This is a genomic window from Bradyrhizobium sp. USDA 4452 (genome assembly GCF_054063575.1).
This window is the reverse complement of the sequence record NZ_JBSSGK010000001.1, coordinates 4,011,989-4,127,331: the sequence shown is the minus strand read 5'-3', so window position 1 is coordinate 4,127,331 and position 115,343 is coordinate 4,011,989. Positions and strand designations below refer to the sequence as shown.

General features: G+C 62.7%; 92 protein-coding genes, 2 tRNA genes and 1 pseudogene (2 of these 95 running past the window's edge). 49 read left to right on the top strand and 46 right to left on the bottom strand.

Annotated elements, in window-relative coordinates:
* Positions 1–229 carry the 5' portion of a hypothetical protein gene (locus ACVISU_RS19775; RefSeq protein WP_456708034.1) on the bottom strand. 203 nt of this gene lie to the left of the window's left edge, so only the first 229 of its 432 coding nucleotides appear in the window; its start codon is at positions 227–229; its stop codon lies beyond the left edge, outside the window.
* A 568-nt stretch (positions 230–797) separates the two neighbouring features.
* On the opposite strand from ACVISU_RS19775, the gene ACVISU_RS19770 reads away from it, so the two are divergent.
* Positions 798–1,406, top strand: a complete 609-nt coding sequence (locus ACVISU_RS19770) for a helix-turn-helix domain-containing protein (RefSeq protein ID WP_456708033.1) — start codon at positions 798–800, stop codon at positions 1,404–1,406.
* Positions 1,407–1,464: 58 nt separating this feature from the next.
* Here the strand turns inward: ACVISU_RS19770 and ACVISU_RS19765 are convergent, their stop codons facing one another.
* The 3 genes from ACVISU_RS19765 to ACVISU_RS19755 all read right to left on the bottom strand — a co-directional run bounded on the left by ACVISU_RS19765 (position 1,465) and on the right by ACVISU_RS19755 (position 3,493).
* Positions 1,465–1,713, bottom strand: coding sequence for a hypothetical protein (locus tag ACVISU_RS19765; RefSeq protein WP_050405486.1), 249 nt, complete (start codon positions 1,711–1,713; stop codon positions 1,465–1,467).
* Positions 1,714–1,869: 156 nt separating this feature from the next.
* Entirely contained in the window at positions 1,870–2,589 is a 720-nt protein-coding gene (locus ACVISU_RS19760) for a Crp/Fnr family transcriptional regulator (protein WP_050405487.1), read from the bottom strand.
* 193 nt (positions 2,590–2,782) lie between these two features.
* Complete coding sequence (locus tag ACVISU_RS19755; RefSeq protein ID WP_456708032.1) at positions 2,783–3,493, bottom strand: Crp/Fnr family transcriptional regulator; 711 nt, start codon at positions 3,491–3,493, stop codon at positions 2,783–2,785.
* A 556-nt stretch (positions 3,494–4,049) separates the two neighbouring features.
* Between ACVISU_RS19755 and ACVISU_RS19750 the strand changes: the two genes are divergently transcribed.
* The 6 genes from ACVISU_RS19750 to ACVISU_RS19725 all read left to right on the top strand — a co-directional run bounded on the left by ACVISU_RS19750 (position 4,050) and on the right by ACVISU_RS19725 (position 10,933).
* Entirely contained in the window at positions 4,050–5,648 is a 1,599-nt protein-coding gene (locus tag ACVISU_RS19750) for a flagellin N-terminal helical domain-containing protein (protein WP_456708031.1), read from the top strand.
* 409 nt (positions 5,649–6,057) lie between these two features.
* The gene (locus tag ACVISU_RS19745; RefSeq protein WP_456708030.1) at positions 6,058–8,778 is read left to right on the top strand and encodes a hybrid sensor histidine kinase/response regulator; all 2,721 of its coding nucleotides are present in this window, start codon (positions 6,058–6,060) and stop codon (positions 8,776–8,778) included.
* A gap of 22 nt (positions 8,779–8,800) precedes the next feature.
* Positions 8,801–9,286: a chemotaxis protein CheW gene (locus tag ACVISU_RS19740; protein WP_456708029.1), complete on the top strand. Its 486-nt coding sequence runs from the start codon at positions 8,801–8,803 to the stop codon at positions 9,284–9,286.
* Positions 9,287–9,329: 43 nt separating this feature from the next.
* The gene (locus tag ACVISU_RS19735) at positions 9,330–9,719 is read left to right on the top strand and encodes a response regulator (RefSeq protein ID WP_050404428.1); all 390 of its coding nucleotides are present in this window, start codon (positions 9,330–9,332) and stop codon (positions 9,717–9,719) included.
* A gap of 35 nt (positions 9,720–9,754) precedes the next feature.
* Complete coding sequence (locus ACVISU_RS19730; RefSeq protein WP_050404429.1) at positions 9,755–10,612, top strand: CheR family methyltransferase; 858 nt, start codon at positions 9,755–9,757, stop codon at positions 10,610–10,612.
* Between the two features lie 3 nt (positions 10,613–10,615).
* Positions 10,616–10,933, top strand: a complete 318-nt coding sequence (locus ACVISU_RS19725; protein WP_050404430.1) for a hypothetical protein — start codon at positions 10,616–10,618, stop codon at positions 10,931–10,933.
* Positions 10,934–11,090: 157 nt separating this feature from the next.
* On the opposite strand, the gene ACVISU_RS19720 is transcribed toward ACVISU_RS19725, so the two are convergent.
* Positions 11,091–11,399, bottom strand: coding sequence for a hypothetical protein (locus ACVISU_RS19720; RefSeq protein ID WP_456708028.1), 309 nt, complete (start codon positions 11,397–11,399; stop codon positions 11,091–11,093).
* 152 nt (positions 11,400–11,551) lie between these two features.
* On the opposite strand from ACVISU_RS19720, the gene ACVISU_RS19715 reads away from it, so the two are divergent.
* From ACVISU_RS19715 to ACVISU_RS19705, 3 genes are all read left to right on the top strand, one after another.
* Entirely contained in the window at positions 11,552–12,184 is a 633-nt protein-coding gene (locus ACVISU_RS19715) for a response regulator transcription factor (RefSeq protein ID WP_050404432.1), read from the top strand.
* 198 nt (positions 12,185–12,382) lie between these two features.
* Positions 12,383–14,122 carry an L-arabinonate dehydratase gene (gene araD, locus ACVISU_RS19710; RefSeq protein ID WP_456708027.1) on the top strand — a complete coding sequence of 580 codons (1,740 nt, stop codon included), beginning with the start codon at positions 12,383–12,385 and terminating at the stop codon, positions 14,120–14,122.
* Positions 14,123–14,247: 125 nt separating this feature from the next.
* On the top strand, positions 14,248–14,967 hold the full coding sequence (locus ACVISU_RS19705; protein ID WP_456708026.1) for a ribonuclease activity regulator RraA: 720 nt from the start codon (positions 14,248–14,250) through the stop codon (positions 14,965–14,967).
* Positions 14,968–15,080: 113 nt separating this feature from the next.
* On the opposite strand, the gene ACVISU_RS19700 is transcribed toward ACVISU_RS19705, so the two are convergent.
* From ACVISU_RS19700 to ACVISU_RS19670, 7 genes are all read right to left on the bottom strand, one after another.
* The gene (locus ACVISU_RS19700) at positions 15,081–17,189 is read right to left on the bottom strand and encodes a S9 family peptidase (protein WP_456708025.1); all 2,109 of its coding nucleotides are present in this window, start codon (positions 17,187–17,189) and stop codon (positions 15,081–15,083) included.
* A gap of 190 nt (positions 17,190–17,379) precedes the next feature.
* Positions 17,380–19,092, bottom strand: coding sequence for an ABC transporter permease (locus ACVISU_RS19695; RefSeq protein ID WP_456708024.1), 1,713 nt, complete (start codon positions 19,090–19,092; stop codon positions 17,380–17,382).
* Between the two features lie 175 nt (positions 19,093–19,267).
* The gene (locus ACVISU_RS19690; RefSeq protein WP_456710862.1) at positions 19,268–20,320 is read right to left on the bottom strand and encodes an ABC transporter ATP-binding protein; all 1,053 of its coding nucleotides are present in this window, start codon (positions 20,318–20,320) and stop codon (positions 19,268–19,270) included.
* Positions 20,321–20,642: 322 nt separating this feature from the next.
* A complete protein-coding gene (locus tag ACVISU_RS19685) occupies positions 20,643–21,827 on the bottom strand; it encodes a pyridoxal-phosphate-dependent aminotransferase family protein (RefSeq protein WP_050404438.1) in 1,185 nt (394 codons plus the stop codon).
* A 134-nt stretch (positions 21,828–21,961) separates the two neighbouring features.
* On the bottom strand, positions 21,962–22,732 hold the full coding sequence (locus ACVISU_RS19680) for an LssY C-terminal domain-containing protein (protein WP_456710861.1): 771 nt from the start codon (positions 22,730–22,732) through the stop codon (positions 21,962–21,964).
* A 97-nt stretch (positions 22,733–22,829) separates the two neighbouring features.
* Positions 22,830–23,555: a thermonuclease family protein gene (locus tag ACVISU_RS19675; RefSeq protein WP_456708023.1), complete on the bottom strand. Its 726-nt coding sequence runs from the start codon at positions 23,553–23,555 to the stop codon at positions 22,830–22,832.
* A gap of 289 nt (positions 23,556–23,844) precedes the next feature.
* A complete protein-coding gene (locus ACVISU_RS19670; RefSeq protein WP_456708022.1) occupies positions 23,845–25,575 on the bottom strand; it encodes a hypothetical protein in 1,731 nt (576 codons plus the stop codon).
* A 359-nt stretch (positions 25,576–25,934) separates the two neighbouring features.
* Between ACVISU_RS19670 and ACVISU_RS19665 the strand changes: the two genes are divergently transcribed.
* The gene (locus tag ACVISU_RS19665; RefSeq protein ID WP_050404442.1) at positions 25,935–26,786 is read left to right on the top strand and encodes a caspase family protein; all 852 of its coding nucleotides are present in this window, start codon (positions 25,935–25,937) and stop codon (positions 26,784–26,786) included.
* 302 nt (positions 26,787–27,088) lie between these two features.
* Here the strand turns inward: ACVISU_RS19665 and ACVISU_RS19660 are convergent, their stop codons facing one another.
* The 6 genes from ACVISU_RS19660 to ACVISU_RS19635 all read right to left on the bottom strand — a co-directional run bounded on the left by ACVISU_RS19660 (position 27,089) and on the right by ACVISU_RS19635 (position 34,247).
* Positions 27,089–27,961, bottom strand: a complete 873-nt coding sequence (locus ACVISU_RS19660) for an efflux RND transporter periplasmic adaptor subunit (protein ID WP_456708021.1) — start codon at positions 27,959–27,961, stop codon at positions 27,089–27,091.
* Positions 27,962–28,108: 147 nt separating this feature from the next.
* Positions 28,109–28,450 carry a hypothetical protein gene (locus ACVISU_RS19655; protein ID WP_157113765.1) on the bottom strand — a complete coding sequence of 114 codons (342 nt, stop codon included), beginning with the start codon at positions 28,448–28,450 and terminating at the stop codon, positions 28,109–28,111.
* 191 nt (positions 28,451–28,641) lie between these two features.
* Positions 28,642–28,887: a hypothetical protein gene (locus ACVISU_RS19650; RefSeq protein WP_050404453.1), complete on the bottom strand. Its 246-nt coding sequence runs from the start codon at positions 28,885–28,887 to the stop codon at positions 28,642–28,644.
* Between the two features lie 281 nt (positions 28,888–29,168).
* Positions 29,169–29,378 (bottom strand): cold-shock protein, encoded by a 210-nt coding sequence (locus tag ACVISU_RS19645; RefSeq protein WP_050404454.1) that lies wholly within the window; start codon positions 29,376–29,378, stop codon positions 29,169–29,171.
* Positions 29,379–29,590: 212 nt separating this feature from the next.
* Positions 29,591–32,038, bottom strand: coding sequence for an adenylate/guanylate cyclase domain-containing protein (locus tag ACVISU_RS19640; protein WP_456708020.1), 2,448 nt, complete (start codon positions 32,036–32,038; stop codon positions 29,591–29,593).
* A gap of 136 nt (positions 32,039–32,174) precedes the next feature.
* Positions 32,175–34,247: an AsmA family protein gene (locus ACVISU_RS19635; RefSeq protein WP_456708019.1), complete on the bottom strand. Its 2,073-nt coding sequence runs from the start codon at positions 34,245–34,247 to the stop codon at positions 32,175–32,177.
* 212 nt (positions 34,248–34,459) lie between these two features.
* On the opposite strand from ACVISU_RS19635, the gene ACVISU_RS19630 reads away from it, so the two are divergent.
* A complete protein-coding gene (locus ACVISU_RS19630) occupies positions 34,460–35,134 on the top strand; it encodes a Crp/Fnr family transcriptional regulator (protein ID WP_050404445.1) in 675 nt (224 codons plus the stop codon).
* A gap of 319 nt (positions 35,135–35,453) precedes the next feature.
* Here ACVISU_RS19630 and ACVISU_RS19625 read toward each other — a convergent pair whose 3' ends face one another.
* Complete coding sequence (locus tag ACVISU_RS19625; RefSeq protein ID WP_050404446.1) at positions 35,454–36,314, bottom strand: AraC family transcriptional regulator; 861 nt, start codon at positions 36,312–36,314, stop codon at positions 35,454–35,456.
* A gap of 186 nt (positions 36,315–36,500) precedes the next feature.
* Here ACVISU_RS19625 and ACVISU_RS19620 point away from each other — a divergent pair, with 186 nt between their 5' ends.
* Genes ACVISU_RS19620 through ACVISU_RS19600 form a run of 5 tightly spaced genes read left to right on the top strand, consistent with a single transcriptional unit; the run spans position 36,501 to position 42,260 of the window.
* Entirely contained in the window at positions 36,501–38,078 is a 1,578-nt protein-coding gene (locus ACVISU_RS19620; RefSeq protein WP_456708018.1) for an ABC transporter substrate-binding protein, read from the top strand.
* Positions 38,075–39,076 carry an ABC transporter permease gene (locus ACVISU_RS19615; protein WP_456708017.1) on the top strand — a complete coding sequence of 334 codons (1,002 nt, stop codon included), beginning with the start codon at positions 38,075–38,077 and terminating at the stop codon, positions 39,074–39,076. The genes ACVISU_RS19620 and ACVISU_RS19615 overlap by 4 nt, the downstream gene beginning before the upstream one ends.
* Entirely contained in the window at positions 39,076–39,909 is an 834-nt protein-coding gene (locus ACVISU_RS19610) for an ABC transporter permease (protein ID WP_456708016.1), read from the top strand. Before ACVISU_RS19615 ends, ACVISU_RS19610 begins: the two co-directional genes overlap by 1 nt.
* Positions 39,906–41,600 (top strand): dipeptide ABC transporter ATP-binding protein, encoded by a 1,695-nt coding sequence (locus ACVISU_RS19605; protein ID WP_456708015.1) that lies wholly within the window; start codon positions 39,906–39,908, stop codon positions 41,598–41,600. Before ACVISU_RS19610 ends, ACVISU_RS19605 begins: the two co-directional genes overlap by 4 nt.
* Positions 41,601–41,624: 24 nt before the next feature.
* The gene (locus ACVISU_RS19600; protein WP_050404451.1) at positions 41,625–42,260 is read left to right on the top strand and encodes a pyridoxamine 5'-phosphate oxidase family protein; all 636 of its coding nucleotides are present in this window, start codon (positions 41,625–41,627) and stop codon (positions 42,258–42,260) included.
* Between the two features lie 314 nt (positions 42,261–42,574).
* On the opposite strand, the gene ACVISU_RS19595 is transcribed toward ACVISU_RS19600, so the two are convergent.
* The 4 genes and pseudogenes from ACVISU_RS19595 to ACVISU_RS19580 form a co-directional block, all read right to left on the bottom strand.
* Entirely contained in the window at positions 42,575–45,727 is a 3,153-nt protein-coding gene (locus tag ACVISU_RS19595; protein ID WP_456708014.1) for an efflux RND transporter permease subunit, read from the bottom strand.
* A 13-nt stretch (positions 45,728–45,740) separates the two neighbouring features.
* Positions 45,741–46,659: pseudogene (locus tag ACVISU_RS19590) on the bottom strand (efflux RND transporter periplasmic adaptor subunit).
* A gap of 252 nt (positions 46,660–46,911) precedes the next feature.
* Entirely contained in the window at positions 46,912–47,562 is a 651-nt protein-coding gene (locus ACVISU_RS19585; protein WP_456708013.1) for an OmpA family protein, read from the bottom strand.
* A gap of 141 nt (positions 47,563–47,703) precedes the next feature.
* On the bottom strand, positions 47,704–49,281 hold the full coding sequence (locus ACVISU_RS19580) for a caspase family protein (RefSeq protein WP_456708012.1): 1,578 nt from the start codon (positions 49,279–49,281) through the stop codon (positions 47,704–47,706).
* A 371-nt stretch (positions 49,282–49,652) separates the two neighbouring features.
* Between ACVISU_RS19580 and ACVISU_RS19575 the strand changes: the two genes are divergently transcribed.
* Together ACVISU_RS19575 and ACVISU_RS19570 are read left to right on the top strand one after the other, a co-directional pair.
* A complete protein-coding gene (locus ACVISU_RS19575) occupies positions 49,653–50,459 on the top strand; it encodes an N-acyl homoserine lactonase family protein (RefSeq protein ID WP_050401745.1) in 807 nt (268 codons plus the stop codon).
* Between the two features lie 53 nt (positions 50,460–50,512).
* On the top strand, positions 50,513–51,394 hold the full coding sequence (locus ACVISU_RS19570; protein ID WP_244522056.1) for an NAD(P)-dependent oxidoreductase: 882 nt from the start codon (positions 50,513–50,515) through the stop codon (positions 51,392–51,394).
* A 68-nt stretch (positions 51,395–51,462) separates the two neighbouring features.
* Here ACVISU_RS19570 and ACVISU_RS19565 read toward each other — a convergent pair whose 3' ends face one another.
* On the bottom strand, positions 51,463–52,023 hold the full coding sequence (locus tag ACVISU_RS19565; RefSeq protein ID WP_456708011.1) for a MarR family winged helix-turn-helix transcriptional regulator: 561 nt from the start codon (positions 52,021–52,023) through the stop codon (positions 51,463–51,465).
* Between the two features lie 176 nt (positions 52,024–52,199).
* On the opposite strand from ACVISU_RS19565, the gene ACVISU_RS19560 reads away from it, so the two are divergent.
* The 5 genes from ACVISU_RS19560 to fahA all read left to right on the top strand — a co-directional run bounded on the left by ACVISU_RS19560 (position 52,200) and on the right by fahA (position 57,814).
* Positions 52,200–53,825: an FAD-dependent oxidoreductase gene (locus ACVISU_RS19560; protein WP_456708010.1), complete on the top strand. Its 1,626-nt coding sequence runs from the start codon at positions 52,200–52,202 to the stop codon at positions 53,823–53,825.
* A 9-nt stretch (positions 53,826–53,834) separates the two neighbouring features.
* Complete coding sequence (locus ACVISU_RS19555; RefSeq protein WP_050401747.1) at positions 53,835–54,062, top strand: DUF2783 domain-containing protein; 228 nt, start codon at positions 53,835–53,837, stop codon at positions 54,060–54,062.
* A gap of 28 nt (positions 54,063–54,090) precedes the next feature.
* The gene (locus tag ACVISU_RS19550) at positions 54,091–55,047 is read left to right on the top strand and encodes an MBL fold metallo-hydrolase (RefSeq protein ID WP_050401748.1); all 957 of its coding nucleotides are present in this window, start codon (positions 54,091–54,093) and stop codon (positions 55,045–55,047) included.
* Between the two features lie 2 nt (positions 55,048–55,049).
* Positions 55,050–56,396 carry a homogentisate 1,2-dioxygenase gene (hmgA, locus tag ACVISU_RS19545; protein ID WP_050401749.1) on the top strand — a complete coding sequence of 449 codons (1,347 nt, stop codon included), beginning with the start codon at positions 55,050–55,052 and terminating at the stop codon, positions 56,394–56,396.
* Between the two features lie 146 nt (positions 56,397–56,542).
* The gene (gene fahA, locus ACVISU_RS19540; protein WP_456708009.1) at positions 56,543–57,814 is read left to right on the top strand and encodes a fumarylacetoacetase; all 1,272 of its coding nucleotides are present in this window, start codon (positions 56,543–56,545) and stop codon (positions 57,812–57,814) included.
* A 162-nt stretch (positions 57,815–57,976) separates the two neighbouring features.
* On the opposite strand, the gene ACVISU_RS19535 is transcribed toward fahA, so the two are convergent.
* Positions 57,977–58,288: a DUF1272 domain-containing protein gene (locus tag ACVISU_RS19535; protein WP_050401751.1), complete on the bottom strand. Its 312-nt coding sequence runs from the start codon at positions 58,286–58,288 to the stop codon at positions 57,977–57,979.
* An 84-nt stretch (positions 58,289–58,372) separates the two neighbouring features.
* A complete protein-coding gene (locus ACVISU_RS19530; protein WP_050401851.1) occupies positions 58,373–58,849 on the bottom strand; it encodes an Lrp/AsnC family transcriptional regulator in 477 nt (158 codons plus the stop codon).
* Positions 58,850–58,972: 123 nt separating this feature from the next.
* Here ACVISU_RS19530 and hppD point away from each other — a divergent pair, with 123 nt between their 5' ends.
* Positions 58,973–60,091 (top strand): 4-hydroxyphenylpyruvate dioxygenase, encoded by a 1,119-nt coding sequence (hppD, locus tag ACVISU_RS19525; protein WP_456708008.1) that lies wholly within the window; start codon positions 58,973–58,975, stop codon positions 60,089–60,091.
* A 124-nt stretch (positions 60,092–60,215) separates the two neighbouring features.
* Here hppD and ACVISU_RS19520 read toward each other — a convergent pair whose 3' ends face one another.
* The 4 genes from ACVISU_RS19520 to ACVISU_RS19505 form a co-directional block, all read right to left on the bottom strand.
* The gene (locus tag ACVISU_RS19520) at positions 60,216–61,328 is read right to left on the bottom strand and encodes a CaiB/BaiF CoA transferase family protein (protein ID WP_456708007.1); all 1,113 of its coding nucleotides are present in this window, start codon (positions 61,326–61,328) and stop codon (positions 60,216–60,218) included.
* Positions 61,329–61,559: 231 nt separating this feature from the next.
* Complete coding sequence (locus tag ACVISU_RS19515; RefSeq protein ID WP_456708006.1) at positions 61,560–62,360, bottom strand: FAD binding domain-containing protein; 801 nt, start codon at positions 62,358–62,360, stop codon at positions 61,560–61,562.
* A 13-nt stretch (positions 62,361–62,373) separates the two neighbouring features.
* A complete protein-coding gene (locus tag ACVISU_RS19510) occupies positions 62,374–64,713 on the bottom strand; it encodes a xanthine dehydrogenase family protein molybdopterin-binding subunit (protein WP_456708005.1) in 2,340 nt (779 codons plus the stop codon).
* A gap of 90 nt (positions 64,714–64,803) precedes the next feature.
* On the bottom strand, positions 64,804–65,289 hold the full coding sequence (locus ACVISU_RS19505; protein WP_456708004.1) for a (2Fe-2S)-binding protein: 486 nt from the start codon (positions 65,287–65,289) through the stop codon (positions 64,804–64,806).
* A gap of 402 nt (positions 65,290–65,691) precedes the next feature.
* Here ACVISU_RS19505 and ACVISU_RS19500 point away from each other — a divergent pair, with 402 nt between their 5' ends.
* The 4 genes from ACVISU_RS19500 to ACVISU_RS19485 all read left to right on the top strand — a co-directional run bounded on the left by ACVISU_RS19500 (position 65,692) and on the right by ACVISU_RS19485 (position 70,233).
* On the top strand, positions 65,692–67,407 hold the full coding sequence (locus ACVISU_RS19500) for a PQQ-dependent methanol/ethanol family dehydrogenase (RefSeq protein WP_050401757.1): 1,716 nt from the start codon (positions 65,692–65,694) through the stop codon (positions 67,405–67,407).
* A 27-nt stretch (positions 67,408–67,434) separates the two neighbouring features.
* The gene (locus tag ACVISU_RS19495) at positions 67,435–68,652 is read left to right on the top strand and encodes a c-type cytochrome (protein WP_456710860.1); all 1,218 of its coding nucleotides are present in this window, start codon (positions 67,435–67,437) and stop codon (positions 68,650–68,652) included.
* Positions 68,653–68,688: 36 nt separating this feature from the next.
* Positions 68,689–69,369: a response regulator gene (locus ACVISU_RS19490; protein ID WP_456708003.1), complete on the top strand. Its 681-nt coding sequence runs from the start codon at positions 68,689–68,691 to the stop codon at positions 69,367–69,369.
* Positions 69,370–69,486: 117 nt separating this feature from the next.
* Positions 69,487–70,233 (top strand): LuxR C-terminal-related transcriptional regulator, encoded by a 747-nt coding sequence (locus tag ACVISU_RS19485; protein ID WP_063695474.1) that lies wholly within the window; start codon positions 69,487–69,489, stop codon positions 70,231–70,233.
* Here the strand turns inward: ACVISU_RS19485 and ACVISU_RS19480 are convergent.
* Entirely contained in the window at positions 70,228–71,601 is a 1,374-nt protein-coding gene (locus ACVISU_RS19480) for an ATP-binding response regulator (RefSeq protein ID WP_050401760.1), read from the bottom strand. The genes ACVISU_RS19485 and ACVISU_RS19480 overlap by 6 nt on opposite strands.
* The gene (locus ACVISU_RS19475; RefSeq protein WP_456708002.1) at positions 71,598–72,776 is read right to left on the bottom strand and encodes an FIST N-terminal domain-containing protein; all 1,179 of its coding nucleotides are present in this window, start codon (positions 72,774–72,776) and stop codon (positions 71,598–71,600) included. Before ACVISU_RS19475 ends, ACVISU_RS19480 begins: the two co-directional genes overlap by 4 nt.
* Before the next feature lie 446 nt (positions 72,777–73,222).
* On the opposite strand from ACVISU_RS19475, the gene ACVISU_RS19470 reads away from it, so the two are divergent.
* Positions 73,223–75,256: a methyl-accepting chemotaxis protein gene (locus ACVISU_RS19470; protein ID WP_456708001.1), complete on the top strand. Its 2,034-nt coding sequence runs from the start codon at positions 73,223–73,225 to the stop codon at positions 75,254–75,256.
* Between the two features lie 141 nt (positions 75,257–75,397).
* Here the strand turns inward: ACVISU_RS19470 and ACVISU_RS19465 are convergent, their stop codons facing one another.
* On the bottom strand, positions 75,398–75,790 hold the full coding sequence (locus ACVISU_RS19465; RefSeq protein ID WP_050401763.1) for a DUF3175 domain-containing protein: 393 nt from the start codon (positions 75,788–75,790) through the stop codon (positions 75,398–75,400).
* A 181-nt stretch (positions 75,791–75,971) separates the two neighbouring features.
* Between ACVISU_RS19465 and ACVISU_RS19460 the strand changes: the two genes are divergently transcribed.
* From ACVISU_RS19460 to ACVISU_RS19410, 11 genes are all read left to right on the top strand, one after another.
* The gene (locus ACVISU_RS19460) at positions 75,972–77,462 is read left to right on the top strand and encodes an MFS transporter (protein WP_456708000.1); all 1,491 of its coding nucleotides are present in this window, start codon (positions 75,972–75,974) and stop codon (positions 77,460–77,462) included.
* Between the two features lie 3 nt (positions 77,463–77,465).
* Complete coding sequence (gene otsB, locus ACVISU_RS19455) at positions 77,466–78,299, top strand: trehalose-phosphatase (protein WP_456707999.1); 834 nt, start codon at positions 77,466–77,468, stop codon at positions 78,297–78,299.
* Between the two features lie 200 nt (positions 78,300–78,499).
* Entirely contained in the window at positions 78,500–79,951 is a 1,452-nt protein-coding gene (locus ACVISU_RS19450) for a trehalose-6-phosphate synthase (RefSeq protein WP_456707998.1), read from the top strand.
* Between the two features lie 528 nt (positions 79,952–80,479).
* A tRNA-Ser gene (locus ACVISU_RS19445) sits at positions 80,480–80,569 on the top strand.
* A 301-nt stretch (positions 80,570–80,870) separates the two neighbouring features.
* Entirely contained in the window at positions 80,871–81,605 is a 735-nt protein-coding gene (locus ACVISU_RS19440; RefSeq protein ID WP_456710859.1) for a recombinase family protein, read from the top strand.
* Positions 81,598–83,112, top strand: coding sequence for an N-6 DNA methylase (locus ACVISU_RS19435; protein WP_456707997.1), 1,515 nt, complete (start codon positions 81,598–81,600; stop codon positions 83,110–83,112). Before ACVISU_RS19440 ends, ACVISU_RS19435 begins: the two co-directional genes overlap by 8 nt.
* On the top strand, positions 83,102–84,316 hold the full coding sequence (locus tag ACVISU_RS19430) for a restriction endonuclease subunit S (protein ID WP_456707996.1): 1,215 nt from the start codon (positions 83,102–83,104) through the stop codon (positions 84,314–84,316). Before ACVISU_RS19435 ends, ACVISU_RS19430 begins: the two co-directional genes overlap by 11 nt.
* Positions 84,313–87,360, top strand: coding sequence for a type I restriction endonuclease subunit R (locus ACVISU_RS19425; protein ID WP_456707995.1), 3,048 nt, complete (start codon positions 84,313–84,315; stop codon positions 87,358–87,360). Before ACVISU_RS19430 ends, ACVISU_RS19425 begins: the two co-directional genes overlap by 4 nt.
* Entirely contained in the window at positions 87,360–87,950 is a 591-nt protein-coding gene (locus ACVISU_RS19420; protein ID WP_456707994.1) for a YgjP-like metallopeptidase domain-containing protein, read from the top strand. Before ACVISU_RS19425 ends, ACVISU_RS19420 begins: the two co-directional genes overlap by 1 nt.
* Positions 87,892–88,182, top strand: coding sequence for a M48 metallopeptidase family protein (locus ACVISU_RS19415; protein WP_456707993.1), 291 nt, complete (start codon positions 87,892–87,894; stop codon positions 88,180–88,182). The genes ACVISU_RS19420 and ACVISU_RS19415 overlap by 59 nt, the downstream gene beginning before the upstream one ends.
* The gene (locus tag ACVISU_RS19410) at positions 88,176–90,698 is read left to right on the top strand and encodes a DEAD/DEAH box helicase family protein (protein ID WP_456707992.1); all 2,523 of its coding nucleotides are present in this window, start codon (positions 88,176–88,178) and stop codon (positions 90,696–90,698) included. Before ACVISU_RS19415 ends, ACVISU_RS19410 begins: the two co-directional genes overlap by 7 nt.
* A gap of 696 nt (positions 90,699–91,394) precedes the next feature.
* Here the strand turns inward: ACVISU_RS19410 and ACVISU_RS19405 are convergent.
* A tRNA-Gln gene (locus tag ACVISU_RS19405) sits at positions 91,395–91,467 on the bottom strand.
* A 149-nt stretch (positions 91,468–91,616) separates the two neighbouring features.
* Here ACVISU_RS19405 and ACVISU_RS19400 point away from each other — a divergent pair.
* On the top strand, positions 91,617–92,051 hold the full coding sequence (locus ACVISU_RS19400) for a hypothetical protein (protein ID WP_456707991.1): 435 nt from the start codon (positions 91,617–91,619) through the stop codon (positions 92,049–92,051).
* A gap of 253 nt (positions 92,052–92,304) precedes the next feature.
* Entirely contained in the window at positions 92,305–93,225 is a 921-nt protein-coding gene (locus ACVISU_RS19395; protein ID WP_456707990.1) for a metallophosphoesterase, read from the top strand.
* A gap of 30 nt (positions 93,226–93,255) precedes the next feature.
* Here ACVISU_RS19395 and ACVISU_RS19390 read toward each other — a convergent pair whose 3' ends face one another.
* Together ACVISU_RS19390 and ACVISU_RS19385 are read right to left on the bottom strand one after the other, a co-directional pair.
* On the bottom strand, positions 93,256–93,519 hold the full coding sequence (locus tag ACVISU_RS19390; protein WP_456707989.1) for a hypothetical protein: 264 nt from the start codon (positions 93,517–93,519) through the stop codon (positions 93,256–93,258).
* A 176-nt stretch (positions 93,520–93,695) separates the two neighbouring features.
* Complete coding sequence (locus ACVISU_RS19385) at positions 93,696–94,985, bottom strand: recombinase family protein (protein WP_456707988.1); 1,290 nt, start codon at positions 94,983–94,985, stop codon at positions 93,696–93,698.
* A 405-nt stretch (positions 94,986–95,390) separates the two neighbouring features.
* Between ACVISU_RS19385 and ACVISU_RS19380 the strand changes: the two genes are divergently transcribed.
* Together ACVISU_RS19380 and ACVISU_RS19375 are read left to right on the top strand one after the other, a co-directional pair.
* Entirely contained in the window at positions 95,391–96,716 is a 1,326-nt protein-coding gene (locus tag ACVISU_RS19380) for an AAA domain-containing protein (RefSeq protein ID WP_456707987.1), read from the top strand.
* A gap of 4 nt (positions 96,717–96,720) precedes the next feature.
* Positions 96,721–98,010: an AAA domain-containing protein gene (locus ACVISU_RS19375; RefSeq protein ID WP_456707986.1), complete on the top strand. Its 1,290-nt coding sequence runs from the start codon at positions 96,721–96,723 to the stop codon at positions 98,008–98,010.
* Between the two features lie 105 nt (positions 98,011–98,115).
* Here ACVISU_RS19375 and ACVISU_RS19370 read toward each other — a convergent pair whose 3' ends face one another.
* The 4 genes from ACVISU_RS19370 to ACVISU_RS19355 form a co-directional block, all read right to left on the bottom strand.
* Positions 98,116–99,219 carry a hypothetical protein gene (locus ACVISU_RS19370; protein WP_456707985.1) on the bottom strand — a complete coding sequence of 368 codons (1,104 nt, stop codon included), beginning with the start codon at positions 99,217–99,219 and terminating at the stop codon, positions 98,116–98,118.
* Positions 99,220–99,514: 295 nt separating this feature from the next.
* The gene (locus ACVISU_RS19365) at positions 99,515–100,837 is read right to left on the bottom strand and encodes a hypothetical protein (RefSeq protein WP_456707984.1); all 1,323 of its coding nucleotides are present in this window, start codon (positions 100,835–100,837) and stop codon (positions 99,515–99,517) included.
* 82 nt (positions 100,838–100,919) lie between these two features.
* The gene (locus tag ACVISU_RS19360) at positions 100,920–101,936 is read right to left on the bottom strand and encodes a hypothetical protein (protein WP_456707983.1); all 1,017 of its coding nucleotides are present in this window, start codon (positions 101,934–101,936) and stop codon (positions 100,920–100,922) included.
* Between the two features lie 60 nt (positions 101,937–101,996).
* Entirely contained in the window at positions 101,997–103,133 is a 1,137-nt protein-coding gene (locus ACVISU_RS19355) for a hypothetical protein (protein ID WP_456707982.1), read from the bottom strand.
* A 331-nt stretch (positions 103,134–103,464) separates the two neighbouring features.
* On the opposite strand from ACVISU_RS19355, the gene ACVISU_RS19350 reads away from it, so the two are divergent.
* The 4 genes from ACVISU_RS19350 (at position 103,465) to ACVISU_RS19335 (ending at position 109,656) form a co-directional block, all read left to right on the top strand.
* Positions 103,465–104,391 carry a TM0106 family RecB-like putative nuclease gene (locus tag ACVISU_RS19350; RefSeq protein WP_456707981.1) on the top strand — a complete coding sequence of 309 codons (927 nt, stop codon included), beginning with the start codon at positions 103,465–103,467 and terminating at the stop codon, positions 104,389–104,391.
* Positions 104,392–104,398: 7 nt separating this feature from the next.
* Positions 104,399–106,864 carry a TM0106 family RecB-like putative nuclease gene (locus ACVISU_RS19345; RefSeq protein WP_456707980.1) on the top strand — a complete coding sequence of 822 codons (2,466 nt, stop codon included), beginning with the start codon at positions 104,399–104,401 and terminating at the stop codon, positions 106,862–106,864.
* 145 nt (positions 106,865–107,009) lie between these two features.
* Positions 107,010–108,227, top strand: coding sequence for a hypothetical protein (locus ACVISU_RS19340; protein ID WP_456707979.1), 1,218 nt, complete (start codon positions 107,010–107,012; stop codon positions 108,225–108,227).
* A gap of 427 nt (positions 108,228–108,654) precedes the next feature.
* Entirely contained in the window at positions 108,655–109,656 is a 1,002-nt protein-coding gene (locus tag ACVISU_RS19335) for a hypothetical protein (protein ID WP_456707978.1), read from the top strand.
* Between the two features lie 591 nt (positions 109,657–110,247).
* Here ACVISU_RS19335 and ACVISU_RS19330 read toward each other — a convergent pair.
* The 6 genes from ACVISU_RS19330 to ACVISU_RS19305 all read right to left on the bottom strand — a co-directional run.
* Positions 110,248–111,681: a hypothetical protein gene (locus ACVISU_RS19330; protein ID WP_456707977.1), complete on the bottom strand. Its 1,434-nt coding sequence runs from the start codon at positions 111,679–111,681 to the stop codon at positions 110,248–110,250.
* Positions 111,671–112,021, bottom strand: coding sequence for a hypothetical protein (locus ACVISU_RS19325; RefSeq protein WP_456707976.1), 351 nt, complete (start codon positions 112,019–112,021; stop codon positions 111,671–111,673). The genes ACVISU_RS19330 and ACVISU_RS19325 overlap by 11 nt, the downstream gene beginning before the upstream one ends.
* A 9-nt stretch (positions 112,022–112,030) precedes the next feature.
* Positions 112,031–112,336, bottom strand: coding sequence for a hypothetical protein (locus tag ACVISU_RS19320; RefSeq protein WP_456707975.1), 306 nt, complete (start codon positions 112,334–112,336; stop codon positions 112,031–112,033).
* A gap of 771 nt (positions 112,337–113,107) precedes the next feature.
* On the bottom strand, positions 113,108–113,974 hold the full coding sequence (locus ACVISU_RS19315) for a plasmid partitioning protein RepB C-terminal domain-containing protein (RefSeq protein WP_456707974.1): 867 nt from the start codon (positions 113,972–113,974) through the stop codon (positions 113,108–113,110).
* Positions 113,975–114,007: 33 nt separating this feature from the next.
* Entirely contained in the window at positions 114,008–114,886 is an 879-nt protein-coding gene (locus ACVISU_RS19310) for a ParB/RepB/Spo0J family partition protein (protein ID WP_456707973.1), read from the bottom strand.
* A protein-coding gene (locus tag ACVISU_RS19305) for a recombinase family protein (protein WP_456707972.1) crosses the window boundary here: on the bottom strand, positions 114,864–115,343 show its 3' end. It continues 1,116 nt past the right edge of the window; 480 of the gene's 1,596 nt are visible here — the last part of the coding sequence; its start codon lies off the right edge, out of view; its stop codon occupies positions 114,864–114,866. Before ACVISU_RS19305 ends, ACVISU_RS19310 begins: the two co-directional genes overlap by 23 nt.

Below are 115,343 nucleotides of genomic sequence, written 5' to 3'. Positions count from 1 at the left end.
GAAACGCCTTGTAGAAGCCCTGCCGCTCGAGCTGCGCATTCAACTCGCTGAGCGGGCGCGACTGATCATGCTTGAAGAAGATGGTGACCATGATCGCGTTGTCCGACGTCGGCGCCGCATTGCCGGTCGGCGCGGTCTGGGCACGCGCGCCGGTGCCGAACAGCAGCGTTGCGGCGAGCGCCGCAATCGCCGTCCAGGATGCATTCCGCCCGTTCCGCCCTCGCTTCATTGCCGTGCCCGTTTGTTGTTGATCGAGAGGCGGCGATCATCGCGGTGCATGCCGGGGCTGTAAATTGACATTCACCTGACCCGACGCCCCCCAACCTGCCCCGGGGCCGATGTGACCCGCCTCATACGGGCTCGGTCCAACGTGCGGTAAGCCGACGCGATCCCGGTGTCCGGAGGGATGATCGATGTCGACCCGGCGAATGGCGTTTTGGTGGTTCAGGTTCGTCCTTTCGGGACGCTTCCTGCAGAAATTCCTTCGGCTCCGGCGCCCTTGATGCCCGATAGGCGGCGCGAATCCTGCCCATTCAGCCCAAAGAAAGGGAGCGGATGCGCCAGGCAAAGCCCTTTTGGAAGGTAAAAATCCACCAGCGGGATAACGGGAACGGAACGCCCCCAGCGTCCCGTAAGAATACTGTAGTTCGACTCGGATAAGCGAGATTCGTTGCCAAATCAGCGGTAATCTGCGCCTGCTTGGCGGGTCGGGGCCTATGGTCACAGTTGCGTCACCCGTAGTTTTACGGAGTCCCGTGTTAACGCGGCCACAAGTTCACCTTCGGTAAACCATACTTATGACGCAACATGACAACCTAGCCGAAGCGCGCCTTCCGACATGGATGGGCGGAACCGCGACGCTCGAGGCGCAGCCGCCCGAGATTGCGGGAACTGCTGCGCCGCGAGCGCAGGTGACCGCGGACGCCGGTGCGGCGATCGTCCGGCAGTTCAACGGGCCGGTGACGGCGCTGCTGCTCTATATGAACGAGCTCAAACAGCACAGTCAGCAGTTCGCGCATGCGCCCGGCAACGGCGTCTATTTGCGGCAGGTGATCGAGAACGCGCTCGAGCAGACCGAGCGGGTGTCCGCGATGCTGAAGCAGATCTCCGATCTCTATCCGAATGCGATTCCGGCCAGCGATCTCAGGCCACAGCTTGACGACAAGCCGGCAGGTGCCCGGTCGCCCGAGGTCATGTTCACGCCGGAGGCAGGCCGCAAGCCGCTGACCAAGCGCGAGCGTGAGGTGCTCAGCCTGATCAGCGACGGCTATTCCAACAAGCAGGGCGCGCTGCGGATGAACATCAGCCCGCGCACGTTCGAGAGCCATCGCGCCGAGGCCATGCGCAAGCTCGGTGCGCGCAACACCGCAGATCTGGTCCGCAAGGCCTTGTTGCATTCCGCATAAAGCGTTTTGAAGGGAAGCTGCCCCGCACTCGATGCGGGTGGGTACCGGTTCGCGGCTTTCAGAAATCGTCTTCCGCGGCGAAGCACAGGCGCGGCGCGGGCCGCGCGGCTGGGACGGACGACTTCGGCTCGTCCGGGACGATCGTGACCACCCATGCCGCCGTCGCGCCGGACTTGCTTTCGACGATCGCGCGCACGCGTCCCGTGACCGTCGCGCCGGCTGACCTGACGGTGGCGGGCCGGCCGTTGAACTGGGCCATGCGGAAGCGCCGGGCTTCCTTCCGGTCGGTGGTCTCGTACGTGAACATCGGCTCCCCCGTGCGTCGACGCGACTTTGCGGATGTAGCGTTATCCGACGGTGAAAATCGCACGCCGTAGAAGTACGGCTTGTACGCCGGCGGGAGCGTTGTTGTGCGAAGCGGGTAGCGGTTCGCGTGAGCAAGACGCGTCAAGAATGGCGAGCGCTAGCCGCCGGTTTCCTGGCAACTCAGCAGCCGCGCATATTGCGCCTTGACCGTGGCGTAGCACTCGCACGCGGTCCGGATCAGCCCATCCGCATTGGTGATCTCGATATGGCCGCGGCTGTAGTGGATGAAATTCGCCTGTTGCAAGGTATGTGCGACCAGCGACACGCTGTTGCGCCGTGCGCCGATCATCTGCGCCATTGCCTCCTGCGTCAGGGCGATCTTGTTGCTGCCGGAGAGATCGCGCGTGTGCAGCAGGCACCGGGCCAGCCGCGACTCCACGGTGTGCGCGGCGTTGCAGCCGGCGGTCTGCTGGATTTGGGCATAGACGGCGAGACCGTGCCGAATCAGCATCCCTCGCAGGGTCGGACTCTGGCCGGCGGCCGCCCGCAAGGCTTCGACCTCGATCGTCGAAGCGACGCCCGGCACCAGCACCACGGCGCTGTTCAGCGTGGGGGCTTCACCGAGCCCCGCGAACGCACCGTAGATACTGCCGCGGCCGACCATCGCGATCTGGACGCACACGCCTCTGGCCAGTTTGACCACCAGCGAGATCACCCCCTTGTGCGGCATGTAGGTCCGCTTGAGCATCGCGTCGGTCTCGATCAGGACCGAATCGGCGGCGAGGTCGACCGTCCGCAAATGGGGCCGGATCAGCTCAAAATCGCTCTCCGCGAGCGAAGACAGAAATCCGTTGGGCGATCGCGGAACCGTCTCCAAAGCAACCTCCTGCCTCCCGGCAAAGTTTGTCTCTGGTCATCGGGGCTGACGCGTGCAGCTGGGCTTGCTTGCAACCTATTCTGGCATGACTCGGTTCCAATGGAAACACATCTTGGTTCCATTAGGAACAGCTATCGCCACAGGATCGCGTTGTGTTGTCTGGCAAATCAGTTGAGCGTCTGCGCGCCCGCGATCAATCTTCCGGCCCGATCAATTGTTCGGCGTGCGCCTTTACGGTCGCATAACATTCACACGTCGCCTTCCGCAGGCCCTCGATATCGGTGATCTCGATATGGCCGCGGCTGTAGCGCAGGATGCCGGCCTGCTGAAACCCATGCGCGACGATCGAAACCGCATTGCGCCGTACACCGATCATCTGCGCCAGCATCTCCTGGGTCAGCGGCAAGGCTTCGCTGCCGCACAGGTCGCGTGCGCGCAGTAGCCAGCGCGACAGCCGCGCCTCCACCGGATGCGACACGTTGCAGGCGACGGATTGCTGGGTCTGCGCCATCAGCGCCTGCTCATAGAGAGCAACCAGGGTCCGGAATTCCACGCTGCGATTGGCGGCTTCGCGGAAATCTTCCGCCCGCATCATCGATGCCGTGCCCGGCACCACCACGATCGCATCGGCGAGCGGCGGCCGCTCACGCAGGGCGGCGGATGCGCTGACGATGCCGTCACGACCGATGGTTGCAATTTCGACGGATTGCCCGTCGGACAGATTGACCATCATCGAGACTACGCCGCCGTGCGGGAAATACACCCGCTGCACCAGCGCACCTGCATCGGCGAGCACCGTTTCCTTGGTCAGGTCGACGGTTTCCAGAAGGGGATGAAGTTGCGCGTATTCCGTGGAGGGAAGTGCTTGCAACAGACGATTGGGCGGACGCGGTACCGCGGTCATTGGAGCTCCTGCCGAGGGCGGGAGCACTACGGTCTCGCATCACCTACTCTTGGCGTGTGGAGTGCGAACATAGCTTGCCTTTCCAATAGCACAAGGGTTGTGGTGCGAACTCTATACCCTCTAGGGGGCAGACGGTCTGCAACCGCATCGGCCTGCGCGGCGTTCGAGGCGATTCGAATGCCGCGCCTCCAGGACGAGACGGTTGCGACATTGTCCCGCATTTATTGATTTCCATTAACTCTCACGCGTATCCAAGCGTGTGTCGTCGCGGTTGCCGTTGCGGATGTCGAAGCCCGCGGCAAGGAGTGCGAGCATGTGCGCAAGTGCCGCAAAAGCGAGGACAAATTCGCTGTCACGAGATCGATCCGGCGGCGAACTGGCGCCGTCGAACCGGGCGTCTGCGCGGTGGCCGCATCATTACCGGCAAAGCCGTTCTGGGTATTTGTACGGAGCAGCCCCTTAACGAACGGGTAGCGCGGACGGACCAGTGTGGCATCGGTCGCCGTGCGAAATTTACGGCGTCGCGTCAATCGTGTTCATCCAGAAGGGTATCAGTATGTCCGGCATCGTCCTTTCGTCATCGGTCCGTCAGAACCTGCTTTCGCTGCAGTCGACGGCCGACCTGCTCGCCACCACGCAGAACCGCTTGTCCACCGGCAAGAAGGTCAACACTGCTCTCGACAATCCGACCAACTTCTTCACGGCGCAGTCGCTCGACAACCGCGCCAGCGACATCAACAACCTGCTGGACGGCATCGGCAACGGTGTGCAGGTGCTGCAGGCCGCCAACACCGGCATCACCTCGCTGCAGAAGCTCGTCGACAGCGCCAAGTCGGTCGCCAACCAGGCGTTGCAGGCCGCAGTCGGCTATTCCCAGAAGTCGCAGGTGACGACCGCCGTGATCACCGGTGCCACCACCGACGATATCCGCGGCACCGCCACCTACAGCAACGCCACCCTCGCCGGAACGGTCGTCAACAACAATCTCTCGACGCCCGCGCCGATCACGGCCGCCACCAAGCTCGTCACCGCGACCAACTCCGATACCCTGGCGGCGACCCCGACCGGCACGATCAGCGTCAACGGCAAGTCGATCACGTTCTCGACCTCGCAGACCACGTCGACGACCGATGCGTCCGGCAACGTGACCCTCGGCACCGGCGTGGGCAGCACGTTGACGGTCGGCGACCTGCTCACCGCGATCGACGGCATCACCGGCGCAACCACCGCCTCTACCGTATCGGCTGGCGCGCTGCAGATCAGCACCGGCGTCAACCAGGACCTCAACATCTCCGGATCGGGTCTGGCCGCGTTCGGCCTCACGGCCACGACCAAGGCACGTACCGTGGCGACGCCGTCGCCGCTGGATGGCCTGACGCTGACGATCGGCGCGACTGGCAACGGCACCGCCACCAACATCACGTTTGGTAGTGGCGCAGGACAGGTGAAGTCGCTCAACGACCTGAACACCCGTCTGGCGGCCAACAACCTGCAGGCCTCGCTCAGCGCAGCCGGAGCGCTCACCATCAGCACCACCAACGATGCCGCGTCCGCGACCATCGGCACCATCGGTGGCACGGCGGCTGCTTCCGGCAAGCTGTTCAACGGCCTTGCGGGCAGCGCCCCGGTGCAGGATCCGAATGGCCTGTCGAATCGCGCCAACCTGGTCAATCAGTACAACAACATCCTGGACCAGATCACCACGACCGCCCAGGATGCGTCGTACAACGGCATCAACCTGCTCAACGGCGATCAGCTCAAGCTGACCTTCAACGAGACGGGTTCCTCGACGCTGAAGATCCAGGGCGTCACCTTCGATGCCTCCGGCCTCAACCTCACCAAGCTGACGGCCGGCACGGACTTCATCGACAACGCTTCGGCCAACGCCACGCTGAAGACGCTCAACAACGCGAGCGGCCTGCTGCGCACCCAGGCTTCGACCCTGGGTTCGAACCTGTCGATCGTGCAGATCCGCCAGGACTTCTCGAAGAACCTGATCAACGTGCTGCAGACCGGCTCGTCCAACCTGACGCTGGCCGACACCAACGAGGAAGCGGCCAACAGCCAGGCGCTGTCGACCCGCCAGTCGATCGCGGTGTCCGCGCTGGCGCTGGCCAACCAGAGCCAGCAGAGCGTTCTGCAGCTGCTCCGCTAAGCGTAGCCGCAACAGACGACTGATATCGAGGCGGCGGAGGAAACTCCGCCGCCTTCGCTTTTGGGTTCGCTTAACCATGCCGACGGTTTCGACCCATGCGCAACCCCCGCTCAACCTTTGGGCGACCGCGTCCTGACGCAGGCGGATGCCATAGCCGCCAGCGTTCCGCCGGGTCCGAAGGTCCCTCAATCTCATTTCGTTTAAATTGCGACGATAGGTGGAACGGGCTCTTTCCCGTCCGGGTGGTAATGGTCTGTTGCTGTGAAGCAGGCCGCGAAGTCGTGATGCGTCATGCTTGAAGGGCTTCATCGTCCGTATTTGCACGGACGACAAAATTAACGTCGCCGTGAAGCCGGCCAAGTTATCGATGCGAGGCGTGCGTTCCGTAGCACCTTGAGGGGACCTATCCATGGACGATCTGTTGCGCGAGTTCCTGACGGAGAGCAGCGAGAGCCTGGATACGGTCGACAACCAGCTGGTGCAATTCGAGCAGGATCCGAACAACGCGAAGATCCTGGACAATATTTTCCGGCTCGTGCACACGATCAAGGGGACCTGCGGCTTCCTCGGACTGCCGCGGCTGGAAGCGCTGGCGCATGCCGGCGAGACGTTGATGGGCAAATTCCGCGACGGCATGCCGGTGAAGGCGGAAGCCGTGACGCTGATCCTGTCCTCGATCGACCGCATCAAGGAGATCCTCGGCGGGCTCGAGGCGACCGAGGCCGAGCCCGAGGGCAACGACCGCGACCTGATCGATCAGCTCGAGGCGATGGTCGAGCACGGGATGGCGGCGATGGCGGCTGCTGAAAAAGATGTGCCTGTGGTCGAAGCGCCGTCCGTGCAGGCCGCGATGAGCGAAGGCACGCTGGTGGTGCAGACGCTGGAGCGCCCCTTACGTCCGGGCGAGGTCTCGCTCGACGAGCTCGAGCGCGCCTTCCGCGAGACCGAGATCGAAGTCGCAGCACCGACGCCGGTCGCCAAGCCCGTCGCCGCCGCGCCTGCTGCCCCCGCCGCCGAGCCGGCTGAGGCCGCCAGGAAGCCGGCCCGCAAGGTCGCCACCGAGGATGTCCAGGAAGGCGACAAGATCGCCAACCAGTCGATCCGGGTCAACGTCGACACCCTCGAACACCTCATGACCATGGTCTCCGAGCTGGTGCTGACCCGCAACCAGCTGCTGGAGATCTCCCGCCGCAACGAGGACACCGAGTTCAAGGTGCCGCTGCAGCGGCTCTCCAATGTCACCGCCGAGCTGCAGGAAGGCGTCATGAAGACGCGGATGCAGCCGATCGGCAATGCCTGGCAGAAGCTGCCGCGCATCGTCCGCGACCTCTCCGGCGAACTCGGCAAGCAGATCGAGCTCGAGATGCACGGCGCCGACACTGAGCTCGACCGCCAGGTGCTCGACCTGATCAAGGACCCGTTGACGCACATGGTGCGCAACTCCGCCGATCACGGCCTGGAGACCACCGCCGAGCGTCTCGCCGCCGGCAAGGGAGAGCAGGGCACCATCCGCCTGTCCGCCTATCACGAGGGCGGCCACATCATCATCTGCATCGCCGACAATGGCCGCGGGCTCAACACCGAGCGGATCAAGGCCAAGGCGCTTCAGAACGGTCTCGTCACCGAGGCCGAGCTCGAGAAGATGACCGAGGCCCAGATCCACAAGTTCATCTTCGCGCCGGGCTTCTCGACCGCGGCGCAAGTCACCTCGGTGTCCGGCCGCGGCGTCGGCATGGACGTGGTGCGCACCAATATCGACCAGATCGGCGGCACCATCGACATCAAGAGCGTGGCCGGCGAGGGCGCTTCCGTCACCATCAAGATCCCGCTGACGCTTGCGATCGTCTCCGCCCTGATCGTGGAAGCCGGCGGCGACCGTTTTGCGATTCCGCAATTGTCCGTGGTCGAGCTGGTGCGGGCCCGCGCCAACTCCGAGCACCGCATCGAGCGGATCAAGGACACCGCCGTGCTGCGCCTGCGCAACAAGCTGCTGCCGCTGATCCATCTGAAGAAGCTGCTCAAGATCGACGACGGTGCGTCGACCGCCGATGCCGAGAACGGCTTCATCGTGGTGACGCAAGTCGGCAGCCAGACCTTCGGCATCGTGGTCGACGGCGTGTTCCACACCGAGGAGATCGTGGTCAAGCCGATGTCGACCAAGCTGCGGCACATCGACATGTTCTCCGGCAATACCATTCTGGGCGATGGCGCCGTGATCATGATCATCGATCCCAACGGGATCGCCAAGGCGCTCGGCGCGTCCGGCTCCTCGGCCCATGACATGGCCGACGACAATGCCAGCGCACATGCCAATAGCGGCGAGCAGCTGACCTCGCTGCTGGTGTTCCGCGCGGGCTCCTCGCAGCCCAAGGCGGTGCCGCTCGGCCTCGTCACCCGGCTGGAGGAGATCGCAACCGACAAGATCGAGCTCTCGAACGGCCGCTACATGGTGCAGTACCGCGAGCAGCTGATGCCGCTGGTGCAGATGGCCGGGGTCGAGGTGCAGACCCAGGGGGCGCAGCCGATCCTGGTGTTCGCCGACGACGGCCGCTCGATGGGGCTCGTGGTCGACGAGATCATCGACATCGTCGAGGAAAAGCTCAACATCGAGGTCGCAGGCTCCCAGGACGGCATTCTGGGCTCGGCCGTGATCAAGGGCCAGGCCACCGAGGTGATCGATGTCGGCCACTTCCTGCCGATGGCGTTCGCCGACTGGTTCTCGCGCAAGGAGATGCGCCCCTCGGCTAGCGCGCAGTCGGTGCTGCTGGTCGATGACAGCGCCTTCTTCCGCAACATGCTGGCGCCGGTCCTGAAGGCCGCCGGCTACAAGGTGCGGACCGCACCGAATGCCCAGGAAGGGCTCGCGGCGCTGCGCTCGGGGCAGGCGTTCGACGTCGTGCTGACCGACATCGAGATGCCCGAGATGAACGGCTTCGAGTTCGCCGAGAACATCCGAAGCGACCACAACCTGGTCGGGCTGCCGATCATCGCGCTGTCGGCGATGGTGTCGCCGGCGGCGATCGAGCGCGGCCGGCAGGCCGGCTTCCACGACTATGTCGCCAAGTTCGACCGTCCCGGGCTGATCGCGGCGCTGAAAGAGCAGACCGCCGAACTGCGCCGGGCGGCCTGAGCGGATGCAAGGAAACCAATCGATGACCAGCAAGACCGAGACCAGTGAGGGCGCGATGGCCGAATACGTCACCGCCGTGATCGGCGGGCAGCTGTTCGGGCTGCCGATCTCGCGGGTGCAGGACGTGTTCATGCCGGAGCGGCTGACGCGGGTGCCGCTGGCCTCCAGCGAGATCGCCGGCGTGCTCAATCTGCGCGGCCGCATCGTCACCGTGGTCGACATGCGCGCCCGGCTCGGGCTGCCGAAGGCCGACGACGGCCAGTTGCCGATGGCGGTCGGCGTCGACCAGCGCGGCGAATCCTATGGCCTTTTGATCGACCAGATCGGCGAGGTGTTGCGGCTGCCCGACGACGGCCGCGAGGACAACCCGGTCAACCTCGATCCCCGCATGGCCAAGCTCGCCGGCGGCGTCCACCGCCTCGACGGCCAGCTCATGGTCGTCCTCGATATCGATCGCGTGCTCGAACTGGTGCCCAAGATAGCTTCCAAGACACTCGCTGCAGCGTAACGCTCCGCCGCGGAGACGGCGGACTCTACAAGGAGGCCAACCTATGAAGACATGTCTTGTCGTCGACGATTCCGGTGTGGTGCGAAAGATCGCGCGCCGCATCCTCGAGGGAATGGAATTCACTGTCATCGAAGCCGAGGACGGTGCGGTCGCGCTCGAAGCCTGCAAGCAGGCGATGCCGGACGCGGTGTTGCTCGACTGGAACATGCCCGTGATGGACGGTTTCGAATTCCTCGTGCAGCTCCGCCGCATGGCCGGCGGTGACGTGCCGAAGGTGGTGTTCTGCACCACCGAGAACGGCATCGACCACATCTCGCGCGCGCTGCATGCCGGCGCCAACGAATACATCATGAAGCCGTTCGACAAGGACATCGTGATCGCGAAATTCCAGGAAGTGGGTCTGCTGGCGCTCGATACGCCGGCCGAAGCCTGACACCCAGTTTCACCCTTTGCCTTTGCGAGGCTCCCGTGACGCCCCCCGACTACGAGTATCTGCGTAAGCTCCTGAAGGACCATTCCGGTCTCGACCTGTCCGCGGACAAGCAATATCTGATCGAGAGTCGCCTGCTGCCGCTGGCGCGCAAATGCGGCCTGTCCGGCATCCCCGACCTGGTCGCCAAGATCAGGGCCGGCTCATCGACGCACACCGTCCAGGTGGTCGAGGCCATGACCACCAACGAGACCTTCTTCTTCCGCGACAAGGTGCCGTTCGACCATTTTCGCGACACCATCATGCCTGAAGTGCTGAAGGCGCGCGCCGCGCGCCGCAGCGTCCGGATCTGGTGCGCCGCCGGCTCGACCGGCCAGGAGCCCTATTCGCTGGCGATGTGCCTCAAGGAAATGGGCGCTGCGCTTGCGGGATGGCGGGTCGAGATCATCGCGACCGATCTGTCTCAGGAGGTGCTGGAGAAGTCGAAGGCCGGCATCTACAGCCAGTTCGAGGTACAGCGCGGGCTGCCGATCCAGATGCTGGTCAAATACTTCAAGCAGTCGGGCGAACTCTGGCAGATCAATCCCGAGTTGCGCGCGATGGTGCAGCATCGTCAGCTCAATCTGCTGCACGATTTCTCGCAGCTCGGCACGTTCGATGTGGTCTTCTGCCGCAACGTGCTGATCTATTTCGATCAGGACACCAAGATCAACATCTTCAACCGGCTTGCGCGGCTGATGGAGGCCGACGGCTTCCTGGTGCTCGGCGCCGCGGAAACCGTGGTCGGCCTGACCGATACGTTCAAGCCGCTTCCCGAGCGTCGCGGCCTGTACCGGCCGAGCGGGGTGCGGGCGTCACTTGCGATGCCGAAGGCTGCCATGGCGGTCGGATATTGAGCGATGACGGAGGACGGCAAATCCATTGAGCGTGTCACGTTCAGCCGCGGCGTCGATGTCTGCATCATGGCCATCGACGGCACCTGGCGGCGCGACTGCCAGCTCAATGCCATCTCCGACAATGACGCGGCGCTGACCGTCGAGGGTTCCATTCAGGGGCTCAACCTGAAGGAGTTCTTCCTCCTGCTGTCATCGACCGGGCTCGCCTATCGCCGCTGCGAGCTGGTCCGCGTCAACGGCACCGAAATGGACATCAGCTTCCTCAAGGGCAAGCCGAGCAAGCGGCGGTCGGGCTCCGACGAAGAGCGAGCCAGAGCCTGACGTGCCGAGGGCCTGACCTCAAGAAGGCTTGACCCGGCCGGGCGGGCGATGCCTGCCGCCAATCCGAACCTGGAACAGATCGTCGCCTCGGGGGTTGGGCCCGTCGTCGGCACAATCTGCATGATGGCACCGAATTTTGGTGGCGGCAGTCTGCCTGTCAGTTCAGCAGACGCGCCGGCGCCTGTGGATCGCGTAGCCGATCGAGCGCCATGCCGAGATTGGCGTCGCAGGCCTTCAGGACCGTGGAGGCCCCCGCGTAGCGCGGGGTGACATCGTCAAGCACGAAGATGTCGGCGGCTGCGTCCTGCTCGGCCAGAAGTGCCTCGCGCGCAATCGCCGCCTCGATCAGCCGCAGGCTGGCCTGGACATGGCCAATCAGCGCGACCAGGTCCGTCACGATCAGATTGTAGGGATCGCTGCCCTCGTCCAGGCTCGCCGAAACACCGCCCGCCGCTGCATTTTCCATGCATGTTTCTCCACTGCCACCCTTTTAGGGAACGCGGTGCTACTTGTGCGTTAAGCGGACGTCCCGTACAAATACGGGTCCATTGATCGAGATGGTCGAGTTACTTCTTGTGCAGTCTGGGCAGCACGCTTCACCACTGATGGACGATGCATATGGCTGAGAATGGCGCTCCTCGCGGAGAAATCTTTGTAGTCGACGACGACCCCGCCGTTCGCGAGACGCTTTCCGTGGTCCTGTCGACGGCTGGCTACAAGGTGATCTGCTTTGCGGACGGCGCTGCGCTGCTTGCGGTGGCGCGCAGCCGGACGCCCGCCTGCATCCTGCTCGACGTGCATATTCCCGGCAAATCCGGCCTCGATATCCTGAAGGAGTTGCACGGCGAGGATTATCCGGCGCCGATCTTCATGATCTCCGGCCAGGGCGACATCACGATGGCGGTCAGCGCCATCAAGAACGGCGCGCTCGACTTCATCGAGAAGCCGTTCCGCGGTAACGAGATCGTCAGCCGCCTCAATGAGGCGATCGACGCCTATACCAGGCGCCAGGCCGAGACCTCGGCATCGCGCATCGCCGCGCTGCACTTTCCCGGCCGCGAGCCGCTGACCCGCCGCGAACGCGAAGTGCTCGAGCAGTTCACCGCGGGCGCCTCCAACAAGGAGGCCGGGCGTCATCTCGGGATCAGCCCGCGCACGATCGAGGATCACCGCGCCAACATCATGAAGAAGCTCGGTGCGCGCAACGCCGCCGACCTCGTCCGCATCGTGATGACGGCGCAGCAAAAGTAAGCCCAAAGCCGGGTTTGGCCCGATTTTCACATCGTTGAATTTGTGCGGCGCACGTCCAGCGAACGGCACATCTGCGCCGTGCGCGGGACGACACGTCCGCAAATCCTGTATATGCGTGGCGCAGGGCATACGCGCCGGGGCGCGCGCGTGCGAGCAATTCGATACACGCAATACCAAAACACATATGGCGCATCCAAGATGACCAAGAAGAACAAGACCCCGGATCAATTGCGCAGCGCGCGCTGGTTTGCGCCCGACGATCTCAGGGCCTTCGGCCATCGCTCGCGTGCGATGCAGATGGGCTACGCGCCGGAGGAATGGCGCGACCGGCCGGTGATCGCGATCATCAACACCTGGTCGGACGCGCAGCCCTGCCACATGCACTTCAAGAGCCGGGTCGACGACGTCAAGCGCGGCGTGCTGATGGCCGGCGGCTTTCCGCTCGAGTTGCCGGCGCTGTCGCTGTCGGAATCGCTCTTGAAGCCAACCACCATGCTCTACCGCAACATGCTGGCGATGGATGCCGAGGAGCTGCTGCGCGGCCATCCGGTCGACGGCGTGGTGCTGATGGGCGGCTGCGACAAGACCACGCCGGGCCTGCTGTTAGGGGCCACCAGCATGAACCTGCCGGCGATCTATCTGCCGGCCGGGCCGATGCTGCGCGGCAACTGGAAGGGCAAGACGCTCGGCTCGGGCTCCGATGCCTGGAAGTACTGGGACGAGCGTCGCGCCGGGAAAATCTCCGACAAGGACTGGGTCGACATGGAGGCCGGCATCGCCCGCAGCTATGGCACCTGCATGACCATGGGCACCGCCTCGACCATGACCGCGATCGCCGAAGCGATCGGCATGACCTTGCCCGGCGCTTCGTCGATCCCCGCGGCCGACGCCAACCACATCCGGATGAGCTCGGAAGCCGGCCGCCGCATCGTCGAGATGGTCTGGGAGGATCTCACTCCACAGAAGATCCAGACGCGAAGCGCGTTCGAGAACGCGATCACGGTCGCGATGGCGATGGGCTGCTCGACCAACGCGATCATCCATCTGATCGCGCAAGCGCGCCGCGCCGGCCAAGACATTTCGCTTGATGATTTCGAGAAGGCGAGCCGCAAGGTGCCCGTGATCGCCAATGTGCGGCCGAGCGGCGACCTCTATCTGATGGAGGATTTCTTCTATGCCGGCGGGCTGCCCGGTCTGATGAGCCGGATCAAGCAGCATCTGCATCTCGATTGCATGACGGTGTCGGGCAAGACGCTCGGCGAGAACATCGCAGGCGCCGAGGTCTACAATGACGACGTCATCCGCACCGTCGACAACCCGATCTACAAGGAGGGGGCGCTGGCGGTGCTGAAGGGCAATCTCGCGCCCGACGGCTGCGTCATCAAGCCGAGCGCCTGCGATCCGCGCTTCCTCAAGCATACCGGACCGGCGCTGGTGTTCGACGACTATCCATCGATGAAGAAGGCGATCGATGATCCCGATCTCGACGTCACGGCCGATCACGTGCTGATCCTGCGCAATGCCGGGCCGCAGGGTGGGCCCGGCATGCCGGAATGGGGCATGCTGCCGATCCCGACCAAGCTCGTGAAGCAGGGCGTGCGCGACATGGTGCGGCTGTCGGATGCGCGGATGAGCGGCACCAGCTACGGCGCCTGCATCCTGCACGTCTCGCCGGAATCTTATATCGGCGGCCCGCTGGCGCTGGTAAGGAACGGCGACCGCATCACGCTCGACGTCGCCGCGCGCACCATCGATCTCGACGTGCCGGAGGCGGAGCTGGCCAGGCGCCGCGCGGAATGGAAGCAGCCCGAACAGCGCTTCGGCCGCGGCTATGGCTGGATGTTCTCGAAACACATCAAGCAGGCCAATGAAGGCTGCGACTTCGATTTCCTCGAAACCGGCTTCGGCAAGCCGGTCGGAGAGCCGTCGATCTATTGACGCTGTCATTCCGGGGCGCCGCGCAGCGGCGAGCCCGGAATCCATTTCCCCGCACAACATGCGGCCCGATGGATCCCGGGTTCGCGCTGCGCGCGCCCCGGAATGACGAAAGAAAGGAGCACACCATGTCCAAACTCAGCGACACCACCCGCAACAAGCTGAAATCCGTCTCCACCGCGACCGTCGCCACCGCGCTGTTCAAGCGCGGCTTCCGCATCCAGATGATCCAGGATATCCACCCCTTGAGCCCGGACCAGCCGGTCATGGTCGGCGAGGCCTTCACATTGCGCTACATGCCGGCGCGCGAGGACCTCAACACCATCGAGGTGTTCCGCGATCGCAGCCATCCGCAGCGCAAGGCGATTGAGGATTGCCCGCCGGGCGCGGTGCTTGTGATGGACAGCCGCAAGGATGCGCGCGCGGCCTCGGCCGGCGCGATCCTGGTGACGCGGCTGATGAAGCGCGGCTGCGCCGGTGTCGTCACCGATGGCGGCTTTCGCGACTCGGCCGAGATCGCGCGGCTCGGCTTCCCGGCGTTTCATCACCGCCCGAGCGCGCCGACCAATCTGACGCTGCATCAGGCGATCGAGATCAACGTGCCGATCGGCTGCGGCGACGCGCCGGTGTTTCCGGGCGACGTAATCCTCGGCGACGGCGACGGCGTGATCGTGATCCCGGCGCATCTCGCCGACGAGATTGCGGATGAGACCTTCGAGATGACCGCGTTCGAGGATTTCGTCACCGAGCAGGTTCAGAGCGGCCGCGGCATCTTCGGCCTCTATCCCGCGACCGACGAGCAGACGCTGAAGGATTTTGCGGCCTGGCGGAAGGCGAAGGGGCGGTAGCGTCTCGCCCGCGCGTAGCCCGGATGGAGCGCAGCGTAATCCGGGATTGTCGCAGCCGGCACGAAGGTCCCGGATTTCGCTACGCTACATCCGGGCTACGGCGCCTACTCATGCTACGCCTCCGCCTTCTCCGCCATCCCGACTGCCCACAGCGCGAAGGCGTAGACGATCGCGACCTCGTCGAGGCGGTTGAAGCGGCCGGAGGCGCCGCCGTGGCCGGCGCCCATGTTGGTGCGCAGCAGCACCGGGCCGCCGCCACGCATGGTGGCGCGCAGCCGCGCGATCCATTTCGCCGGCTCCCAATAGGTGACGCGCGGGTCAGTCAATCCGCCCATCGCGAGGATCGCCGGATAGTCCTGCGCCGCGACATTGTCGTAGGGCGAATAGGACAGGATGGTGCGGAAATCCTTTTCGCTCTCGATCGGGTTACCCCATTCCGGCCATTCCGGCGGCGTCAGCGGCAGCGTGTCGTCGAGCATGGTGTTGAGCACGTCGACGAACGGCACCTCGGCAACGATGCCGGCAAACAGCTCGCCGGCGCGGTTGGCGACTGCGCCCATCAGCATGCCGCCGGCCGAGCCGCCATGGCCGACGATGCGTTTTGCGGCGGTGTACTTCGCATCGATCAGCGCGCGCCCGGCGGCGGCGAAATCGTCGAACGTGTTGGTCTTCTTCTCGCGCTTGCCGTCGAGATGCCAGCCCCAGCCCTTGTCGGCGCCGCCACGGATATGGGCGATGGCGTAGACGAAGCCGCGGTCGACCAGCGATAGCCGGTTCGCGGCAAACGACGCCGGCATCGCCATGCCGTAGGAGCCGTAGCCGTAGAGCAAGAGCGGCGCCTTGCCGTCGCGGACGAAATCCCTGCGATGCAGGATCGAGACCGGCACCTGCGCGCCGTCATGCGAGGTCGCCATGATGCGCGTGGTGACGTAATCCGCGGGGTTGTGGCCGGACGGAATCTCCTGCCGCTTGCGCAGCACCCGGGTTCGCGTCGCCATGTCGTAGTCATAGACCTCCGACGGCGTCGTCATCGACGAATAGGCGAAACGCAGGTTGGTGGTGTCGAATTCGTAGCCGCCCATGGTGTCGAGCGAATAGGCCGCCTCGTCGAACGCGATCGCGTGCTCCTCGCCGCTCTTGAGGTCGCGGATGATGATCGCCGGCAGCGCGTTGGCACGTTCCAGCCGCACCATGTGGCCGGCATAGAGCTCGACGTCGAGCACATAAACACCTTCGCGATAAGGGATCAGGTCACGCCAGTTGGCGCGCTCGGGCGCGGCGAGCGGCGCGGTGACGACCTTGAAGTCGATGGCGTCGTCGGCATTGGTCAGGATGAACAGCTCGTCGCCGCGATCGGCGATCGAATATTGCACGCCTTCCTCGCGCGCCGCGACCAGCCGCGGCGGCGCGTCGGGATTGGAGAGGTCGATCAATCGCTGTTCGGAAGTCTCGTGGTCGCCGCCGGCGATCACGCAGAAGCGGCCGCTCGCGCTCTCGTGCAGATGGGTGAACCAGCCGGAATCCTGCTCTTCATAGATCAGGCTGTCGTCGGCCTGTTTGGTGCCGAGCCTGTGCCGCCACACCTGCATCGGGCGGTGATTGTCGTCGAGCTTGACGTAGAAGAAGCTCTTGGAATCCGCGGCCCAGACCACGCCGCCGTCGGTCTCCTCGACGAGGTCCTCGAGATCGCCGCCGGTTGCCCAGTCGCGCACGCGAATCGAGAAATACTCGGAGCCCTTGGTGTCGGCACTCCAAGCATGCAGGCGGTGATCGTTGGAGTGCCGGCTGCCGCCGAACTTGAAATATTTGTGGTCCTTGGCCAGCGCGTCGCCGTCGAGCACGACATGCGCCTCGCCGCCGTCGCGCGGCGTACGGCAGTACAATTCATGCTGGCCGCCTTCGCGGAACTTGCGGAAATAGGCGAACGGGCCGTCCGGCGAGGGTACGCTGGAATCATCCTCCTTGATCCGCCCGCGCATCTCCTTGACCAGCCGCTTCTGCAAGCCGTCGGTGTGGCCGAGCAGGCTCTCGGTGTAGCCGTTCTCGGCTTCGAGATAGCTGCGGATGTCGGGATCAAGGATCGAGGGATCGCGCAGCACCTCCTGCCACCTGGGATCCTTGATCCAGGCATAGTCGTCGGTCACCGTGATGCCGTGGGTGGTGAAGGAATGCGGTCGGCGCGACGCGACAGGGGGCGGAGTGGTGGTGGCGGATTTGGTCACACGATCCTCACGGTGCGGGGTTCCGCTTTATATCGGGATCAATGTGGCGATTGCCAGATGGGATGGGGTGGTTTGGAGGCTCCGATCTATACCCGTCATTGCGAGGAGCGGAGCGACGAAGCAATCCATCTCTCCCGAGCGGTGAGGTGGATTGCTTCGCTGCGCTCGCAATGACGGTCCGGATAAAGCGCTATCCGTTCCGCAGCTTCGCAGCCGCATTACCGCCGGACATCGGGATCTGGTTCACCGCCAGCACCACGGCGAATGTGATCACCAGCATCGCGATGCCGAGCACCGCGATCGCGGCGAGGTCGCCGCCTTCGTTGAGGTCGTAGATCAGGACCGACAGCACCTTGGTCTGCGAGGTGAACAGCACGATCGCGGCCGACAGTTCCCGCATCACGCCGATGAAGATGAAGCACCAGGTCGCGATCACGCCGGTGCGCAGCAGCGGCGCGGTGATCTGACGCAACGCCTGCAACCGCGTCGCGCCGAGGATGCGGCTGGCTTCCTCGAGTTCGGGATGAATGGTCGCGAACGCCGCCTGCAATTGCTGATAGGCCGACGGCAGATTGATGGTGAGGAACGCCAGCAGCAGGATCCACAGCGTGCCGTACAGCACGAAGGGCGGCCGCGTGTAGCTCAGGAACAGGCCGACGCCGAGCACGATGCCGGGCACCGCGACCGGCGCGGTGGCGAGGAAGCCGAGCATGCGATGGCCGGCGATCACCTTGCGGGTCGTGACATAGGCGATGACCAGCGCCAGAATCGTCCCGATCGTCGCGGTCGCGGTGCCGAGGATCACGGTGTTCTTCAGCGCAAGTTGCGTCGACGACAGCTCGGTGAACACGAAGACGATGTTGTGCAGGGTCGCCGTCGACGGCGTCACCAGCGTGGTGGCGTTGGGCGAGAATGCGGCGTTGAGCAGCGCGAGGTAGGGCAGGAAGACGGGATTGAGCAGCACCAAAAGGCAGAAGCCGAGCGCGGCCCAGCGCCAGCCGCGCAACTCGACCCGGCGCGGCGCGCCATATTTGCCGCCGATCACCGAATAGCCGCGCCGTCCGAGCAGCGCCTTCTGGCCCTGCAGCAGCAGGATGGTCAGCACCAGCAGCGGCACCGCGGCGGCGGCCGCGAGCTCGAGCTTCGGCGGATACTGGAACAGGCTCCAGATCTTGGTGGTCATGGTGTGAAAGCCGGCCGGCAGCGCCAGGATCGCCGGCGAGCCGAACAGCGTCATCGCCTGCAGGAAGGCGATCAGCGCGCCGGCGACCAAGGCGGGCAGCGCCAGCGGGATCGTCACCCGCCGCGCCGTGGTCCAGGCATTGCCGCCGAGGATCGCGGAGGCGTCCTCGAGTTCGCCCGGCATGGTGTCGAGCGCATTGGCCACCAGCACGAACACGAATGGGAACGTGTAGCAGGAGATCACGAAGATGATCCCGGTCATCGAGTAGATGTTGAACAGCGCGTCGGCATCCTCGCCCGCGAACAGCCGGTAGAGCTGGTTGAGCAGCCCGGAATTCGGCGCCGCCAGCAACTCCCAGGCGACCGCGCCGAGGAACGGCGGCGTCACGAACGAGGCCGTCACCAGCGCGCGGATGGTCTGCCGTCCCGGCATGTCGGTGCGCGACACCAGCCAGCTCAGCGGCGCCGCGACGATGCAGCAGATCAGCGCCGACGTCGTCGCGATGATCGCGGTCGTCAGCAGCGGATCGAGGAAATCCGGATTGCTGAACAGCGTGACGAAGTTTGCAAGCGTTGGATGGCGGTTCTTGTCGGTGAAGGCAAACACCGCGAGCCAAGACAGCGGCAGCAGGATCAGGAGGATCAGCACCGCGGCGAACAGCCACAGCACGGGGCGCGTCCAGTCGATGCGGGGGCGGGCGGTGGAGGAGGTGGTTGTCATATGAAGACTCTCTCCCCGTCATTCACGGTGCGCAATTGCGCACCTGAGGGCATCGCGAAGAATCCATCGGGCCGCAGGCGCCGGCGGAGAAATGGAATCCGGGCTCGCGCTGCGCGCGCCGCGGAATGACGAAGGTGAGGGCCGTGTCGCATCGCGTCCCTCCGCTTCTTGCTCGTCATCGACTGAGCGCCCGGCAGCATTCCGCCGGCAGTGTCAGCCAGACCGCCCTGCCTTTCTCGACCACGATCTCCGTCGGCGTGGTCACCCGCAGCGATGTGCCGTCCTGAGTTTCCACCATGTAGTCGCGGTTCATGCCGAGATAGACCTGCCGCGTCACGATGGCCTTGAGTGTATTCTGCGCCATAGCGGGGCCCTGCGTTGAGAGCTGGATCTCGTGCTGGCGGATCGCGACCGCCGCGCTCTGGCCGGCGGTGAGCCTGGCGCCGACCACCGCGAGAACAGCGCCGGCGAACTCGACATGGGTCGCATCACGCGCGGTGCCCTTGAGCACGTTGGCCGCGCCGATGAAGCGCGCGACGAACTCCGATTCCGGTCGCGCGTAAATGTCCTCAGGGCTGCCGAGCTGGTCGATCTTGCCGGCATTCATCACCGCGATCAGGTCGGCCGTCGTCATCGCCTCGGACTGGTCGTGGGTGACATAGACGGTGGTGTAGCGATATTCGTCGTGCAGGCGGCGGATTTCGAACCGCATCTCCTCGCGCAGATTGGCGTCGAGATTGGACAGCGGCTCGTCGAGCAGCAGCGTCTCGGGGCCGACGATCAGCGCACGCGCCAGCGCGACGCGCTGCTGCTGGCCCCCGGAGAGTTCGCCCGGATAGCGCTGCGCCAGCGGCTCCAGCCTGGTGGTCGCCAGGATCGCGGCGAGCTTTTTCGCGATGGTGTCGCGGTCCATTTTGCGCAGGCGCAGCCCATATACGATGTTCTCGGCCACTGTCATGTGCGGCCACAGCGCGTAGCTCTGGAAGATCATCGACATGTTGCGCTGCTCGGGCGGCAGCGTGCGCGCTTTCGACGACACCACGCGGTCGCCGACGCGAATCTCGCCATCGGATGGTTCGAGGAAGCCTGCGATCAGCCGCAGCGTCGTGGTCTTGCCGCAGCCGGACGGCCCGAGCAGGCAGACCAATTGGCCGTGATCGATCGTGAGCGAGACAGCATCAACCGCGACAAACGAACCAAACCGCTTGACCAGGCCACGCAGTTCCACCGATGCCAAGCGATCCCTCCATCTTGTTCTGTCGCAGGGATCCGTGCCCGGCTGTTGCCGGCAGTAAAGCGGAAAATGATGACGACGAAAAGTGTTCGGGCCTGCTCAATAAGTCGCGGCAGCTCGTCGCCCGTCATCGCGCGTCCGCAGTCCCGTCATCCTTAGGAGCGCGAAGCGCGTCTCGAAGGCCCGGATATCTCGGCGTGCTCCGATTCTCTCGCGGCGCGAGCACGGCCGTCGATCCTTCGAGACGGCGCGCCCCGCGGCCTCCTCAGGATGACGGGATGAGCATGCTCATCCCGTAGCCACGTCGCCGGGAAGCCTACGCCTTCACGTTCTCGCCGAGCCACTGGATGGCGGCGTCGGCGCCGGCCTTGCCGTGCGGGATGTTCAGCGCGGTGAGCGCGACCTCGATGACGCCGAGCGTGCCGAGGATCATCGGCGCGTTGACATGGCCCATATGGGCGATACGGAACGCCTGGCCCTGCAAATCGCCGATGCCGGTGCCGAGCACCACGCCGCATTTCTCCTTGGCATAGCGCTGGATCGCGGCGGGATCGGCGCCCTTCACGGTCACGGTCGTCACCGTGTTGGAGCGCTCATTGGGTTCGGCGATGTTGAAGCCGAGCACCTGGCCCTCGCCCCAGACGGCGACAGCGCGGCGCACCGCTTCGCCGAGCAGGCGATGGCGTTCGAACGCATTCTCCAGGCCCTCGGCGTGCAGCATGTTGATCGCCTCGCGCAGCGCGAACAACAGATGCACCGGCGCGGTGCCGGCATATTTGCGGTAGTGCTCGGAGCCTTCGCGCTCGGTCCAGTCCCAATACGGCGTGCGCAGATCGGCCTTCTTGTGGGCGTCCCAGGCGCGGTCATTGGCGGCGACGAAACCGAGGCCGGGCGGCGTCATCAGGCCCTTCTGCGAGCCACTCATCGCGACGTCGACATACCATTTGTCCATCTCGAACGGCATGCAGCCGAGCGAGGCCACGGTGTCGACCATGAACAGCGCGGGATGTCCTGCCGCCTTGATCGCCCTGCCGATCGCCTCGATGTCGTTATGGGCGCCCGACGCAGTGTCGACCTGCACGGCGAGGATCGCCTTGATCTTGTGCTCCTTGTCGCGGCGCAGCCGCTCTTCGACTTCGGCCGGGCGGATCGCACGGCGCCAGTCGCCCTTCAGCACCTCGACATCGGCGCCCATCGCGGCCGCCGCCTGGCCCCAGCCGATCGCAAAGCGCCCGCTCTCCAGCACCAGCACCTTGTCGCCGCGCGACAGCACGTTGGAGAGCGTCGCCTCCCAGGCGCCGTGGCCGTTGGCGATGTAGATGTAGGACTTGCCCATGGTGGCGAACAGCTTCGAGAGATCGCGCAGCAGGCTTTCGGTCAGTTCGAACATCTCGGCGGAGTAGATATCGAGCGCCGGGCGATGCATCGCCTGCAGCACCTGATCAGGCATCGTGGTGGGCCCGGGGATGGCCAGAAATTCCCGGCCCGCGCGAACGGTCATCGTCCTGTTCCTTTTGGGTAAAGAGCGCAAATCATGCGTGTGAGGGGTCAGGTCGCGACGATATTCCATCGCGGCCGCGATTGCGAGCCGAACGAAGCAATCCAGCGTTTCCAAAAGCGCGGGACACAGCCGGCTTATTTGTCGATGGTCTCGACCACGGAACGCCAGATCTGGTCCTTGAACTGGGTCGCGGCGGGGCTCGGGATCTGCTCGACGGTGCCGTGGTTCTTGGCGCAGGCCTCGACCAGCCGCAGCACCCAGATTTCGCCGTCGGTGTAATAGAGGTCGCCGCCGCCATTATGCCCGTCGAAGGTCGGGCCGACGCCGGTGACCTGGTATTTCGCGGTGACCATGCCGGCGGACTCGAGGTCGGTCGCGAGCAGCGCGCGTTCGGCATCGAGGTCGGCCGCGATGTGATGCGTCACCGCGCCGGTGTAATGACTGACGCCGACGCTGCGGTCGAGCGTCGCTGCGCCAAGCCACACCGGGCGCTTCTCCTGGCCTTGGTCGAGCACCCGCCAGAATCGGACATGGTTGCGGCGATCCGCGCTCGATCCGACCGGCCGCTCGAAGGCGAGGTCCTCGCGGCGGTCGAGATAGAACAGGTTGCTCACCGGCGCATCCTTGTAGGGACGATCGAGCAGCACGGAGCCGACGATCTCGATCGAGGATTTCAGCGTGACCGGATCGGCCGGAAACCACCCGGCCTCGTGCATCGCGCAGACCACCTCCTTGGTGTCGCCGATCAGCCCGACATTCATGGGATCGCCGGGAATGCCCTGCGCGGTGCGGGTCACCATCGGCAGATTGGCGAGGCCCTTCTGGTGCTCGTAATGCGTCCACAGTGCCGGCAGCACCAGATAGGCCGCAATCAGATAGACGACCAGCACGAACAGCAGCAGCATCTGCGCCTGCCGGAGGCGGCTGCGCCGGCGCACGGAAGGCGGGTTGATTTCGACGTCGGTCACGACACACGCTTCCGGATCAGTACGTGGGCCGGCCCTAGCGCCGCGTCTCGCGGCAGCCGGCGGCCTCGGCTTCCTCGACCGAGCAGAACCAGCGCGTGCCCTTTGATATCTTCATCTCGATCTTGGCGTACCAGCGGCTGGTCGGCTGGTGGAAGATGCATTCGCCGGAGCGGTTGACGTTGCCCTTGATGGTGCAGTCGGGCGAGGGCGCCACCGGGCCGGAGGCGGACGCGAGCAGGATCGAGTGCGCACTCTCCGGCACCTTCGCGGCACCGAGCACGGCGGTCTTCTTGTTGCGCACGCGCCAGTCCCACGGCGCGATGAACGCGCCCTGCCACATCCCGGCTTTTGCCTCGCGCGCGGCCTTCTCGTCGGCTTCGTAGTCACGCGAGAGGCGGGTATAGGCCAGCGCCCAGCCGCTCGCGACCATCCACTTCTGGATGTCCTCGCCGTCGACCTCGCAGCGCGCGATGGTGCGGCCGCGGCGATCGACCGAGCGCGCGTAGCAGGTCCAGCTCTTGTTGCCGGCATGCTTGATCAGCTCGTCGCGGGCGGCGACGCCGCAGGTCCAGCGCTCACCCTTGGTGTTGAGACAGAGCTGATCGGTCGACGGCGCATCGATGCCGCCGAGCCGGATCTTGACGCTGCCGATCATGAGTTGGTCGCCGTCGCGGATCTTCGGCACGCCGGTGATGTCGGCGGCGACAGCCAGCGTCGGCAGCGACAGCAGCAGGCCAGCAGTGAGCAGCGTCTTGAGCATCGGCGTTCCCGGCCAGGTTATTCGTTCAGCGTTCAGTGCCCAGAGGATCGGCAAGGGAAAAGGATCGTCAAGGCAAAGGATCGTCAAGGCAAGGATCGTCAAGGATTGTGCGGGCAATTGGGCAACCCTGCCAGTGGTGTCGTGTTTCCGCCAGTTTCAACTTCGCGTCATCCGTTCATGAACGCGCCATTCGCAGTCCCGTAGCCCGGATGGAGCGAAGCGTAATCCGGGAAGCCGTGTCCGCGGTAAAGGACCCCGGATTACGCTTCGCTCCATCCGGCCTACGCAACTACGCAACGCCCGTCATCCGCTTCCTCGCCAGCGCGAGGGCCATCAGCACGAACGCCGACGTCACCTCGGGCCCGCCGACCAGGATCCGCGTCGGCGTCTTCATCTTGTTCCATTCATAGGCCTTATAGGGTCCCTTGCGGCCGCCCTCGCCGAGGCCCTGCACGATGCAGTGCAGCGCGGGCGTGAAGGTCGAGACCTCGGCGCCAAGATGCGCCAGCGCCATCAGCGCGAGCGCCGCGTCGAACGGGTTCATCTCATGCGCGATCAGCTCGCCTCGCACATAGCCCAGCACGCGGGCACGGATCAGCGCAAACACGTTGCCGGGATCGATGATGCGCTGCGCCGCCAGCGGCAGCGCGATGAAGGCGGCGTAGCAGCGGCCGAAATAGGCCGAATAGAGCTCCGGCAGATAATAGATGTGCGAGCGCGGATTTTTGAACGCGCCGCTTTCGACCAGATTCCTCTGGAAGGCGATGATGCGATGCACCGTCTCCAGCCGGTGCGGCGTCTCGATGATCTGCCAGCGGACAAGGTTGCGGAACGAGACCTCGAGGATGTCGAGGTTCAGCGTCGGATCGAGGTCGTTGCCGTAGGGCCGTTCGCCCCTAAGGTTGTCGATCCAGGTGACGACGCCGCCTTCGTAATCGATATTGTCGTTGAGCGGCACGGTAACGCGCGGCTCGTTGGCGCCCGCGCGCACCTGGTAGCCGCGATAGAAATCCAGCAGCGGCTGCTCGAGGATCGGATCGTCGGAGCCGGCTTGTGTGGCGGCCGAGAACGAACACGCGGTGGTGTCGCAGTCGGGCACGTAGACGCCGAAGCCGAGGTCCTGCTTGATCTGGGAGAAGAAGCGCGAGAACCGCGGATGCCGCCCCGGCGCCAGCGCGGTGATCACCTTGACGACCGAGCCGTCATGCGACGGAACCTCCTCGGCGCTGGTCTTCAGGCAGAACGCCACCATCTCGGCGATCGCGCGCCGCGCAGCACTTGCTTCGTCCGGCGCGGCAAGCCCGGTCTCGACAAAGCCGAGCAGCGCCTCGGTGAAGAATGCGTCGTAATAGGCCGAGCGGTGGCGGATCTGCACCGGCTCCCACATCGGCTCGGCGATACCGCGCCACGGCGGGTTGATCAGCGTGCGCGCCGGCGAATGCGCGATGAAGATCCGTGCCAGGCTGAACAGCAAGGTCGAATTCTTGTAGCCGCGTGCGTTGAGGCCGGTCAGTGCCATCAGCATCTCGCGCCCGCCGATGTCGGGGTCGCCGATCAGGTTGAAGGCGGCATAGGTCGGGATGAAGCCGTTTTTGCCGAACGAGCGCAGCAGATGCGCGCCGGTCAGGCGGATTACGCGGTCGATCTCGGCGATAGCGGGTGGATGGTGAGGTGCGGTCGCGGCCGGCAGGGCGGGGTGGCGCACGCCGATGCCGTCCATCAGGTCAGCGACGGGCGCGCCGATCGCCGCCCAGTCCGGCGTTTCGGCGTCGCGCGCCGCGGTCAGCGCCGCGCGCAGCCCTGCAAGCCGGTCGGGGTCCTTCAGCGCCGGAAGCCCGGTGCGGCGGAGCAGCGCGCGCAGCGGCGGATTGCCGAGCGCGGTCCGGTAGAATTTTCCGAGATGGGCATCGCCGCCGCGATAGGCCTGCAGCACGGGGTCGCAGACGTCGTAGAGCGACGGACCGTCCTTCCTGGCGGTCAGCGCCCGGCACACCGTCCCGGCGATTTCGTGAAGGCTCATGAATGCCTTTCTCAAGGAACCGGTTAACGCCGCCGCCCCGGCGGTGTTTCCTCCGGTCCTCCCCCAAATCCGCAAGCCTTTGGAAAGCTACATGAATCTCTGCAAAACACAAATGTGACAGAGATCACGTAACGGGATTTTAACGGCGTCAATGGCCTGTGCCGGGCGGCAGCATGCCGCAAACCGGGTTGCCCCGGCCGTCCGTCCGGGTTAAGGGAGTGTTTGTTGCGGCGCCGCAAATTGAGATCAATCGACGGCACACACAGCTCAACCCCATTAAACCTGACCGCTTCTGACGCGATTAACTGGCGCGATTTCGTGCGAGCGCCATCGGGATAAAGATTGGGACTAGGAACGCTATGAACCTTAGGCAGCTTCAGATTTCCCGTCGCACCATCGCCGTTTGCGTGGCGGTGGCCGGCACGGTGTCGCTGGCGATCGGTGCCCATGCTGCGCTCAACAAGCGGACGCCCGATGTCACCAAGGGTGGCGACAAGGCTGTTTCCACCGAGTTGACCGGCAGCATTCCGGCCGGCACCTCCCGTCTCGCGCTGATCATCGGCAACGGCCACTACCCGGACGCTGCGGCGCCTTTGGCCCAGCCGATCAACGATGCCCGCACGCTGTCGACGGCGCTGCGCCGTGAGGGTTTTGACGTCGACGTAGTCGAGGACGCCACCAAGGACGACATGTTCCGCGCGGTCGAGCGCATGAAGGCCAAGATCCGCCCCGACACGGTCGTGATGCTGTTCTTCGGCGGCTACGGCGTGCAGGTGGGGCGTGAAAGCTACATGATCCCGGTCGACGCCACGATCTGGAAGGAAGCCGATGTCAAGCGCACCGGCGTCAGCGTCGAGTCCGTGCTCGACGCGATGAAGGAGCGCGGCGCCAAGGCCAAGCTCGTCGTGCTCGATGCCTCGCGCCGCAATCCCTATGAGCGCCGCTTCCGCGCCTTCTCGCACGGCCTCGCCCCGATCTCACCGCCGGAGAACACCATCGTGCTGACCTCGGCGACGCCGGGCAAGGTCGCCGACGATAGCAAGGGTGCCAACAGCGTGCTGGTCTCCGAGCTGATCAACAACCTCACCGCCCAGGCCGGCGCCGAGACCGCCTTCAACAAGACCCGCGTCGCGATCTCCCGCGCCTCTGAAGGCGAGCAGGTGCCGAGCGTGTCGTCCTCGCTGCTGGAAGACATCAAGCTCGGCGGCTGAGCCGGGCTCGGTCCTGCGCGGGCCTGGCCTGCGCATTCATTCCCAAAAATCACAAGCATGCTGTGTGGAGAGAACCCCTCTCCCCCAATCCTCCCCCGCAAGGGGGGAGGGAGCCGGACAGGCGTGCTCACCTCACACGCGCAACAGCGTATTGCTTTCATTGCAGCTCTACGTGAGCCTGCCACCGGCAGAAGGGTTCCCTCCCCCCTTGCGGGGGAGGGTTAGGGAGAGGGGTGACGCTTGCTCCGCTGCAAGACGCATCGCGAAGCCGTCACTGCTTTCCACCCGCTCGATCGCGATACCTATTTCGCGTCGGCGCTGGCGCCGATCGGCCGCACCGGATCGCCCTCGCGCAGCAGCGCACCGGCGCGGGCGACGACAATGTCGCCTTCCTGGATGCCGTCGCGGATCTCGACCTGTCCGGCCGACATCAATCCGGTCTCGACCCGCCGCGTCTCGACGCGGCCGCCGCGCACCACCTGCACCACGGTGCCGGCGGTGGAATAGAGGATCGCGGTCAGCGGCACCGCGACGCCGCAGCTCTGCCCCGTCTTGATCTGCGCGCGGCCGCTCGAATTCACCAGCAGCCGCTTGTTGCCGCCGATCGCGACGAACACCTGGCCGAGCTGGCTGTTCGGCTCGATGGTCGGCGCGATCCGCCGCACCTTGCCGTCGACATCGCCGGCGCCGAGGATACGCAGCTTCGCGGTCTGCTCGGTCTTCAGCTTGGCGATGTCGCGGGTCGGCACCATGCCGACCAGATCGTATTCGCTTCTAGTGATGATCGAGAACAGCGCGTCCTTGCCGGAGGCCGGGCTGCCGACGATCGCCGATGACGTTGAGATCGTGCCCGCCACCGGCGCCGTGAGGTTGCTCGTGTTGGTGCCGTCGGTCAGCTTCGCCAGCACCTGGCCTGCGGTGACGGTGTCACCGGGATCGGCATTCACTTCCGCCACCTTCAATCCAAAACGATCCGGCCGGATCTGCTGCTCGTCGCGCGGCAGCACGATGCCTGTGACCTCGACGATATTGCCGAAGCAGAATTTCGAGGCCTTCAGCACCGTGACGGCCGCGCCCTTAGGTATTGCATCCGCGTCGCCCGCGGCGGCTGCGGGCGCGGCCGCGAGCAGTAGCAGCGCGGAGACGGCAATACGGCACGAAAATCGCGGTGTCATTGGCGGATCATTCCCAAAATATGCGATCACTGATTAGCAGATGGCCGGGAGTGCGACCAGCGAAGACGGCGCCGTGCAATCGCTTGCTCCCCCCGGCTCACGCCTTCGCGAAGGGTAGATCAGGAAGCGCGTTCCCTCGCAGAGGGACTAGCCGATCGGCCCGTCGATCGCTGTTAGGCGGCTCACAGATGGCGCGTGCTCCTCGTTCCCCTGTTTCACCGTCGACGGCTCTCCGCGTTGAATGATATGATCAGTTGGAGTGGCGTCGGCTATCTGGCGCAGCTCGTGTGACAAGGCGAACATGCATCGACTGTGCCTGATTTTTCCATTCATGTTCCTCCTTGCCAGCGAGGCAAGCGCGTCCTGTGTCTGTCGCTGCATGGATGGAGAGATGCAGCCAATATGCGACAGTACGATTGATCTGCCACCAATCTGTCCGATGGCGGCATGCCCGATCGCGCCGCCGTCCGTCGCGCCGACCGAACCCATGCAAATGGCGCCGCTTGGCACAAGCCAATGCTTGCCGCGTCAGGTCTTCAATCCGGCCGCGCAGCGATATGAGTGGCAGAAGGTCTGTGAGTGATGCAGTGGGGCGCATTCCAGCCCAAACACCACGTGAGGCGTAGAGACCACCAACACGACAGAACAGCATCGATCCTGCGTGGTTCGTGGATGCAGCGTCAGCGCACGATGCGCTTCACCCGCGGCTTCTTCTTGGCGGCGGCAGCCGGCGCTGTGTCGTCCTCGGTCGCGGCTTCGGCTTCGCGCGCTTCGCGCAGCGCACGCAGGCGTTCCATGTTCTTGCGCACTGCGAGCGCGTCGCGCTCGACGTCGGCCATGGCGCGGGCGCCTTCCTCGGCGGCCAGCCGCTGGCGGTCGGCCCTGGCAAGGCTTGCGGGCGATGGGTCGGGCTTTCTGGCGCTCATCGGCATCCTCTCAAAGGTGCGATCCCTGCGTGGAGGGTCGCATTCGTCGCACGCGCTGGCGCGGCGTTCGGCAGGATCACGCGCAAAAAGATACGCGAAAACCCGCCCAATCCGTTCGGGACCGAGCGGGTCGCGACGTCATTCCAGTACATCCGTGGAATGACGAACCGGCATGATCGCGGCAAACGCGGAACGCGCTTGCGCGGAGATCATGCCGAAGGCGAGGCGTTTTCGAGCGGAGCGGTTACCGGTTCGCGTGAAGAAAACGCCAAAACGAGATCTCAGACGATCTGAAGGTTCTCGGCGCTGGTCTTGCCGCGCATCTTGTCGGTCTTCAGCTCGAACGAAACCTTCTGGCCTTCAGCCAGGCCGGACAAGCCGGCGCGCTCGACGGCGCTGATGTGAACGAACACATCCTTGCTGCCATCGCTCGGCTCGATGAAACCAAAGCCCTTCTGGCCGTTGAACCACTTCACAGTACCTGTTGCCATCTTCTCTTCTCCAAAATGCGCGTCTGCGCATGTATTGCGCAAAATCGCGCCGTCCATTCAACTGACGATGTCTTTGGAGGAGGGCCGTTCTGACCATTCAACAAGGCGCAACGGCTAATCGAATGGACGCAATATACACACTTTCCGCGCGAATGCAAGGTTCGGGCGGTAGCGGGTTCCCGCTGGCGGCCGGCGATTGGAGAGAGCGCGGATCACTCCGCCGCCGCCTCCGCGCTCGGCTCACCCTTCCAGCGCAAAATCTCCGCGGCAAGGATCGGGTGGTTGAAGCCCTTCACCACGAGGTCGTCGATGGCGCGGCCTTCGACGAAGGGCTCGACGATGCCGTAGACGCGGCGGCTCACCACGATCTGGTTCGGCCTGGCTTCGCCGCACAGGCGGGAGGCAAGGTTGGTGACGCTGCCGATCGCGGCATATTCCAGCCGCTGCTCGAAGCCGACCTGGCCGAGCGTGGCATAGCCGACCGCGATGCCGATGCCGAAGCCGAGACTATGGCCGCGATTGCGCCACTTCTCGGTCAGCGGGCCGATGGTGTCGCGCATCTCGACCGCCATCTTGACGGCGCGCGCGGTGTGGTCGGCGAACTGGATCGGCGCGTTGAACAGGATCATCACGCCGTCGCCGGCATATTTGTCGAGCGTGCCTTCATACTTGAAGATCAGCTGGCCGAGTGCGGCATGATATTCGCGCAGCACGTTCATCGCTTCCTCGGGCTCGGTCGCCTCGGTGAAGGCGGTGAAGCCGCGCAAATCGCAGAACACCACGGTGACCTCGCGGCGGTGGCTGTCGAGCAGGCCCTCGGGATTGTCTGACGAGGCGATCAGCTGCGCCACCTGCGGCGCCAGGAAACGCTCGAGCTTGCGGATGCGCTCGATCTCCGTGAGCTGGGTCTCGACCCGCGCCTCCAGCGACTTGTTCCAGTCCTTCAGCGCTTCGGTCTGCTCGCGCAGCTTGTCGGCCTGCTCGCGCACGGTGGCATTGGCCTGTTCCAGCGCGTGGCTCTTCTGGTCGACTTCGGTGAACAGCCGCGCGTTGCGCATCGCCAGCACCGCCTGGTGCGCGAAGGTCTTCATCAGGCCGATCAGGCTCGCTGGAAAATCGCCGGCCGCCTTGCGCAGCACCACCAGCGAGCCGAGCACGCCCTGCTGGTCGACCAGCGGTACCACCAGCACGGAGTGGAAGCCGGCGCCGACCACGACATCGCGCAGCGGATGATCGGGCGGATCGTCAGGGGTTGCGGCAAGATCGGGAAACGCAAGCGGCTCGCCCTTGGCCGCGGCCTCGGCAAGCGGGCTGTCCGTCGCGTCGATCGCGCGATGCCGGCCTTCGGCCGCGGCGTCGATGCCGATCGATTGAGTCAGGTTGAAGCTGGGCTGCGCGGCGTCATAGCCATAGATCAGCACGGCGTCGGCATGGGTGATCTCGAGCGCGCGGGCGGCGACCGTCGGCAGCACGGCGTTGAGGTCGAGCGAGGAGGCCACCGCGCGGCCGACCTCCTCCAGCACCTTCAGCTCGTTGATCGATTGCGCGAGGTCGCGGGTGCGCTCCTTCACCTTGCCTTCCAGGTCGGAGTAAGTCTCGGCGAGCCGCGAGGCCATGCTGTTGAACTGCCCGGCGAGCTCCTCCAGCTCATCCGCGGTCTTCACCTCGATGCGATGGCCGAAATCGCCGGCCCCGAGCCGCCGGGCGCCGGTGCGCAGCGCGGTGATCGGCACCAGCATGCGGCGCGCCAGAATCGTGCCGGCGATGATCGCAACCACGAGACCGAGCGCGATCAGCAGCGCGATGCGCACCAGCTGGTCGCGGATCGGCGACAGCGCCTGCGCGGTCGGCTGCTCGTAGAACACGTGCCAGCCGAGGTCCGGTGCTGCTGTCGCCGTCGTCAGCACCGCGTTGCCGTCGACATCCTTGCCGGAGGCGATCGGCCGGCCGCTGCGCGACAGCACCGCGGAGACCTGCGGCAGCGCAGAGAGGTCCTTGCCGATCTCGGGCCCCTTCGACGAGCTCGCCAGCACGTGGCCCCTGGCGTCGACGAGATAGGCATAGGCGGTGCGGCCGACCTGGGAGTCGCCGAAATAATCGCCGAGGAAACCGAGGTCGATCTCGGCGACGGTGACGCCGGCGTTGAAGCCGGAATGCTGCTCGCCGATCGACATGAAGGGCCGCCCCTCGCGGAAATACGCCGGCGCGTAGGCGGTGCCGCGCTCGACCGCCTCGGTGAAGCGCAGGTCGCGGGAGAGGTCGGCATTGGAGTTCAAGGTGACGGTCTGGCGCGACAGCCGCAGCAGCTCGCGGCCCTGGCCGCTGATCAAGGTAAGCTGGTTCACCGCCGGCACCTGGCCGAGCAACTGGGCATAGTCGGCGCGCCGCAGCTCGATGGTGTTGGAGGAGGCGCGGGTCACCCAGGAGATCTGCCGCTCGAGATCGGCGATCGACTGCTCGATGCGCTTGGCGGTGGCGTCCGCTTTCTCGCTCATCGCCTCGGTGAGCGTGGTCCTGATGCCGCGATAGCTGATCCAGGTCTCGAGCGCGCCGTTGACCGCCAGCACGAACACGACAAGGCCGACCAGCGCGAGGACGTATTTGGCGAACAGGCCGCCGCGCAGGAACCAGCTCTTGCCCTTGTCCGGTGCCTCGTTCATCCAGCCTCGTCCGTTCCCCTCCGATCCGTCGGGTGCGCCACTGTATTGCTGCTGTTTAGCACGGATCGGCGGGGCAAAGCGGGGCCTCCCGTCGCATGGTTAGCCCTGCATACCGGCGGGGGAGATCCGGGAATATTCAGCGGTTGAACAGCTGCCGCAGCACGTCGTTCATCGCGGGATTGTCGTGCTGCTCGGCGGTGTCGGCCGGCGGAGGGGTGGGCGGTGGGGTCTGGTCAGCGGCCGGCGGCGCGTCGGGTGCGGGTTTGGCGAGGCTGCGGCTCGGGCGGGAAGCGTTGCCCTGGTTGAGGGTGGAGAGGCCCTGCTGCAGCAGGTTCCCGATGGTGTCGCCGAGCTGCCCGCCGAGCGGGTTGTTCTGGCCGCCAGTCGCGCCGGCAGGAGGCTGGCCCGTGCCGGGCTGTGCGCCGCCGGTCCCGCCGCCCTGCACGCCGTTGAGGAGGTTGGTCAGTCCATTCAGGCCCTGGCTCAGGCCCTGACCATTCGCGCCGAACAGGCCCTTGCCCATCTCCTTGAGCTTGGCATAGGCGGCCTCTGGATTATCGAGGATGCCCTGCATCTCCGGATAGATCCGCGGGGACACCCACGGCCCCTCGATCATCACGGGGATGCCGAGGCCGATCGGATTGCCGGCGCGGCCCTGGCCTTCGGTCGTCATCACGAGCTGCGGCTCGACCCGGAACCCGATCTGGCGGGTGTTGAGATCGATGGTGCCGACCCCGGTCATCTTCACCAGCGGCCCGATCAGGTTGAGATCGGTGGTGACGGCCTGGCCCTTGTCGAGCTTGAACGAGGCCGAGAGCTGGCTGAGATCGGTCGACAGCTCCTGCCCCTGCTGCCAGCCCGACAAGGTGCTGGTGGTGAGGTTGCGGATCATCTGCGCGACGTTGAGGCCGAGGATCTTGCCGTCCTGGAACACGACGAACGCGGTGCCGCCGAGATTGCCGACGATGGCGCGTTCGTTCACGCCTTGCGAGGTCAGCGCGATCTTCGCCTGCATCTTGCCGTCGAGCTTGTCGAACTCGGCGAGGCTCCTCAGCACCGGCAGCGCGCGCACGCCAGCGAGATCGAGCCGCAGCGCGTAGGTCGGCGTGGCGGCCCGCGCATCGATCGTGACATCGCCATTGGCGGTGCCGTCATAGGCGCCGAGATCGGCAAGCTTTCCCTTCAGCACGCCGCTGTCGACAGATGCATCGATCGCCGCCTGCGCGAAGCGGCCATCGCCGACCACGAGCTCCGCGGTCGAGATGCGCGCCTGCGCGTCGACGTAGTTGAGCCCGGAAAGGTCGATCGACGCGTTGCTCCAAATGTTGGTGCCGAGCGGCTGCGCCGCATCGGAGTGGCTCGGGGTCAGCGCCATCGTGATGCGCTGGAAGTCGAGATCGAGCTTCACCAGCGGCTTATTGCTGGCGAAGTCGACCGAGGCCCAGCCGGTGAAGCCGCCATCGCCGAGCGTGCCCGACACGCCGTTGAACATCACCACGGTGCCGTTCAGGCGCACTTCCGCATTCGCCTTGATCGCCGCGGGCAGCAGGCCGGGCGCGTCGATGTCGAACTCTGCCGGCACGTTCTGACGCTCCAGCGACACTTGCGGCGCGGTCGCGTGGATCGCGAACTTCAGCGGCATGTCGCTCGCTCGCGCGCTTCCGGTGACGACGATCTTGCGGTCGTTGCCGATGGTCGCATCGGCATTGAGCGTCTCGATCCGGTTCTCGACCCGGTCGTGCACGTTGGAGAACACGATGGTGCCGCCGCTGACGCTGACATGCCGGATCGTGATGCCGCCGCTCTCGGAGGCGGGCGACTTCGCCGGCGGATTATGGTCGCGGGTGCGCTCGCGCTGCAGCGGCAGGTTGATCACGGGCTTGACGATCGCAAGGTCGGTGATGTCGGGCTGGCCCGACCACAGGCTCGACAGCGTCATCTCGGCTTCGAGACTGCTGGCCGCGAACCGGGTGTTGGCCTCGCGCTCCCGCGGGTCCTGCAACGCGACGTCGCTCAACGTCAGAGTGACGGTCGGCCAGAGACTAACTTTGGCGCCGCCATTGATGGCGAGCGCGTAACCGGTCTCCCTCTCGACCCGCTCGGTGATTGCCGATGTGAGGAAGGAGGACGGGATCCCGATCACGGCCACCAGCGCGATGATCACGATCACGGCAGCGATGGCGGCCCCGGCAAATCTCAGTGCTCTCATGTCGTCGTTCCAGGCCGGGCACACAAGGTTCCGCCGCGGAAGGGCACGGCTGGTCGTGCGAGATTATCCCGCAAACGGGACCTCGCTCCAACGCGGCGAAAAATAATCCGTTACCAGCATGAACTTATGTGACCTCTCACACACTCTTATGAGGGTGATTTTTGCTAACCGGGCGTCGGGGGACCGCTCGGATGGATTTGGAAGGCAATACAATGAGCAAACAGGCCGAATTTGCGGTCATTCTGAAAATGAACCCGATGTTCGCCGATCTCGGAGCGGACGAACTGGCGCGGCTCTCGGGCCTCTGCCACACCCAGCAGCTCGCCGCCGGCGAAGTGCTGTTCCAGAAAGGCGATCCCGGCGATGCCCTGTTCGGGGTCCGCCGCGGCCAGATACGCATCGAAACCGGAGCCTCCGACGGCAGCCGCCTCACATTGAACTTCATGGGATCCGGCGATCTGTTCGGCGAAGTCGCCGTGCTCGACGGTCAGGATCGCACCGCGGATGCGACCGCGGGCGAGCCGACCGAACTGTTCGTGCTGCGGCGGGAGGATTTCCTCGGCTTCCTCGAGCGCGAGCCGAAGGTCGCGGTCCGCCTGATCGAATTGCTGTGCCAGCGCATCCGCTGGCAGAGCGAGCGGATGGAAGAATCCGTGCTGCAGCCGTTGCCGGTCCGCCTCGCGCGCCGGCTGTGCGCGCTGGCCGAGGATTTCGGTTCCGAGGTGCACATCTCGCAGGAACAGCTCGGCATCTTCGTCGGCGCCGCGCGCGAGAGCGTCAACCGGCAACTGCAGACCTGGCGCAAGGATGGCATCGTCGACCTGCAGCGCGGCCGGATCATGCTGCACAACATGACCAAGCTGACGGCGGTCGCACGCAACGATTAGAGACCGTTTCGAACGAAGCGAACAATTGGTTCGCGCCAGGAGCGCGACAGACGACGAGCCAAGCGGATTGCATGCAACGCACGCGCGAGGATTTGATCCTCTCGCGCTTTGCCTGCGAATGTTGACGCACTCCTGCCTAAAAGTCGTGCTTGCATGACGACGCCGGTATCGCTTTCATCGGCCCGCCGGTCCTTGGGGTGACACCCAGCCTTGCTGGCCTCACGCCATCCACCTGCAAACCCCTGCGGTCTTTCCCGTTGACCGCAGGGGTTTTGCGTTCCGACATTTGCATTCCGACAGATGCGCGGCGCGAATTCGCCTACCGCAACACCACTTCGGGATCGGCCCAGCGCAGATACTGGCGTGGCGCGGCGCCGAGCTCGCGCTTGAACATCGCGGCGAACGCGCTCGGGCTCTCATAGCCGACGTCGAGCGCGACACAGGTGACGGCTTCGCCGGCGCCGAGCCGCGCCAGCGCTTGCAGCAAGCGGACCCGCTGGCGCCATTCCGCAAAGCTCTGTCCGGTCTCGCGCCGGAACAGCCGCGTCAACGTCCGCCGGCTGAGCTGGCAGCGATCGGCCCATTCGTCGAGCGTGAGATCGGAGCTCGGGTCGACCAGCACCGCCTCGCAGATCGCGGCGAGCCGCGGATCGGGCGGCACCTGCACATGCAGCGACACTTCGGGCATCCGGCCGATCTCATCGAGCAGGAAATCGACCAGCCGGCCGTCGCGCCCTTCGGGATCGTAACGCGTCGGCATGTGGACCGCTTCTTCCATCAGCGCTTCGACCAGTGCGGAGACCCTGATCAGCCGGCAGGTTGCCGGCGCATTCCGCACCCGATCCGGCGTGACATAAATGGTCTGGATCTCGACCTCGCCCCATGCGCGCGACTGATGCGCGACGCCGGCCGGAATCCACAGGCCATGGCCGGGCGGCACGACGAAATGGCCGCGCTCGGTCATCATCGAGGTCACGCCTGCGGTCTGCAGGATGAACTGATCGCGGCGATGTGCGTGTCGCGCGCTCGTGCTTTCGTTCGGATAGGAGGCCGCCATCGCCGCGAGCGGCCGTTCGACCTGTTGCAATTGTCCGGCATAATGCGCGGCGGCTACGGGGCCGGATTGCTTGCGGCACACGCGCAAACCGGCGGTGTCATTTCGTCGCGCTGCGACTTTCAAGTGTCGTGAGCTCCTGGTCGATCGTCGTTTTCGCAGGGCGCTCATGCATCTTCCGGGCCAGTTGGCCCGATCGCGATGGTTGTTGTCCCCATTCAGGTAGCGCGGGATACGGCGTTTGGCAACAATGCCTCACCCCGCGACATTCGCCGAAATCGAATGCCTGACGCGCGGCGACGGAGAGGTCCGATGAACAGACGCGAATTCACCAAGGCGATGCTGGCCTGCGGTGCAGCCATCCCGTTCGGCATCACGCGGGCGGCGGGGCAGACCCGCGGTGGAACGCTCAACACCATCATCCAGCCCGAGCCGCCGGTTCTGGTGACCGCGCTGAACCAGCAGCAGCCGACCCTGACGCTCGGCGGCAAGATCTACGAAGGCCTGCTGAAATACGGCGCCGACCTCAAGCCGATGCCCGGAATGGCGCAGTCCTGGGAGGTCTCGCCGGATGGCCTGACCTACACGTTCAAGCTGTTTCCCGGCATCACCTTCCACGACGGCAAGCCGATGACCTCGGAGGACGTGGTCTTCAGCTGCATGAAGCTGCTAGTGGAAACGCATCCGCGCGCGCGGCAGAACTTCGCCCGCGTGGCGTCGGCCGAAGCGCCCGATCCGCTCACCGTCGTGTTCAAGCTGAAGCAGCCGTTCGCGCCGTTCATCGGCTGCTTCGACTGCACCTCCGCGCCGATCGTGCCCAAGCACATCTACGAGGGCACCGACTATCGCAAGAACCCGGACAACGACAAGGCGATCGGCACCGGCCCGTTCAAGCTGAAGGAATGGGTACGCGGCTCGCATGTGCACCTGGTCCGCCACGACGGCTACTATCTGAAGGACGAGCCCTATCTCGACGAGATCGTCTATCGCGTGATTCCGGACGCGGCGTCGCGCGCGCTCGCGCTCGAGAACGGCACTGTGCAGCTGGTGCAATGGTCCGACGTCGAATTCTATGACGTGCAGCGCTTCAAGGCGCAGAAGAACCTCGAATTCACCACCAAGGGCTACGAGTATTTCGCGCCGCATCAATGGCTCGAGATGAACAACCGCATCGCGCCGATGAACGACAAGCGGTTCCGGCAGGCGGTGATGCACCTGATCGATCGCGAGGCGTTCAGCAAGCGCGTCTATTTCGGCAATGCCAAGGTCGCGACCGGTCCGATCTCGTCGAAGACGCGGTTTTATGATCCGAACGTGAAGCGCTACGAGTTCTCGGTCGACAAGGCCAAGGCGCTGCTCGACGACATGGGATTGAAAGCGGGCGCCAACGGCAAGCGGGCCGAGATCAAGTACATCGTGCCGCCCTATGGCGAATCCTATCAACGCGCCGGCGAGTTCTTCCGCCAGAGCTTTGCGCGCGTCGGCATCGACCTCGTGCTGGTCGGCACCGACATGGCCGGCTGGGCCGAGAAGGTCGGCAACTGGGACTATGAGATGACCCAGAATCTGCTCTACCAGCTCGGCGATCCCGCGCTCGGCGTCGCCCGCACCTATATCTCGTCGAACATCAAGAAGGGCATCCTGTTCTCGAACACGCAGGGCTACTCGAATCCGGAGGTCGACAGACTGTTCGACGAGGCCGCGATCACGCTCGACGAAGCCAGGCGGCAGGAGCTCTACAGCAAGGTGCAGCAGATCCTGGTCGAGGATGTGCCGGTGGCCTGGACGCTGGAGATCGAATATCCCATCATCTACGACAAGGCGTTCAAGAACATCGTGACCACGGGCATCGGCTCGCACGAAACCTTCGGGTCGGTCTACAAATCGTGACCCGGCTCGGGAGTGCAGCGGCGATCGGGCTCCAGGCGATCAGCCGCATCGCCCAGCTTGTTGCCGTGATCCTCGTCATCGCGACGTTCAACTTCGTGCTGGTGCGGGCCGCCCCCGGCGATCCGGCCCAGGTGATGGCCGGGCAATCCGGCGCGTCCGATCCAAAACTGCTCGACGATCTGCGCAAGGAGTATGGGCTCGACAAGCCGTATTTCGTCCAGCTCGTGAGCCATCTCGGCCGCGTCGTCAGGCTCGATCTCGGCTATTCCTATCGCCAGCGCCGTCCGGTCGTCGATCTGATCCTCGAACGGCTGCCGGCGACGCTCTTGCTGACAGTCACGGCGTTCTGCCTCGCGCTCCTGATCGGCACCGCGCTCGGTGCGCTGGCGGGACTCGCGGCCGGCAGCGTGCTCGATACGGTGTTCACCCTGCTCTCGCTCGTGCTCTATGCGACGCCGGTGTTCTGGCTCGGCCTGATGCTGGTGCTGGTGTTCTCTGTGGCGCTCGGCTGGCTGCCGCCGTTCGGCTATGAGACCATCAACGTCCAGCTCTCGCCGGTCGCGCACGCGCTCGACATCATGAAGCACATGATCATGCCGGTGACCTCGCTGGCGGCGATCTACCTCGCGATCTATGCGCGCCTGATGCGATCCTCCATCATCGAGGTGGCGCAACAGGATTTCATCAAGACGGCGCGCGCCAAGGGCCTGTCCGGCACGCGGATCGTCGTCGGCCACATGCTGCGCAACGCGCTGGTGCCGGTCGTCACCGTCGCCGGCATGCAGGCCGGCGCGCTGGTCGGCGGCGCCGTGGTGATCGAGACGGTGTTCGCCTGGCCCGGCCTCGGCCGGCTAACGTTCGAGGCACTGCTGCAACGCGACTATCCGGTGTTGCTCGGCATCTTCCTGATCCTCTCGATCGTCGTGATCGCGCTCAATCTGCTGACCGACCTGGTCTACCGGCTGATCGATCCGCGCATGACCACGGGAGCGGCGTGATGGAGACGGCGCGCGCCTTTCTGCGTCATCCCAGCGGCATGATCGGGCTCCTCCTGCTGCTCGTCGTCGTTGTCGTCGCGATAACAGCGCCAATCGTGTTTCCGGTCTCGCCCTGGGAGATGGTCGGCGCGCCGTTCACGCCGCCCGGCGAGGACGGGCTATGGCTCGGCGGCGATACGCTCGGCCGTGATGTCGCGGCCGGCGTCGCCTGTGGCGCGCGCGTCTCGCTGCTGATCGGCATCGCATCGGCGCTTGCGGCGATGGCGATCGGCGTCGTGATCGGTGCGATCTCGGGCTATTTCGGCGGCAAGGTCGATCTGGTGCTGATGCGGATGACGGAGTTATTCCAGACCATTCCGGCCTTCGTGCTGGCGATCCTGCTGGTCGCGACCTTCAATCCATCGCTACTCACGATCATCCTCACCATCGGGGCGGTGAGCTGGCCGCCGCTGGCGCGGCTGACGCGCGCCGAATTTCTCCGTCTCCGGCACCGGGAATTCGTCGAGGCGGCGCTGTGCCAGGGCGAGCGCACCTGGCGCATCGTGCTCGGCCATATCCTGCCGAATGCGATCTCGCCGATCCTGGTAGTAACGTCGCTGACGGTCGCGACCGCGATCCTGCTCGAAAGCGCGCTGTCCTTCATGGGGCTCGGCGATCCCAATCTGATGTCGTGGGGCTTCATGATCGGCGCGGGCCGCACCGTGATCCGTAATGCGTGGTGGATGAGCGTGTTTCCGGGACTCGCCATCCTCGTCACCGTGCTGGCGATCAATCTGTTCGGCGAGGGCCTGTCCGATGTCCTCAACCCGCGTGTCTCGAGGCGCCGGTCATGAGTGACGCCATGCAGTCCAGCGCGCCGGTCCTCGCGGTCGATGATCTCTCGATCGCTCTCCCCAAGGGCGGCGACCGGCCCTTTGCGGTCGAGAATGTGTCGTTTGAGATCGAGCCCAACGAGGTGGTCTGTCTGGTCGGCGAATCCGGCTCCGGCAAGTCGATGATCGCCCATGCGGTGCTGCAATTATTGCCGCGGGGCGTCGATATCGTGTCCGGCACCGTGACGGTCGCGGGACAGAATCCGTCGAAGCTCGACGGCCGTGGTCTTCGGAACCTGCGCGGCGGCAATGCCGCGATGATCTTTCAGGAGCCGTTGTCTTCGCTCAATCCGCTCAAGCGGGTCGGCAAGCAGATCGAGGAGATGATCCTGGCGCACCAGCGGCCTGCGCCATCGATGGCGGAGGTTCGCGCGCGGGTGCAGATCTTGCTGACGCAGGTCGGCCTGCCGAATCCGCTTCTGCTGGAGAAGAGCTATCCGTTCGAGCTTTCGGGCGGTCAGCGCCAGCGCGTGATGATCGCGATGGCGATGGCCAACCGGCCTGCGCTCCTGATCGCGGACGAGCCGACCACCGCGCTCGATGTCACGACCCAGCGCCAGATCCTGCGGCTGATCGACGATCTCCGGCGCGAGCGCGGCATGGGCGTGTTGCTGATCACCCATGACTTCGGCGTCGTCGCCGATGTCGCCGACCGCGTCGTGGTGCTGCGCCACGGCAAGGTGGTCGAGCAGGGCGCCGCCAGCGAGGTGCTGCGCAATCCGCAGGCCGCCTACACCCGCGAATTGATCGACGCGGTGCCGAAGGCGCGCCTTGCAGACATCCATGAGACGATCGTGCGGCCGGAGCCGCTGCTGGAAGTCGTCGGCCTGCAGAAGACCTTTCGGGTCAAGCGCGGCTGGTTGCAGCCGCCGCGCGAGGTGGTCGCCGCGGATGGCATCTCCCTGACTCTGCACGAGGGCGAGACGCTTGCCGTCGTCGGCGAATCCGGCTCGGGCAAGTCGACGCTGGGGCGCATGATCATGAGGCTCACCGAGCCCGATGCCGGCGCCATCCGCTTCGGCGGCGCGGACCTTCGGCAGCTGCGCGGCGAAGCGCTGCGCCAGGCGCGGCGGCAGCTTCAGATCGTGTTCCAGGATCCGTTCGCCAGTCTCGATCCGCGCCAGAAGGTCGGCGATGCCATCGCGCGCGGTCCGATGGCCTATGGCACGTCGCGATCGGAGGCGATGGCGCAGGCAAGGAAGCTGCTGGTGCGGGTCGGCCTCTCGGAGACGACAGCGGATCGCTATCCGCACGAATTCTCGGGCGGCCAGCGCCAGCGCATCTGCATCGCGCGGGCGCTTGCGCTCAAGCCGCGGGTGCTGATCGCGGATGAGGCGGTGTCGGCGCTCGACGTCTCGGTGCAGGCCCAGGTGCTGGCGCTGCTCGCCGAGCTGCGCCAGGAGATGCGGCTCGCGATGATCTTCATCACCCATGATCTGCGCATCGCCGCCGAGATCGCGGACCGCGTCATCGTGCTGCAGAAGGGACGCATCGTCGAGGAAGGCACCACGGCCGCGGTCTTCACCGCGCCGCGCCAGGCCTATACGCGCGATCTGCTCGATGCGATCCCGGGCCGTGATTTCTTCGACCAGCCGGGCTTTGCGGCCGCCGCCGAGACGGCAAGGATCGATTCCGGCATCGACGCGGTATAAACTAACAATAAAGGGAGGTTCGCTATGGGTCATGAGGGCGCAGGCGGCAAGCCGCCGGTCAAGTCGCAGGAGGATCTTCGTGGGCATTTCGGGCAAGTGAGCCCGCTCGCGGAGAAGAAGGTGCTTGGCCATCTCGACAAATTCTGCCGCGACTTCATCGCGCTGTCGCCGTTCCTGGTCATTGCCTCCAGCGACGGCAAGGGTCACGCCGATGCCAGCCCGCGCGGCGATGCGCCGGGCTTCGTCTCGGTGCTCGACGACAAGACGCTGCTGATCCCGGACCGCCGCGGCAACAACCGGGTCGATACGTTCGGCAATATCCTGGCCTCGCCTGGCGTGGGTTTGATCTTCATGGTGCCGGGGATCAACGAGACGCTGCGGATCAACGGGCGGGCCGAGATTTCGCAGGAGCCTGATCTCCTGACGCCGCTGACGGTGCAGAACGTCACGCCGATCATTGGCATGAAGGTGCATGTCGACGAGACCTACTTCCATTGCGGCAAGGCGCTGATGCGCTCGAAGCTGTGGAATCCCGCCGCGCAAGTCGAGCGCCACAGCTTCCCGACGCTCGGCCGCATCATCGCCGAGCAGACCGCAGCGATCGAGGTCGAGACCGCCGAGAAGGCGATGGAAGAGGCGTATCGGACGCGGCTGTATTGAAGCGGTTTCGAGCGAAGTAGATACCAGTTCGCGTGAGAGAGCGCGTCAGACAAGAACCTGTCATCGCCCGGCCTCGACCGGGCGATCCAGTACGCCGCGGCCCTTCGGTTCAAGCACTGCTGTCTCTGGAATACTGGGTCACCCGCCTGCGCGGGTGATGACACCGCGCAAGGTGAGGGCGTCTGCGCAATTTCGGAATAATGGAAAATTACCCCTGAGTTGCCCGACGAGTCAAGCTGCTTTGTCGAAACGCCGGCAGCCGCCGGCTACTGTGCATGGGGTTGTTTTCGATATTTTGGCAGTGCGCCCCCAGCTCACTCCGCCGCAGGCGAGATCATGTTCGGCGGTCCGGGCGGCCGCTTGGTCTGGTCGGCCGCAGGCTCGCTCGGGGTGAGCTCGTGGTCGGCATGCGAGACCACGAGCCGCTTGCCGAAGCGCCAGATCAGGCCTCCGATATCGTCCATCACCATGAACATCGCCGGCACGAACACCAGCGACAGCACGGTCGAGAAGATCAGGCCGCCGATCACCGCGAGCGCCATCGGCGAGCGGAATTCGCCGCCGGCGCCGAATGCAAGGGCGGACGGCATCATGCCGGCGGCCATCGCGATGGTGGTCATCACGATCGGGCGCGCCCGCTTCATGCCGGCGTCGATCATGGCGTCCTCGCGCGCCTTGCCGTCGCGGATCGCCTCCACCGCGAATTCCACCAGCATGATGGCGTTCTTGGTGACGATGCCCATCAGCATCAGGATGCCGATCCACACCGGCGTGGTGAGCTGCTTGCCGGTCAGCAGCAGCGCGCCGATCGCACCGCCGATCGAGAGCGGCAGCGAGAACAGGATGGTGATCGGCTGCAGGAAGGTGCCGAACAGCAGCACCAGCACGGCATAGACCATCATCAGGCCGGCGGTGATCGCGGTGGCGAAGCCGTCGGATAGTTCGGCGAGGCTCTCGGCGTCGCCGGACGGGCTGACCTTCACGCCCTTCGGCAGGCTCTTCATGACCGGCAGGTCGTAGATCAGCCTGGTGGCATCGCCGAGCGCGGCATTGCCGACCAGGTCGGCCGCGACGGTGGCCTGCCGTTCGCGGTCGTAGCGATTGATGCTGGTCGGGCCCTGGTCGAGCTGGATGTCGGCGACGACGGAGAGCGGCACGCCGCCGCGCTCGCCACGCTGGCCGAGCGGCACCCGCAGCTGCTCCAGCATCTGCAAATCGCTGCGCGCATTGTCCTCGAGCTGGACGCGGATCGGCACCTGGCGGTCGCCGGCGTCGAACTTGGCCAGCGCCGGGCCGACGTCGCCGATGGTGGCGACGCGGATGGTCTGCGACAGGCTTTCGGTCGAGACGCCGAGCCGCGCCGCGAGCTCGGCGCGCGGACGGATGCGCAGCTCGGGCCGGTCGAGCGCGGTCTCCGAGATCACATTGGCGATGATCGGGATCCGCTTCATCTGGGTCGCCAGCTCGCTGGCGACGTTGTTGACGATGTTGCTGTCGGTGCCGGTGACGACCAGCGAGATGGCGCGCAGGCCGTTCTCGTCGAGGAACCAGAACCGGATGTCGGGGACGTTGTCGAGCTCCTTGCCGATCGACAGCTCCAGCTCGCGCTGGGTGATCTTGCGGTCCGCTTTCGGCGTGTAGTTGATGATCAGCGCGGCACGGCGCACCTCCTGGATGCCCGGCGGCACGCGGCCGCCGTCGACGAACACGCTGCGCACCTCGGGCCGCTTGCGCAGCCGCGCCACGATCTCCTCGGTGACCTTCTCGGTGAAGGCGAGCTGCGAGCCGGGCGGCAGCTCCATCGCCAGCAGCGAGCGCGCGGTGTCCTGCGCCGGCAGGAAGCCCTGCGGCAGCAGCGTGATGCTCCAGATCGACGCGGCGAACACCGCAAAGCCGATCAGCACGGTGATGTAATGGTGCCGCACCGACCAGGTGACGAGGCCGTGATAGGTGCGCAGGATGCGGCCGGGCGGCGGATCGTCGTGGTCGTGATGCTTGAGGAAATAGGCGGCCAGCATCGGCGTCACGAAGCGCGCGGCGAGCAGCGAGAAGAACACCTGCACCGACACGGTGATGCCGAACTGCTTGAAGAACTGCCCGGCGATCCCGGACATGAAGCTCGCGGGGGCGAAGATCGCGATGATGGTGAGCGAGATCGCGATCACCGCGAGGCCGATCTCGTCGGCAGCCTCGAGCGCGGCCCGGTAGGGCGTCTTGCCCATCCGCATGTGGCGGACGATGTTCTCGATCTCGACGATGGCGTCGTCGACCAGGATGCCGGTCGACAGCGTGATGGCGAGGAAGGAGACCAGGTTGAGCGAGAAGCCGAGCAGGTCCATCGCCCAGAATGCCGGGAAGATCGACAGCGGCAGCGAGACCGCCGCGATGATCGTGGCGCGCATGTCGCGCAGGAACAGCAGCACGATGATGACGGCGAGGATCGCGCCTTCGAACAAGGTCGAGATCGCGGCCTCGTAATTGCCCTTGGTGAATTCGACCGAGGTGTCGATCAGCTTGAGGTCGACGTCGGGATAGGCAACCTTCAGCGCGTCGATCCGCTTCTGCACGGCGGCCGCGACGACGACGTCGCTGGCGCCCTTGGAGCGCTTGATGCCGAGCGCCACGACCGGCTCGCCGTTGAAACGGGCGAAGGTGCGCCGGTCGGCGATGGTGTCGGTGACGGTGCCGAGATCGTCGAGCCGGATCTCGCCGCCGCCGAACAGCGGAATCATGGTGCCTGCGAGCTCGTTCAGCGTCTTGGCGCCGGCCAACGTCCGGATCGCCTGGTCGTTCTTGCCGATCTCGGCGCGGCCGCCGGCGACGTCGACATTGGTGCCGCGCAGGATCTGGCTGACATTGACCGCGGTGAGCCCCACCGCCTGCAGCTTGTCGGGATCGAGCGAGACCAGGATCTCGCGCTCGACACCGCCGATGCGCTCGACCTGGGCGACGCCGCGCACGCCCTGCAGCGCACGCTTGACCACGTCGTCGACGAAGTAAGATAGCTGCTCCGGCGTCTTGCCCGGCGAGATCGCGGCGTAGGTCACGATCGGCAGGCCGATCACGTCGACGCGCTGGATCAGGGGCTCGGTGACGTTCTGCGGCAGGTTGGCGCGCACGCGGGTGACGGCGTCCTTGACGTCGTTGAGCGCGCGGTCGGTGTTGGTCTCCAGCGCGAATTGGATCGTGGTCACCGACAGGCCGTCGGTGATCGAGGAAGAGATGTGGCGCACGCCCTCGACGCCGGAGACGCCGTCCTCGATCGTCTTGGTGACCTGCGATTCAAGTTCCGAGGGCGCCGCGCCGAACTGCGAGACCGCGACCGAGATCACCGGGATGTCGGCGCTTGGCAGCCGCGTCACGGCGAGCTTGGTGAAGGAGACCCAGCCCAGCACCAGCAGGATGATCGAGAAGACGATCGAGGGAAGCGGGTTCCGGATCGACCATGCCGAGATGTTCAAAGCCATGAGCTTGTCCGAATTAGCGTGATCGCGTGCGATCGAGTTCGTCGGCGAACATGGTCTTGATCTGGTCGCCGTCGTGCAGCGAGGTGCCAGCATCGGCCACGACGATTTCGCCGACGTCGAGGCCTTCAAGGATTTCGGTCGAGGTGTCGGAGGTCAGCCCGACGCGCACCCTGCGGGTCTCGACCGTGTTGCCCTTCACGACCTGCAGGGTCAGGCGGTCGATCGCGGTGCGCGGCACCGCGACGCCGCAGGAGCGCTTGGCGTCGATATTGGCGCGGGCGAACATGCCGACCTTCAGCGTTGGATTGTTGTTGATGGTGATGCGGACGTGCCCGAGCTGGGTGGCGCGGTCGATCTGCGGCGAGATCTGGCGGACCTTGCCGACGATGTCAGGGGCGTCGTCGCGGCTGATCCGGACATTGGCGCCGGGATTGAGCTTCAGGAGCTGGAAGCCCGGTACCTCGGCGTCGAGCTCGATCTCGTTGTTGATGGAGATCTTGAACATCGGCGGCGCCTGCGGCGAGGCCGGGGCGCCGGGCGCGGTGCGCACCTCAGTGACGAGGCCGGCGGCCGGCGCGCGCAGCACCAGCGGCTTGGCATTGCCCTGCGCCGCCTGCTGCGGCGGCGGGGGTCAGCCGCGCCAGTTCCTGGTTCTCGGTCACGGTGTCACCCTCGCGGACCAGCACGTCGGTGACCTTGGAGCCGTCCTGGTCGACATTCACCTGCGCCTCGCGGCGCGGCACGATGAAGCCGGTGACGCGGACCATGTCGGAGAAGCAGGCATTGGTCGACTTCGTCACCACGACCAGCGCCTGGCCGGGCGTCTCCTTCTCCTCCGGATGGGAGCGGTGCTCGAACGCGTAATAGGCGACAGCCAGGGCGAGGAAGACGACCGTGCCGAGCACAGGCTTGAGGTATTGGGAAAAGTTCATCGCCTGATCAATCCAGCACTTGGCACGTCTCGACAGTCATTGTCTTGGGCGCTCGTCGAAGTCTCGCCACGTCGTCGTATCGTGTGAGCATCGAAAAGGCCAAGGTCCATTGTTCCGGCTCATGCCCGGACGTCATGTGAGGCGGGTCACCTGTGAGGCCGCTTTGGGTCCCTCAAGCAAATGCGCCCCGCCGGGGTGCGGGACGCATTGTAACCTCAAAAAGGGGCCACGCCACCGCCCATCACCTCTCGATCACTTGGCGGCGGTGTCCTTGTTTTCCACGTTCACGACCTGGACGCGCCGGTTGACGTCCGCCATCGGGTGGCTCGGGTCCTTCAGCTTGCTCTTGCCATAGCCGACGGTGACGAGATCGGTGCCGTTGATGCCGTATTTGTCGACCAGATAGCGCTTGATGGCGTCGGCGCGGCGCTCCGAGAGGCCCTGATTGTAGTCCTCGCCGCCGGCGGCGTCGGTGTGGCCGGCGACCACGAACGTCGAGCCCTTCAGGTCCTGATTGGTCAAGGCGCGGCCGAGCGCCTGCACCGACGGCAACGACTTCGCGCTGATGTCGGCGGAGTTGTAGTCGAAGTTGATCTCGAGATCGATCTTCGGCTTGTCCTGGACGATGGTCGCGATTTCCTCGCGTTCGGCCGAGGACAGCGAGCGGGTGGCGCGGCCACGGACGCTCTGCACGAATTTGGCCTGGTCGGCGTTCAGCCCGGGCGAGGTCTGCGGACCGACCGAAAGGCCGCGGGTCAGCGGTTTCTTCTCGGGCATCAGCGCCCTGATGATCTGGTCCTCGGTGACATCGTCACCGGCGTGGGTGGCCGCCACGCCGAACGACAGCACGGCGCCGACCGTCATGATTGAAAGCATCGCGGCCCTTGCCGACGGCTTGAACATTTCGGTCCCTCCTGCGCCGGCCGGCGCGGTTCCATGCAACGGTTGAGATTGATCGCGGGCATCGCTGCCCGGCACGCACCCTCTGATTAGTCGCGCGATTGCAGCGGCGGTTCGAGCCGCGGGCCGGCGCGGTTTCATATGTCACTGCACGCCGTAGTCGGCGAATTCCTTGACGATGTTCGGGTCCATCGCCTTGGCATTTGCGATGTCGAGATCGCCTTCCGCGACTGCGCCGTTGCGCTTCTTGGCAAGGCCGCGCCCGTACAGCGACGAGGTCAGCCGCGGGTTGATCTTCAGTGCGGCGTCGAAATCGGCGATGGCATTCTTGTTCTGCCCGCCCTTCAGGTTCATCAGGCCGCGGCTGTCGAGCGCATCGACGAAGTTCGGGCGCAGCCGCAGTGCCTCGTTGCAGTCCTTCAGCGCCGCCTGCAGGTCGCCGATCACGGTGCGGACCCAGCAGCGGTTGTTGTAGGCCTCGACATCCTTCGGGTTCAGCCGCAGCGAATTGGTGAAGTCCTTCACCGCGAGGTCGTAGGCACCCTTGCTGGCATAGACCTGGCCGCGACGATACAGCGCAGCCGCGTCATCCGGGTTCTTGTCGAGCTTTTCGTTCAGGCCCTTGATCGTCGGATCATCGGCGAGAACAGGCGAATTGCTCGGGGCCGGCGTGGGCTGGATCACCACCGGCGGCGGAGGCGCGGGTGGCGGCAGTGCAATCTCGGGGGCTTTTGGCGGAGGCGGCGGCGCCGCCGGCGCTGTCGCGACGGCCGGCTTCGGCGGCGCCGGTGGTGGCGTCGGCGCGGTTGCCACTGGAGGCGTCGGTGTCGGCTTCGGCGTTGCAGCGGGTGGGGCGGGCGGCGCCGGCGGAGGCGAGACCGGCGGTGCGGTGGCGACCTCGGTCGATGGCGATGCAGTCGGCGCAGGCGCAGCGTTCGACGGTCCCGGTGCGCCGGCTGGGGCGGCTGCGCCGGCTGGAATGAACGAGAAATCCTCGGCCAGCGACGACGAGATCCACGGCACCTGTTCCTGCCGCGAGGCGCGGGTGACGCCGACGCGGGTCCGGTTCAGCGTTTCCTCCGCCATCAGGTCGGGGGTACGGATCTCCTTGAGCAGTTCCCGCACGAACAGGCTGCGGTCGCTGCCATTGTCCGAGACCACGGACGACAGTGCGGCCGAATACATCACCAGCGTGCCGTTGGGTGCGATCACCGGGGCGAGGCCCGCCGAGAAGCTGCGGAAACGGCGTTCGAACGGGTTGCGCCTCGAGGCATCGATCAGGGCGATCTTGACCCCGGCGCCGCGGCTGTTGATCTCGCCGAGCACGGTCTCGAGGCTGAAGCCGTCGCGGCGGACGTCGGCCTCGGCCCAGATCTGGGCGTCGATCGGGATCATGTAGCTCTGCCGGTTCGACTGGATGCCGTAACCGGAGAAGAAGATCAGCGCGACCGAGCCCGGTTTGATCTTGCCATAGAGGCGGTCGAAGGCGCGGCGCATGCCGTCGCCGGTCAGGTTCTCGCCGACCTCGACGGTGAAGCCGTCACGCTTGAGCTCGTCGGCGACGTCGCGGGCGTCGTTGACCGGCTCCTTCAGCGGCGCGTCGGCGTCGGGATATTTGGCGTTGCCGATCACCAGCGCGAAGCGATCGCCGGCGGCGACGGACAGGGTGGGCGACGCGATTGAAAAAATCAGCGTGGCGAGCAAGGCAAGGCGGATTTTCATAATCGCGGCAAATCCAGATCGCGGCATTCCAATGAGATGGCGCCGCTTCGAGCCTGCGCCTCGGGGACCTTACTCTAGCGAAAATCCATTATCAAACTACGGCCAAACCCCCGTCAACGGCTTGCTGTACGCAGCGAGGACCGCGAGGCCGCAGTGCAACACCCGCGCTCATGGCGGCCGTCGCCGTCGTGGCACGGTGCAGGTTCCTGCGACCGATAGTGTGATTGCATTCACAGAGGCTTGTGCAGTGGTTTGGGCCGCCCTGTCATGCGCTCGTCGCACTGCGCGCAGTTTGACCTTTGCGCAAGGCGATGGCTTTGTGTCCGGGACGGCAAGCCATTTCAACAAGACCGCAAACAAGAGCGAAACCGATGGGAAACGCCTACGAAATTTACGCCCTGCGCTATGCGACGATGTCGCCGCGCACGCCCCACCTGAATTTCCTGGTGCCCGATCCGCATGACACCACGGCGCAGGATCTGGATTATTTCGTCTGGCTGATCCGCGGCCACGGCCGCGACATCCTGGTCGACACCGGCTTCAACGCCGAGGAGGCCAAGGCGCGCGCCCGCAAGCTCACGCTCAACCCGGTCGATGCGCTGGCCGGCTTCGGCGTCAGCGCCGACGCGATCCGCGACGTCATCGTGACCCATCTGCATTATGACCACGCCGGCAATCTGGATCGCTTCCCGAACGCCAAATTCCATCTGCAGGAACGCGAGATGAGCTACGCGACCGGCCGCTGCATGTGCAACGGCATGCTGCGCCATCCGTTCTCGATCGAGCACGTCACCCAGATGGTACGCCATGTCTATGGCGAGCGCGTCACCTTCCATTCCGGCGATGGCGAGATCGCGCCCGGCGTCACCGTGCATCGGGTCGGCGGCCATTCCGATGGCCTCCAGGTGGTGCGGGTCGAGACCGCGCGCGGCCCGGTCGTGCTGGCATCCGACGCCGCACATTATTATGCCAACCTGCACAAGAGGAGCCCGTTCCCGATCGTCTACAATGTCGGCGACATGGCGCAGGGCTGGGAAACCGTCGAGCGGCTCGCCGGCCATCCCGATCGCTTCATTCCGGGCCACGATCCGATAGTCAGCGAGATCTATCCGCGCGCCAGCGACAAGGTCGATGCGTTCGCGCTGCATCTGGCGCCGTCGCGATCGTTCGCGAAATAACCTCGCCGGTTCGGGCGAGGCGCAGTTCAAGAAACGTCAAAAGAAGAGTTGATATGACTGAATACAGGACCCTCGGATTCATCGGTCTCGGTGTGATGGGTGAGCCGATTTGCCGCAATCTGGTCAAGAAGAGCGGCAAGCGCGTCGTGGTGTTCGACCTTTCGGCCGAACCGCTGCAACGGCTGCGCGACGACGGCGCCGAGATTGCCGGCTCGGTCGCAGAGGTCATCAAGCAGAGCGACGTGCTGTTCCTCTGTCTGCCGAGCGCCAAGCATGTGCGGGCGGTGTTCGAAGGCGACGGCATTTTGAAGAACGTGAGGAGTGGCCAGGTCGTGGTCGATCTCGGCACGTCTTCGGTCAGCCAGACCCGCGACTTCGCCGGGCAATTGCAGGCCAGGGGGGCGGCCTGGGCTGATGCGCCGATCGCGCGCACGCGGCAGGCGGCGCAGGACGGCACGCTCAGCGTGATGGTCGGTGCGGTCCCCGCGCTCTATGCCGCGATCGAGCCCTTGATCCGTTGCTTTGCCACCGACGTCACCAATTGCGGCGACGTCGGTGCCGGGCAGGTGACCAAGATCCTCAACAACATGGTGCTGTTCGAGACCGTGAACGCGCTGGCCGAGGCTGTCGCGGTGGCGAAGCACAATGGGGTCGATCCAAAACTACTGCTGGAAACCCTGTCGAAGGGCTCGGCCGACAGCTTCGCGCTGCGCAACCACGGCATGAAGGCGATCGTGCCGGGCGTGTTCCCGGAGCGCGCGTTCTCGACCGAATATGCGCTGAAGGATCTGTCCTATGCACTGGAGCTCGCCGCCGACGCCGGCATCAAGATCCGCGGCGCGGAGCTGATCGGCACCGTGTTGCAGGAAGCGATCGACAAGGGATCGAGGGATAATTACTTTCCTGTCATCGCGAGGCATATCGACCAGGCCTAGTGCTCTCCATCCGTCATTCCTGGTTCTCGCCTTGCGAGCCCCGGAATGACGAGAGGATGAGGCGCGGCCTAATACGCGTCCTTGGCGTCGGCCTGTTCGCTGGTCTGTATCAGCTCGAGGCTGGTCTCGACCTTGCCGAGCAGGCGTGCCAGATCGCGGCGCTCCTGCGTGGAGAGGCAGGACATGATCTCCTGTTCCTTGCGCAGCAGGCGCGGGATCAGCTCCTCATAGAGCGCCTGGCCCTTCTTGGTCAGCCGCAGGCGGAATTCGCGGCGGTCATCGGCATTCTCGACGCGCTCGACGATCTCGCGCTCCATCAGCGCCGACACGGCGCGGCTGATGGTCGATTTGTGCGTGCGGGTGCAATGCGCGATGTATTGCGCGCTGCAGGGATCGCAGCGGAAGCCGAGCGTCGCAAGCACGCGCCACTCCGGAATGTCGAGGCCGTAGCGCGCCTGATATTCGCTCGACAAAGCCGAAGATACCTCGGCGGCCAGCCGGTTGAGGCGGAACGGCATGAAGTGGAAGAGGTCGAGGCGCTTCTTGGTCGGCGCGGCGTCGTCGCGCGCATCCGCTTCCACGGCGCTGCGCGGCCGGATCGGAGGCTGGCTTGCAGAGGTCCTGGCCAAATATTCCTCCAATTTGAGTTGACGGCGGGCCCGACTGGGCGTTTAAGATAGTTGCAAGTGAGACTAATTTAGCAAGGTCGCGACCGGCTCGCAAGGTGCTGGTCGCAAGCCGGTCACACAAGCCGCAGTCCGAGCCACAGAAAAAGGCCGGCGCCAGGGAACATCCAGGTCACGCAATGGCAGCCAAAACGGCACAGGCCAAAACCCAGTTCGGTTATCGCCGTCACCCCGACCAGGACCGGTCGGGCGCCAACGTCGCGGAGCATCCGGTCGTCGTGGTCGGCGCGGGGCCGGTGGGATTGTCGCTGGCGATCGATCTTGCGCAACGCGGCCAGCGCGTTGTGCTGCTCGACGATGCCGACCGGATCGGCGAAGGCTCGCGGGCGATCTGCTTCTCGAAACGCTCGCTGGAGTTCTGGGATCGGCTCGGCGTTGGCGACCGCATGGTCGAGAAGGGCGTGGTGTGGAGCGTCGGCAAGATCTTCCACGGCGCGTCGCAACTCTATCAGTTCAACCTGCTTCCGGAAGAGGGCCACAAGCGGCCCGCTTTCATCAATTTGCAACAGTTCTACGCCGAGGCCTATCTGGTCGACCGGGTCGAGCAATTGCCTGGAATCGACCTGCGCTGGCGCAACAAGGTGATCGCGCTGGAGAGCCGCAACGATGGTGTCGCGCTGACGATTGCTACGCCCGAGGGCGCGTACCAGGTGCACGCCTCCTTTGTCGTCGCCTGCGATGGCGCGCGGTCCTCGCTGCGGCAGATGGTCGGTGCCGACTTTGCGGGGCAGGTGTTCGAGGACCAGTTCCTGATCGCCGACGTCAAGATGACGGCGGCGTTTCCGACCGAGCGCTGGTTCTGGTTCGATCCGCCGTTCCACGCGGGACGCTCGGCGCTGCTGCACAAGCAGCCGGACGACATCTGGCGGATCGACCTGCAACTCAATCCGGATGCCGATCCGGTGGCCGAGAAGCAGCCCGAGAACGTCCGGCCGCGGATCGAACGGATGCTGGGCCATGACAAGTTCGAGTTCGAATGGATCTCGCTGTACAAATTCCAGTGCCGTCGGATGGCCAGGTTTATCCACGGCCGCGTGATCTTCGCCGGCGATTCCGCGCACCAGGTCTCGCCGTTCGGCGCGCGTGGCGCCAATTCCGGGCTCGAGGACGCCGAAAATCTGTCGTGGAAGCTCGATCGTGTGCTGCGCGGGCTCTCACCCGAAAGCTTGCTGGAGAGCTACCACATCGAGCGCAGCGCCGCGGCGGATGAGAACATCCGCGAGTCCACCCGCTCAACCGATTTCATGGCGCCGGTGACGCGGCAGGAGGCGCGGCTGCGGCAGGCGGTGCTGTCGCTCGCAGAGGATACAGAGTTCGGCAAGCGCATGGTCAATGGCGGCCGGCTGTCGGTGCCGTCAATCTACGACACGCCACTGTCGAGCAGCGATCGCGACGACTGGCGCGGCGGTCCGCGGCCGGGCGCCTCGATGCTGGACGCGCCGGTGACCGAGCAGGGCGGCGGGACGATTTATCTGACCGATGTTTTCATCGAGCAGGGAACGCGCTTCACGCTGCTGGAGTTTGGCAATGGCGCGGCTGTCGATGTGCCTGACGGCGTCGGGACGATCCGGATCGGTGGCGAGGGCGGGCTGGTCGATGCGCAAGGCCTTGCCGGCAAGCGCTATGACGCCGAGCCCGGCACCGCTTATCTGCTGCGGCCGGATGGCTACGTTGCGGCACGCTTCCGCAATGCGGCGCGGCCGGCACTCGATGCGGCGCTGGCGCGCGCCGCAGGTGTGAACTGAGGAGCAGTCATGGCGCTGTCGACCAGTTCGAATTTCGCAAAGCCCGATGACGCGTTCCGCGCCATCGTCGAGGCGCATCGCGGCCTCACCGAGGCGCAAAGCGCCGATCTCGATGCCGCGCTGGTCCTGGTGCTCGCCAACCACATCGGCGATCTCGACGTGTTGCGCGAAGCGATCGCGCTGGCGAAGCGACGGATGCTGGACGCGAGCCAGCAGCAGCAACAGCAACAACAATAGCACTGATCAAACGGACAGGATTGAACTGATGGCCAAAGGTTTCGCATCGACCACGGATCTCGCGGAGAAGAAGGTCACCTTCTCCGAGATCGGCACCGATCTCTATGCCTTCACCGCCGAGGGCGATCCCAACACGGCCGTGATCGTCGGCGATGACGGCTGCCTGGTGTTCGACGCGCAGGCAACGCCGGCGATGGCGAACAAGGTGATCGAGCGGGTCAAGACCGTCACCGACAAGCCGATCAAATATGTCGTGCTGTCGCATTATCACGCGGTGCGGGTGCTCGGTGCCTCGGCCTACCACGCGCAGGGCATCGTGGCCTCGCAGGAGACCTACCGGCTGATCCAGGAGCGCGGCCAGCAGGATTGGGATTCCGAATACGGCCGTTTCCCGCGGCTGTTCCAGGACGCGGCGAGCATTCCCGGCCTGACCTGGCCGACGCTGACCTTCGAGGGCGAGATGTCGATCTATCTCGGTAAGCGCGAGGTGCGGCTGATGCAGCTCGGCGCCGGCCACACCTCGGGCGATATCGTCGCCTGGGTGCCGGATGCCGAGGTGATGTTCTCCGGCGACCTGATCGAATACCACTCGGCCTGCTATTGCGGCGATGCGCATCTGCGCGAATGGCCGACGACACTGAACGAGATCCGCGCCTTCAATCCGAAGGCGATCGCGCCGGGCCGCGGCGATGCGCTGAAGGGCCTCGCCACCGGCCGCGATGCCATCGCGATGACCCGCGATTTCGTCACCACGCTTTATGGCGCCGCCGAATCGTCGGTCGCCAAGGGCCGGAGCCTGAAGGAATCGATGGCGGCGACCCGCGAGGTGATGGATCCGAAGTTCTCGAGCTTCGCGATCTACGAGCACTGCCTGCCGTTCAACGTTTCGCGCGCCTATGACGAGGCATCCGGGATCGACGATCCCGTGATCTGGACCGACAAGCGCGACCAGGAAATGTGGGCCGCCCTGCAAGGAGGAGGATAGTCGTGAACATCAACACCTCGCCTGATCAGATCGTTCGCAGCTCGGGGCAAGTCACGCCGGGCTACATGTCCGGATTCGGCAACAGTTTTGAGACCGAGGCCTTGCCCGGCGCGCTGCCGATGGGGCGCAACTCGCCGCAGCGCTGCGCCTATGGGCTCTATGCGGAGCAATTGTCCGGCTCGCCGTTCACGGCGCCGCGCGGCACCAATGAGCGCTCGTGGCTGTATCGCATCCGCCCGTCGGTGCGGCATTCCGGCCGGTTCGCCAAGGCAGATAGCGGGCTGTGGCGCACCGCGCCGTGCCACGAATACGACATGCCGATCGCGCAACTGCGCTGGGACCCGGCGCCGATCCCGAAGCAGGACATGACGTTCCTGCAGGGCGTGCAGACCATGACCACGGCGGGCGATGCCAACACGCAGGCCGGCATGGCCGCGCACGTCTATCTCATCACCAAATCGATGGTCGATCAGCATTTCTACAATGCCGACGGCGAGATGATGTTCGTGCTGCAGCAGGGCAATCTGCGCTTCGTCACCGAGTTCGGCCGGATCGATGCCGAGCCGGGCGAGATCGTGGTGATCCCGCGCGGCGTCAAATTCCGCGTCGAGATTCCGTCGGGTCCTGCCCGCGGCTATCTCTGCGAGAATTACGGCGGCGCGTTCACGCTGCCGGAGCGCGGCCCGATCGGCGCCAATTGCCTGGCCAATTCGCGCGACTTCCTGACACCGGTGGCCGCCTACGAGGACAAGGACACGCCGACCGAGCTCTACGTGAAGTGGGGCGGATCGCTGTTCAAGACCACGTTGCCGCATTCGCCGATCGATGTGGTGGCCTGGCACGGCAATTACGCGCCCTACAAATACGACCTGCGTACCTTCTCGCCGGTCGGCGCGATCGGCTTCGATCATCCCGATCCGTCGATCTTCACGGTGCTGACCTCGCCTTCGGAGACCGCCGGCACCGCGAACATCGACTTCGTGATCTTCCCGGAGCGCTGGATGGTGGCCGACAACACCTTCCGGCCGCCGTGGTACCACATGAACATCATGTCGGAGTTCATGGGGCTGATCTACGGCGTCTACGATGCCAAGCCGCAGGGCTTCGTGCCGGGCGGGATCTCGCTGCACAACATGATGCTGCCGCACGGCCCCGACCGCGAAGCCTTCGAGCACGCCAGCAACTCGGAGCTGAAGCCGGTGAAGCTGACCGGCACGATGGCCTTCATGTTCGAGACCCGTTTCCCGCAGCGCGTGACGCAGCACGCCGCGACGTCATCGACGCTGCAGGACGACTACTCGGATTGCTGGAAGGGGCTTGAGAAGAAGTTCGATCCGACCAAGCCGTAACACACCTCTCGTCGTTCCGGGGCATCGCGATGCGATGAGCCCGGAATCCATCCTCACGATCGTGGTTATGGATTCCGGGCCTGCGCCTGGCAGCGCATCCCGGAATGACGGCGGAAATAATATCCGACCATTTCAGGGACGAGATCATGCCCCACCCCAACGACCCCAAACTCCGCTCTTTCATCGACGTCGCCCCGACCTCCGACTTCCCGATCCAGAACCTGCCTTACGGCGTGTTCTCGTCGAAGGACGGCCTTGCGCCGCGTGTCGGCGTTGCGATCGGCGATTACGTGCTCGACCTGTGGGAGCTCGAGCAGGATTCGCGGCTTGATGTCGGGCCGCTCGGCGTGTTCTCGCAGCCCTCGCTGAACGCCTTCATGGCGCTCGGGCCAAAAGTGTGGTCGGCGACGCGGGCGCGGATCAGCGAGCTGTTGCGATCAGATCATCCGGAGCTGCGCGACAACAGGGAGTTGCGTGCACGCGCGCTGCTGCCGATCGCTGATGTTAAGCTGCATATGCCGTTTGCCGTCGCGGGCTACACCGATTTCTATTCGTCGAAGGAGCACGCCACCAATGTCGGCGTCATGTTCCGCGGCAAGGACAATGCGCTGCAGCCGAACTGGCTGCACATGCCGATCGGCTACAACGGCCGCGCCTCGACCGTGGTGGTGTCAGGCACCAAGGTGCGGCGGCCGCGCGGCCAGCTCAAGCCGCCGGCCGCCGAGGTGCCGAGCTTCGGCGCCTGCAAGCGGCTCGACTTCGAGCTCGAGATGGGCGTGGTGGTCGGCCAGGCCTCAGCGATGGGCGAGATGCTCACCGAGCAGCAGGCCGAAGAGATGATCTTCGGCTTCGTCATCCTCAACGACTGGAGCGCGCGCGATATCCAGCAGTGGGAGTATGTGCCGCTCGGGCCGTTCCAGGCCAAGGCGTTCGCGACCTCGATCAGCCCGTGGGTGGTGACGCGCGAGGCGCTGGAGCCGTTCCGGATGCAGGGCCCGGCGCAACAGCCGGAACCGCTGGCGTACCTGAAGCAGACCAAGCCGAACAATTACGACTTGCAGCTCGACGTGGGCTTGCGCGCCGGTGCGATGAACGAAGCCAAGACGATCTGCAGCACCAATTTCAAATACATGTACTGGTCGTCGGTGCAGCAACTGGTGCACCACGCCTCCAGCGGCTGCGCGATGAATGTCGGCGACCTCCTCGGCAGCGGCACGATCTCCGGCCCCGAAAAGCATCAGCGCGGGAGTCTTTTGGAAATCAGCTGGAACGGCACCGAGCCGGTTGAGCTGGCGAGCGGCGTGACGCGCGCGTTCCTCGAGAACGGCGACTCGCTCGTGATGCGCGGCTGGTGCCAGGGCGACGGCTACCGCGTCGGCTTTGGCGAGGTCGAAGGCACCATCGTCGCGGCGGAGTAGCCGAGAGGGGCGCCGCTTCACCTCCCCTTGAAAAGGGGAGGTCGGTTTGCGCAGCAAACCGGGTGGGGATCCGGTCTCACCACGAACGCCAGCGCTTGCGGCTTGGACTCCCATCCACCTTCCCCCTTGCAGGGGGAAGGAGCCCGACAGGCGGTGCAAGCCTTACCGCTCTTCCGGCCGGATATCCCTCAGCCGCGCCGTATGCGCCGCGCAGTCCTCGAGGCTGTACTTCAGGTGCACCCGCTTGTCCGACGGCGGCTGGTTCACGGTGCAGACGCCGGCCCGCCACGGCTTGGCCGGGCGGATCGGCCGCGGCGCAAAGCCGCCGCCGCAGTTCGGGCAGACATTGCCGAGCTTGGTCTCGGCGCAATCCGCACAGAACGTGCATTCATAGGAGCAAATCCGGGCGTCGAGCGCGCTCGGTGGCAGGTCCTTGTCGCAATATTCGCAGTTCGGTCGCAGCTGAAGCGCCATGGTCGTCTCTCTTGGCGGATGTTGGAGCAATGATCGCAAATCGGACCGCAAAAACGAATGACGGAATTCCCTCGATTCGCGCCATCACTCTTGCAGCGCCTTCAGCGGCAGCTTGGTGCTCTCCTTCAGCCGGTCGAGCACGATCGACGAGCGCACATGTGCCACGCTCTGGTGCGGCATCAGCACATTGTTGACGATGTCGGACAGGCTCTTGAGATCGCGCAGCATCACCTTGAGCACGTAGTCGGCATCGCCGGTCAGCGCATAGGCCTCCTGGATGTCGTCGACCCGGTTGACCAGCTCGCGAAACCGCTTGGCGTTGTCGGGCGAGTGGGTCGCGAGCGTGATGTGGATGAAGGCGATCAGGCCGAAGCCGAGCGCCTCGCCGGCGAGATCGGCGTGGTAGCCCGCGATCACCTTCTCCTCCTCCAGCCGCATCCGCCGCCGCGAGCATTGCGAGGCTGAGAGCCCGACGAGGTCGCCGAGCTGCTGGTTGGTCAGCCGGCCATCGTCTTGCAGGGCAGCGAGTATTTTGAGGTCGAAGGCGTCGACTTCAGGCATGCGTCAAATGTCCATTTCATGCACGGATCGTGCGCATTTATAGCAATTATGGGACCATTTTGCACGCACGTTGCGCCGCAGGTGACGGAAACTGATTGTTAGACAAATCAGGGAGTTGCCGCCATGGGTCCGTTTCCGCACGATGCGCCGCCGGCCGAGATCAGCACCGAGAACCCGATGGGCACCGACGGCTTCGAGTTCGTCGAATATGCCCACCCTAATCCCGGCGAGCTGCATGCCCTGTTCAAGCTGATGGGCTTTGTCGCGGTCGCGAGGCACCGGACCAAGGCCGTCACGGTCTATCGCCAGGGCGACATCAACTATCTCGTCAATGAGGAGCCGGGTACGCACGGCTTTAACTTCGTCGCCGCGCACGGCCCCTGCGCGCCCTCGATGGCATTCCGTGTGGTCGATGCCAAGCGCGCCTATGAGCGCGCGATCGCGCTCGGCGCCGAGCCGGCGGATTTGTCGTCCGCGGCGAAGACGCTCGATGTGCCCGCGATCAAGGGTATCGGCGGCAGCCTGCTGTATTTCGTCGATCGCTACGGCGCCAAAGGCTCGGCCTATGATGCCGAGTTCGAGTGGCTGGGCGCCGAGAATCCGCGTCCCGCGGGTTCGGGCCTCTATTACATCGATCACCTCACCCACAACGTCCATCGCGGCCGCATGGATGTCTGGACCGGCTTCTACGCAAAGCTGTTCAACTTCCGCCAGATCCGCTTCTTCGACATCGAGGGTCGTGCGTCCGGCCTGTTCTCGCGTGCGTTGACCAGCCCGGACGGCAAGATCCGGATTCCGATCAACGAGGACGCCGGCGATTCCGGGCAGATCGAGGAATACCTCAACATCTATCACGGCGAGGGCATCCAGCACATCGCCTGCGGCGTGCGCGATATCTATTCGACCGTCGAGACGCTGCGCGCGAACGGCCTGCCGTTCATGCCGTCGCCGCCCGACACCTATTTCGAGCGGATCGATGCCCGCCTGCCGCAGCATGGCGAGGACGTGGCGCGGCTTCAGAGGAACGGCATCCTGATCGACGGCGAAGGCGTGGTCGAGGGCGGCCAGACCAAGGTGCTGCTGCAGATCTTCTCGGCGAATGCGATCGGGCCGATCTTCTTCGAATTCATCCAGCGCAAGGGCGACGACGGTTTTGGCGAAGGCAACTTCAAGGCGCTGTTCGAATCGATCGAGGAAGACCAGATCCGCCGCGGCGTGCTGAAGGTCGATCACGCGGCGTAGAAACTGCGTGGCGACCGCGCCGCATTGCGTCGTCATTGCGAGCGAAGCGAAGCAATCCATCTCACCGCCTGCGGAGACATGGATTGCTTCGTCGCTTCGCTCCTCGCAATGACGGCCGAGGAAGCTACTTCCCGGCCTTCCACGCGCTCGTCACGTCGCCAATGCTTGCCAGCTCCGGCTCGCGGATCGCTGATGGCGTGCGCGAGAAGCGCGGCGCGGGGGCGGGCTGGGTCACGCCGTGGCGCTCGACGAACACCTGGCGCGCCACCATGTGCGGATGCTTCGGGGCTTCTTCCATGGTCAGGATCGGCGCGAAGCAGATGTCGGTGCCTTCCATGATCTTGCACCAGTCGGCGCGCGACTTGCTCTTGAACACCTTCTCCAGTTTCGCCTTCAGCGCCGGCCAGGCTTTGCGGTCCATCTGGGCGTCGAAGTCGGCATCGGTCAGGTCGGCATGCTTGCGCAGCAGTGCGTAGAACTGCGGCTCGATCGAGCCGATCGAGATGAAATTGCCGCAGGAGCATTCGTAGACGCCGTAGAAATGCGCGCCGCCGTCGAGGAAGTTCTGGTCGCGGCCGCCGCTCCAGCGGCCTTGTGCGGCCATGTCGTAGAACATCGACATCAGCGAGGCCGCGCCGTCGCACATCGCGGTATCGACCACCTGGCCCTTGCCGGACTTCTGCGCTTCCAGCAGCGCTGCGAGCACGCCGACCACGAGATAGAGCGCGCCGCCGCCGAAATCGCCGACCAAATTGAGCGGCGGCACCGGCTTCTCCTTGGTGCCGATCGCCGCCAGCGCGCCCGTGATCGAGATGTAGTTGATGTCGTGGCCGGCGGCGTTGGCCAAGGGGCCTTCCTGGCCCCAGCCGGTCATGCGGCCATAGACCAGCTTCGGATTGCGCGCGAGCACGACATCGGGGCCGAGCCCGAGGCGTTCCATCACGCCGGGCCGAAAACCTTCGATCAGCGCGTCGGCATGGCTGAGCAGCTCGAGCACTTCGGCGATCGCCGCCTTGTTCTTGAGGTCGAGCTCGATGACCTTGCGGCCGCGGGTTGCCACCGCCTTCAAATTCTTGCCCGCGCCGACCCGATCCAGGGTTATGACCTCCGCGCCCATGTCGGCGAGCAGCATGCAGGCGAACGGGCCAGGACCGATGCCGGCGAATTCGACGATGCGGAAGCCGGCGAGCGGCCCCGAGGTGCGAGCGGCGGTGTGGGAGGCGGGCTTGTCGAGCACGTTGTTGTTCCGTTGGTTGTGTGGCGTTAGGCGGCTGAGGTGCTGCGGGCTGGCTTGGTGCCGAATGTCATGCGTTTCCCCAGCCGTCCGCGAGACGGTATTTTTAATTAGCTGATTAGCTAAATTGTCTCGCCTAATGCGGGATGTGGCAAGCGCCTTTTGCCTGATCGCGCCGGTAAAACGCAAACGGCGCGCATCGCTGCGCGCCGCCGCTCGACTTGTGTTTAGACGCTATCCCGCGGCGGTGACCGCGCGCTGTCCCATCACCTTCACCAGGTTGGCGCGGTAATCCGCCGAGCCGTGGATGTCCGCGAGCAGGCCGCTCGCCGGGATCGTGACGGCATCGAGCGCCGAGGCCGCCCAGTTCGCCTTCAACGCCTGCTCGATCGGCGCCACCCGCATCACGCCGCTCTGCGACGCACCGGTCGCGGCGACGCGGACGTCGCCCGACTTGGTCTTGGCGACGAACACGCCGGTCAGCGCAAAGCGCGAGGCAGGATGCCGCATCTTGGCATAGGCCGCCTTGGCCGGGACCGGGAACGCGACCTGCGTGATGATCTCGCCGTCCTCGAGCGCCGTCGAGAACAGGCCCTTGAAGAAGTCCTCCGCTGCGATCGACCGCTTGTTGGTCTTGACCGTCGCGCCGAGCGCCAGCACCGCTGCCGGATAATCCGCCGCCGGGTCGTTGTTGGCGAGCGAGCCGCCGATCGTGCCGCGATAGCGTACGGCGGGATCGCCGATCATCGACGCCAGTTTGGCGAGCGCCGGGATCGCCTTCTGCACGGCGTCGCTTTGCGCCACATCGTAATGCGGCGTAGCGGCCTTGATGGTGACGGTGTCGCCCGAAACCTCGATGCCGATCATCTCCTGCACCTTGGAGAGGTCGATCACGTCCGAGGGTGAAGCAAGACGCTGCTTCATCACCGGGAGCAGGGTTTGTCCGCCGGCGAGGAATTTTGATTCCGCGCCTTTGGCGAAGGTTGCGGCGGCGTCGGCGACTGAGGAAGCGCGATGATAATTGGTCTCGTACATGGCTCTTCCTCCCTCAACCGTGAATGGCGTGCCAGACGGAATCGGGCGTCGCCGGCATTTCGAGCTTGTTGTTGCCGATGGCGTCCGTGATCGCGTTGATCACGGCAGCAGAGGCGCCGATCGCGCCGGCTTCGCCGCAGCCCTTGACGCCGAGCGGATTGCCCGGACACAGCGTCGTGGTGTGGGAGAGCTGGAACGACGGCAGGTCGTCGGCGCGCGGCATGGTGTAATCCATGAAAGACGCGGTCACGAGCTGACCGGTGTCGTCATAGACCGCACCCTCGAGCAGCGCCTGGCCGATGCCCTGCGCAAGGCCGCCATGGACCTGGCCCTCGACAATCATCGGGTTGATCAGCCGGCCGAAATCGTCCGCCGCCACGAAGTTGACGAAGGAGGTCTTGCCGGTGCCCGGATCGACCTCGAGTTCGCAGATATAGGCGCCGGCCGGGAAGGTGAAGTTGGTCGGGTCGTAGAACGCGGTCTCCTTCAGGCCGGGCTCCATGCCGTCGGGCAGATTGTGCGCGGTGTAGGCGGCGAGCGCGACCATCGGCAACGCGATCGACTTGTCGGTGCCGGTGACCTTGAACTCGCCGTTCTCGATCACGATGTCGCTCTCGGACGCCTCGAGCGCATGCGCCGCGATCTTCTTGGCCTTGGCCTCGACCTTCTCCATCGCCTTCACGATCGCGGTGCCGCCGACCGCGAGTGAGCGCGAGCCGTAGGTGCCCATGCCGAACTGCACCTTGTCGGTGTCGCCATGGACGATCGAGACCTGGCTGATCGGCACACCGAGCCGCTCGGCGATGATCTGGCAGAACGTCGTCTCATGGCCCTGGCCGTGGCTGTGCGAGCCGGTCAGCACCTCGATGGTGCCGACCGGATTGACGCGGATCTCCGCGGACTCCCACAGGCCGACGCCGGCGCCGAGACTGCCGACGGCCTTCGACGGCGCGATGCCGCAGGCCTCGATGTAGCAGGAGACGCCGATGCCGCGCAGCTTGCCACTGGCTTTCGCCTTGGCCTTGCGGGCCGGGAAGCCGGCATAGTCGATCGCCTTCATCGCGGCGTCGATCGAGGCATGGAAGTCGCCGATGTCATACGCCATGATGACGGGCGTCTGATACGGGAACTGGGTGATGAAGTTCTTCTTGCGCAGCTCGGCCGGATCGACCTTCAACTGCCGCGCCGCCGTCTCCATCATGCGCTCGATCAGGTAGCTCGCCTCCGGGCGGCCGGCGCCGCGATAGGCGTCGACCGGCGTGGTGTTGGTGTAGACGCCGATCACCTCGGCGTAGATCGCCGGGATCACGTACTGGCCCGACAGCAGCGTTGCGTAGAGATAGGTCGGCACCGCCGAGGAGAACAGCGACATATAGGCGCCGAAATTGGCGTGGGTCTTCACCCTGAGGCCAAGGATCTTGTTGTCCTTGTCGAACGCCATCTCCGCCTTCGAGACATGGTCGCGGCCGTGCGCGTCGGTGAGGAAGGCTTCCGAACGGTCGCCGGTCCACTTCACCGGGCGACCCACTTTCTTGGAGGCCCACAGCGCCACCATCTCTTCCGGATAGATGTAGATCTTGGAGCCGAAGCCGCCGCCGACGTCGGGCGCGATCACGCGCAGCTTGTGCTCGGGCGCGATGTTGTAGAACGCCGACAGCACGAGGCGGGCGACGTGCGGGTTCTGCGACGTGGTGTAGAGCGTGTAGTGCTCTTCGGCCTGGTCGTAATGTGCGACCGCCGCGCGCGGCTCCATCGCGTTCGGCACCAGGCGGTTGTTGGTGAGCTCCAGCGTCACCACATTGGCCGCCTTGCTGAAGGCGTCCTTCACCGCAGCTTCGTCACCGAGATGCCAGTCATAGACGATGTTGCCGGGGGCTTCGGGATGCAGCTGCGGTGCGCCCGGCTTGATCGCGGCCTTGATGTCGGCCGCCGCGGGAAGCTCTTCGTAGTCGACGACGACGGCTTCCGCCGCGTCCCTGGCCTGGTTCTTGGTCTCGGCGATCACCACCGCGACCGCCTGTCCGACGAAGCGCACGGTCTCCGGCGCCATCGCCGGCCACGCGCCCATTTTCATCGGCGAGCCGTCCTTCGAGGTGATCGCCCAGCCGCAGATCAGGTTGCCGACCTTGTCGTCGACGATCTGCTCTCCGGTCAGCACCGCGATCACGCCGGGCATCTTCATTGCCTCGGCGGAGTTGATGCCCTTGACCTTGGCATGTGCATGCGGGCTGCGGATGAAGTGAGCATAGCTCATGCCGACCATCTTAACGTCGTCGACGTAACGTCCTTGTCCGGTGATGAACCGGCGATCTTCCTTGCGCACGACACGTGCGCCAATTCCTTCAACACCCATGGTCTAGTCCTCCCGACCGGAGATTCGATTTGCCGCCGTTTCCATCGAGATCGGCGGTGATGAGCTTGATCGTGTGCGGTGCGTCAGCTGCTATTCGGCAGCCTGCGCGACCTTCATGCGGCCGGCAGCGTCGAGCACCGCCTTGACGATGTTGTGGTAGCCGGTGCAGCGGCAGATGTTGCCTTCGAGCTCGTGGCGAACCGTTTCCTCGTCGAGCTTGCCACTATGGCGGTGCACGATATCGACCGCGGACATGATCATGCCGGGGGTGCAATAGCCGCACTGCAGGCCGTGATTGTCGCGGAACGCCGCCTGCATCGGGTGCAGCTCGTCGCCCTTGGCGAGGCCTTCGATCGTGGTGACGTTGGAGCCAGCCGCCTGGCCGGCCAGCATGGTGCAGGATTTGACCGCCCGTCCGTCGACATGGACGACGCAGGCGCCGCACTGGCTGGTATCGCAGCCGACATGGGTGCCGGTGAGATTGAGGTTTTCGCGCAAGAGGTGCACGAGGAGGGTTCGGTCTTCGACCTCGACCGAGACCGCCTTGCCGTTTACCGTCAGTTTGACTGTAGACACGCGTTTCTCCCAATAGCTTCGTTATGGGCCCAGTAGACCACGCTTCATGTGGGACGTAACCGCGATCAAAGTCGTAGTTGCGGCCCTGTCTTGAAGGCTCCGGGCTGTACGTTTGATCCTAGCAGGCGGCCGTTCAATGGGCAATTTGCAAGCTGCCGGCGGCGCGCTCCGGCGCGATGGATTGCGCGGCGGTGCAAGGGATTCGGTCGGTCGATCTGGTTTGCGCCATGTCAAAAACCGCCGCGACGATTGCTACTACCTTCCGCCTATAACGACAAAAAAGCGTTGCTGGCATTTTCATCGCCGACATAGCGACTGAAGATCGCTGGTTCACGAATTGGGTAGTGAGACGCGGCGCGCGATGCATCCATCGCGGCAACGAAACCATATTGGAGGAAGCCAATGAAGCTGAGGAGCGGGATTTTCTTTGCCGGCGTGTCGCTGGTCGCCATGGTGCTGGCAGGCGTTACTGCGTCGAAAGCGAATGATTCCGTCGCGAAGGCGGCGTCCGATCCCAACGGATGGGCGATCGCCGGCCACGACTACGGCAACACGCGTTTCAGCCCCCTGAAGCAGATCAATTCCGAGAACGCCGGCAAGCTGCAGCTCGTTTACTCGATGTCGCTCGCTTCGCTGCGCTCCAACGAGTCCTCGCCGGTCGTGATCGGCAAGACGATGTTTGTGTCGACCTCGTGGGGGCCGAAATACGTCTATGCGATCGATGCCGCGACCGGCGCGCGGAAATGGACCTGGCAGCCGGATATTCCGGACGACGTGCTCCAATACGCCTGCTGTGACGTCAACAGCCGCGGCGTGTCCTATGCCGATGGCAAGATCTTCGTCGGCCGGCTCGACGGCAAGCTGACCGCGCTCGATGCCGAGACCGGCAAGGAGCTCTGGACCTCGACCGTGGTCGACTACAAGCAGGGCTCGGTCATCACCTCGCCGCCGCTCATCGTCCGCGACAAGGTGATCACCGGCTTCGGCGGCGGCGAATATGGCGTCCGCGGCTCGTTGCAGGCCTTCAACCTCAAGGACGGCAAGCTGCTCTGGCAGACCTTTACCGTGCCGGCACCGGGCGAGCCCGGCAGCGAGACCTGGAAGGGCGACACCGGGCTGCATGGCGGCGGCGCCGCCTGGCTGGTCGGCTCCTACGACGCCAAGACGGATACGGTCTACTGGGGCACCAGCAACCCGGGACCGTGGAATACCGCGGTCCGCTCCACCGGCGACGGCAATTTCGGCAAGCTGACCAACCTCTATACCGCCTCGACGCTGGCGATCGATCCCAACACCGGCAAGATCAAGTGGCACATCCAGGGCACGCCGGCCGACGCTTGGGATTATGATGGCGTCAACGAGCTGTTGCTCGCCGACCTCAAGATCAAGGGCACCGAGACGCCCGTTCTGATGAAGGCCGATCGCAACGGCTTCTTCTTCGTTGCCAACCGCGAGACCGGCAAGGTCCTCTCGGCCGAGAAGTACGTCTTCGCCAACTGGGCCAAGAAGTGGGACGTCAACACGATGCGGGCGGAAGAGGATCCGGACAAGCGTCCGGGCCCGGGCCACCCCGCCAAGGACATCTGCCCGAACCTGATCGGCGGCAAGAACTGGCAGCCGATGTCGTTCAATCCGCAGACCGGCCTCGTCTACATCCCGAGCAACAACGTCTGCATGGACTGGTCGGTCTCTGACGTGAACTACAAGCGCGGCGTGTTCTATCTCGGTGCCGAATTCCCGACCAAGCCGGGCCCCGGCGGCTTCCTCGGCGAGCTCGTGGCCTGGGATCCGGTCGCCAACAAGAAGGTGTGGAGCATCAAGGAAGACCTGCCCTTCAACGGCGGCACGCTGACGACCGGCGGCAACCTGGTGTTCTCGGGCAATCTGCACGGCGACTTCCGCGCCATCGATGCCAAGAACGGCAAGGTGCTATGGAGCAAGAACCTCGGCAGCGGCATCGGCGCGGGTCCCGTGACCTACTCGGTCGACGGCAAGCAGTATGTCGCGATCGTGGTCGGACGCACCGCGGCACTGCCGGCCTTCCTTGGTGACATCGGCAAGAAGATGGTCGCCGCGGCGCCCGAAGGCGGCTCGCTGTTCGTGTTCGCCCTGCAATAAACGATCGTCCAGGAGGCAGCATTGTCGGTGTCCTGCATCGCCCGAAACGAACTGCGCACCCCCTCGCGCAACATGCGGTTGGACCGTGCAATCCGGACCGTGCTGCTCTCCGGCCTGCTGATGGCGCCGGCGCTTATGGTGCCGGCCCTGGCGGCCGGCGCCGACGAGACAAAGCCGCCGCTGCGGCTCTGCGCCGACCCGACCAATCTGCCGTTCTCGAGCGACGACCCCGCCAAGCCCGGCCTCTATCTCGAGATCGGCCATGCGGTGGCGCAGAAGCTCGGCCGCACGGTGAGCACCAATTGGTACAAGTCCTATTTCGGCAAGCGCACCGTGCGCGAGACCTTGCTCAGCAAGCAGTGCGACGCCATGGTCGGGCTGCCCTTGATCGACGATTTCATGGGCCCGGCGGTGATCTTCTCCAAGCCGATCGCCCATGAAGGTTACGCGCTGGTCGGCGGCAGGGACCGCAAGCTTGCCGGGATCGACGACCTCAAGGGATTGCGGGTTGCGGTGCAATATCAGTCGACGCCGCAGAACCTGCTGGCGCTGCGTGACGACATCCAGAAGGTCACGGTGTTGAGCCCGGAAGAGGGCATGGCGGCCCTCGACCAGGGCAAGGTCGACATCGCCTTCATCTGGGCGCCGGTGGCGGGGTGGCTCAACAAGACCAGCTCCGGCGACAAGTATCAGATCGTGTCGACCGAGGGCGACGGCCTGCTCTGGGCGACCGCGATCGGCTTTGCCAAGGCGTCCGGCGCGTTGCGCGATGAAGTCGACGCCGTGCTGCCCTCGCTGGCGCCGGAGATTTCGGCGCTATTTGCCAAGTACGGCGTGCCGGACGGCGCGCCGGTGAAGTTTGGCCAAGCAACCCAGGCGACGGCGTCGTCCACTGGCGCGGCCGAGCCCGCCACGGTCGGGCAGGCGGCTTCGACCGAGAAGCCGGTCCAAACAGCTGCGATCGCCGCAGATACCAAGGGCGATGCCACCGCGGGGCGGGAGGTCTTCAACGGCACCTGCGCCCACTGCCATGGTCCGGACGCGGTGCAGGCCGAGCGAAAGATCGATCTCAGGCTGCTCAAGAAGCGCTATGCTGACGACATGGAACAGACATTCTGGAAGACGGTCCATGACGGGCGGCCAGCCAAGGGCATGCCGGCCTGGAAGGACGTCTTCAGCGACGACGAGCTCAGAAACGTATATGCCTATCTGCAGAGTGTGCAGGATACCGGCGGATCGGACTAGCTTCGGCCGACGGCGCATAACAGTGCGAGGGTCCTCATGATGGGGTTCCTGATCATCGACGATCACCCCCTGTTCGGAGAGGCGCTTGGCAACGCCATCCGCATCTCGCATCCCGATGCCCGGATCTATGAGGCGACCTCGATCAAGGGCGCTCTTGGCATCCTCGCCAGCGAGCCGAACATCGATCTTGCGCTGCTCGACCTGTTGCTGCCCGACGTGGTCGGCTTCTCCGGCTTCCAGAAAATCCGGGATCGCTATCCGCGGCTGCCGATCGCGATCGTCTCCAGCGAAGAGGACAAGCACACCATCCGCGAGGCGCTGGAAATGGGCGCGGTCGGCTATCTGCCGAAATCGACCTCGCTCGGCGAGCTGTCGCAGGCGATCGCGCGCGTGCTGAGCGGCTCGGTCTCGGCGCCGCGGGATTTCGTCGCGGTCGGCGCGCTGGAGCAGTCCGAGACGGCGCGGACGCTGCGTGAGCGGATCCAGAAGCTGACGCCGCAGCAGATTCGCGTGCTTCACCTGATCGTCCGGGGCCTGCAGAACCGCGAGATCGCCTCCGAACTCAAGCTCGCGGAATCCACGGTGAAAGCGCATGTCACCGAGATCCTGCGCAAGCTGAAGCTGTTCAGCCGCAACAAGGCGATCATCGAGCTCGGCAAGATTCCACTTCCCGTCCTTGAGGCCAGTTCGGGTGCGAAGGCAGAGAAGGCGCCCTAGATTTGCTGCGCTGCAAGGCGAACGCATCCGCGATGCTACCTATAGGCCGCCGCCCGGCTTTGAGATAACGTCGTGCGCAATGGCTGTCATGAGCATCCGAGGGAGGACGGTGCAGCATTGACCACGACCGTGCCCCTGGCGGACCAGCCGCCGGTCGATCAAGCGGGAGCACCTCGACTGCTGATCGTCGAGGACCACCCGCTGTTCCGTGCTGCTCTGATCGGGGTGATCGGGGCCGAGTTTCCCGATGCCGAGGTGCTGCAGGCGACGTCGATCGACGGCGCGCTGGACATGATCGCCACGCGCGACGGTCTCGATCTGATCCTGCTCGACCTGTCGATGCCGGGCACCACGGGCCTGCTTGGCGCCTACCGGGTGCGCGCCGCTGCACCGCGCAGCGCACTCGTGATCGTGTCGGCGCATGACGACTCCCGGATCATCGGCGGCGCGATCGCGCTCGGCATCTCCGGATTCATTCCGAAGTCGACGCCGAAGCTCGAGCTCGCGCGCCTGCTGCGCGGCATCCTCGAAGGCGAGGTGTGCCTGCCGACGCGTTTCCGCGATTCGGCTGCCGCACGGAAGGGCCAGGCCGACACCAAGCAGCTGGTGCAGCAGCTCGGCCAGTTCACCGCGCAGCAGCTTCGGGTGCTCGACATGATCTGTCACGGCCTGCAGAACAAGCACATCGCCTATCAGCTCGATATCTCGGTCACCACCGTGAAGGTGCATGTCTCGGAGATCCTGCGCAAGCTCGGTGTGCGCAGCCGGACCGAGGCCATCATCGCGCTGTCGAAACTGGATTTCGGCAAGCACGACCACGCGCCGGTGACGGCGCCGCCACCGTCGCACGGCGCTGAATCATAACCTCGCGCTCGACTGCTCCGCCGCCAGCAAGAAGGACAGCAACGAGCGCATCTCCGCCGGCTTGATCGGCTTCTTCAGCAATTCGTGGCCGAAGGCCGAGACGTCGGAAGCGGCCTTGGCCGAGTAGTCGGCGGTCACGATGATCGCCGGAACCTTGGCGTTGATTTCGCCGCGGATCACGTCGACGGCCTGGATGCCGGTCTCGCCATTGTCGAGATGCAGATCGGCGATGATGGCGTCGGGAATGCCGTCCAGCGCATGGATGCGCTCGAGCGCCTCGGTCTTGGAGATCGTCACCGCGACGTCGCAGCCCCATTTCTCCAGGAGATGGGCGAGGCCCTCGGCGCTGGACAGGTCGTTCTCGATCAGCAGGATCTTCGCACCCTCCATGCCGCCATAGCGGTAGTCGACGCTGGCCTGCTCGCGGACCGGGATCGCAACCGGATCGAAGGTGCGGGGCACGGTCACGGAGAACACCGAGCCTTTGCCGGCGCGCGAGCTCAGCCTGATGTTATGGCCGAGCAGGTCGGCAAACCGGCGCACGATCGAAAGGCCAAGCCCGATGCCGGCCTTGTCGCCGGCGCCGGCGTCGCCGCGCTGAAACTCGACGAAGATCGCCTCGCGCTCGGCTTCCGGGATGCCCGGCCCGGTGTCGTGCACCTCGATGCAGATGTCGTCGCCCTTGCGGCGGCATCCCATAAGCACGGTGCCGCGCTGGGTGTAGCGTAGCGCGTTGGCGACAAGGTTCTGCAGGATCCGGCGAAGCATCAGCGGGTCGGAGCGAACTACCGCAGACGAGGGCATGATCCGGAAGCCGAGGTTGCGCTTGGCCGCGGTGGCGACAAATTCCTGCTCCAGCGCCTCAAACAGCGCGACGATTGCGACCGGACCGATTTCGGGCCTGAGCACACCGGCATCGAGTTTCGAGATATCGAGCAGGGTCCGCAGCATGTCTTCCAGCGTCGCCAGCGACCGGTCGATCTGGTCGGTCAGCGCGCCGCTCTTGGGTTCGGTGGCCATTTCAGCCAGCGCGGACAGTGTCAGCCGTGCCGCGTTCAGCGGCTGCAGCAGGTCATGCGTCACGGACACCAGCACCGATGACTTCAGCGAGCTTGCCGCCTCGGCCTGCTGCTTGGCCTGCAGCAGGCGTCCGTTGGTTTTCTCCAGCGATTGCAGCGCCTGCTTGAGCTGCTGGGTGCGGTCGCGCACCTGCTGATCCAGCGCGATCGCGGTCTCGAACAGAGAGAAGGCGTTGAGCTGCTGGTCGGTCGAACGTTCGACCCGCGACATCAGCGCCGCGTTGATCTTGCGCAGCTTCTCGGCTTCGCGTTCGAGGGCGGCAATGCGCATGGTATTGCTGTCGGTCATTGCGGCGCGACAGCCCGCTTGCCGATGGCGATGCCGGTCAGCGTCTGGTTGACATGCATCGAGCGATACTGCTCGCCATAGGTCTGAAAGCCAATCACTTTGTTGCGGCGATAGAGCTCCGACATCTCCCGCGACAGCTGGCGCTGCTCGACATCGAGCCGGCGCAGCACGCATTCGAAGCCGATGAACATCGAGACCTCGCCGAGATCCTCGGTCAACTCCTTGAGCAGGCGGCTCGTCACGTCGATCGGATCGCGCTCGCGCGCCACCGTCAGCACCATGCCCTCATCGATGGCACAGAAGAACTGCAGCGACCCGTCTGGATGGGTGCGCTGGATCGACCGCGCATAATAGGCGCCGCCGACCCGGACCAGCACCGGATGGGCGGCAAAGGAGAACAATTCGAGCTTGCTGTCGCTGAGGCCGACGGCGCGGGAATATTCCAGCGCGGCCGCTTCGGCATTCAACTCCTTGACGATGCGGTGCTCGGTGTCGGCCTCGGTCACCACCATCTTGGTCGAGGTCGGCTCGAAATGGTCGCACTTGAAGGGGCGGAACGGCAGCCGGGTCCGGATCAGGATCAAGACAGCGGCATCGCTGTGGGCCCTGCCGCCGTGGAAGACCCAGGACTTCTCGAAGCGCAACCCGTCGCCGGCAGAGCCGCCGACCACCGGAATGTCCCCAAGCGATGCGTAGATCGCCGACATGATGGTCTCCTCACGCTGGCACATGCCGTCGATGAAGAGCAGCCCGAAGGACTCGTCGGTGTGGTCGCAATGCTCGGTGCGCTGGGCGAATTCGTTCTGCAACTCGGTGCAGATCGAGCGGCCGTGGTCGACCCGAAAGGTCGAGACGTCGAACAGCGGACGGGCCGCGATGACGAAATCCGCGGCGCTGAAGCCCATCGCGACCACGCTATCCTCGTCCCAGCCGCCGGGCGATAATTCGCCGGCCGTGGTGCAGCCGAAGATCGGCACGTCGGGCATCCGCTGCGACAGCTCGGCAATGAATTCCTGCGGTTGATAGAACGGCGACACGAACACCACGAGCATGGCGAGATCGGCCGTCGCCAGTTGGCGCGCGATCTCGTCGGCTGCTTGCCGCGGCCCGTCGGTCTTTGCCTGCACCACGACAATACTGTCGGTGGCGCTGCCGTTCTGCTTCGCCAAAGGCATTCTCCCTGACCAGAATTTTTTGTTTTTCTTGGCGCGGTCTGTCGTGACCGCGCGGGTCGTAACGGCATACGGGCCATGCCACGATTGGTTGCGGTCAGGCCCGCCGGTTCTAGATCGTGAGGGGAAATGTCATTGGCCGGGCGATTTTGCCGGCAGCTGCGTCCGTCGCAAGCGACAACGGCGCCGTTCGACGCGATGACATGGGACACCTCCCGATGCGTTCTCCCGGCCCGGGCAGGGACAGGTTTGATCGGTTCTAAACTATCGGGCCGGACCCGCGCGTCAATCCGCAAGCCTACCGCCTTTGCCCGACCAAGGTAGTACCGGGCGGCCGCTGCCCATTTACCGGGCCTTATCGATTCTGCCTTAGTTTTGCGCTCCGGGGTGTGAGGTGGCGGGTTGCTGCCGGACCCTGCGTGGTTTTCAGAATGAAGACGGGGGTTGGAATGCCGGGACTCAAGCGATCGCTGTCGATCAGGTTCCCAACCCTCAGATTTCAAGCCAAGATCATGCTCGGCTTTGCCGTCACGCTGGCGCTGTCGGCGGCCACCATGGGCTTCGCCTATATGGGCTTCGAGCGGGTCTCCGCCGGGGTCGGCTCCTACCGGCAGAGCGTCGCGGAAGCCGATCTTGCCCGCAACATCGATCGCGAATTGATCTCCTATCGATCGTTGGCGCGCTACTACGTCGCGACCGGCAAGGAGGATGACGCCAAGGCCGCGCTCGCCGCCGAGGCCAACCTGAAGGACGCCATCGTGGCGTCGATGAAGGGCACCACCAATCCCGCCCGGCTCGAGCAGGTCACCAAGCTGGAGCGCGAATTCCGCGCCTTCACCAAGATCTTTGCCGAGATCGTCCGCACAAAGGACGAGAGCGCGCAGACCGCACAGAACAAGCTGGTCCGCAGTGCGACTTCGATGCGCTACAAGCTCGACGATCTGCCGAGCAATGCCGACGATTCCGAGCTGCAGTCGATTCAGTTCGGGGCCAAGAAAGTTTCCGATCAGCTGCAGTCGATCACCGGCGCCGTCAACACGTTCGTCGTCAACGGCGACAAGACGGTCGCCTCCAGCGCGCTCGCCCGGTTGAAATTCGCCGACAATCTCGTGAAGGGGATCACCTCGAAGAACGAGCGGATCACGCAGGGCGTGAAGGACATTACCGCCCTGCTTGAAGAGTACCGCGAGGCGCTGGCCAAGCTGATAGCGAATGCCAAGTCGATCGACGAATTGACCGTTGAGATGACGGAATCCGCGGCCGCCATCAGCCAGGGTGCGGCAGCGATGAAGTCCGACCTGCTCGCCGATCAGAAGCGGCTCGAGAACGAATCGCATTCCATGATCGGCGAGACCGAGCGGCTGATCCTGATGCTTGCTGCCGGCAGCTTCGTGCTCGGCCTCGGCTGGGCCTTCCTGCTCGGCAAGGGGATCTCGCGGCCGATCGCGGCAATGTGTGCGGCGATGCGCGAGCTCGCGGCGGGCAATTTCGACGTGGTGCTGCCCGGTCTCGGCCGTCGCGACGAACTTGGCGAGATGGCCGGCGCCGTCGAGGAGTTCAAGGTCCAGGCGGTCGCCAAGGCCGAGCGCGATGCCGCGACCCAGGAGGCCCAGAACAAGGCGAGCGCCACCGCACGGCGTGCCGAGCTGATTCGCTTCGCCGACGAATTCGAATCCGCCGTCGGCTCGATCGTCTCCAATGTGTCGGCCTCTGCTGTTCAGCTCGAATCCGCGGCCGGTACGTTGACCCGCACGGCCGAGACCACCCAGAACCTGTCGAGCCAGGTCGCCGGCGCCTCCGAGGAGGCCTCCAGCAACATGCAATCGGTGGCCTCCGCGACCGAGGAGCTGTCGGCGTCGGTCGACGAGATCGGCCGCCGCGCCAAGGAGTCCAGCCAGATCGCCGATTCCGCCGTGCGCCAGGCCGAGCAGACCGATGCTCGGATCGGCAAGCTCTCGCGCGCCGCGCAGGAGATCGGCGACGTCGTCAAGCTGATCACGGCGATCGCCGAGCAGACCAACCTCCTGGCGCTGAACGCCACCATCGAGGCCGCGCGTGCCGGCGATGCGGGGCGCGGCTTCGCGGTGGTCGCATCGGAGGTCAAGTCGCTGGCGAGCCAGACCGCCAAGGCCACCGACGAGATATCCACCCACATCTCGGGCATGCAGGCCGCGACGCAGGAATCGGTCGCCGCCATCAAGGAGATCGGCGGCACGATCGGACAGATCTCCGGGATCGCGACCAACATCGCAAGCTCGGTCGAGCAGCAGAGCGCGGCAACACAGGAGATCGCGCGCAGCGTGCAGAACGTCGCGCAGGGCACCCAGGAAGCTGCCGCCAGCATCACCCAGGTCAATCGCGGCGCTACCGAGACGGGAGCCGCCTCCGAAGAGGTGCTGAACTCGGCCCGCTCGCTGTCGGTCGAGAGCTCGCGGCTGCGCGAGGAACTCGACCGCTTCATGGCGAATATCCGCGCGGCGTAGGCGGAACTGCTAGTCGTCGTCCTGGCGAAAAGCCAGGACCCATTACCACAAATGTTTGTGGATCCCGGGGCAACGAGCCGCGTACTTCTTTCGAAGGCCACGGCGTATGAATCCCGGCTTTCGCCAGGGCGACGAAATCAATCAATCTCGCCCGAATTGGTGCTTCAACTCGACCTTGGCGCGTTCCAGCCGTGACCGCTCCGCCTTCGGCAGCGTTCTGCCGGCGCGGTTGATGTAGAAGGTGAGCATCGACAGCGCCGACCGATAGGCGCCACTCTTGCGGCGCGTACTGTGTTCGGCGGATGCCTTCAGCGATGCCGCGATCTTCTTTGCGCTGGCCTGCTTGAACACGCCGTGCTCGAGGTCGAGCGCGTCGCTCTCCTTCGTCACCCGCTGCGACCAGCGTTTCGACGGCGTTTTCCTCGCGCCGCGCGTGCGGCGCGCCGTGCTCGTGGATCGCGCGGCCGATTTTCGTACTGATTTCCTCGGTGATTTTCTTGCCGTCTTGCGCGTCGCTTTCTTGTGTGCGGCCATCGATGCCTCCGTGGCTGTTGAACCAAAACCGCTCGCGCAGCCGCGGTTCCTATGCCGCATTGCGGGAACCGATGCGGTGCTGCGGCGTTGACGTTGCGTGGCGGGCACTCCGTTTGCCGCAATCCTGGGAAAGAGAACCTTGGAACAACCGTTCCGGGGCCTTTGCCATTGGTCAATTCTGATGACACTGCAGCCGACCCAATTGAGCTCTGCGGCGACGCGCGAGGCCGTGGCCCCGGCCACGCCAGATGATGACCGCATCATCGAGACCTCGATCCCCCTTCGGCTCGACAACCTCCGCTGGAGCAGCTTCCACACCCGCGTCGTGCTGGCGCTCGGCATCACCTGGATCCTCGACGGGCTCGAAGTGACGCTGGCCGGTGCGCTGTCGGGCGCGCTGAAGGAGAGCCCGACCATGGGGTTCTCCAACGCCGATGTCGGGCTTGCCAGCAGCGCCTATCTTGCCGGCGCCGTGCTTGGCGCCCTCGGCTTCGGCTGGCTCACCGACCGCATCGGGCGCAAGAAGCTGTTCTTCATTACGCTTGCGGTTTATCTCTCGGCCACCGCCGCGACCGCGCTGTCGTGGAATATCGCGAGCTACGCGCTGTTTCGCTTTCTCACCGGCGCCGGCATCGGTGGCGAATACACCGCGATCAATTCGACCATCCAGGAGCTGGTGCCGGCGCGCTATCGCGGCTGGACCGACCTCGTCATCAACGGCAGCTTCTGGATCGGCGCCGCGATCGGCGCGCTGAGCGCGATCGTCCTGCTCGATCCCGCGTTCCTTGCTCCGGACCACGGCTGGCGGATCGCCTATTTCACCGGTGCGGTGCTCGGCCTCGTCGTGCTGTTGATGCGGATGTGGATTCCGGAAAGTCCGCGCTGGCTGATGATCCACGGTCGCCCCGACGAAGCCCACAGGATCGTCGCCGATATCGAGACCTCGGTGCTAGGTCACGAACAGTCGAGCGCAGACTTTGACAAGATCAGACTTCGGATGCGCGATCACACGCCGCTGCGCGAGGTAGCGGTGACGCTGTTCTCCACCTACCGGCAGCGCTCGATGGTCGGGTTGACGCTGATGGCCGCGCAGGCCTTCTTCTACAATGCGATCTTCTTCACCTTCGCGCTGATCCTGACCGATTTCTTCGGCATCGCCGCCAGCAATGTCGGCTGGTACATCCTCCCCTTCGCCGCCGGCAACTTCTTCGGGCCGCTGCTGCTGGGCCGGTTGTTCGACACGCTCGGCCGCCGCACCATGATCGCGCTGACCTATGGCGCCTCTGGCGTGCTGCTGGCGCTATCAGGCTATCTGTTCTCGATCGGCGTGTTCAGTGCGCAGACCCAGACCATCGCCTGGATGGTGATCTTCTTCTTCGCTTCGCCGGCCGCGAGCGCCGCCTATCTCACCGTCAGCGAGACGTTTCCGCTCGAGGTCCGCGCGCTCGCGATCGCCGTCTTCTACGCTGTTGGCACCGGCATCGGCGGGGTGCTCGGACCCGCGCTGTTCGGCGTGCTGATCGACACCGGATCGCGCAACAGCGTGTTCGCCGGCTACCTCTTGGGGTCGGCGCTCATGATCGTCGCGGCAGCCGTCGCATGGCGCTACGCCGTCGCGGCCGAGCGAAAATCGCTCGAATCAGTCGCGCGGCCACTGGCATGTGTGGAGTAGACTATGACGAAGCAAGAATTGGCCGAAATGCCCATGGATGATGATATCGCCCCTGACGTGACGACCGGCAGCGTGCCGGCGCCTGCATCGCTCGTTCCGCCGCTGGATCACACCGCGGTGTTGCTCGACATCGACGGCACGCTGCTCGATTTCGCCCCGACGCCGCGCGAGGTCTGGGTGCCGCCGGAGCTCGCGACCACGCTGAAGCGGTTGCATGATCGCACTGGCGGCGCGCTGGCGCTGGTCAGCGGCCGCTCGCTCAACGATATCGACCTGATCTTCGCGCCGGAGGTGTTTCCCGCGATCGGCGGCCATGGCGCGGAGATGCGGCTGCAGCCGGACAGCGAGGCGGTCGCCGCGCACGCGCCGCCGCTTGACAAGGAATTGAAGCGTCGCCTCGCCGCGATCGCCAAGCTCAGCCCCGGCATTCTGCTCGAGGATAAGGGCTACTCGCTGGCGCTGCACTATCGGCTCGCGCCGCAGGCGGAGAGGGCGATCTATGAGGCGGTGTCGCTGATCCGCGCCGAGCTGCCGAACGCGCCGATCGAGGTGCTGCCGGGCAAGAGCGTCTGCGAGATCAAGCATTCCGGCTTCACCAAGGCGACCGGCGTGCGCGAGCTGATGACCCATGAGCCCTTCAAGAGACGCCGCCCGTTCTTTATCGGTGATGACGTTACCGACGAGACGGTGTTTGCGATCATGCCCGATTTCAACGGTCTCGCATTCTCCGTCGGCCGCCGCGCGACCGGCGTTGCCGGACATTTCCAGGGGCCGAGCGACGTGCGCACATTCCTTGCGCGTCTGCTCGACGATGATAGGGACGCCGGCCTGTCCTAACCGAGCGACATTCAGCGCAATGATCGAATGCGGTGCTTTTGCGTCGTGGCGTCAACCTCGCATGAAATTTTCTTTTCGCGAGTTCCCGCGAGTTCCGTGCGCGTTTGTCAGAATTTGGTTTCAATTGGGAGATTCCTTGATCAGGAACCATCTTGATGAATGGTTGTTAATACGCGAGTTGACCAACAGGAGGGGACCGGGTGAACCTCGTCGTCGTATCGAACCGCGTCTCGCGCGGAAAACCCAATGAACCCATGACGGGGGGGCTGGCTGCGGCATTGTTGCCGGTGGTGGAAAAGACAGGGGCCATCTGGGTTGGTTCCAGCGGACGCGTCCGCGACGGGAACTTGAAGGAACCTTTTGCAGAAGTCGAAGCTCTCGGTGCCGGCGCGCTGGCGATGCTCGATTTGCCGGCCGCGCACTATGGCGGCTACTACGAAGGCTTTGCCAATTCGGCGCTGTGGCCTGCGATGCATTCGCGCGCCGACCTGATCCGTGCCTCGCACGAGGACTATCAGAGCTATCGCGAAGTGAATGCGTTCATGGCGCGTGCGCTGCTGCGCTTCCGCAAGCCCGATTCCGTGTTCTGGATCCAGGACTATCATTTCCTCGCGCTCGGCGCCGAGCTGCGCGACCTCGGCGTCACGCAGCCGGTCGGCTTCTTCCTGCACACGCCGTGGCCGGCGCGCGCGGTGATCGCGGGCGTGCCCAATCATCGCGAACTGATCGAGGCGATGCTGTCTTACGACCTGATCGGCTTCCAGACCGATGAGGATTGCGAGAACTTCCTGAGCTACGTGCAGAACGATCTCGATTTCGAGGTGCGCGACGGCGTGATCAATTCGTCGTTCGGTCGCACCCGCGCGGCGGTGTTTCCGATCGGTATCGATCCCGAAAAATTCGCGCAGCAGGCGACCAGGGCGATGACGCATCCCGACGTGACGCGGCTGCGGCGCAGCCTCAACGGCGAGAAGCTCGCGATCGGCGTCGACCGGCTCGACTATTCCAAGGGCCTCGTCAACCGCATCAAGGCGTTCGACAAGATGTGGACGCTGCACCCGAACCTGAAGCGTTCGGTGTCGCTGCTGCAGATCGCAACGCCGTCGCGCGGCGCGATCGAGGCCTATGGCAATCTGGCGAGCGAGGTCGCCAAGCTCGTCACCGACGTCAACGGCATGCATGGCGAGGTGGACTGGACGCCGATCCGCTACCTCAACAAGGGCTTTGGCCAGGGCGTGCTCGCCGGGCTCTACCGCACCGCGCAGGTCGGCGTGGTGACGCCGCTGCAGGACGGCATGAACCTCGTCGCCAAGGAATATGTCGCAGCGCAGAATCCGGCCGACCCCGGCGTGCTGGTGCTGTCGAAATTCGCCGGTGCCGCGAACGAGCTCGACGCCGCGCTGCTGGTCAACCCGCATGACATCGACGGCATGGCACGGACCCTGGCGACCGCGCTCGCGATGCCGCTGACCGAGCGGCGGATGCGCTGGGAAGCCATGATGGAGAAGCTCAACAGCGGCACCATCCAGCAATGGTTCGCCGATTTCATCGAGGCGCTGCAGGATACGCACAATGCGGGTGCCGCGGCGCTGCCGGAGCCACCCAGCCTGTGGCCGCGCCGCACGGCGGATTTTGCCGCGCGATATCACTGAGTCAGCACGGGTTCGCCAGCGCACAGCGAGGATGGGCACGCCAGCGTTTGCCCATCCGGCGCGTCGTCTGCCCGCTCAGTGTCATCACCCGTGCATGCTTGCGCGGATGATCCAGTATTCCAGAGGCGTCCGTGCTTGAGCTGAGACGCGCGGCCTGTTCGTGCGTCGGCCCTCGACGCTGACAGGCTTCGCGAGAGCGCCAAATCCATTCCGGTTGCACGCACTTCTGGTTGACGGTGTCCGGGGTCGTACTCCGCGTGAGCCTCCGGCGTCGTGCTCCGCGTGAGCCAAGGAGTGTAATTGCCACCGGGACGTGACCAGGATCGGTCGATCGATTGCGCTGCCCGATTTGCGCCGGTCTTTGACCGGCCACCGGCCAAAATCGCGCGCCGTGGCGGGCAAGGCCGCCGGAATGCGGCTGACATTGTCGCCAATTTACCCAATATTTTCAATCCGTTGGGGAAATTTCACGCTCCGGCCCCGCGCTCCCTTGCAAAATCCGCCTCAGCCCTTCAAGAGAGGCCTCCCGGAGAGATGGCCGAGTGGCTTAAGGCGCACGCTTGGAAAGCGTGTGTGCGGGAAACCGTACCGTGGGTTCGAATCCCACTCTCTCCGCCACTTTGCCCCGAAATTTCGTACCTCGAAACGGAGACAAGCCCGAAAACTTGGCCGTTTTCGCGGAATCTTGTTGCTCTGGAGAATGTCGGCCGTACTAAAAACGAGCGGCGAATGGGGCTGGAGAACGCGTTTTTCTCCGAATCCTAGAACGTCGGGAGTTTGGTACAGTACGGCATTCGGCGAGAAACAAGGCTCTCATCCGGGCCGGTTTTGAATCTCTCTCGCTCAACCAAAAAACTCAGGAAATCGTAACATATAGATCATTTAAGTTGCTACCAAATCTGCTGTTTCCACGAAAGCAATATCCTATCTCCGCACGTCAAGCGCCGCAAATGTCGGGGCTGACAAGGACAGCGACCAGCAGCAGCGGGCCGCCGTCGAGGCCTACGCGATGCGGGAAGGGCTGGAGATCGTCGAGGAGTTTTACGATGCCGACGTCAGCGGTGCCGATCCAATCGAGACGCGACCAGGGTTTGCCGCGCTGCTCGACCGGATCGAAGATAATGGAGTCAGGACAGTGCTGGTCGAAGACGCATCGCGCTTCGCTCGACAGCTGATCGTCCAGGAGGCTGGCATCATTGCCCTGATTGCTCGCGGTGTTCGTGTGGTCACCCCAACAGGAGATGATCTCACGGCTACTGGTGATCCGTTCAAGGTCGCCATGCGCCAGATAGCTGGAGTGTTCGCCCAGTTGGAAAAGGCCAGGCTTGTTGGCAAGTTGAAGGCTGCGCGTGATCGCAAGCGGGCCGCCGGAACTAAAGTTGAAGGGCGGAAGAGCTACGCCGAGATTGATCACCGAGACCACGCAGGACAGATGATCGCCTTAGTCAGACGGCTTAGACGGAGGCGGCCGAAGGGGGGTGTTGGCTTAGGGACATCTCGGCTGAACTCGCTCGGGTCGGCTTTACCAGTGAGAGTGGTAAGCCATATGCCGCTACGGCGATTGCCCGTATGCTGGCGAGATCAAGACGTGAAAAGCGGCCGCAAGGGCCACGATGGTCGCGGTGGTGTGAGTAGGTGGGGACGAAATGCTTGATAAGTCGGTGCGTTGGATGACGCTTGAGGAGCTGGAGCGACATCTTTGGCAGGCTGCGGACATTCTCCGCGGCCATGTCGACGCGGGGAAGTTCAAGGACTACATTTTTGCGCTCTTGTTCTACCGTCGACTTTGTGACGTGTGGGACGAGGAGTTCGAGGTCCTGCTGGCTCAAACCGGTGATCGGGTGGAGGCTGCCGATCCCGACGAGCACCGCTTCCATGTTCCGCCGCAGCATCACTGGAGCGCTGTTAGGAAGCACTCCACTCAGATTGGGCAGCATCTGAATAACGCCTTCGCTGCGATCGAAGACGCGAACCTGCGACTTCGCGGAGTGTTCGGCGACGTCGACTTTGCCAACCAGGAGCGCTTTCCAGACGCACGGCTAGAGAAGCTTCTTGCCCATTTTGAGAAGCACCGGCTACAGAATATGGACGTGTCGCCCGACATGCTGGGCGACGCCTACATGTATCTGATCGAGCAATTCGCTGAGGGAGCCGGCAAGAAGGGCGGCGAGTTCTACACTCCCCGCCAGGTCGTGAAGCTGATCGTCGAATGCCTTGATCCCCAACCAGGAATGTCGATTTACGACCCCACCTGTGGTTCGGGGGGCATGCTGCTGGAAGCCGTTCAGCACCTAAAGAACAAAGGTCAAGACCCGCGTAGCCTGTCGCTCTTTGGGCAGGAGAAAGAGCTGGATACTTGGGCGATCGCCCAGATCAACCTGTTCCTCCATGATATCGATGACGCATTCATCGCCAAGGGCGACACCATCCTCGACCCGAAGCGATATGATCCGAGCGCACAGGAGTTCACGCCCGGCATTGGGGCCTATGACCGGGTGATGGCCAATCCGCCCTTCTCGCAAAAGATTTGGGGCCACGAAGTCTGGATCAATGGTGATCCATTCGGTCGCGACACCTACGGTGTGCCACCCAGGGGCTACGGCGATCTCGCCTTCGTCCAGCACATGGTCGCGTCACTAAAGGACGACGGCATACTTGGGGTCGTCGTGCCGCATGGTGTCCTGTTTCGTGGAGGTGCCGAGGGCCGCATACGCGAGGCCATGTTGAGGGCCGACATCATCGAGGCGGTCATCGGGCTGGCGCCGAACCTATTCTATGGCGCGAGTATCCCCGCAGCGATCTTGATTGTCCGCAAGACCAAGCGCAACGAACGGAGAGGTAAAGTTCTAGTCATCAATGGCGATCAGACCTTCCAGCCAGGCAAGGCCCAGAATCATCTAGCAGATGCCGATGTGCGACTACTGGCTGAAACCGTCCGGGGCTTTGCAGACATCCAGAAGCTGGCGCGTGTTGTGGATGTCGAGGAGATCGCCTCTAACGGCTTCAGCTTGAACATAAGCCGCTATGTCCAAACTGGTGCGGCGGTCGAGGTTGCAGATGTGACCGCTGAGGTCACCAAGCTCCAAGACTTGATCTTCGAGCGCGACAAGGCCGAGGAAGTGATGTTCGGGCACCTCAAGAGGCTCGGTTATGTCGACTGAAGCTCCCGTGGGGTGGCGATCTGGCCAGATTACCGACCTAGTTACCGAGGTCGCGGTGCGGATTGATCCCCGAGCAGCCGCTGATCCGGACACTCCGTACGTCGGGTTAGAGGACATTGGGCAAGGCACCGGTACGATTGTCTCGGTCGGCCGAGCGAGTGACGTCACGAGTCAGAAGTCAAGCTTTGCGGCGGGCGATATTCTGTTTGGAAAACTGCGACCCAACCTCAGGAAGGTTGCTCGTCCCGACTTCGGCGGCATCTGCTCTACAGATATCGTTGTGTTCCGGGCAAAGTCTCAAGTTGATCCTGATTTCGCATTTCGGGTTCTATCGTCCGGACCTGTGATCGAGCACGCAATTGCTCAGTCTGCCGGAACCAAGATGCCTAGAGCTCACGCTCGATCTGTTCTCGACTTCGGCGTTACCTTTCCTCCACCCGACGAGCAGCGGCGGATCGCCGAGGTGCTTCGGTCGGTGGACGAGGCTCATCGGCTGAACAATCAGACACTGACCCAGCTGCGTCTCCTCCGCGCCCGCGCACTCCGCGACATGTTTACGGCGAAGGGTGGGACCGAATTTGAAGACACGATCCTCGGTCCGCTCCCGCGTGGATGGTCGGCGATCCCAGCGGAGGATATCTGCGAGGCCGTCATCGACTGCAAGAACAGAACGCCGCCAGTGACCGAAACCGGCTTCGCAGTCGTTAGAACACCTAATGTGCGAAACGGACGCTTCGTGCGGCACGACCTCGTGCGTACCGACCCTGCTTCTTTCGAGGTATGGACCCAAAGGGGGCGCCCCCGAGTGGGTGATGTCCTCATCACTCGTGAAGCTCCCATAGGGGAGGTCTGCGCTGTGCCGGCAGACGAGCCGATATGCCTGGGACAGAGAATGATGCTTTATCGGCCAGCGCCCTCGAAACTTGATAGTTCTTTCTTGCTTTACGCGCTTCAAAGTCAACCGGTTCAGGACCATCTTCGAAACCTTGGGGGTGGTTCGACAGTGGGACATGTTCGTGTGGGCGATATCCGCACGTTGCCAATTCCTTGTCCCGATAAACCGACGCAGATCGCCATCGCGAGGGTGCTCGCGGAGATTGATATCGCGCTCGATTATGCCACCGCGTCCTGCGCCCGGACGGCAAGTTTGAAGGTCGCTTTGCAGTCCGATCTCATCTCCGGCCGCACCCGGGTGCCCGCTTGAGCGAATACCGTCTCGCGGAAAAACCAACCCTCGATGCCCTGACGGCGATGGGCTACGCCGCGCTTCATTGCGAGGCGGCGATGGCCATGCGTCAGGAATCAAACCGCGTGCTGTTGAAGCCGGTGCTGGTCAAGGCTCTTCGGGAGCTGAACGAGGGACTCGGCGCCGAGGACGCCGAGGCGATCTACAGCGACCTCTCCACATTGTCAGACAACGAGGAGTGGCAGCGGCGTCTGCGTGGCGCCTATTCCCGGCGGTTGAACGGCGAGGCCAAGGACAAGCCAGTCGCCCTGATCGACTTCAAAAGACCCGATAGAAACCATTACCACGTCGTGCGTCAGTTCAAGGTCGATGCGCAGCGGTCGCGGATCGCCGACCTTGTGGTATTCGTGAACGGCATCCCGCTGGTCGTGATCGAGGCCAAGTGTCCACTGAAGGCGGCTGATCGAACCGGCCAGGCTTTTGAGCAGATCAAGCAGTATGAGCGGGACATCCCGCGTTTGTTCTATTCCAACGCCTTCAACATCGTCACGGACGGAATAGCGACGCTGTATGGCGCAACCGGCGCCCCGGCTAAGTTCTACGCCCCTTGGCCCGACCCGTCGCCACGATCGCGCGACGAGTTCTCCGAGGACCTGATCAAGGATCTGTGGTGCTTGCTGGAGCCGGCGCGCCTGCTGGACTTGTTGGCCCACTTCATCGTCTTTGAGACCGATCCCGATAGCGGGAGACGAATCAAGAAAATCTGCCGGTATCAGCAGTTCCGAGCCGTTAACAAGGCGGTGAACCGCGTCGCCGAGGGTATCAAGAAAAAGGGGCTGATCTGGCACACGCAGGGCTCGGGCAAGAGTCTGACGATGGTATTCCTCGCCCTGAAGCTGAAGACCCATTTGACGCTGGACGCGGCGACGCTCCAGAACCCCAACATCCTCGTGCTTACCGATCGCATCGATCTGGACGACCAGATTTCCAAGACCTTCGTCGCCTGTGGCCTGCCCAATCCGAAGCAGGCGGCCTCGGTCGGCGAACTGCGCGAGGCCGTGGCGCGTGCGGGCGCGGGCCAAATCCTGCTCTCGACCATCTTCAAGTTTCAGGGTTCGAAGGAGCCTATTCCGCACTCGGATGATTGGATCGTACTGGTGGACGAGTGCCACCGTACGCAGGAGAAAGATCTTGGCGCCTTCCTTCAGGCGACTTTGCCCGAAGCCCGCTACTTTGGCTTCACCGGCACGCCCATCAAGAAGGCCGACAAGGACACCTATGCTCGCTTCAGCGAGCCGGGCGAAACCTACCTCGACAAATACGGCATCGACGACGCGGTGCGCGACGGTGCTACCGTCCCGATCCTCTACGAGGGCCGGAAGACCGAATGGTCGATCAACGAGGCCGAGATCGACATCCTGTTCGATCGCTGGTTCGTCGATTTGTCCGACGAGAAGCGTGAGAAGCTGAAGCAGAGAGGTGTTAGCCTTGCCCTGATCGCCAAGCACCCCGAACGCATCCGGCTGATCGCCCGCGATATCTGGGAGCACTTCAAGCAGACGTGCCGCCCGGATGGCTTCAAGGCCCAGATCGTCGCCATCGACCGTGAGTCTGTAGTACTCTACCGCACAGCCCTGACCGAAGTGATCGAAGCCGATTTGGCGAAGGACGGCATGACACCGGCCGAAGCTGCTGCGAAAGCTGATGGCATCATCGCTTGCGTGTTCTCCAAGAGCCAAGAGGACGACAAGCCGAGCGAAGATCCGGACATCGAGGCCGTCCGCGCCGAACTCCGCGCCCACTACCTCGACGCGGACGGGGAGAAAGCTGCAAAAAAGGCATTCAAGGGCAGCACTGACGAACCAAGCTTTTTGATCGTCTGTGACAAGCTGCTAACGGGCTTCGACGCGCCCAACGAGCACGTTATGTATCTGGACAAGCCGCTGCGCGAACACGGGCTCCTTCAGGCCATTGCCCGCACCAACCGCACCTGCTCGGTCAAGCGACCGGATGGCAGGACCGTCGACAAGCCGCATGGCCGGATCGTGGACTACATCGGCATCACGCAGCACCTAGACGACGCCCTGTCATCCTATCGCGCCGAGGACGTTCAGAGCGCCCTGCGCGACCTCGACCTCTTGCGCCGCGATCTACGTGAAACCCATGCCCGGTTCACGCGCCAGCGACGGCTGATGGGCCTCGAAGGCATGGGTGAGAAGGCCGCCGCCTTTGCCGTCGAGAAGCTGGTCTCCAACGGCCACGAGGACGATTGGTTCGAGCTTCAGCGGCTGGGCCGTCAGTTCGTGCGCACCTATGGGGACCTCTCTCCGGATCCCGCCATCCTGGATTTCACCGAAGACATGAAGTGGACGGCGGTGTTCCTGCGGCTGGCCCAGCAGGCGATCACCAAGGACGAAAGCCTCGACCACTTGACCTACTCGGGCAAGATCAGGGACATGTTGGAGGAACACGTCCGCGCCACCGGACTGACCACGACCGTCCGCCTTCGCAACATCACCGACCCGGACTTCGATGACGATTTCCAGACCGAGGAGAAATCGGAGGAGGAGCTTCACGAGGCGTTTGTGCGAAAGGCCGCCGAACTGAAGCGCGTGACCCGCGAATTGGTAGATAAGAACCCCGCTCAATACGGTCGGTTCTCTGAACGGGTGCTGGAGATCATCCGTCGCTTCGAGGAGGGGCAAGTCGCCGCAGCCGAAGGCCTCAAAGACTTCGAAGACCTGACCGGTGGGATAGCGGCCGAGGCGGGCGCCCATGACGAATTGGGTATGGACCAGCGCGCCTTTGCGATCCTGCGGATTATGGAGCCGCATGCGCCAGAAGGATTTCGGGCGCCTTTGCAGGCGGTCGCCGTCGAAGTGGGCGGTCTCTATGCCAAGGCTCAAGCCAGCCAGCCGTCATGGTTCTTCATGGACGGATACAAGAAGCAGTTGCGCCGGGAAGTTCGCGGTCTGTTGCGCCCGCTTGCCTTGGATGACACCAACGTCGTCGGGGACGAGATCGAGGATTTCGCGGTCCACGCTTATGCCGAGGCCCACTGATGGGAATTGTGCGCATCGGTCAGACGAAGATCGCCTACGAGCTTCGGCGGTCCGCTGCCACATTGGAGCGGCGGATCACGGTCATGCCCGGCCACGTAGAAGTCACGGCCCTGGCGACCGACGAGGACGAGGATATCGATGCTTTCTTGCGGCGTAAGCGCCAGTGGCTGTTCAACGCTGTGCGTGAACTTGAAGCCAAGACCGCCAGCCCTCCCATCGTTCCTCGCTTTGCAACCGGCTCCAAGGTCCCGTACAGGGGGCGGATGGTTCGCCTGACAGTACGTCGCCATGATGGACCACACATCGAAATTAGCTACCGCGGCGGGTTAGTCGTCGATGTTCCATCTTGGGTCCGGTCCGAGTCCGCGATCGCCACTGAAATCTCGGTTTGGCTTAAGCAACGTGTTCGCCGAGACGTCCGTGCGATCGCATCCATCTATCAGGCGAGGTTTAATCTTAGGCCTAAATCGATCCGAGTGACCGAAATGAAGGGCGGGGTGGGGATCATGCGGTCCTGCCGGAAACCTTACGGTGAACTGGCTACTCGTGTTCGCGCCCAAGACAGTCCTAGAATACGTCATTGCCCATGAGCTGGCACACCTGAAGCATCGTTCGCACGGAAAGGCGTTTTGGTCGTTTTTGCAGCTCATGATGCCATCTTACCAAAAGCCCAAGGCGTGGCTTGGTAATCACCAGTCCTCGCTCAGCGCTGGGTTCCTTCGAGTAGCCTTGGAAGGTAAACGGCGGCAAGATGGTCTGCCGAACCACGGAGGCCGCCGCGCGAAACGTAACGAACAACCGGTTGGGGACCAGCGATGGTAAATTTCGGCAAACACCTCGCCAAAAAGGCGGTTACCAAACCTGTTGATCCGATCCAGATATACGGCAAGCTGGACCGCGCACATGACAAGGGCCCGCTGCGCCCATCACAGGAGGCAGTGCTTCAGGCATGGATCGCTCGAGACGCGAAAACTCGCGACGTGATCGTGAAGCTGCATACTGGCCAGGGCAAGACCTTGGTCGGATTACTGATGCTTCAGTCGCGGCTCAACGCCGGCAAGGGCCCGGTCGTATACCTGTGTCCAGATCACTTTCTGATCGGGCAAACCTGCGAACAAGCAAAACAGTTTGGCATAAAGACGTGCACGGCTGACGACGACCTGCCGGACGATTTCTTAAACTCAAATAGCATACTGGTAACCTCCGTTCAGAAAATGTTCAACGGCAGGACTAAGTTCGGCCTGAATAAGTCGTCGATAGCTGTCGATACCGTGCTTATGGACGATGCTCACGCCTGCTCTGATCGCATCAGGGAGGCCTGCAGTATCCGAATCCCCAATGATGAGCCAGCGTACGCGGCTCTAAAGACCCTCTTCGCTGCCGATCTTGAGCAGCAAGGAGTCGGCACCTTTGCTGATATCGAAAACAGTAAGCGCGAGGCTCTGCTTCCGGTTCCGTACTGGGCCTGGATGGAGCGGGAGAGTGATGTCGCATCCATATTGTCGTCGGCAACCGACCGCAGGTCAGTCAAATTTGCTTGGCCCCTGCTGCGCGACATGCTCGCGCATTGCCAGTGCGTCATCTCGGGAACTGCGATCGAAATAGAACCCTACGTACCGCCTCTCGATGCCTTCGGCTCTTATGCGCGCGCGAATCACCGTGTGTTCATGTCCGCTACCGTCACCGATGACGCCTTCCTGGTGAAGGGCTTAAGGCTGTCGCCCGAGACAATCACCAGCCCTCTCACCTACGATCACGAGACGTGGTCGGGTGAGAAGATGGTTATCGTTCCTTCCCTGATCCACGAAGACCTGGGCCGGGATCGGATTGTTAGCGCCTACAGCAAACCGAATCCCAAGCGATCCTATGGCATCGTGGCACTGACTCCGAGCTTTGCGCTTGGCAAGGCCTGGGAAGCGAATGGCTCAGTGGTCGCAGATCGTGAAACCATCGAGGATGCGGTGGATGCGCTAAAGCGTGGCGAGTACGAGAAGACTGTGGTGCTCGCGAACAGATATGACGGGGTTGATCTGCCTGACGCAACGTGCCGGGTCCTCGTATTCGATTCCCGCCCATATTCCGAGAGTTTGACGGACCTCTACGCCGAGCAGGTCCGCCCACGAAGCGAAGCGACGCTGATGCGGACGGTTCGGGCAGTCGAACAGGGCATGGGTCGCAGCGTTCGCGGTGAAAAAGATTACTCGGTCGTTGTGATGATTGGCTCCGATCTTGTGCGGCTCATTCGCGAAAAGAATACTGGCCGATTCCTCTCGCCACAGGTGAGCAAGCAGATCGAGATTGGCCTTGAGGTCGCCGAGATGGCTCGGCAAGACGTAGTGGAGGGCGAGGATCCGGCCAAAGCGTTCGTGGGACTTGCGCAACAATGCATTCGCCGTGATCCCGAATGGAAGGCATTTTACGCCGAGCAGATGGATGGGATTATTCCACGCGGTCCAAATCAAGGCGTACTCAAGCTATACGCGGCCGAATTGGGAGCGGAAGAGGCGTACTTGGCAGGAGATTACGCGGTTGCGTCTGAGCGCCTGCAGAAGGTCATGGACGAGGGTCACGTCGATCAAGACGACAAAGCATGGTATCTGCAGCAAAGGGCTCGGTACCATTACCGCACCGATCGCGCCGAATCTCAGAAGTTGCAAGTCGCGGCGCACAAGAAGAACCGGCTGCTGCTAAAACCGCCGACCGGCGTCACGGTTACGAAGTTGACGGTTGTGAGCCAAGGCAGGGCCGAGCGCATTGCCAAGTGGGTATCGGCCTTTGCGACCTATGCCGAAATGGATGTGACTGTGTCCGACATCCTCGGCCGGCTGCGCTTTGGCGTGAAGGCCGACAACTTCGAGCATGCGCTAGATGAGCTTTGCTGTGGTCTCGGGTTTGCAGGTGAGCGCCCAGATAAGGAATGGAAAGAGGGACCCGACAACCTTTGGGCCCTCGATGACAACCGCTATCTGATTATTGAGTGCAAGAGCGAAGTCGACGTCAACCGCGCTGAGGTCAACAAGCGTGAGGCAGAACAGATGAACCGCTCCGCTGCCTGGTTCGATAAGCATTACACCGGAATGCAGGCAAAGCGGTTGATCATTCACCCAGCTAAGCGCATCGAAAGTGCAGCCGCCTTCACCCACGAGGTCGAAGGCGTAACGGCGGCGGATCTGCGCAAGTTCGAAAAAGCCTGTCGAGAGTTCTTCAAGGGGTTTGAAGGGCAGGATTTTGCCGATTTGTCGGCGAAGCATATCCAGAAGATGGTCGATTCCCACCACCTATCTGTCGACGATCTCCTCTCCCGCTACAGCCGTAAGCTCAAGGACGTTAAGGATTAAAGGCGCTCGGGCCGGTCATAGGTTGAACGTGGTCCCGCAAGAATGGCGAATCACAGTCTTACTCTGGTGTCCGCCACCGTCCTTCTCAAGAGAGAAGCCAGATGGGAATTTATCAACGCTAAAGCCCTCTGTGGTGGCAAACATGCTGTCAGTCGTCGAGACGTCCGCTACTCCGCTCAAACCACATTTGGGGCAGGTCATCGTCAGTTGATCTCGGTCGCGTCCAGCCATTGGCAAATACTCCTGTTGGGGAAATTTGACTCGGGACCGTACCAATTTCTAGGCGCTGTACCAACCAAGCTCGCCTTCGGCGTGTCCAACCCCAAGATGACCCCGACGCCTATGGCGGCCTTCCTCTGCGTGCCCTCGCGGCCTTCCAGCGCCTCCCAACGTCGGGATTGTTCTGAACCTGTGCTTCTATGAAGGTGCGTGCGGCCTCGGCCAAAATGGTCTGCTGGTCGGCATCGAGATAGGCGGTTTGAAAGTCCTGAAATCTCTCAATCAAGTCGGAATCGAAACCAAGCTGTTTCAGCAGCGCGCCTGTGTTCCGCCGACCCATACACAATGAACTCAAGGGTTTGCTAAATATAAATAACTGTAGTTATCTATGGTCCAAGAGTCGAATCGATTCGCATCCGTTAGCGGATGCGTCTAAATGAAGAAGGCGGCCTGCATGAACAGACCGCCTTCTTTGCGAGACCCGGGCCGGATTCGAACCGGCATCGGACTGGGTTCAAAACAGCTGCCTAACCATTCGAGCCACCGGGTCACATCGGACGCCCTGCCAATTTGGCGGGGCGTTTCGTTATATGACGAGTCCACAGGCCCTACAAGCAGAGTCAGACTCTGACTCCCCCCGTTAGGCATAATTTGGATGTGATTCGACAGCCGACTCGGATTTAAGTAAGACTAGCGGTTATGGCCGACCCTGCCGCTTCAGAAAAAAACGAGCGGGATCAAGCACCTGACCAGCGTGCCGACAGTGTGCTCTCCGCCGCCAAGACCCTCCTGGAAGCTTTGCCAGCCGAGGAACGCGAGCGGATTCTAAGCGAGCTGATTAAGACCTTCCAACCGATCCCGTCACCCCGAGCTGGTTCGACCGACCTGCTCGCTGAGGTAATCCGCCTGCTTCCCGAGCAACGTTCCTGGCGAGTTGAGGATGTGCGCCGACGGATCGAAGAGCGAGGCATCGAGGCCGAACCGAAGGCCATCTACAATGTCCTGACCTACTTGAAGCGGCGAGGCCAGATACGTCACGAGGGCTATGGGCGATATACCCTCGGGGGAATCCATATCGTTACCTCGGACGAGGTCGGCGGCTCACCAGCTTGGAGCGAAATAGACGACACGTAGAGGAGCAGCGCTCGCCGCGTGCAATAGCGATGACGTGTGTCCGGGACACAATCCCGGTACACAAAAGATCGGCAGTGGGGCCCAAAGCCCCTGAAAAATAGCGGCGTTTTGGTAGTGGCGACCCAGTCCTTTCCTGGGCACTAGCAAGGGGTGGGTGCCCTCTTCTTTTCTAGTTCCATAACATTCGATGGGCGAATCTGCGCTGGCCTGGTAGGCCAGTTAAGCCGCAAATGACTGTACGTTCCTGCTCCTGATGCCAGACAAGTTCGATATCGTCGGTGACATCCACGGCCACGCTGACGCTCTGCGGCGGCTTTTGGCCTCTCTCGGATATCAGGAGATAGATGGGCTGTTTCGCCATCCAGAGCGCCGGGTGATTTTTGTCGGTGACTTCGTCGACCGTGGACCCGAGCAGCTAGCCGTTCTGCAAATCGCAAAGCGGATGTGCGACGCAGGGCTGGCTTTGGCCGTGATGGGCAACCACGAGTTCAATGCGCTCGGCTGGGCCGAGCCGGATGGCGAGGGTGGCTTTCTTCGACCGCACACCGAAAAGAATGCACATCAGCATCAGGAATTTCTCAAGCAGATTGGAGAGGGGTCTGCTGCTCATCAGCATGCACTCGCGTGGTTTAAGAGCTTGCCGGTCTGGCTGGACCTACCCGGGCTGCGCGTAATCCATGCGTGCTGGAACAGCGTAGCCCAAGGGACGCTCGCCGGCTGCATCGATCCGGGTCATCGGTTCACCCAGCAAGGATTCCGAAGCGCTAACCAGTGCGGCACTCCGGCCTATCGGGCTGCCGAGGTGTTGCTAAAGGGGCCCGAGGTGTCACTCCCAGACGGACGCTTTTTCTTCGACAAGGATGGCCACAGGCGCCATGACGTGCGCATTCGCTGGTGGGATCCAGCGGCGGTGACCTATCGAAGTGCTGCGCTCGGCATGGATGGGGAGGAGACCACCCTGCCCGATCTGCCGCTGGTGACGGACTATCAATACAAAGATGAAACGCCGGTCTTCTTCGGCCATTACTGGCTGCGTGGAGCGCCGTTGCTTTCAAATGAAAATGCGGCTTGTCTGGACTTCAGCGTCGCGAAAGGCGGGTTTCTCACCGCTTATCGATGGTCCGGCGAAAATGTGCTTTCACCGCATAACATCGTTTACGTCGCTGCCAACTAGTCTGCCCGTACTTGGCCGGAGTTAGCTGGTTCAGGTGGTTGCCTGGAGAAGGGCCCGCTGTTCATCCCATTCCACTGGAAGCGATTGCAGTAGCCGTGCGAGATCGAGGCCCTCCGGTTGTTGGCCGTTGAGGATGGCCTCGGTGAGCATCGGCGACAGAAGAGTTAGTCGAAGCACGCGGCAGAGATAAGATTCATTGATCTTCTCGGCCTTTGCCAAATCTCGGACCGAGGCAAATAGATTGGACTCGAGCATGCCCCGCCATCGATGAGCGCGAACGAGGGCCTTGATCATGGTGTTATCGACACGCGCTGGGGCCGGCGACCAGGGTGATGAGTCGGCCGGGGTTACAACACGCTTCCGGCCTCCCTGTCGGCGCAGCGAAATCGGTATGCTCACAACAATAGTGCGGCCATCTCGGCTCAATTTGGGGCGGCCGGGTGCGCCGATGGTAATGGGAGCTGGGCGGGTCATTCGGCAGCTTGTTGAAGAACGGGCTGTGTGCTGAGTTGGTTAGTTAGTGAGGTTAGGCCCTCAACCTTGAGCGTGATGTCCAGCTTGTCCGACCCAAGATCGGCGCGCTCAACGAGCAGCTCAACGATGCGAGCTTGCTCCGCCGGAAAAAGCTCATTCCATAGTTCGTCAAACCCGAGGAGCGCTTCGCGGACATCGTTCTCATTGACGTCTTTGCGTTGCTTGCGCGCGGCGCGCCAAGTCTGGACGATGACTTCAGGCGTTTGGAGGAGAAGACGAACCTGATCGACTACGATCCGTTCGATCTCGGCAGCCGGCACCATTCTGACTGGGCAGTCGGACCTGCCCTGCTTCAGAGCTGTCTGGCTGATGTAGTAGCGGTAGAGCCGCCCGGATTTCCGCGTGTTGGTTGGCGTCATGGCTGCCCCGTCAGGAGCAAAGAGGAGGCCTCTCAGCAGTGCTGGTGATCGCGCGCGGGCGTTGTTTGCTCGCTTGCGAGGGCTCTCCTTTAAGATGCCGTGGACCTGGTCCCAGAGCTTGCGATCGATAATCGCCTCGTGTTCGCCGGGATACGACGTACCCTTATGCACCGCTTCGCCGATATAAACCCGGTTGTGGAGGATCTTGTACAGGACCCCTTTGTCGAGCAGGTGGCCATATCGGTTCTTCGCGCCGGCGGCGACGAGTTCTCGAGCCAGCAGCGTTGCGGACTTAAGCTGCACAAATCGTCGAAAGATCGCTCGCACGCGTTCAGCATCCTGCTCATGGATGAGCAACTTGCGATCGCGAACTTCGTAGCCGAGGGGCGTCCAGCCTCCCATCCACTTGCCACGCTTACGGGACGCTGCAACCTTGTCGCGGATGCGCTCGCCGATCACTTCTCGCTCGAACTGCGCAAACGTGATTAGGATGTTCAGCGCCATGCGGCCCATGGCGTCCTTGGTATTGAAGGACTGAGTCACGGAGACAAATGTGACGCCGTGCTGTTCGAATAGCTCGACCAGCTGGAGGAAATCGAGCATCGAGCGAGAAAGACGGTCGATCTTATAGACGACAATAACGTCGATCTTCCCGGTTTTGACGTCGGCCAGCAGCCGCTTGAGAGCAGGTCGCTCCAACGTTCCGCCCGAGAAGCCACCATCGTCGTAGCGGTCCGAAACCGGGGACCAGCCCTCGGCTCTTTGGCTCGTGATGTAGGCCTCACAGGACTCCCGCTGCGCATCGAGTGAGTTGAAGTCCATGTCGAGGCCTTTCACCTGCGCCGATTGTGCGAAGAGGGGCAGCAACTACAACGTCTGCGGACGAGTCTTTCGGAGAAGATCTCCCTATCTGCCGATGTTCCGCCTGGAGCACTCGTCGCTTGCGTCTCAGCTTTTCGCAGCGCCGGCACGTTTGCCTTTCTTTCACCTAAGTACCGCGAGGCAAAGCGGTTTTTCAGGTCGATCTCGCGTTCGTCGACGTTCTCGAGAGCAGAGGCAATCCAAAGCCTTGATGAGTTTCTTTCATTCCAGCGCAGATCGGCCGAGTTTAACAGGCAGGCCGATGCGAGTGGCCTGTTTGGGTTGTACTATCGTGGTTTGGACACCCACTTCGAGCCGTTCAGCCGCTTGGCGCGGTTTCTCGAGGGAATCTCAGGGGAGTTTGATGGACCGGAGCACATATCATTGCGTGGGCTTTTGCGCGATGGCCCATTGAACCAACTCGACCTGTTTCCTGCAATTCCTGCCACAGGTATTTCGATCAGCTTTGCATCCCTGGACGAGCGGATCGCCGCCGCGGAACAAAATGCGGTACGGATAGAAGATGCGATAGATGAACTTAGGCCTGTTGCCGGCGTGCTGAGAAATCAGCAGGTCGGGCCTGCCGAAATTCGGGACCTGAAGCTGCGGTTGGAAACGCTGCTCTCGCAGCGCTGCAGCCTCGACGATCACCAAGAGGCGCGCGAACTCTTGGGCGAGCGTTTCGCCGGTCACAAGACCCAAAGCGAGCACCTGGGGGAGTTGAGCAAATGGGCGCGGTCGACCGAAAATCACGCCTCTCTACTCCGGAATGTCCTCTTCAAGGGAGACCTGCTGGCGGCTTCTCAAGCTATCAGCGCGGTGCTGGCCTCAGAGGACAAGCTTACGACCACTTTGGCCAAGCTGGCCGAGATTGCGAAGATTGAAGCTGATGCATTTACGCGCGATCGGAGCCTCTCTGAGGCCGCCGAAGCACTAGAACTAGCGTCCTTGGATGGTAGTGGCCTGTTTGCGTTCTCGACCTTTGCGACAGCGCTTACCGATGCCGGCCCGGAAGGCATCATGCCCCTCGTGCAGGAAAGACTGAGGCATGGCTCCTTGGTAGGGTTAGGCTCTCAAGTTGAGGCGCTTGCCATACGCCAGTTGGCAAAAGCCGTGTACGCGCAGCTGGGTCGCAAGCTAAGCCGATATCGAGGTGTGAGGCTGGACGAACTCAGAGCCGCTCTCGTCGAGAAGGATCGAGAAATAATTCAGTTGTCGCGCAAGCAGCTTCGCGCCACGGTGAAGTCAACTGCGCGTCCCCCGATGGGTAATGGGATTGGTAGAAAGTCCACCTGGACGAACATGTCGCTGATCGAAAATGAGATTAGCAAAAAGCAGAGGTTCATACCTGTTCGCGATTTGACGCAACGTGCCGGAGAGGCGCTGATTGAACTCAAGCCCTGCTGGATGATGTCTCCATTGGCGGTTGCGCAGTACGTGCCAAAGGGCAGCATGCAATTTGACATTTGCATTATCGACGAGGCCTCGCAAATGCCACCGGAGTCTGCGATCGGCGCTCTTTTGCGCTGCTCGCAGGCCGTGGTTGTTGGCGACACCAATCAGCTTCCACCGAGCAGCTTCTTCAAGACGGTGATTGATGATGAGGAGGCAGACGAGGATGAAGCTGTCTTGAACGAGTCGGTGCTGGAAATGGCCAATGGCTCTTTCCGTCCAGCCCGGCGCCTCCGTTGGCACTACCGCTCGCGCCATTCGGACGCATATGGGGGTCGAGTTTAGGAACGTGAAGGGACGCTACAAAGCCGGCACCAATCCGGTTGAAGCGAAGGCGATGATCGACGCGATCATCGAGTTCATGAAAACGGATCCCGATAGGTCGCTTGGTGTGGTTACCCTGAACCAGAAGCAGCGTGACCTTATCATCGAGGAGTTCGAATACGCGATCGCGAACAGCCGCTCGGTTCAGAAGTACATGGACACGTGGAGGGAGCGGAACGATGGTCTCGAGGAGTTTTTTATCAAGAATCTGGAAAACGTACAGGGCGATGAGCGCGACGTCATATTCATAGGGACGGTATACGGTGCGGAAGAACCAGGCGCTCGCGTCATGCAGCGTTTTGGTCCCATAAATGGCCTAGCGGGCAGGCGGAGATTGAACGTCCTGTTCACCCGTGCGAAGCAAAAGATCGTGACGTTCTCGTCAATGACTGCTGCAGATATCGAGGCTGAGGAGAATAGCAACCCAGGTGCGCACATGCTCAAGCGCTGGCTGGAGTATTCGGCGAGCGGTGTTCTCGATTCTGGTGAGACAACCGAGCGAGAGCCAGACTCGGACTTTGAGCTATTCGTTATTGAACAGATAAAAGCCATGGGTTGCACCCCCGTGCCGCAGGTAGGGGTCGCCGGCTATTTTATTGATGTTGGCGTCCGTCATCCAGATTGGCCGCACGGGTTTGTTCTCGGGGTAGAGTGTGACGGCGCGAGCTATCATTCGGCTAAGTCAGCCCGCGACCGTGACCGGCTTAGACAGGAGATCCTTGAAGGTTTGGGTTGGAGGCTGCACCGGATCTGGTCGACGGACTGGTTTAACAGTCCCCGTCAAGAAGCAGAGAAGCTTCGGAAAGCGATAATCGATCAGCTCGCCGCCTTGAAGCGCCGTGAAAAGGAATTTCTTAGGACCCCCCAACCCAGCGCCACGCCTGCCGAAATCAGGGTCAAGCCAGAACAACGTGGGCCCGATGTTCTTAGCGATAGCGAGCCGATTATTGTCGAACGGTCTGATTCAAAGCAACCGAGCTCGAACAATGACCGTAGAGTCGAAGTCGGGGACACGGTGAAGTTTCGCTATCTGACGGATGACAAGCGAACGATCAATGTGACCATCAGCAAGGCGCAATCCGATACCTCGCGCGGAATTATTCACCATCTCACACCGGTGGCGACGGCGTTGCTCGGTGCGGAAGAAGGCGACGAAGTCGAGGTCCTTGTCGGGAGCTACATTCGACCGGCGATCATAGAGAGGATCTCAAAGGGAAATTTGGAATCGAATATCTCAGCGGGGCGCGGTCTATGAAGCCGGTCATCCTGTCGGCAGTGTGGTGTCTGTCGGCCATTGGCCGACTTCTTCCATAACGTCTCATTTGCGAATCCAAATTGGTTCATGTCACCAAGCGGTAGCCTACTTCCATCCCACAATTGAGGACGGAGAAATAAGGCTCGGCGACTTTGTTGATGCGTGGTCACCGCTCATGCGAAGCGAGTAGCCGCGCCGTAGATGCTCGACCACCTCTCTGATGCTTCGTAGCCGGATGTAGTCGCTTTCAAAGCGGGTCATGCTTACAACAAAGCAGCCGTCACTGTGTCGATGTGGAACGAGGATCGATCCTTTGGCGCGGCCTCGTTGCACCGTGACGCGGAGTTCGTGGCTCCCTGTTGAGGCAAGGTCTTCCGAAGCGGGACTTGTTTGGGTGCCGACGAATTTTTGATCCAATGGACGCTCCTGTTGCTTTGATTGGAGAGAGCTGGGTTTCGAGGCGAGTGGGGGTACAGAGCTGATCTGACTAACAGCCGCAACGGCGCTACGTTGCTTCTCGCCCTGTGTTGAGCGGTCACCGGCCAACCAAGCATTTATGTGGCTCTGTGCGAGTGGACTGCCATGTACGGTATGAACCCATGTCACCCGACCGTCTGAATAAGCGACAGGGTTGATTCTGCGCATACCGGGATACAGCTGACCAAGCCTGCTAAAGCAGGCGTCGATGTAGCTGTCATCGTTCGATAGCAGGACGACCACCTCCAGTCTCGCGGGTAGTTTAGAAAGGAAGTTGTGCATGCAGTTATACGCCCAATCATCTCCTGCAGCGCGCTTCGAGAGGCGGCCGATAATGTCTCCTGATTTGAGCGGTTTGCTCGTAACAGGGTCCAGATGAGCAACGCTGCAGCGAATCAGCGAACCAAACCCGAAGTCTTGCTCCTTGTCGTGGATGCGGTCTTCAATCTGCTCGTGTGGACCCAGCAGGCCAAGCTTCCGAACGATTGCCGTTACATTTTGCCGAAAGCCGGCGAACGGAATCTGCTCATGCTGAGCAGACTGCAGCAGGTTGCACTGCCGTGTTCCCTTTGAAAAGCCTAGGACGAGATAGCGCGGATTGTTCGACCCCCATGACAATGGATTGTTTTCGAGAATCCACCCGTTTCGTTCGATGCTGGTCGCCCCCCAAGTTGCGCCTGATGGAAAGCAACGCGTACAGCTAATGCGGCCATGGCTTGGTAGGCTTGTCATCGGAGCGCCTTATGCAGCCTCATGCGAAGGCGTTAGGCAAACCACAAGAAAATTAGGAATTCTATTGGCAATTATAGGAAGTTGTTGTGCGCCGCACACCAGACAAATCCCGTCGCCGACCTACTCTCAGTTTGCCGCCGAGCCGCGTTTCTTCCTCAACGTTCGAAACAGAGTAGGTGAAGACGTCACCGTTTTGAGCGCCTTCCTTGTGCCGGCGTCCGCTTTAGCTAGCGAGCTACCAGCGGGGCCTACGAACGATCTTGCAGTTCAATGCGAACGCAGTTCGAAATGCGTATCAGCGCACACGCCGTCGACACGTAGCGAGCTCCGCCTCATCGAACAGGCCAGCCCATCGCTCTTCTAAAGCCAACGACTCAACTGTTAAGTCGAGGCGCTCCAGCAGCACCAATCTCTTAAATCCATCCGATATCGGATTGGCGATGAGCCGTTTGACCGCCCCGACGGCGCCATACTCCTGCATCAAATCGAGCATACCTGTCGGTCGATAGCCGAGGCGATCGCACTTCCGGTAGATCTCAAATAGTGCTTCCCGGAGTTCTCGTTCCTTGGCTCGATTCGTCTCAGTAGATGCAGGCGGGACGTGGCGCGGTTGAAATAGATCGCTAAGCTTCTCGGCATTGTTTTCGAGCCAGGCTGTAAGGTCGCGTATAGCGTGAAGCCCCTCCAGTATTTTTTGGCGTTGAGGCTCGAAGGGGGCTGTCGGATCGATGCCCGGCGTCGACTTGCGGACGAATAGAGTCTTGTTTGTGACTTCCAACGAAAATCCAGAGCCCGCCAACAATTCACTCCGAGCGAGTGAGTCTTTCGCACCGGCCAAGTTGTCAAACTGGATGTTTGCATACTTGGTGGCCGTCTTCGAGCCGAACTCGTGCTTGATCCGTGTAGCAGGAAAGTTCGCGGGCAGCCTGGCACCATCAAAGAACTTGGTAATTGCCTTGGGCCCGTCGCTTGATGCCCTAACCGTCAGGGTTGGGACTATCTCTGCCGCCATCTGCGCGTAAAGTTCTGAAAATGCCCGCTTCTCGGGAAGCGTGATTGGCGACCACGTTGCACCAATTCGCTTTCCGCAAAGTGCTTCCAATATGTCAATGCGCGTCTCCAGACGGCTGATGAGTTCGGCGGGCATGGCTTCATTCTCTACGCGAGCTCGAAGAAATTGAACGATTTCCTCGATTGGAAGGCAATCGTCGAAGGCTTCGCGGCCAACCATTGTCGAAAGTTTCGCAGCTGGAGCGACAAGAACTGCGCATGCCGCCTGCGCACCTAACAAGTTTCGACAATGTTCAAGTTCCGCTGCGTACGACTCTGCTTGCCCCTTCTGAAAGTCGGCAGTCACTTTGCTCTCAATCAGAATGCAGGCGAGCAGCCGTTGCTCCTGATCAAACCATCCCATGCGAACGTCGGTCTGCCGATTGTCCTGAAGCCGCTTGGGCGACTTACCAAGTCGGACCAATGCAGCTCGGGGGCTCACGAACCAGTCGCTTAGGCGAGCAATAAACCAAGACCGAAACTTAGGTGAAGAGTGCAGTTCCTCGACCAGGAAGTTATCAAGGTCGCGCTCTCTGACCCGATCTTGAAACAGCAATTCTTCGCTCAAACGTGCTCTCCGACGTCCAGTTTGCGAAATAGCCGCCAAGAAGGCTTTCGCGGCGGAACCAGCGAATGTCGAGATAATGAGATTATGCCCAGGTCTTTCCGGCCAACTCAGCGGCGATCTCAGGCAGTGACATCCTCTTGCGGCCCGAAAAATATCCCTGCAGGTTTAGATAGCGATGTCCCATAATCCCTCCGCGGTCTGACTTTCTAAAGTCCGTCGGTATTAAGTCGTCGCACAGAAAGAATTTGTGGCCAGTCGTGATATCCCACCCCGTGGTTTTCCTGGCGTCGCCAATCGCTCCTGCTATGCGCGTCGTTTCGGAAGTGCTAAGCGAGAGCTGACCTCCGCCCACCTTGAGCAACTGCTCCCCGTGTAGTTCGCAATGCACGATCTTCGATATCTCGCCTATATATTGCACTGCTTTCTCGCGGTAGATCCCTAGATATTTTACTTTGCGTCTGCTCCAGTCGGAAGGGCAGAAGTATAATTTGTGCTTCACGTTAATCTCGAACGACTGTCCACAGGGCGGGACAAAGATTGTCACGTCGTCCGTGCCAAGCAAGTCGTGCTCGCTGCAAAAGCTTTCAAAGTCCTGAATTAGCTCATGCAGTTCATCATCATGAGGTCGCAGACAGTCTCGAAAACTCTCAATGATCTGCTGGAATGTTATAGAGCTCACGATGACACGTTTTTTCTTGGCCGCATCGTGGAGCTCCCTCCAGGCGTCTTCTGCAAGGTCGACCTTGTCTGGCCGGAGAAGAAGCAGGTATCCCGACCCACCGTCGTCGAAACGCTCGAGATGATTCAATAATTGCTGTTTATCGAACTCGGTTCGAGGGGCCTTGGCTTCGATGCCGATTCGAACGGCGCTCTGGTAAAGGAATCCGTCTAGCACGCTCCTTCCCGAGGATTCCTGTTGGTTCATCTGGAGCCCTAGCGCTGCAATGGGAACGTCGGCGGTCTCATCTAGTAGCTTCGTCAAAAATTCCTGAAATCGCCGCCGACTTGTCTCGTACAGCCGATACATGAGCAGAAGCGTGTTGTTTGTTGAAAAATTTTCGCGCTGAGAATAACGGGCAAAGTAAAATACGTTGGTCACTCAGATGCTCCTCGGCGCTTAGTCTGATTTGATTTGGCAAAGTTGCTGCGGGAGAGGGGATCAGGCGTGATCGATCTTCTCTTCCATCCACTTCAACGCGCTCATGATTTTCGCCTCGCCCTCCGGGTCAGCTGTTATGGTACGCAGCGGAATGGAAGGATATCTGCTCAGATCAGCCTCTCTCAGATTGGCTCCGCGAACCGTATTGAAATGCTCCATCAGCGCACGACGAGCCTCAATCGGTCCGAAGACGGGCTTGCCCTCCAAGGCGCCGAACTGGAGCCACAGCTTGCCGTCGGACGAAAGATAAGCGGGATTGATCGGAATGCCGTTTGGCTTGAAGACCGGATAGACGGACCCGTTCTCTTTACCTGTCCCAAAGGCGAGTGGACGACTCCCACCCTTTCCCATCCAATTGTGGATTGCTCGCGCGATTGCTAGCTCCTTTTCACCTACGTTCTGCGAGAGTTTCTCGAACAGTGTGGTTTCGTCCCACCGTTGCACTGGACCGGCCCGCTTTCGAGCGGTCGCTTGTGTCTGGCCATACACGGTTGGTACAATCGTCTTGAGATCTTTGCTGGCAAACTGACGGAGTTCGATGGCCAGTACCTCTGCAGGGTCCATCTGCTCATTTAAAAACTCGACGATGCGCCGCAGTTCGATCGGAATTACGTCTGCGACAAAGAGCAACCTGATCTTCTTGGCCTGAAGGTTGGTTCTCACGCGCTCCCAGAAGTCGCTGACGCCATCATCCGCTCCTAAGAGCTCGCGGAGTGCCGCATCAGACTCGCGCCCCAACTCTCGGCAAGTTTTCTCGAGGCCCGACTGTAGAGTTTCGAGCGACCAATAGGTGATGCAGTTTGCTGCGTAGTCTAGCATTTGGCCGACAACTTCACGTCGAAGCCGGCTGTCGGTCTGTCGCTTTATCTCGACTAGCGTTGGAATGCCGTCCTGGTCCAGAAACACATGATCGATCGACCAGAGCGACGCTCCAACTTCCCCCGTTGAAATTGATTGCTCGCGCTTGACCAGAATCCAGCGTCTGGGGTTCTGAGGATCAACCTGATCTCCGACCAACAATTCTGGAAAACGGGATAACAGCCGCTGAAAGTCATCTTCGCTGGCGAATTGACCGGGCTCCATCGGGACCAGCGAGTGCTCGCCTTGCAATAAGAAGACCCCTGAACTTTGCGTCATATGCTTCCCCGGTTAAAAATGGAGAGAGGGCCAGAACTCAAGCGGTTAGGCAAGCTCAACCTTAAGACGAGGCGGTTTCCGCTTATAACCCTTAACCCGGCACCGCTGGTGCTGCCGAATGATTGCCAGAGCGCATCTCATGTCATTGGCATCGGCGCGGCCCTCCTCGCCGGACGCCCTCAGGTATGCCGCGCCTTTGAGGAGGCGGAGCCTGGCCGGATCAATTCGCGCCTTGCGTGTCTCAGCCCTCCCTTTCGCGCCGGCCTAAAGGCCGGTATCGTAGTTACGAAAGCCGCGTCCCTAGGGCTCCGGCAGCAGTCTAGGGGGAAGGATGCAAAAGAACGGCGGGGCGATCGTCTTCAGCGCTGGCGACCTGATTGGGCACCTGAATTGTCGTTACCTCACGTACCTCGACCTCAAGGTCGCGCAGGGCGAACTGGCCAAGCCAAAGCTCCGCGATGATCCGACCCTTGATGCGCTGGTGGAGCGCGGCAAGACCCATGAGCAGGGCTTTGTCGACCATCTCGCCGAGCAGGGCGGGGCCGTCACCGTCATTGCCGGCGTTGGCATCGATGAGGCCTCGGTTACCCAAACGCGGCAGGCGATGACGCGCGGTGACGCGGTGATCGTTCAGGCGGCATTACGGGATGGGCATTGGAGCGGTCGAGCCGACGTGCTGCGACGGGTCGAGACACCAAGCGGTTTGGGCGCCTGGACATACGAGGTCACCGACACCAAGTTGGCCCGCGAGACCAAGGGCAACACGGTCCTCCAGCTCAGCCTCTACTCGGACCTCTTGGCGACGTTGCAGCAGAAGGTCCCGGAGACGGCCCATGTCGTGACGCCCGGGACGGAGTACCTGCCGGAGGCCTACCGCGTGGCCGATTTTGCGGCGTTCTACCGACGCGTCAGACGAAGCCTGGAGACCTTTGCGGCGGCGCCCCGGCCTGATGGTCTCTATCCCGACCCGGTCGAGCACTGCGAGGTCTGCCGATGGCGCGAGCCCTGTGCTTCGAGGCGGCGCGCCGACGATCACCTGTCCTTTGTCGCAGGGATAGCTAAAACCCAGATTGAGGAGCTGGTCGGGCGAGGTGTGGGCACCATGGCAGAGCTCGCCACGCTACCCATCCCGCTGCAATGGCGGCCTGATCGGGGCACTGCGCCGAGCTACGAGAAGATGCGCGAGCAGGCGAGACTTCAGGTCGAGGGACGCAGGGCGGGACAGCTGCTTCACGAGACGCTGCCGTTGGTCCGCTGAATTTGGCTTGTTCCGGCTGCCTGAGCCTTCGCCCGGCGATATCTTTTTCGATTTCGAGGGCGATCCGTTCGTCGACGGCGGGGGGCTCGAGTTCCTGTTCGGCTATCTTTATGCCAATAAAGACAGCACGGACGCCTATGTTGGCGATTGGGTGACGACAAGGCAGCATGAACGGGCAGCGTTTGAACGCTTCATCGACTTCGTCACAGAGCGGCTGACCAAGTATCCCGGTTTGCACATCTATCACTTCGCGCCCTATGAGCCGGCCGCGCTAAAGCGGCTGATGGGGCGGTACGCCACGCGAGAGGACGAGGTCGACAACTTGCTCCGGGCGGGCGTGTTCGTGGACTTGTACGCCATTGTCCGGCAAAGCATCCGCGCCAGCGTCGAAAGTTACTCGATCAAGAAGCTGGAGCCGCTGTACCGGTTTGACCGTAGCGTCCCGCTGATCGATGTCGGCGGCGCCATGGCGCGGGTGCAGGCCTGCCTTGAATTGGCCGACGCCGATGGAATTGACCCAGGCGATCAGGCCGCCATCATCGGCTACAACCGCGACGACTGCGCCTCGACGCGCGCCTTGCGGGACTGGCTCGAGGGGGTACGGGTCGGGCTAATCGCACAGGGGAAGACGATCGATCGGCCGCAGCCGAAGGCCGCCGAGATCAGCGAGGATCTAAGTGCCTGGAAGCGCCGGGTCGCCGGACTTGTGGCGCGGTTGACCGCCGACGTCCCGGACGACGTGGCCGAACGCAGCGATGAGCAGCAGGCGCGCTGGTTGCTGGCCCACCTGATCGACTTCTTCGGCCGCGAGAACAAGGCAGTCTGGTGGGAGTATTTCCGGCTGAGCGACCTCTCGGCCGAGGATCTCTTGCACGAGCGCGCCGGGGTGGGAGAGCTGACTTTTCTTGGCGCTGTTGGCGGGACGGTGAAGACGCCGATTCATCGCTACAGGTTTGCGGTCCAGGAGACCGATGTCCGCCCCGATGACGATTTGAAAAGCGTTGGTGGGGACAAGTTTGGCAGCGTCGTTGCGATTTCCGATGACGAGAGAACAATTGACATTAAGAAACGACAGGACACGGCAAGCTTTCATCCCGAAGCCGTGTTCGCGCACAAGTTCGTCGGCAATCAGGTTCTTGCAGAATCGGTCTTCCGAATCGGCGAGCATGTGGCGGATAAAGGGATCCTCGGGCCGGGCACCTATCGTGCTGCTCGCGATTTGCTGCTCAAAGTCGCTCCGCGTCTTCGCGGGCAGGTATTGGAGCAGGCTGGCGAGCCGCCGTTGACAGCCGCACTGCGCGCTGCGCTCTCGCTGGACCAGAGCGTCTTCCCGGTCCAGGGCCCACCAGGGGCTGGCAAGACCTATGCTGGTGCACGCATGATCTGCGCGCTTGTGCGCGACAAGCGGAAGGTCGGTGTTACTGCCAACAGCCATAAGGTCATTGGCCACTTGCTTGACAAATCGCGAGAGGCGGCCACTGAGCAAGGTCTTGCAATTCAGTGCATTCAAAAGGTCAAAGATGAGCCGGTCTCCCTGCCGGGGCTCCAGCAAACGACCGAGAATCCAGATTTTATCGACGGGCTCAGCAACGGTTGCCAGGTCGGCGGTGCCACCAGCTGGTTTTGGGCGCGTCCGGACGCGTCGGGCATTGTGGATGTTCTGTTCGTCGACGAAGCGGCGCAAATGTCACTGGCAAATGTGCTGGCCGTCTCGCAGGCGGCCGAGAGCATCATCCTCCTGGGCGACCCAAGGCAGCTTGAGCAGCCGATACAGGGGAGCCATCCGGACGGCGTCGCGACATCGGCGCTTGACCATGTCCTGGGCGGGCACGCAACGATCGAGGCCAGCCACGGACTTTTCCTTGGGGAAACCTGGCGCTTGCACCCCGACATCTGCGCTTTCACGTCGGAGCTCTTCTACGAAGGCCGGCTTCGCTCGCACGCGGGATTGGAGCGGCAGGAGATCAGATCATCGAGTCCTGTAAATGGGGTCGGCCTTCGTTACCTTGCCGTCCAACATGTAGGGAACCAGAACTCGTCTCCCGAGGAGGCCGATGAGATCAAGAGGCTCGTCGATGAAATTCTCAGCAGCAACGCGAGCTGGGTCGACGGTACGGGGAAGGAAGCCGCCCTCAGGCTGGAGGACATCCTGATCATCGCTCCCTACAACGCGCAAGTCTTCGAACTTCAGGAGCGATTGCCCGGCGCGCGCATTGGCACGGTTGACAAATTTCAAGGACAGGAGGCGCCGATCGTAATTTACTCGATGACCACCTCGACTCATTCGGACGCGCCGCGGGGAATAGAATTTCTATATAGTGCGAACCGCCTGAACGTGGCGACTTCGCGTGCGAAGTGTATCTGCGTAATAGTCGCCTCTCCGCGCCTGTTTGAAGTCGAATGCCGAACACCGCGCCAAATGCAGTTGGCTAACGCTTTTTGCAGATATCTGGAGTTGGCGTCGGTGCTCTGATCCACGACAATTCGCGGTTGACGGCGGATGTGCTGACCCCAGGCTGGTCGTGCGCCCCCTCTCCCCGCCTGCCTGTCATTTCCCCGATTTCACCTACGCCCCACCTACAAGAAGCTCGAAAAAACCGAAGCGATGAGATCGAACCATGAATGTGCGATTTATTGCTCTTGACCCGCGAAACCGAGCGCAACCAGATTTAGATAATCTGCTGTCCCATGGAACGGATCAATTGGCTATCGCGTGTGCTTTTCTGACACCGGGCGGAGTGGAGACGCTGAAGCGGCATGCCGCGCGGCTGAAACAACCCAATTCCTTCGTGGTTGTAGCATGGGACACTCCCACCAGTCTCGACGCCTTAAACGAGCTGCACACATTCATCCCCGGCAAGCTATATGTTCATTTGGGATCGCTGACGCCGGTCGAGCGTGGCGTAGGACCGGGACTCATGCATTCCAAAGTATTTTTCGCCAGAGCCGGAGAGCAGTGCCGGCTCTGGACGGGTAGCCATAACTTGACCGCCTCCGCCATGCAGGGCGTTAACTGTGAAGCGGCGGTTCTGATCGAGGGCAATAGAGGTGAGGCCGTGTTCACCGACGCGCTAACGCATCTAAACCAGTGCCGCGCGGAGGCAATGCTTTTCGATCCGCTTAATCCGCCACCACCCTTGACCCCCGAGCAGACGTTGGTGATCCACGCGGAATGCCACACGGTCTTGAAACCTCATCCGTGGTTCGTGCATCTACTGCCGGACAACACAGACTACGACAAAGCGATGCGACCGCCGGCTGCGGTATGGCTTTATCTGTATGATCGCGGGACGCTTCAACCTGGAACTCGCCGTCCATCTGCCGTTGCAGCCTATTCTGGCACTCTTACCGCTTTGAATTTCACCGAACGCCATCCTCGGTATCGCGGCATTTCTGCAGACTGGAGTGCTGCTGATTACGTCGTTGAATTTAAGGGTGGGATTCCATGTTTGACGGAGCCTGCTCCACATAGGATCACTCCCTCGCAAGGTATTTTGCGGATGGAGACAAAAGAAACTACGGACACTGTGTGGCTGACGGAGAGTCCGAAGCCGGCTCTGGAGAGAGTTGTGGGTGAACAGCATCTTTCTCAAATTGACCCGGAGTTTCGGCAATTCTTCACGACGAAGTCGTTGAGAGAAAACCAATTGCTGCATCAACAGTATCGAAGTGTAAGGACGGTCATCCGCATTCCGAGAAAGGAAATGGGATTCGTCGAGCCAGCTCAAATATTGACTCGTCTCGAGGCGCCGGGGAACGTCGAGATTGTCATCGACGAAGGATTGGAAGCGGAGGACAGATTCGCCTTCATTTATCGCGCGAAGTACCGCACATGATCCCAGCCCGAGCCCTCGGCTGCCAGACTGCTTCTCACTGGGGGTGGAAGGCTAGACAGCTTACGTGGGCTCGCGATCGTGGGGTGAGAAGCCGTTGTCAGGACTTGCTCATTCGGCCAAAGGCCGAGTTCTTCCATAACATGGGATATGCGAAAGCTGCCGGCGCGCGATCTGTGGGACAGCTTATCTCTTGGCTTGGCTCCTTCGGAGGAGGCCGCGCTTCCGTAATCGTACGGGTGCGGTTGGCTCCGCGGGCCACCTTATGGGTTGAGATCGGGCAGGTTAGCTTTCCTAAGATCACGTTCTTGGAAATCCGAATCTATCATCGATATCGATCGCCAACCGATCCAATAGTTGACAGGAAGACATTAGACGTCTTAGGGTTGTCATATTAATTTCGCGATTGTCGTTGCTTTATGGGGGCGCCATGCAACGGTTCGCCTGGCTTTTCTTTGCGCTTACGCTTGGCGGTTGCTCGATCTATCCATTGCCTGAAGACTACATGACTGCGGATAGCGGCCAACCATACACCAGTGACCGGATCGCCGCGACGATCCGCTGTCAAACGCGCGACGCCATCAGGGCAGTGATCCGTCGCAATATCGCAGCGGTTCCGCAAAGTCGCATCGTTTATCAGCGCATGGCGCGCGACGAGATGTTGGCTTGGCTTGACGGCGATCCCGCGAACTATCGAGCTCTCAAATGGGAATTGTTCTCGCCTGAGCTGAGTAAGCCATTTTTGTATTACAAGGACACCAACGTCAGCTATGACTTCACCATCGACTCAACTGAGATGAATACGTTGGGCGTGAATGTCACGCTGTTGAAGGCCCTCAATGCGGGAACTGACACACTTGGCCTGCTGGCCAAGAATGATCGGACCCGAGAGGCGAACCGCCATTTTCGAGTATTCGATACGTTCGACAGTCTCGCTCGGTTGATGAAGGAGGAGGCCTGCAACAATCAGCCGCAAGTGCCGAACTATCTGTTTCCAATAGCTGGATTGCTGAGAATCAATACGTTGATCGATTCATTTTTGGTCGCCAATCAATGGGAGAATCTGGCCGGGGATAAAACGGATTACACGACGGGCCAGATGACGGACACTCTTACGTTTACGACAAAGTCGACCGGCAATTTTGACCCATCAACTACTGCAACTTCGGTTGCGGGCAAATTCGTGCCCTCTAGCGCAAGCCTAAATGTCGATAACTATCGACAAGATTTGCATACGATCATCATCCTGATCAGCCTGCCGCCAACCAAAAACGGCATACCGCAGTTTGATGAATACGGCCGGATACTGCCCCCCGGGAAAGCGGGAGCGCGTGCGGCGGCGTCGGAGGGCCTGGATCGCCAGCAACAGATCAATACCCAGAACGCTCTTACAAGACTGGGGACGGGCGTCGGTCGTATAACGGTGCCCTGAGGCCGTGCGCAAATACGAAGGTTCGAAGTTATACTAACGGAGATTAGAGATGGCCGAGCAACAGAGTAGTGGAAGCAGGCCCTTAACTGTTCGGGGCGTGTATAAGTTCTTCAAGGCACTCGAATCCGCAACGAGGCCGGACGGCAAGAACGCACTGGAATTCTTTCTCGCTGAGTGCGATCAAGCGGAGCTTACGTTAGGCGTGAGTGATACGTTATGGTCGGTTGGGCATGCGAACTATGACGCATTGATTCGCATAAACGCCGCTGGCCCAGATTGTCCAGCGTGTTCTGGTCCACCTAAACTGTAAGACAAGCGTTCAAGCAGGAAGGTCGGACAGCGTGCTCGCACCCGTCGGCTTCCAGCTGTTTCGGATGCCGAGAGAGGTTTGCGAATCGCTGCTTCTGAGTTCAATGCGGTGCTGCGGCCCGTGGGTTCGTCCACTCACTCGAAGACTAGTCTTTTCCGCCCGAGTGCGATAGCAGCAATTCGGCTTGGGTCAAACGCCTCCCGTGCGTCCAACCTCTATCGGCATTGGATTTTTACCTCCATGGCCGGACCGCCGCTGGATCGATATCCTGGAAAGGTTACTCATACGGCAGTACGTTGCGCGCGCGCGACAGCGCCATCCAACAACTCGATCAGTCTTACCGAGCCGCTTTGTCTTGCTCCTTCAAACACCCAATTCACGAGGTCAAGCTTCATCCGCGCAAGAGCATCATCGGGTTGTTCAACCAACTGTTCTGCCGCACGCAATTGGGCAACGGCGAGGGAGTCGCAAAGGCTCTGAGGTGCGCCCTGCAATATCCATCTCGGTATCTGATCTTTGAATCTATCTGGTTCGTTTTGTCGTGCGCACCAGTCCAAGAAGAGCTCCAGCGCATTCGATCGGCTCAGTGCTATTCGGAATTCTGAAATATCCTGCTGGGCCCACGTCACAGAATTTGCCAGCGAAGACAAACAAAAAAGCGCACGCGAACGCGTAGGCTCGTCAAGCAGATCAGTGTGATTGACAAACGTATTAAGCCTTAACATTCTTTCTGTGGCTGGGGGATGTGTCGAATAGGCCGCCGCGACTTTTGCGTGCTCAATCCTGTCGGCTAAAGCAAGAAAGAACCAGGCTCCCAATAAGCTCGCAATTTTGCTGTCACTTTCCGAGGCAGCGCGCAATCCGGTTGCCAATGCCCAACCGTCGGCTTCAAATTCCCGGTTGATCACGAAACTGGGTTCGGAAGGCGGATCGAAGTGATTCAGCGCAATGTGTCCGCACTCATGAAGGAGAATGAAATCGAGCGCCGCTAGCCGGAGATAGCTGCCAGCCTCCAAGGGATGGCCCGCCCTTCCGAACTGAGTAAGTGGGGCAACCGCTCCTCTCACGAGATCTGGAGGATCGATGGCGCCCAGATCCACAAACCGTCGCAGAAGAACTTCGAATTCTTCAGCTACCCGTTGCTGATGCGGTTCCGACCTTTTTCTAGTTCGGATAGATCGTCGCAAGCGCGTGAAGTAGGACTCCTTTCCAAAATATCGCTTTACGCTACCCTGAATGACAATGTCTCGCACGACCACTGCGGCAGTCATCATTTGGAGTTCTGCCGCGAAGCTCAGCAGCATGAAAAGGCCAGCCGGCAAGATCACAGCGTGACCTATACCCTCTCGCAAGGGCAAGCGCAGCACCTCACCATTGAAATCGGAGTCGTAGACTGCGCCGACCGCGAACCTATCGGAAAGCGCAAATTTCTCTCTGAGTTCGCTTGGAAGCTCCGATACAAGTCGCCTGAAATGGGGCGCTGCCCAATCTAGCTGCAGCAGTCTGGGGATCAGTTCTCTAAGAGGGCCAGCAAAGCGTTCCCCTGAAACGCGCTCTAGTATCTTGAGCTGAGCTCGTAAGATGCTAGGCAGCTTTTCAAGATTTGATCCGCCGGCGTTCTTTGGGACGAGCTCAAGGAACCAATCCAGAATGCCCAGATGCTCGCGGCGCTGACGAATAAAATCCTCCGCGTTGCGGTAAATGCTAGGCGACATTATTCTTCAAGAACAGCTCTAGCACGGCCAGTACGCCTACGCCCGCAGCGCCGACAGCGAAGCAGACTACGTTGATCTGCCCAGGGATCCTGATGTGCGAAGATGCCAAATTGTATTCCGCGTCGTCTATCATCGTGATGGCGGCCATGTATACGAGCACTCCGGCGCAAAGGCTCGCGGCCAACAATGCGAGAACGATAATTGCCGCAACGATCTCGACTGTGCTGTGCAACTTTCCCAGAAACGTTGCGCCAGTCATGAATGCGATTAGTCCGCTATCAAGGGCTATGACAAATTTCGTAAACTCAACTGCACCTTGGATGCCCTCTTTTGTAGACATTATTCTTGCTCAACAGAACCACAGGTAATGACATTTTGATCGAGCTAAGGCCTGCCGGATAGCGTCGGCATCAATAGTCTGCCGCGGCCTTGTCGCTCCAACCAGTTCCTCGGCGATGGCTTGAATGGCAGCTTCAAGCTTGTCGGTATCAACGTCTTTCAATTCTCCCAATTGTGATGATCCGGGGGATACGAGCGCGTCGATCGCATCCGAGGAGATCGGAAGCGCCCGCAAAGACATCCTCGAAACGCTCTGCTCCAGTATCTCTCGAACCTTAGCTCGCAATGCATGAGGATCGCGCAAATCAACGATCATTGCTGTCTCAATCAGGTAAAAAGGTCGACGAACGACCAAGCTCTACCACAGGTAGCTGCTTGGTTTCAACAGCCGTGGATGTTCGGATTGAGAGACCCCTGGTTCAACGATTTCGGAGCAACAACCTGCTCGCCGGATCTTCTTGCATAGGGCGAGACGAAAGCCTTCGGTGCCGTCTTCCATTGTGCCCACGTGGTCAACGGGATCTTCCGAAAGTTTGACTATACTACGCTCACCGCTCTGCTTCGGCTTGGCCTTCCCGTATCAGGCAGATCCACCAAATGTTCTGACTGCTGAACCGATCAAGCTACGCTATTGCCGGAGCAATCCTCCATCTTAATTTTGAGTATCTACTTCATACGTATCCTCGCGTCGGCTCATCTGCGTTCAATAGAAATAGTCATTTTACGGTGGCGGGATCGGCGTACGTTCCGCCAGGCGGCGGCGCGGATCGGAATACTTTTGGAGAGCTCGCAAAGCCCTGACGAAGCCGATCGGAACACGGCCGACTTGAGGTGTTCCTGGCGTTTGTCAGGTAACGGCCGGTCCGCGGACGACTTTGGCATTCACAAGAGCAACCAAAATGTCAGGGAATTCGAGAGATGAAACTCCTGAGGCAGGTACGTCAGATTAGCCGACTATTTGAGAAACGCTTCCGTCGAGATTGTTTACTCTTTCTTGCCGGATCCCGGCCGCACCTCTGTGTTCCATAAGTTTCAATACGCGAATGAAGCCAACTTGATTCAAGGGCTGTCGAACGGTGGCGGGCCGTTAGGCCGCGGTCGACTCGGATTCCGTGATCCGTTGGAATTCAAACAGCAGCTCCTGGAAGTGCTTTGCCAGATAGCCAACGACCTTGCCGTTGCGCAGCAGTTTTGAGAGGTAGCCGACCGCCAACACCAGATCGAGATGATCGGTGCCATAGGTCTGTTCGGCGACCTTGAACTCACGGGCGAGCGAAGCTGATTCTCGTTCCATCAATGCAACTTGCTCGTCCGACAGCCCCTTGGGCTGGCGCGGCGTGTAGCCGGCCGCTAACTGACCGCGTGGCGTCGCCACCACCAGCGAACGCACATAGCTGTTCGAGAAATTGTTCATCGCGATCATCAGCTCCGCAGCCTCGATCTGCCTGATCGGCGCCAGTTTGCGCAGTTCTGAAAAGGTATTGAGGGTCAGATGTTTCTCCTTGAGCAGCTCAACTGCCTCGGCGCAGATACCATCTAAGAGTTTGCGCCGGCGACGGATGCTCGCGACGTCGACATTGAGTGCTTTTGCGATCCGCGCCTCCGAGACGCCTTTCTCGATCGCTTTGAGGATCATCCGATGTTCCTGAATGATCGCAATGCGGTTGACCCGCTTGTTGTAGGTGAAGGCCTCGTCTTCGGTCGACACCAGACATTCGATCTCCACCAGGCCGGAATCCTTCAAGACTTCCAGCCGAAGATGACCATCGAGCAGCAGAAATCTGCCACTTGCGTCTCGGCTCCGCGCCACGACCGGCGGCTCGACCAGTCCGATTTCTGCGATCGAGGCCGCGATTTGGCGATATTTTGCCGAGCGTTTGACCTCCTCCGAAACCAGCTTGAGGGGCTGGATATCGGTCAGCCGGACGGTGAGCGTGCGCTCCTCAAATCCCATCCGGACTGCAATATGAGGCCGGCGCACCATGGCTCAGCCCTGGCCGTGCAGCCGAACCGCAAGATTCTTCGGCAAGGTATCGAGCTTTTCACCTTCCAGGATGGATAGAAAGTCCGGCTCGGTCAGGAGCTTCCGCAAAGCCTCCAGAATGAAGACCAGCCGTGCCTTCGTGCTGTTGGATTTTCGAACCAAGACGCGCTTGCGGTCGACATCCTGCCGATAGGCACGGAGCAGGGCGTTCGAGCTGATCGGGGCATCGTCGGTCCGGCGTGGGCCGGTCTTATATCCCTTGCCGCGGCGCCGTCGCTGCTCGATCAATTTCTTGGCCGCGAGCAAGCGCTGGCCGCGCAATAGCTTTTCCTCATATGCGTGCTGCAAGACGTTTTGCACGTCATTGTCTTCGGCCTGGGAGATCAAGACGGCGATGCTGACCGGCAGTTGCCCGGCCTCGACCGCGCGCAACAACCGCTGTTCGCCACTCTCCAGCAAATTGCTCACGCCCCTCACATATTCGACGGTAAGCCCCGTCTTGCGGGCAATGTCGTCGAACTCATATCCCCTCTGCCGCAGACCGTCGATATCGTGGAGCAGGTCAATTGATCGATGCTGGCGTCTGGCGCAGTTCTCGACCAAGCTCATAATCGCGCTATCCTCATTGGTCGCGTCGACGACGATGGCAGGTATGTCGCGCTGCCCGAGGGCCTGGTAGGCTTCCAGCCGCCCCTGACCGCAGACGAGGTCGTAGCGCTGCTCGCCATCACCCGCCTTCCGCTTCACCGTAATCGGTCGCTTCAGCCCGAGTTCTGCAACGCTGGTGACAATCTCTTTGAAGACACGTCGGTTACGAGCCCGTGGGTTCACCACATCGATTGCGCCGATCGAAATCACCTCAATGGATTGAACCGAGCCCATAGCTGACCTCCATTAGTTGCGAACGAGCAGCAAGCTCAAACAGCATATCCAGGGTGTCGAAGCGGTACGCATCCAGCGCCAAGCCATTGTCTTCGGCGAGCGAAGTACGTGAATGCTCAATCTCGAACCGCGGCAAGAGATAGTAGTCGAGGATGGCGCTGTTCATCTGGTTCATGCGAATTGCGACAGTGATATCGGGCCGGAGGCCCGCATCGAAGCGGATTTTCCACCGATGTGAGCCGGCCATCGTCTCCTGCGCACGAACCAAACATAGCGAGGCCGTAAATTCGTCATTGACCGAAAGCAAGTCGGTCTCGACGTTCTGATCGACCGTGCCGCCAATCTCCTCGATGCCGCGAATCGCTGTCTCAATCAGGTCGGGATACATCCGCCGCAGTGCCCGGTTGATCTCAATATAGCGGTAGTCTCGCTCCGGGCTGAAACCGATCAATTCATA

Coding starts and splice junctions, on each gene's coding strand:
- ACVISU_RS19725 (WP_050404430.1), top strand. CDS start 10,616: ATGACGGAGGACGGCAAATCCATTGAGCGTGTCACGTTCAGCCGCGGC.
- ACVISU_RS19670 (WP_456708022.1), bottom strand. CDS start 25,575: ATGAGCCTTCACGAAATCGCCGGGACGGTGTGCCGGGCGCTGACCGCC.
- ACVISU_RS19595 (WP_456708014.1), bottom strand. CDS start 45,727: ATGGCTTTGAACATCTCGGCATGGTCGATCCGGAACCCGCTTCCCTCG.
- ACVISU_RS19640 (WP_456708020.1), bottom strand. CDS start 32,038: ATGAACGAGGCACCGGACAAGGGCAAGAGCTGGTTCCTGCGCGGCGGC.
- ACVISU_RS19755 (WP_456708032.1), bottom strand. CDS start 3,493: ATGACCGCGGTACCGCGTCCGCCCAATCGTCTGTTGCAAGCACTTCCC.
- ACVISU_RS19765 (WP_050405486.1), bottom strand. CDS start 1,713: ATGTTCACGTACGAGACCACCGACCGGAAGGAAGCCCGGCGCTTCCGC.
- ACVISU_RS19550 (WP_050401748.1), top strand. CDS start 54,091: ATGGCCAAAGGTTTCGCATCGACCACGGATCTCGCGGAGAAGAAGGTC.
- otsB (WP_456707999.1), top strand. CDS start 77,466: ATGACGAAGCAAGAATTGGCCGAAATGCCCATGGATGATGATATCGCC.
- ACVISU_RS19510 (WP_456708005.1), bottom strand. CDS start 64,713: ATGGGTGTTGAAGGAATTGGCGCACGTGTCGTGCGCAAGGAAGATCGC.
- ACVISU_RS19570 (WP_244522056.1), top strand. CDS start 50,513: ATGACTGAATACAGGACCCTCGGATTCATCGGTCTCGGTGTGATGGGT.
- ACVISU_RS19480 (WP_050401760.1), bottom strand. CDS start 71,601: ATGACCGACAGCAATACCATGCGCATTGCCGCCCTCGAACGCGAAGCC.
- ACVISU_RS19515 (WP_456708006.1), bottom strand. CDS start 62,360: ATGTACGAGACCAATTATCATCGCGCTTCCTCAGTCGCCGACGCCGCC.
- ACVISU_RS19645 (WP_050404454.1), bottom strand. CDS start 29,378: ATGGCAACAGGTACTGTGAAGTGGTTCAACGGCCAGAAGGGCTTTGGT.
- ACVISU_RS19720 (WP_456708028.1), bottom strand. CDS start 11,399: ATGGAAAATGCAGCGGCGGGCGGTGTTTCGGCGAGCCTGGACGAGGGC.
- ACVISU_RS19605 (WP_456708015.1), top strand. CDS start 39,906: ATGAGTGACGCCATGCAGTCCAGCGCGCCGGTCCTCGCGGTCGATGAT.
- ACVISU_RS19750 (WP_456708031.1), top strand. CDS start 4,050: ATGTCCGGCATCGTCCTTTCGTCATCGGTCCGTCAGAACCTGCTTTCG.
- ACVISU_RS19585 (WP_456708013.1), bottom strand. CDS start 47,562: ATGTTCAAGCCGTCGGCAAGGGCCGCGATGCTTTCAATCATGACGGTC.
- ACVISU_RS19555 (WP_050401747.1), top strand. CDS start 53,835: ATGGCGCTGTCGACCAGTTCGAATTTCGCAAAGCCCGATGACGCGTTC.
- ACVISU_RS19610 (WP_456708016.1), top strand. CDS start 39,076: ATGGAGACGGCGCGCGCCTTTCTGCGTCATCCCAGCGGCATGATCGGG.
- ACVISU_RS19675 (WP_456708023.1), bottom strand. CDS start 23,555: ATGCTCAAGACGCTGCTCACTGCTGGCCTGCTGCTGTCGCTGCCGACG.
- ACVISU_RS19325 (WP_456707976.1), bottom strand. CDS start 112,021: ATGTCTACAAAAGAGGGCATCCAAGGTGCAGTTGAGTTTACGAAATTT.
- ACVISU_RS19535 (WP_050401751.1), bottom strand. CDS start 58,288: ATGGCGCTTCAGCTGCGACCGAACTGCGAATATTGCGACAAGGACCTG.
- ACVISU_RS19580 (WP_456708012.1), bottom strand. CDS start 49,281: ATGAAAATCCGCCTTGCCTTGCTCGCCACGCTGATTTTTTCAATCGCG.
- ACVISU_RS19665 (WP_050404442.1), top strand. CDS start 25,935: ATGAACCTTAGGCAGCTTCAGATTTCCCGTCGCACCATCGCCGTTTGC.
- ACVISU_RS19410 (WP_456707992.1), top strand. CDS start 88,176: ATGGTAAATTTCGGCAAACACCTCGCCAAAAAGGCGGTTACCAAACCT.
- ACVISU_RS19460 (WP_456708000.1), top strand. CDS start 75,972: ATGACACTGCAGCCGACCCAATTGAGCTCTGCGGCGACGCGCGAGGCC.
- araD (WP_456708027.1), top strand. CDS start 12,383: ATGACCAAGAAGAACAAGACCCCGGATCAATTGCGCAGCGCGCGCTGG.
- ACVISU_RS19435 (WP_456707997.1), top strand. CDS start 81,598: ATGCTTGATAAGTCGGTGCGTTGGATGACGCTTGAGGAGCTGGAGCGA.
- ACVISU_RS19685 (WP_050404438.1), bottom strand. CDS start 21,827: ATGACCGTTCGCGCGGGCCGGGAATTTCTGGCCATCCCCGGGCCCACC.
- ACVISU_RS19475 (WP_456708002.1), bottom strand. CDS start 72,776: ATGCCTTTGGCGAAGCAGAACGGCAGCGCCACCGACAGTATTGTCGTG.
- ACVISU_RS19430 (WP_456707996.1), top strand. CDS start 83,102: ATGTCGACTGAAGCTCCCGTGGGGTGGCGATCTGGCCAGATTACCGAC.
- ACVISU_RS19575 (WP_050401745.1), top strand. CDS start 49,653: ATGGGAAACGCCTACGAAATTTACGCCCTGCGCTATGCGACGATGTCG.
- ACVISU_RS19320 (WP_456707975.1), bottom strand. CDS start 112,336: ATGATCGTTGATTTGCGCGATCCTCATGCATTGCGAGCTAAGGTTCGA.
- ACVISU_RS19310 (WP_456707973.1), bottom strand. CDS start 114,886: ATGGGCTCGGTTCAATCCATTGAGGTGATTTCGATCGGCGCAATCGAT.
- fahA (WP_456708009.1), top strand. CDS start 56,543: ATGCCCCACCCCAACGACCCCAAACTCCGCTCTTTCATCGACGTCGCC.
- ACVISU_RS19395 (WP_456707990.1), top strand. CDS start 92,305: ATGCCAGACAAGTTCGATATCGTCGGTGACATCCACGGCCACGCTGAC.
- ACVISU_RS19470 (WP_456708001.1), top strand. CDS start 73,223: ATGCCGGGACTCAAGCGATCGCTGTCGATCAGGTTCCCAACCCTCAGA.
- ACVISU_RS19660 (WP_456708021.1), bottom strand. CDS start 27,961: ATGACACCGCGATTTTCGTGCCGTATTGCCGTCTCCGCGCTGCTACTG.
- hppD (WP_456708008.1), top strand. CDS start 58,973: ATGGGTCCGTTTCCGCACGATGCGCCGCCGGCCGAGATCAGCACCGAG.
- ACVISU_RS19600 (WP_050404451.1), top strand. CDS start 41,625: ATGGGTCATGAGGGCGCAGGCGGCAAGCCGCCGGTCAAGTCGCAGGAG.
- ACVISU_RS19745 (WP_456708030.1), top strand. CDS start 6,058: ATGGACGATCTGTTGCGCGAGTTCCTGACGGAGAGCAGCGAGAGCCTG.
- ACVISU_RS19400 (WP_456707991.1), top strand. CDS start 91,617: ATGGCCGACCCTGCCGCTTCAGAAAAAAACGAGCGGGATCAAGCACCT.
- ACVISU_RS19465 (WP_050401763.1), bottom strand. CDS start 75,790: ATGGCCGCACACAAGAAAGCGACGCGCAAGACGGCAAGAAAATCACCG.
- ACVISU_RS19560 (WP_456708010.1), top strand. CDS start 52,200: ATGGCAGCCAAAACGGCACAGGCCAAAACCCAGTTCGGTTATCGCCGT.
- ACVISU_RS19630 (WP_050404445.1), top strand. CDS start 34,460: ATGAGCAAACAGGCCGAATTTGCGGTCATTCTGAAAATGAACCCGATG.
- ACVISU_RS19390 (WP_456707989.1), bottom strand. CDS start 93,519: ATGATCAAGGCCCTCGTTCGCGCTCATCGATGGCGGGGCATGCTCGAG.
- ACVISU_RS19340 (WP_456707979.1), top strand. CDS start 107,010: ATGAATGTGCGATTTATTGCTCTTGACCCGCGAAACCGAGCGCAACCA.
- ACVISU_RS19695 (WP_456708024.1), bottom strand. CDS start 19,092: ATGACAACCACCTCCTCCACCGCCCGCCCCCGCATCGACTGGACGCGC.
- ACVISU_RS19420 (WP_456707994.1), top strand. CDS start 87,360: ATGGGAATTGTGCGCATCGGTCAGACGAAGATCGCCTACGAGCTTCGG.
- ACVISU_RS19620 (WP_456708018.1), top strand. CDS start 36,501: ATGAACAGACGCGAATTCACCAAGGCGATGCTGGCCTGCGGTGCAGCC.
- ACVISU_RS19335 (WP_456707978.1), top strand. CDS start 108,655: ATGCAACGGTTCGCCTGGCTTTTCTTTGCGCTTACGCTTGGCGGTTGC.
- ACVISU_RS19680 (WP_456710861.1), bottom strand. CDS start 22,732: ATGCTGCTGCTGTTCGTGCTGGTCGTCTATCTGATTGCGGCCTATCTG.
- ACVISU_RS19735 (WP_050404428.1), top strand. CDS start 9,330: ATGAAGACATGTCTTGTCGTCGACGATTCCGGTGTGGTGCGAAAGATC.
- ACVISU_RS19355 (WP_456707982.1), bottom strand. CDS start 103,133: ATGACGCAAAGTTCAGGGGTCTTCTTATTGCAAGGCGAGCACTCGCTG.
- ACVISU_RS19715 (WP_050404432.1), top strand. CDS start 11,552: ATGGCTGAGAATGGCGCTCCTCGCGGAGAAATCTTTGTAGTCGACGAC.
- ACVISU_RS19370 (WP_456707985.1), bottom strand. CDS start 99,219: ATGACAAGCCTACCAAGCCATGGCCGCATTAGCTGTACGCGTTGCTTT.
- ACVISU_RS19500 (WP_050401757.1), top strand. CDS start 65,692: ATGAAGCTGAGGAGCGGGATTTTCTTTGCCGGCGTGTCGCTGGTCGCC.
- ACVISU_RS19740 (WP_456708029.1), top strand. CDS start 8,801: ATGACCAGCAAGACCGAGACCAGTGAGGGCGCGATGGCCGAATACGTC.
- ACVISU_RS19655 (WP_157113765.1), bottom strand. CDS start 28,450: ATGGGTTCGGTCGGCGCGACGGACGGCGGCGCGATCGGGCATGCCGCC.
- ACVISU_RS19650 (WP_050404453.1), bottom strand. CDS start 28,887: ATGAGCGCCAGAAAGCCCGACCCATCGCCCGCAAGCCTTGCCAGGGCC.
- ACVISU_RS19490 (WP_456708003.1), top strand. CDS start 68,689: ATGATGGGGTTCCTGATCATCGACGATCACCCCCTGTTCGGAGAGGCG.
- ACVISU_RS19330 (WP_456707977.1), bottom strand. CDS start 111,681: ATGTCGCCTAGCATTTACCGCAACGCGGAGGATTTTATTCGTCAGCGC.
- ACVISU_RS19770 (WP_456708033.1), top strand. CDS start 798: ATGACGCAACATGACAACCTAGCCGAAGCGCGCCTTCCGACATGGATG.
- ACVISU_RS19315 (WP_456707974.1), bottom strand. CDS start 113,974: ATGGGATTTGAGGAGCGCACGCTCACCGTCCGGCTGACCGATATCCAG.
- ACVISU_RS19705 (WP_456708026.1), top strand. CDS start 14,248: ATGTCCAAACTCAGCGACACCACCCGCAACAAGCTGAAATCCGTCTCC.
- ACVISU_RS19530 (WP_050401851.1), bottom strand. CDS start 58,849: ATGCCTGAAGTCGACGCCTTCGACCTCAAAATACTCGCTGCCCTGCAA.
- ACVISU_RS19350 (WP_456707981.1), top strand. CDS start 103,465: ATGCAAAAGAACGGCGGGGCGATCGTCTTCAGCGCTGGCGACCTGATT.
- ACVISU_RS19635 (WP_456708019.1), bottom strand. CDS start 34,247: ATGAGAGCACTGAGATTTGCCGGGGCCGCCATCGCTGCCGTGATCGTG.